This is a genomic window from Saccharibacillus kuerlensis DSM 22868 (assembly GCF_000378145.1).
Taxonomy (GTDB): domain Bacteria; phylum Bacillota; class Bacilli; order Paenibacillales; family Paenibacillaceae; genus Saccharibacillus; species Saccharibacillus kuerlensis.
In genome coordinates, this window is sequence record NZ_KB899284.1 from 1 (window position 1) to 115343 (window position 115343).

Consider the following 115343-nt stretch of genomic DNA (forward strand, 5'->3'; position numbering starts at 1 on the left):
CGCCGGTCAACCATTGTCTCGCAGCAGCAACTCTTATATATTAGCATGTTCGTTTTCGTTTTGCAAGTCTTTTTTAAAATCTTTTTTCAGCTTCTTACGAAGCGTCTATTCCGATTCCATTCTGTACCTGCTCACTTGTCGAACCGCTCAGGCGCTCTCTCAAGGCCGTTCCTAGAATATATCATGCTGCCAGTTAAATAGCAAGCATTATTTGACGATATATCGATATAAAATGCATTTTATAGATCTTAAGCTTTAAAAACCTACTGTTTATGCCTTTTTCCTTCATATAAAGAAGAAGAGATCTTGAGGGCAGCCCCAGATCTCTTCTTATATAATCGATTGTTTGTTTATTTCTATAATACTTCCATGATGAAAAGTTGGCGTTCTTGTATCAGATTTACGATTTCACCGTTAACCGACACCATAGGCCTTGTAGGCTGATTGGCATCCGCATATACAATCTCTCCGACTTTACGGTTATTAAGCTTAACCCGGGTACCCAGTGCCAACTGCGTCGTATGCTTGATCAGTGTACGTACAATTGCCGGGTCAAGTTTACCGAACGAATCCTGCTCCAGCTGTTCCAATACGAGATACGGTGATGTTGCCCCGCGATAACGGCGATTTAACGTCATCGCATGGAAGATATCTGCTACAGCTACAATTTTCGAATAAATGTGCAGCTGTTCGCCTGTCAGTTTGAACGGGTATCCACTGCCGTCAATACGTTCATGATGCTGCAGGGCAGCGAGCAGAACCCCTTCTTGCAAAGCCGTAGCATTTTTTAAAATTTGGTAGCCATAAGTAGTATGATTATTCATTTCAATTTTTTCTTCTGGTCCCAACTCTTCAGGCTTGTGAAGAATGTTTGGTGAAACTTTAACTTTGCCGATATCATGCAGCAGACCGGCTAGTGCAACCTGAATCCAGTTCTTCTGCGGGATATCCATCCAGCGAGCCAGCATATACGAGGTGAGCGCACACAGTACAGCATGATGATACATATAATCGTGCTTATCCGGCATTCGCGGTGTAAACCCTAGAATACGGTAACCTTGAATTTGGTCGATCAGCTTCTCCAGCTGTGCACGCCATTTAAAAACAGGAACCTCCATCGCTAAGACAGACGGGAAACTGGTTTTGATCAATGCGACCAGCTGCTCGTATTCCGAAATGAAGTTACGCTCTCTTTGACTGACGGACAATTTAGCGGCGTCACCGGCTTGGAGTGCATTTTCATTTTCACTTTGTTCTGAATCTGTTTTTTCTTTTGGTTTTCTCTCTGACTGGAGTTCTACCGAATCGATCATAAAAGCCCGCAAAATTTCTAAATCACGAGGAAACAACACTTTGCCTTTTTGAAAAAGTAAATTCCCTTTATCCGTATAAACGTTGGCCGCAATCTTTTTTCCTGCCTCAAGTTCATTCACGGGTATACTCACCATGGCATATACCTCCTTGTATTGCAGTCGGTCGAGTTCCTTAAAGCGGTTATTCTGCCGGACACGGGCTTCGTCGCACGACTAAGCATAAGGTGTTAATTCCGTTGGAATGTCCGTTTAGTTATTTCGCGTCCCGCTTGCTTATAACTTAAATTATAGGCTGTGATACCAAGAGCAACAATACCAAAAATATCCGAAATCGGACTTTTGCTCATTATTTTATCAAAAAGGGGTTTTTTTATAAAAAAAAGGGAGATCCCTCGGGACCTCCCTTTCACTGTTTCATTGCCGACTTCCTCTTACTCTGCTGCTTCCGGATCGGTATCCAGCATATCCAGCATCGCTTTAGCTTCAACATCAGCTACTACTGTACTTGCATTTTCCTCGGACAATTCGCCTTCAGCCAATTCATCCTCATCGGATTCCTCGCTCTTATCGATCCGGCAGACCGTTGCGACCGATTCATCCTCGCGAATATTGATCAATTTAACGCCTTGAGCATAACGCCCCATCGAAGAGATTCCATCCATGCTCGTACGGATCAATGTGCCGCTTGTCGTGATGATCATCAAGTCCTCTTCGGTTTTGACAACTTTCAAGCTGGCAACCGGACCATTCTTCTCCGTGACATTGATCGTTTTGATTCCTTTACCGCCGCGAGTCTGAATACGGTATTCCGCAATCGGCGTACGCTTGCCGTAGCCATTGCTCGTTACGATCAAGACTTCACGGTCCGGCTTGACGACATCCATGCCGATGACCGCATCTTCGCCTTCCAGCGAGATCCCTTTGACCCCTGTAGCACCGCGGCCCATCGAGCGCACATTGCTTTCTTTGAAGCGGATCGAAAGACCAGAAGCCGTACCCATAATGATCTCCTGCTCACCATCCGTCAGCTTGGCACCGATCAGCGCATCGTCTTCACGCAGCGTAATCGCGATTAGACCGCCTCTGCGGATATTTCCATAGTCGGTCAGCGGAGTTTTCTTCACGATTCCTCGGCATGTTGCGAAGAACAGGAAGCGGTCTTTCTTGAACTCTTGAACCGGAATAACAGCATTGATCGACTCTCCCTGTTCAATCTGAATCAGGTTGATGATCGGCGTTCCCCGTGCAGTACGGCTGAGTTCCGGAATTTCGTAAGCCTTAATCCGGTAAACTTTACCCCGATCTGTAAAGAACAGCAGATGATTATGGGAATTGGTAGCAAAAAGATGCTCGACAAAGTCTTCTTCTTTTGTTCCCATGCCCATTACCCCGCGCCCGCCGCGTTTCTGGCTGCGGTATGTGGTAGCCGGAAGACGCTTGATGTAACCGGTATGTGAAATGGTGATAACCACTTCTTCCTGAGGAATCAAGTCTTCGTCCAGAATGCTGTCTTCACCGATCGTGATCTCAGTGCGGCGCTTATCCGCAAAACGCTCTTTGATCTCGTTCAGTTCATCGCTGATGATCTGTACAAGCAGACTTTCGTCTGCCAAAATAGCCCGGAATTCGCTAATCCGCTCCAGCAGCTCGTTATATTCGCCTTCAATCTTCTCGCGTTCCAGTCCGGTCAGACGCTGCAAACGCATATCGAGAATAGCCTGCGTCTGTTCTTGACTCAGCGAGTAACGCTCGGTCAGCTGTTCGCGTGCAGCGTCGGCTGTCTGCGAAGCCCGGATCAGCGCAATGACTTCATCCAGGTGATCCAACGCAATACGCAGACCTTCGAGAATGTGAGCACGCGCTTCTGCTTTTTTCAGATCGAACTCGGTACGACGGCGTACAACCACTTTCTGGTGCTCCAGGTAGTGATACAGCACGTCGCGAAGATTAAGGATTTTAGGTTCATTGTTGACGATTGCCAGCATGTTGACGCCAAACGTCGACTGCATAGCGGTATGACGGTACAAGTTGTTGAGTACAACGCTAGGATTCACGTCCCGACGCAATTCTACAACAATACGCATACCATTCCGGTCGGACTCGTCGCGCAGGTCGGTAATACCGTCGATTCGTTTCTCGCGTACCAATTCGGCGATCTTTTCGACCAGGCGGGCTTTGTTGACCTGATACGGAATCTCGGTAACAATAATTTTCGCTTTGTTGCCATGCTCTTCAATCTCTGCCTTGGCACGCATAGTAACCGAACCGCGTCCTGTCTGATACGCTTGACGAATGCCCGAACGTCCAAGAATAAATCCGGAAGTCGGGAAGTCGGGTCCCTGAATGTACTCCATCAGGTCAAGCGGGGTCAGATCCGGGTTCTGAATCAGTGCCTGCACACCGTCAATGACCTCACCAAGATTGTGCGGCGGGATATTGGTCGCCATGCCGACTGCGATACCCGATACGCCGTTAACGAGCAAGTTCGGATAACGTGCCGGCAGTACGATCGGTTCATGTTCTTCACCGTCGTAGTTCGGTTGGAAGTCGATCGTTTCTTTGTTGATATCGCGCAGCATTTCCATCGCGATCTTCGACAGTCGCGCTTCTGTGTAACGCATAGCCGCTGCGCCGTCGCCGTCTACAGAACCGAAGTTGCCGTGTCCGTTAACGAGCATATAACGCATGGAGAAGTCCTGCGCCATCCGTACCATCGTCTCATATACGGCAGAGTCACCGTGCGGGTGATACTTACCGATAACTTCGCCGACGATTCTCGCCGACTTTTTAAAAGGCTTATCCGGCGACATGCCGAGTTCGGACATTGCATAGAGAATCCGTCTGTGAACAGGCTTCAGCCCGTCTCTGACGTCCGGCAGCGCGCGGCTGACGATGATACTCATTGCATAATCCATAAAGGACTCGCTCATTTCTTTGCCGATGTCCCGATCTATGACTTGCGATCTTTGTTCTTCCGCCATGACTGCCTCCTTCTATTTGGATACATCTTCAACCAACTTGTTCCGAAAACGGATCGCGGTTTGAACATGCCCCGTTGGTGCCTGCATAATCACGTTGGTTACTGCTCTTTAAGCTGCTGTTGTATTTAAGAACAAGCCTTTAAAATCACCTTGCAAACGCCCAGAATATGAGGCTTCCACATCCTTATTATTATACCATTAATCCGGCCGGATGTCCGTATTTTATACCGGAAAAGCAAGGATAAAATGACGTTTCTTTTGCGTTTTCATGCATTTTTCATATAAAAAAGAAGAGGCGCCCTCTGTCGGCCGCCTCTCCTTCGCCCCTTTCCGAACGAGGGGAAATCCGTTGTTAAATATCCAGGTTTTTAACGTAACGGGCATGCTCTTGGATGAAATCGCGCCGTGGTTCGACATTGTCGCCCATCAGCGTATCGAAGAGAGTATCCGCCAACATCGCATCGCCGATCGATACCTGCATCATCGTACGGCTTTCGGGATCCATCGTCGTCTCCCACAGCTGTGTAGCGTTCATCTCGCCCAGACCTTTATAGCGCTGTACGTTAACTTTGGCGCCCGGACCGAAGCCCGCGATGATTTCATCCCGCTCGGCTTCGCTGTTCGCGTAAACAACCGTTTTGTTGCGTTCGATCTTGAACAGCGGTGGCTGTGCGATGTACACATAGCCGGCGTCAATGATCTGGCGCATGTATCGGTAAAAGAACGTCAGCAGCAGGGTACGAATGTGTGCACCATCGACATCGGCGTCAGTCATAATGACGACTTTGTGATAACGGGCTTTCGAGATATCGAAGTCTTCGCCGATTCCTGTACCGATCGCTGTAATCATCGCACGGATTTCCGCGTTCGACAGAATGCGGTCCAAACGCGCCTTCTCGACATTGAGGATCTTACCCCGAATCGGCAGGATCGCTTGGAAATGCCGATCACGTCCCTGCTTGGCCGAGCCGCCGGCGGAATCGCCTTCGACGATATACACTTCGCTGATCGACGCGTCCTTGGACGAACAGTCAGCCAGTTTACCCGGCAGGGCACTAACTTCAAGCACACCTTTGCGCCGTGTCAGTTCGCGGGCTTTGCGTGCCGCTTCGCGGGCTCTTGAGGCCTGGAGTGCCTTGTCGAGAATGCGCCGCGCAGCAGCCGGGTTCTCGTTCATGAAGTCCATCAGCTTCTCGGAGAAGAGAGACTCAACGATACCCCGAACTTCGCTGTTGCCCAGTTTGGTCTTGGTCTGTCCTTCGAACTGAGGCTCCGGGATCTTGACGGAAATGATCGCCGTCAGTCCTTCACGCACATCGTCGCCGGTCAAGTTGCCGGTGGTGTCTTTGATTACGCCCGCTTTACGCGCGTAATCGTTGATAATCCGAGTCAAGGCGCTTTTGAAGCCGGATTCGTGCGTGCCGCCTTCATGCGTATGAATATTGTTGGCGAACGAATAGATGTTTTCGGTATAGCTGTCGTTATATTGAATCGCGATCTCGACTGCAATCATGTCGCGCGAACCTTCGACGTAGATCGGATGCTCTTGGATCACGCCTTTGTTCTGATTCAGAAACTCCACATATTCGCTGATCCCGCCCTCGTAGTGGAACGACGCACTTTCATTCGTCCGCTCGTCGAGCAGAGAAATCATAATGCCTTTGTTCAGGAACGCAAGTTCGCGGATTCTTGTCAGCAGCGTCGTGTAATTGAATACGGTCGTCTCGGTGAAAATCTGAGGATCAGGCTGGAATGTTGTCGTTGTGCCCGTATCTTCTTCCTCCGTCTCACCGATTACACGCAGGTCATACTGCGGCGCGCCGTAACGATATTCCTGTTCGTAAATTTTGCCGTCGCGTTTAACCTGCACAACGACTTTCTCCGACAAGGCATTAACAACAGAAACGCCTACGCCGTGCAGACCGCCAGATACTTTGTATCCGCCACCGCCGAATTTACCGCCGGCATGCAGAACCGTCATAACGACTTCGAGCGCCGGGCGCTTCAGCTTCGGATGCTCGCCGACCGGAATTCCCCGGCCATTGTCAATAACAGTAATGCTGTTATTTTCGTGCATGATAACCTGAATATGATCACAATAGCCGGCAAGCGCTTCGTCGATACTGTTATCCACGACTTCCCATACAAGATGATGAAGCCCTCTTTCGCTCGTTGAACCGATATACATACCCGGACGCTTGCGCACGGCTTCCAGTCCTTCAAGGACCTGTATCTGACTGGCATCATATGATTGTTGATCCATTGACATACCTCGTTCACCTACTCCTGTAGTTTGTGAAATGTTGAGAAAAGAATACGAAACGCCCGCTCCCGCAGCAGTTCCAGTCTGCGATGGAAAGGGCGGCACATGGACAAATTCAAAAAAATAGATGATTGATGACCGAAATAATCCCAATCAAAGACCCGCGCTGAACGACTTGGAACGTTTCTTCAGCGTAGCGGATGAAATAGGCGAATAGTATACGACCGACTTGGTAACAACGATCGATTTGGCTTCTTCTTCGCCGATCGTTTCCACCTGTTTGTTTTCTATGGCGGCATTAACGAACTGCTTGGAAATCCGCGACGCTTTTTCGATCGAGATATCAAAGATGCCAATTAGCTCCGTAGAACGGATGATTTTTTCGCCACCAAGATGAATATACATAAGAACCCGTAACCTCCTTGGGATGGGAGAACGTATCTAGGATTCGACATGTCCTTCGCTGACCTGATAAATATGAGCCCCCTGCAGCTTCTCCGCATGAATCGTTTCGATCCCTGTCGCAGTAATAAAGGTCTGCACCCGACTCTGGAATGTCTCGATCAGCTGTGTCTGCCGATACGGATCAAGCTCGGACAATACGTCATCGAGCAGGAGAATCGGATATTCGCCGATTTCTTCGTGTATGAGTTCGATCTCTGCCAACTTTAGGGAAAGCGCCGTTGTGCGCTGTTGGCCCTGCGATCCAAAATTGTGCACTTCTTTTTCGTTGATGAAAAAGCTCAGGTCGTCCCGGTGAGGACCGGCAAGCGTCGTTCCCCGGCGGATTTCCTGATCACGCACTTGTGATAATTTTATCATAAATTGATCCAATAAAACAGCTTCATCTTCTTCTTCGACTTCGCCAAATGAAGGAACATAGCGCAGCAGAAGCTCCTCTTTTCCGCCAGTTATCCCCTTGTGGATATCCTGCGCCCAAATTTGAAGCTTGCGAATAAATCGCTTGCGTCTGCGTACGATGTTCGCTCCGTGTTCAGCAAGCTGTTCGTTCCAGATTTCCATCAGAACCGGATCCGGCGTTTTGCCGTATGACTGCTTGAGCATATTGTTGCGCTGCACAAGCACTTTCTGATACTGCTGCAGGTGGAAAAGGTAACTTGGCTGTACCTGTCCGATTTCCATGTCGAGAAAACGGCGGCGGATGCCAGGGGTTCCTTTGACAATTTCGAGATCTTCCGGCGCAAACATCACCACATTCAGCGTCCCGATGAAATCGCTCAGCTTACGCTGTTCCAGCCCATTAATCTTTGCTTTTTTCCCTTTGGGAGAAAGCGACAATTCCAAATGCACGTTTCCGTACTTTTTTTCCACATGACAGCCTGCATAGGCACTATCCTCGCCGAAAGAGATCAGCTCGCGGTCTTTGGCCGTGCGATGCGACTTGGTCAGCGCCAGCACGAACAGAGACTCCACAAGATTCGTTTTGCCTTGGGCATTGCGGCCGATCATCAGGTTCACGCTGCCGAAGTTTTCCAGTTTCAGTTCGCCATAGTTGCGGTAATTCTTGAGTGCGATGTCTCTAACTTGCACGTGATTTCGATGCCTCCTGTGCGCCCGCCGCAAAATGAAGACGAGGCCGCATTTGCTTCTACGCAAAGCCGCCCCGTCTGTGTAAGTGAGTAACCCGCTTCTGCGGGTGCTGTATGCTTGCTTGTCATTGCCGCCGCGGCTTACGGAAAAAGCTTTAGTCTTCCCGGACCACCTTGAAGGTTCCCTCGCCGTCCACTTCGACCGTGTCCCCGGGATACAGCTTACGTCCCCGACGCTCTTCGTTTTCTCCGTTGACCTGCACGAGACCTTCGGCAATCAGCATTTTGGCGCTGCCCCCAGTGGAGATACAGTTCGCCAGCTTCAGAAACGTGTCAAGCTTAATATATTCCGTGCGGATTGATACTTCATTCATCATTTTGCCCTCCTTTCGTCCTTGTGTCAAAAAAAGAATTGAAATAGGGCGCTGTATGGCGTCTTCGCCTTAGTTCGTCGTCCGGTAAGGGAGAATGATATACAGGCTGTTGCTGTCATCGGTCGGTTCGATAATGATCGGGCTCATCACGCCTGTGAAACGGATGATTAACTGCTCGCTTTCGATCACTTTCAGTACATCAAGCATGTATTTGGAGTTGAACGACAGACGCAGCTGCTCGCCTTCGAACTCCGCCAATTCGATCTCTTCTTTTACGCGTCCAAGTTCTGTCGAACTCGACGAGATCTCGATGCCGCCGCCTTCGATCGTCTGCATACGCACGATATTCGTTTTTTCTTCACGCGACAGCAAATAGGCCCGGTCGATCGACTCGCTCAGCTTTTTTGTATCAAGCAGCAGTCTCGTTTTGTGACTGGATGGAATAATTTTGGACGTATCCGGATACAAGCCGTCCAGAATACGCGAATAGAACAGCACCCGGTCTACTTTGAACAGCACTTGGTTGTCGGCAACGACGATATCGACAAGTGTGTTTTGATCCGGAATAATTTTGCTAAGCTCGCTAAGTGTCTTACCGGAAATGACAACATTGTTGAATTCAAGATCTTCCGTGCCTTCCAGTCGAACGGTACGTGTTGCCAGGCGATGCCGGTCGGTCGCTACGAATTTGAGCTGTCCTTCTTTCAAACTCCACATCACACCGGTCAGAATCGGAGTCGTCTCTTGTGTAGAGATCGAGAAGCCGGTTTGACGAATCATATGCCGCAGCAGATCGCCGGGTACGGACAGAATGCGGTTTTCTTCGATGCTCGGCAGAACCGGGAACTCTTCCGGATCCAGGCCTACCAGTTGGATGTCCGTTGCGCCCGCACGGATAAACGTCTGGAATCCGCTGCCCACTTCCATCTCAATCTCCGCAGTCGGCAGCTTTTTGATAATTTCCACAAAGAACTTGGCCGGGAGCACAACGCTGCCGACTTTCTCTACCGTCACTACCATTTTGTTGCCTTCCTCAGCAGGAATAAACGATTGGATCGAAATATCCGTATCGCTGGCAGTCAAAGTAACTCCGTGGTAGGCGACATCGAATTTAATGCCTCCAAGGATTGGAATTGTTGTACGGCTGGAAATAGCTTTGGATACATGTTGAATGGCGTCGCTGAGGTGGGATTTGGAAATGCTGATCTTCATCTCGTCACTCCTGTATAGATAATATATTCTTTAAGATCTTTATAGTAAAAGTAGTAGGGGCCCTGAATATGTGGATAACATTGAAAAAAGGGCGAAAAACATAATAAACGAAGCCTATCCACATGTGTATAAGGTGTGCATAGGCTTTTCGTTTATTCAGGAAGGATTTTTGATTTTCTCCGTCAGGTTGTGGACAACTTTTGACAACTCCTGATCGACTTTGAGCGATTGGGAGATTTTCTCGTGCGCATGAATGACAGTCGTGTGATCGCGTCCACCGAATGCTTCGCCGATCTTCGGCAGAGAGTAGTCGGTCAGTTCACGGGACAGATACATGGCAACTTGACGCGGGAAAGCAATGGCTTTGGTACGTTTCCTCGCTTTGAAATCTTCCATTTTGAGATTATAGTACTCGCCGACCCGCTGCTGAATATCCTGGATGGTAATGATTCGCGGCCGGCTGGAAGGAATGATATCTTTGAGCGCTTCGGCAGCGAGATGCGCCGTTACGTCCTGATTGGTCAGCGAAGAATACGCAACAACACGAATCAGCGCTCCTTCCAATTCCCTGATGTTAGTGTCGATCTGATTAGCGATGTACATCATGGCTTCATTCGGCACATCCAGGTTTTCCGCTTTGGCTTTTTTGCGCAGGATCGCAATCCGCGTCTCCAGATCCGGCGGTTGAATATCGGTAATCAATCCCCACTCGAACCGTGAGCGCAGTCGTTCTTCAAGCGTTGGAATTTCTTTTGGAGGACGGTCGCTGGAGATGATAATCTGCTTACTCTCCTCATGCAGCGCGTTAAACGTATGGAAAAATTCCTCCTGAGTCGATTCCTTGCCTGCGATGAATTGAATGTCGTCGATCAGCAGAATATCGATGTTCCGATACTTGTTCCGGAAGCTTTCGCCGCGGTTGTCGCGGATCGAATTGATGAACTCGTTCGTGAACTTCTCTGAAGAGATGTACACGACGCGGCTGTTCGGATTGTGCTGCAAAATGTAATGTCCGATTGCATGCATCAAATGTGTTTTTCCAAGTCCTACTCCCCCGTACAGAAAAAGTGGGTTGTAGGCTTTTGCCGGCGCCTCGGCGACGGCAAGCGATGCGGCATGGGCGAAGCGGTTGCCGGATCCGATGACGAATGTGTCAAATGTGTACTTCGGATTCAGCATATTTGTGTTCGCTTCGACGCTGACCTGTACCGGCGTAGGTGCCGGTGCAGAAGGTTTTTGTTGAAGTTCTTCCTCGCGGCCGGGTTCCTCGATAACGAATTTGACTGTGACGCTGCGTCCCAGCACGTCAAAAGCCACCTGCGCCACAAGCTTGGTATACCGGCTTTCCAGCCACTCCACGGCAAATGTTGTCGGTGCCGATACGGTCAGCGCGCGCTGAGTAAGCTGAATGGCCTGAGTTGCCTTGAACCAGGTATCAAAACTGGGTTTGCTCAGCTTTGTTTGAATAATAGATAGAATTTGCTGCCACAATTGAGCGGTATGGCTGTCCACAAACTGTCACTCCTTTGAAATCATACGTGTGGCTTAAGCCGGAGCATCCGCCAAAAGTTTTCGGAAATGCGGCGTGTCTTCAAGTTGATGTGTCGTCCGAATAAATCGGATACGACCCTCTGTTTCACTGCCGCAGCACTTAGCCGGAAGCCAAAAAGTAAGAGGATATCGCAGAGGCGACGAGTTTTGAAGGCACGACCTAGGGAAAAGCCGAGAGGGATTTATCCCCATTATCAATAATTATGGGAACAAAAAAAGAAGGATAAATTGAACTTGTTCACAACGTTATCCACAGACTGTTGATAATATAGAGGCTAAAGCCGAATATTCACACCGAAAAGTAATCTAATCATAGCAAAAGAAGCCAGTCATTTCAACGGGGGACGTTATTTTATCCACAAATCCAATAACTTGTGCATAAAACATATCCACACCACTAGATATTGTTTATAACGTGTTCAGAAACGACCTGTTAATAAAATATGTACCGAAAAATATACACAGGCCAAAAGGCAATATGGTGGAAAACTCGATTACGCAAAAACGTGCTTTTAAACATTGGTTGGTATAGAGCTGGTGTTTCCGTATTGTGGATAACTTTTGGGGCAGCGTGAAGAGAGCTAAAAGCTTCAAATCGAAAATCGGTTCGGAAAATGGAGAAAGAGGTGGCTGAAGGGGAAGTGAAGATGGGAGTGTACTGAAAAAGAATAGGTAGAAGCCAAGGAGGAGAAGAGGATCGCTGCGGAAAATCAGGGAAGAGAAAGGGGAAGCAAAAGAAATGACCACTAATGGGGTTCCGAGTTCAAAAACAATGAATCTCAGACTGAAAGATCGAAGAGAGCGGTGCAGTTTCCAGCAGTTTGAGAGATGAAGTTTCCGGGAAAGCAGCAGCTGCAAAATTTGGGTTTCCTTATATACGGGTATTTTCGTCTGATTTTTTAATAAAAAAAGAGGGAGGGATCACATGAAGTTTACTTGACTTTACTGGAAACGCATGATTAAATGATATAAGGCATGTTCTGCGAGAAGAAGAACGAATGTGTGTAATTATATTGGTTTAGCGATTTTGCAAAACCTGTACTACCGGTATAAGGAGGTGCTATTGAATGGGTCCTACTTTCAAACCAAACACCAGAAAGCGTAAAAAGGTGCACGGGTTCCGTAAAAGAATGAGCACGAAAAACGGCCGCAAGGTGCTGGCTGCTCGTCGTCTCAAAGGCAGAAAAGTGCTGAGCGCGTAAGCTTAGGCACATGAGCGAAGACCACCTGAGGTGGTCTTTTTTTTTCTTAAACAAAGGGGACGCGAGAAAAGGTGCAAAAAAAGCTACGATTACGAAACCGCGCCGAGTTTACCCGCGTATATCGTCACGGCAAGTCTTTTGCGAACCGGCAGTTGGTCCTTTACTGGTTCCATAAACGCGACGTCGAACAGTTTCGCATGGGCGTATCGGTCAGCAAAAAAGTGGGAAATGCGGTCGTTCGGAATAGAATGCGCCGCCTTATGAAAGAAATTGTCCGGCATCATGCCGGTGAGATTGTCGATCATGTCGATCTCGTGTTTATCGTCCGTAAGGGCGCGCTCGACCTGGAGTACAAGGAGCTGGAGAAGAGCGTGCTTCACGTGCTTCGCAAATCCTCGCTGCTCAAGCGCAGAGGCCGTTAGACAGCCGCATCGGGGGATATGCCAATGAAGCGCTTTTTTTGCGTTTCAAATGGTGAGTTAATTATGGTATGATTTTCACAACTGCAAACGGTTTGCCTTACGGGAGTGCAGGAACATGTAGGTTAAGAGAGGGGTTATCAAGTGTCTCATTTGTTTAAACGCAGGGGCAAGTGGCTGTTGGTTATGGCTGCCGTCCTGCTCATTACCGTTCTTGCAGGCTGTGCGCCGACCGATACGGTTCTGCAAACGACGGAAGACTTGAAGAATAGCGGCAGCTTCTGGAGAAGCAATGTCGTATATTGGTTCTCGCTGGCGCTCGATACATTTGCTCAGTGGTTCGGCGGCGAGTACGGACTCGCGGTTCTGCTGCTCGTGCTGATCGTACGGACATTGATCCTTCCACTGACAATCAAGTCAGTCAAAAGTTCCAAGGCCATGCAGGCGATTCAGCCGGAAATGCAGAAGCTGAAAGAACAATATAAGGATGATCCGCAGCGTATGCAGCAAGAACAGATGCGTCTGTTCCAAGAGAACAAGGTTAATCCGGCCGCAGGCTGTCTGCCGCTGATTATTCAAATGCCAATCTTTATCGCGCTGTATAATGCCATCATCTATAACAGCGACCTGGCACAGCATTCCTTCCTATGGATGCAGCTGGGTAAACCGGACATTCCGCTGACGCTGTTTGCAGCAGCAACGACGTTCCTGCAGACTTGGTTGATGATGCGTCAGAACCCGACTCAGCAGCAGGGACCGATGCAGTTCATGCTGTTTGTATATCCGGTGCTGATCTTCTTCATGGGTTATCAGTTCCCATCTGCCCTCCCGCTGTACTGGGCAATGAGTAACGTGTATACAATTGTGCAGAACTTCTTCTTGTACCGCAATAATGATCCAAAAGCCGCAGCTGCCGTTATCGCGCAGCAGGGTGGAGCAAAGCCAGCAGACAAAAATGGCGCTTCCGGCGGTGTAAGTCTGTCGAAGGGCGCAGGCCCGGTTGCCAGCCGCAAAAAGAAAAAGAAAAAACGTTAATATCTATTATAGAAATAGCTGAAAAATGAGCGTGTGCAAAAGACGAAGCGTGAACACAAGGGGGCGCGGATTCGATGACGAGCAAAGTGACGGCTGTGGGAAAAACGGTGGATGAAGCCATATCACAAGGACTGGCGCAGCTTGGCGTAACGAGAGATCGTGTCGAAGTCAACGTGCTGGAACATCCTTCAAAAGGGTTTCTCGGTCTGTTCGGCGGCCGAAAGGCCAAAATCGAACTCACATTAATCCGCTCCGGCCGCGTTTTGCAGGAATCGGCTTCGTCGGTTTCTGAAGCGAAGGTGTCGACAGAGCCGGTAGCAATTCCAGAGCCTGGAGAATTCGAAAATCAGCCGCCGCGAAGGGAAAGTCCAAACCCGGCGGCGCCCGATCCATCTTCACCGAATCCGGTGGAGGAGGACGAGAATCTGCCTCGGCGCCAACGGCCTAACCCGGCGGCTCCTGCTCCAATGGGAACAGAGTCTGCGGAAATCGAGACTTTGTCCTCGAGCGCACGTGCGGAAGAACGGTATCGTGAAGCTGCCGCTTTTATTCGTGACGTTGCAGAGGCTATGGGACTCGAGGTCGTAGTCGATGTACGCAGGACCCGGGACGGCGGATTGCTCGATATCTCGGGACCAGAGCTCGGCATGCTGATTGGACGCCGCGGCCAGACACTGGACGCGCTGCAGCTGCTTGCCAGCGTTGTAGCAAATCAGGGGTCGGATAAGTTTGTACGGCTAACACTGGATGCGGAGAACTTCCGCCGCCGCCGAGCGAAGACATTGGAGGAATTGGCAGATCGGCTCGCCGAGCGTGTCATCCGTACACGCAAGGAAGTCGTGCTGGAGCCGATGCCTCCACAGGAACGGAAAGTCATTCATGCCCGTCTGCAGAGTCACCCTAAAGTCGAAACGGGAAGCCGGGGCGAAGAACCGAACCGGCGCGTCGTAATCACGCTCAAATAAGCCGAAAGCTCCCGGCAGGCGAGCGCCCTCTTTGCCTATTTGGCGAAGAGGGCCTCTGCCGTTTATGGAGCTGTTCATTGGACACAGAATTGAATGGAAAGAAACGGGCAAGAGCGGATAAATCGGCTTGGGCTGCCCGTTTCTTCTTGTATATATAAGGCATATAAACGGATATGCTCAGAAAGCGAGGAAGAATCCGATGATTAGCGATACGATTGCGGCCATTTCTACGGCCGTGGGGGAAGGCGGCATCGCCGTCATCCGTGTAAGCGGACCGGAAGCGGTAAGCGAAGTAAGCCGCTTGTTCCGAAGCGGCACACCGCTAAGCGAGGCGGCTACCCATACGGTACATTATGGATTTATCGTCGACCCTGACACAAAAGAGAAGCTTGAAGAGGTTCTGGTTACGCTAATGCTTGCACCGCGGTCATTTACGACTGAAGACATCGTTGAGATCAGTGCACACGGCGGTGTCGTCTCGGTACGGCGCATTATGGAGCTGCTGCTGAAGCAGCGAATTCGTCTGGCCGAGCCTGGCGAATTCACAAAGCGTGCTTTTCTAAATGGTCGAATCGATCTGTCCCAGGCAGAAGGCGTCATCGACTTGATCCGTTCCAAATCGGATCGGGCGTTCTCTGTTGCGTTCAAGCAGGTTGAAGGCGATCTGTCCCGGCGTATTGATCAGCTGAGACAGACACTGATCGAAACGCTGGCGCATATCGAAGTTAATATCGATTATCCCGAGCATGACGTCGAATCGCTGACTTCTCTGTTTATTCAAGAAAAATGTGGAGCGGTGCTGGAAGAAGTCGAACGCCTGCTCAAAACATCGAACCAGGGTAAGATTTTGCGGGAAGGCATTACGACAGCTATTGTCGGTCGTCCGAATGTCGGCAAGTCCTCGCTGCTTAACGCTTTGTCCGGTCAGAATCGGGCGATCGTAACCGATATTCCGGGCACAACCCGTGATGTGATCGAAGAGTTCATTACAATCAATAATATCCCACTCAAACTGCTCGATACGGCAGGTATTCGCGAGACGCTCGATGTTGTTGAACAAATCGGAGTGGAGCGTTCCCGAACCGCGCTTAACGAAGCGGATTTGATTCTGCTTGTATTGAACAACGGCGAACAATTGGATGATGAAGAGCGGCGATTGATGGAACAGATCCAAGGTAGACAATCGATCGTCATTATGAATAAAATGGACCTGCCTCAAAAACTCGAAATAGAAAAAGTGCGTGAGTTCTACAAAGACGAGCTTATTGTGCCGATGACCGTTAAAGAGGGAGAAGGCGTTGATCGGCTTGAAGCCGCAATCTCTTCTTTGTTCTTCGAAGGCAAGCTTGAAAGTGCCGATCTGACTTATGTCTCGAATGTGCGTCACATCGCACTGCTGCATCAGGCTAAGCGCTCGCTGAATGATGCGGTCGAAGCGGCACAGATGATGGTTCCGATCGATATGATTCAAATTGATGTGCGTCTGGCTTGGGAACAGCTTGGCGAAATTGTCGGCGATACTGCTCAAGATTCGCTGATCGACCAGATTTTCTCGCAGTTCTGTCTCGGGAAATAAATCTTGGCAGTGAGCTGAATATTTTCAAAGCGAAATGTCTGTTGGAATGAAAGGCGAATCCATTGGTTTACCTTCATATTCGCCTTATATAGATGAAAGAACTTTCAGATATTAAAACGAAGCAAGTGAACGAACCACCTCAAGGAGGAAAACATCAATGACATATACAGGCGGAGAATTTGACGTTATCGTCGTCGGAGCAGGACATGCCGGCGTCGAATCGGCGCTCGCAGCGGCTCGAATGGGCTGCAAGACGCTGATGGTTACAATCAATCTCGACATGGTCGCATTCATGCCGTGCAATCCTTCGATCGGCGGACCGGCCAAAGGACATGTGGTACGCGAGATCGATGCACTCGGCGGCGAAATGGGACGTAATATCGATAAGACCTTTATCCAGATGCGGATGCTGAATACCGGCAAAGGCCCGGCTGTTCATGCACTGCGCGCACAGGCGGACAAATTCTCTTATCAGCAAACGATGAAAGAAACGATGGAAAAGGAACCAAATCTGACGATGCGTCAGGGAATGGTTGAAGAGCTGATCGTGGAAGATGGCAAATGCGTAGGCGTCCTCACCAAGACAGGAACGCGTTATATGGCCAAATCGATCGTGCTGACGACAGGGACTTACCTGCGCGGCAAAATCATTATGGGCGAGCTAATGTATGAGAGCGGACCAAACAACCAGCAGCCTTCTGTCCGGTTGTCGGAACATCTTCGCGAACTGGGCTTCAATCTGGTGCGTTTCAAGACCGGAACCCCTCCCCGCGTTCATAAGGATACGATCGACTTTTCGAAAACGGAGATCCAGCCGGGTGACGATAAGCCAAAATTCTTTTCTTATGAAACCAAAGGTTCGAGCAACGAGCAGCTCCCTTGCTGGCTGACCTACACATCGCCTGAAACGCATCAAATTATTAACGACAATTTGCATCGCGCTCCAATGTTCTCCGGATTGATCGAAGGAACAGGACCGCGCTACTGTCCGTCTATCGAGGACAAAGTAGTACGCTTCAGCGACAAATCGAAGCACCAGATCTTCCTTGAACCGGAAGGCAAAAATACAGCCGAGTATTATGTGCAGGGTCTGTCGACCAGTCTGCCGGAAGATGTACAGCTGCGTATGCTGCGTACGATTGCCGGTATGGAAAAGGTAGAGATCATGCGTAACGGCTATGCAATCGAGTACGATGCAATGGTACCGACGCAGCTGTGGCCGACACTTGAAACGAAGCTTCTTCCAGGTCTATTTACAGCCGGACAGATCAACGGAACCTCCGGTTATGAAGAAGCTGCAGGTCAAGGCATCATGGCAGGCATCAATGCTGCACGTAAAGCGCAGGGTCGTGAACCGGTCGTACTGGATCGTTCGCAGGGATATATTGGTGTACTAATCGACGACCTTGTAACCAAAGGAACGAATGAACCTTACCGTCTGCTGACTTCGCGTGCCGAATATCGTCTGCTGCTTCGTCATGATAATGCAGATCTGCGTTTGACTCCGATTGGACATGAGATTGGGCTGATTTCCGAAGAACGGTACACCGTTTTCCTTGATAAAAAGGCTAAAGTGGAAGCGGAGATCGAACGTCTGCGCAAAGCTAAAGTTCATCCGGATCAAGTAAACCCAATGCTTCAGCGCCTTGAATCAGCAGTTATCAGTAACGGTTCCGATCTGCTTACTATACTGCGTCGTCCGGAGGTCACCTATTCGGATATCGAGAATATTATTCCGACGGATATTCAATTGGACGAAGAAATGAAAGAACAAGTCGAGATTCAGGTGAAGTATGCCGGATACATCGAGAAGCAGCAAGCACACGTGGAACGACTGAAAAAGATGGAGCGAAAGAAACTTCCGGAAGACCTCGTATATGATGAAGTACGCGGCCTTGCTATGGAAGCCAAACAAAAGCTGTCGTCTATTCGACCATTGTCGATCGGACAAGCTTCACGAATCTCGGGCGTAACGCCTGCGGATATTTCGATTTTGCTCGTTTACCTGGAACAGTTTAACCGGGTAGCGGCAGCACGGGGGTAAGTATGGACGAAATTCAACAGCGTTTTACAGACCGATTAAAGGGACAGGGTATTGAACTGGACGAGCAGCAGCTTGAACAGTTCGAGACCTATTACCGTCTGTTGGTCGAGTGGAACGAGAAAATGAACCTGACCGGGATTACCGAACGGGAACAGGTATATGAGAAACATTTCTACGATTCACTGACGCTGGCTTTTTATGTGGATATGAAAAAAGTGAAAAGCTTGGCCGATATCGGCTCGGGCGCTGGGTTCCCCGGTGTACCGCTTAAAATTGCATTTCCGCATTTGAAGCTGTGCATTATCGACTCGCTCAACAAACGGATCAACTTCCTTAAAGCCGTCTCGGAAGGAATCGGATTGAAAAACGCCGAATTCCTGCACGGTCGTGCCGAAGAGTGGGGACACAAACGGGGTTACCGGGATTCCTTCGATCTGGTAACGGCTCGTGCAGTAGCGCGTCTTGCCGTACTGAATGAATTTTGTCTGCCGTTCGTGAAGCCGGAAGGAATCTTCGCAGCCATGAAAGGGACAGACCCGGCTGAAGAAATCGGAGAATCTCAGAAAAGTCTGCGCGAACTGCGCGGAGAGATCACCGACGTAGAAGCTTTCCGTCTGCCGTTCGATGATTCCGAGCGTCATATTATTCGTGTGATCAAAACAGGAATTACGCCTTATAAATACCCACGCAACCCTGGACTTCCGCTTAAGAAGCCGTTGATCTAATCAATCTGTTTCACGTGGAACAGATTCCTACACTTAAATGGGAGTAGCAAAATGTGCCGCCTTCGGGCGGCTTTTTTCTTATCAAATTCTTCAAAACAGACAATTGAAGAAGGCGATTTCAGGATAGGATTCACCGGGGAAAAGTGATAAACTGGAATTGTCTGCCCGTCATTTTTTTAATATCCCGGGCATATGCGCAAATGCTGCAATTAAGAAAGAGACACAGTGCCAACGGCTGTAAGTACAGGCTTGGCAGGCGGTCATTACAGGCGGAAATAACGGCTGCCGGAAATGCGGGGGGAACGCATTGCTGCCGGAATTCCGCCCTGTCGTAAACGCCATGCAAAGTCGGGAGTTGAAATTTCTTGAGAAGGACGGCGCGGTTTGCCGCCTTACCGGAATAGGTGGTCATGTTCGGAATGAAAGAGCAATTTTCCAAGTTATTTGGTCTGACAGAGCGTTCAGGCGGAGATGAGATCAAACAAATTCCTGTTGACGAGGTAGTTGGCAGTCCCTATCAGCCGAGAACCATTTTCGACGAAGAGAAAATTGAAGAGCTGTGCCAGACGATTCGTACGCATGGTGTCATACAGCCAATTGTTGTTCGTCTGAGAGGCGGACGTTACGAAATCATTGCCGGTGAACGGCGCTGGCGTGCAGTCCGAAAGCTGGGACTGACGACCGTACCGGCAATCGTACGCGAGTTCAACGATTCTCAAGCAGCTTCAATTGCCTTAATCGAGAATCTGCAGCGTGAAGGACTAACGGCGATCGAGGAAGCTGCCGCTTATGAAAAGCTGCTTGAGATGCATAAGCTGACCCAGGAAAGTCTTGCTCAGCGGCTCGGCAAAAGCCAGTCTACGATCGCCAATAAGCTGCGGCTGCTTCAGCTTCCAGAAGAAGTGAAGCAGACGCTGATGAAGCGGGAAATTACGGAACGTCATGCTCGTGCACTGCTGTCACTGGGCAGCGAAGAACTGCAGCTCAAGGTGCTAAAAGAGATCGTTGAGAAAGAGCTGAATGTTAAACAGACGGAAGCAAGAGTCGCTTTTTATAAGGAAGCCGTTCAAGCCAAGAAATCCAAGCGCGTCTCGTATACGAAGGACGTCCGGCTGGCATTGAACACGATCCGCCAATCTATCGATATGGTGTCAGGATCGGGTATGGATATCCAGACGACGGAAGCCGACCAGGGGGATCACTATGAAATTGTGATTCGGATTCCGAAGAAGTCCTGACGGGCTAAACCAATGCCAACTGAGGTGAATCCGATTGTCCAAAATTATTGCAATCGCCAACCAGAAAGGCGGAGTCGGTAAGACGACGACATCCGTTAACCTGAGCGCCGGTCTGGCTAAGCTGGGCAAGCGTGTGCTGTTGATCGATATCGACCCGCAGGGCAACACAACGAGCGGTGTCGGAATCAATAAGGCTGATGTGGAAAATTGCATTTACGACATCTTGATCAACGAAGTTCATCCGCGAGAAGCGATTGTACCGACACATATTGAAGGGTTGGATGTTATTCCTGCCACGATTCAGCTGGCTGGCGCAGAGATTGAGCTGGTCCCAGTCGTTTCGCGAGAGCTTCGCTTGAAGAAGAACATTCACCTGATCAAAAAAGACTACGATTACATCCTCATCGATTGTCCGCCCTCCCTGGGTATTCTGACAATCAATTCGCTGACGGCAGCCGATTCTGTCATTATCCCGATTCAGTGCGAATACTATGCCCTTGAAGGCTTGAGCCAGCTGTTGAACACGGTTCGTCTTGTGCAAAAGCATCTCAACACAGAGCTTCAAATCGAAGGCGTACTGCTGACTATGCTGGATGCACGGACCAATCTCGGCATTCAAGTTATCGAAGAAGTGAAAAAGTATTTTCAAGATAAAGTGTACAGTACGATCATTCCGCGCAATGTGCGCCTGAGCGAAGCGCCTTCGCACGGCCAGACGATTATGACGTACGATCCCCGTTCCAAGGGAGCGGAAGTGTATATGGAGCTGGCAAAGGAAGTGATCACTTATGAATAAAAAGTCGGGCAAGGGGCTCGGAAAAGGACTTGATGCGCTTTTTCCGTCTCTGGAAGTCGGCGAAAACGACAAGGTAATCGAGATTCCGTTAAATCAGCTGCGGGCCAATCCTTATCAACCGCGTCAGACATTTGACGAAGAAGGACTTCGTGAGCTGGCCGAGTCGATTCGCCAACATGGCGTGATTCAGCCGATCATCGTCCGCAGTGTATTGAAAGGTTATGAGATTATTGCCGGTGAGCGTCGAACCCGTGCATCGAAGTTGGCTGACAAAGTCAATATCCCGGCTGTTGTTCGGGATTTTACCGATCAGCAGGTGATGGAAATTGCCCTGATCGAAAATGTGCAGCGGGAGAATCTAAATGCGATGGAAATCGCGGTTGCTTATCAATCGCTGATGGATGAATTCAAAATGACCCAGGAGGACCTTTCCTTAAAAGTCGGGAAATCGCGTTCGCATATTGCCAATTTCCTGAGGCTGCTGACCCTGCCAGATGAAGTGAAAGAACATGTTTCACGTGGAACGCTGTCTATGGGACATGCTAAAGCAATCGTGGGATTAAGAAATCCCGATCTGCAGATCCAATTGGCGGAGAAAGCGATTCGCGAAGGATGGAGTGTCAGGGAACTTGAAGAAGCAGCGCAGGAAGCTGGCACAAAATCTCGCAGCAAAACCAAAAACAAAGTCAAAAAACGGGATCCGTACATTGAGCATGTCGAAGAATCGCTGCGTGAACATTTCAAAACTACCGTCAAGATCAAGCCTGGCAGCAAAGAGAAAGGCAAGATCGAATTGAACTATTATAACCAACAAGATCTCCAGCGTCTCCTTGACCTTCTTCAGTGAGCGTCGAAAGTGTTCAAGTAATTATGGACACTTTCGCAGCAGCATTTCAATGTCTGGACCGCCGTTTTACAGTTTATTCGAAAAATTTCTTCATTATATATGCACAAAATAAATGTCCTGATCAATCCGCGTCCAGAGGACAAGGAGGACTGCAAATGAACCGAAACGCGGATAAGCCTGTCATTTATTTGGATCATGCGGCGACTTCCTGGCCTAAGCCGGCAGCGGTGCTGGAGGCCATGCATCATTCCATGTTAGAAGAAGCAGCCAATCCCGGTCGTGGAGGCCATCGTATGGCTGTGTCGGCAGGCCGGGTACTGATGCGAACACGTATGGAACTTGGCCGGTTGTTCGGCGTATCGAATCCTAACGACATTGTTTTTATGCCGAATACGACTGCAGCACTGAATCAAGCGATCAAAGGTCTGCTGCGTTCGGGCGATCACGTTATTGCTACAATGATTGAACACAACTCTGTGCGCAGACCGCTTGAGTATATGCGGCGGGAACATGGCGTGCAGGTCGATTATGTACAAGCTGATGAATTTGGTATGATCAATCCTTCAGAAATCGCTGCACTTTGCAGACCCAACACACGAATGATCGTCTGCAATCACAGTTCAAATTTGCTCGGCAGTATTCTTCCTGTAGCGGACATCGCCGAAATCGCCAAAAGCCGAGGAGCCGTTCTGCTGGTTGATGCGGCCCAGAGTGCTGGCGTAATGGATATCCATGTTGAACATCTGGGCATCGACATGTTGGCTTTCCCGGGACACAAAGGACTGCTCGGACCACAGGGAACCGGAGGACTGTACATCCATCCTTCAATCGACCTTATACCGCTGATTCATGGCGGAACAGGAAGTCAGTCCGAAGAAGCCGATCAACCGTCTATACGGCCTGACCGCTACGAAGCAGGTACTCCGAATACTGTTGGAATCGCTGGACTTGGTGCTGGCGTCAGACATGTACTGCAAGAAGGACCTGCTGTGATCGGCCGTAGAGAATGGGAGCTTACTCAGCTTCTGATGGGACGACTGTCCTCCGTGAGCGGACTAAGGCTGCTGGGTCCGAAATTGGGTGAACCGCGAACAGGCATCGTATCTTTTACTGTTGAAAGTATGGATTCCGCCAAGGTCGCTTTTAGGCTGGATCGTGAATACGGCATTGCCGTGCGTGCCGGTTACCACTGCACACCGCTGGCCCATCGCGTTTCGAATACGACGGACGGCGGCGCTGTGCGAAGCAGTGTGGGCTGCGATACGACCGAAGCTGATACGGAAGCTCTGGCAAATGCAATTGTGGAAATAGTAGGTTCCGTGTAGAGCGGTTAGCAATCGGGTATATACCGAAGATGCACCCGCCGATTTGGTTAGAAAATATTTACTTGGACATGCAGAAAAACCTCGATTCATTCAGGATTTATAAGTATGCCGAAGACAAGCGACAGAAGGGAAAGAGTCGAAGCATGACAGAATTGAATCAATTAATTTCCGAGCAGCTGTTTGTCATCATAGCCGCCTTGACGGTGTTGGTGTTCCTCCTTCTGTTTGTCGTCCTATCGCAGTCTGTCAAATTGAACCGACTGCGCAAAAAATACGAGCGTATGATGGCTGGAGCGGGAATCGAAGATTTAGAGTCGCTGCTGCTCAATTTGAAAATGCAAACCGATTCCGTGGAAGACGAGCAGGAGAAACAGCGCCGAACACTGATGATGATCGAGCAGCGTCAGCGGATATCGAAGTCCAAGCTCGGAGTCAAACGTTACAATGCCTTTTCGGATCAGGGCAGCGATCTTAGTTTCTCCCTTGCACTGTTGGATGAGCTGGACAACGGTATCGTGATGAGCGGCCTGCACAACCGGGAAAGCTCTTATGTCTATGCGAAGCCAATTGAACAGGGGGCATCGAAGTACGCGCTGTCGCCTGAAGAGAAGGATGCAATTGAGATTGCGCGCCGGGAGGGCTGACCGTGGACGAACAGAATCTGATCATCGCCTTCGACTCGTCACAGCAGGCACTGCGTGCGGAAATGATTTTGGAAGAGGAGCCGATCGCCATCGAGCTGTGTCCGACTCCCAAGGAGATCACCGCAGGCTGTGCTTTATGTATCGCTTTTTCCGAAACTGAATTCGAGCGGGTGCAGACGATTGTCGAACGGGAGCGTATCGAAATCCGGGGCATATTCCGGAAAAGCGGCCCCGATTACAATCAGTTGACTTGAATCCAAACGAAAGGCCCGCACTTACCCAGAATTGTATGGTGCCTGGCAGCACCGGGGAGGTAGGCGCGCGGCTGAAGGAAGGAGCGCTGACATGTCTGACATGTTAAAAAGATTTTTGACCGCAGACGATACGAATATACCGGAACAGGCGACCGATACGGCAAAAGAAGCCGTAACGTTTATGACAAGCGTATGGAATAGGTTGACCGACCCGGCTACTTGGCTGGCTCTTGCCGATACGGCACTGCGTATTGTGCTAATCGTGGTTCTGGCTCAGATCGCCATTCGAATCTCGTACCGGATTATCGATCGGGCTATTCTGCGTCAGAGCGAAGAAGGCAAAGGAAATAAATTCAGAGTAAAGCCGAGACGATTCGTCACAATTGGCAAGCTGCTGAAAAATATGGCGTTGATCGTATTCAACTTCATCATGCTGCTGCTGATTATCTCCGAATTGGGATATGATCTTGCACCGTTGATTGCAGGTGCCGGCGTCGTCGGATTGGCAATCGGCTTCGGAGCGCAGAGTCTGGTCAAAGATGTTATCACCGGATTCTTTATCGTATTTGAAGATCAGTTTGCGGTAGGGGATGTCGTACAAATTGCGACTTACAAAGGCACGGTCGAAGTAATCGGTCTGCGAACAACCCGGCTCCGAAACTGGAACGGGGAGGTATACGTGATTCCGAACGGAACGATCACAAACGTGACAAACTTTTCGCTCGCCAATGCTAAAGCGGTAATCGACATTCCGATGAGTGCGGACCATGCGCTTGATGAATCGCTCAAGCTCGTTAGCCGCGCAGTGGAAAAAGCTCGTGACAAAAACGTCAAAGTGCTGGAGCTGCCAGAAGTTCGCGGCATTCAGACAATGACAACCGGCGAGTATACACTGCGAGTCGTCGTGAACTGCGAACCGAATGCACAAAGTGAAGTGGAGAGCCTGATCCGCGGCGAAGTCAAAAGAGCGTTGGAGCGTGACGATGCGCTGAAGAAAGCGCTGGCCGAAGAGGCCGAGCGCAAAGCTCAAGCCGAAGAAGAACGCAAAGAAACAGAGGCCAAAGCGCTTGAATCGTCCAGCGTGGATATGCAGGTGTCGGGTCCGGGGAAGCCAGAGGTTGAAAAAACGGATGCGGAGAAAAAGCCAAACACGGAAGACAAGCCGCATTCGGCGCAGTAAATGAAGGGAGTGGTACGAGTGGAACGCAAAGTGTTCGGCCTAGGGGACATTGTACAGATGAAAAAGCCGCATCCTTGCGGCAGTAACGAAATGGAGATCATTCGTATGGGCATGGATATTCGGATCAAATGCACCGGATGCCAGCATAGCGTTCTGATCCCTAGAGCCAAGTTTGAAAAAAACCTCAAAAAAGTACTCAAGTCAGCGGCTGCAGAAGAGCCGCAGGGATAAGCCAAAGCCCCGAACCGTTCAAAGCGGCAGCAGCCGATACAGGAAGAAGCCGACAGTTCGGGGCTTGGATTTGTCTGATTTAATTTTTTCAAGGAATTTAAGTTAAGCGCTTGATTTCATAAAGAGCCTGCTGTATAATAAATCTTGTTGTAAAACTTGCTTGTGGAGAGGTACCCAAGAGGCCCAAGGGGGCTGACTCGAAATCAGTTAGGCGTCATCAGGCGTGCGTGGGTTCGAATCCCACCCTCTCCGCCATATTGTTACTCAGACTAACGACCAAGGGTCGTTTTTTTGTTTTTATCGACGATATAATTTTGTTGATACTGTAGGCGAAGTCTGATATAATAATACGGTCCGGGCTTACAGCCCGTTCCTTGCTCCCAACAGGATTGGGGGCCTTAGTCCAAGAGGAGGTGAAACATATGCGCAATTATGAAGTGATGTACATCATTCGTCCAGACGTTGAACAAGAAGTGGTAGACGCCGCTATCAATAGATTCTCTGGCATCATCACTACGGGTAATGGCGAAATTACCAAGCACGATGCTATGGGTAAACGTCGCCTCGCGTATGAGATCAAGAAATACCGTGACGGATTCTACGTTCTGACTAACTTTACGGCAACGCCGGAAGTTATTTTCGAACTTGAACGCGTTATGAAGATTTCTGACGATGTCATTCGTTACCTGATTACCGTAGTACCAACGAAGTAATCGGAAACTTACCGTGTAAAGGATGGGATCGAGATGTTGAACCGAGTCATTCTGATCGGCCGGCTGACACGCGACCCTGAGCTGCGGTACACGCCTGCGGGCGTAGCCGTAACCCAGTTTACGATTGCAGTCGACCGTCCGTTTACGAGTCAAGGCGGAGAACGCGAAGCGGACTTCATTCCAGTAGTGACCTGGCGCCAGCTGGCAGAAACTTGTGCAAACTATTTGCGCAAAGGACGTCTGACAGCGGTAGAAGGCCGTATTCAAGTACGGAACTACGAAAATAACGAAGGTAAACGTGTATACGTCACTGAAGTTATTGCCGATAATGTCCGTTTCCTGGAATCGCCAAAAAGCGATGGCGGATCGAGCCGCGATGAGTCGTCTTCTTATGGAGGCGGCAGCAATGGCGGAGGCAACAGCGGCGGAGGAAATCGTCCTGAACCATCTTACGGTGGTGGAGGCGGTGGAAATCGCGGCGGTGGCCAAGCTCCTCGTGGAGGCGGAAGCAACAGTCAGGATCCTTTTTCCGATGACGGAAGACCGATCGATATTTCGGATGATGACCTGCCATTCTAATTATAGAAAGGAATGAATCTAATGAGCTTTAGACAACGTGATGCCGGAGACGGCGAAAGACGTCCAAGCGGCGGCCGTCGTGGCCGCAACAAGCGTCGTAAAGTATGTTATTTCACTGTAAATAAGATCACTTTCATCGACTATAAAGATACGGACCTGCTCCGTAAATTTATCAGCGAGCGCGGCAAAATCTTGCCACGTCGTGTAACAGGAACAAGCGCGAAATACCAGCGCATGCTGACTGTTGCTATCAAACGTTCCCGTCAGGTAGCCCTGCTGCCTTACACAACGGAATAGGATAAACGACATAAAAGACGACCGATTTTATCGGTCGTCTTTTTTTATTGTCCAAAAGATTACTGCAGCCGACAAAAAAAGCTGTACAAATATGAAAACGTTCTTATAATAAAAGGAAAACAAAAAAGAGTTAGGAAGTGTCTTCCAGATTCCTTTCCTTTATAATTGCTCATCCATTTTTTCAATAATCGATGAAGCCAGATCCCCTTCTTAATATCACTTCTTAAAAGATGATAAATCCTTTTTCTTGTCACGTATCCTAACATCAAAAAGCATGACGATTACATATCCTTTATGAAAAGGGATTGTTTTACGCTGCCTTAACGTTTTTTTATTCAAAAAACAGATATAAAATTCAATTTTCCGCTTAGGATGAAACAGAAATGGGCTTTTTTTCTTAAAAAATCTATTGACGTGAGTATAATTTACACGTATTATTGACATTAAATTTACCGCTGGTTCATTAAGCAAACGCATTAAATCTAGTATTTATGCGACTTGAAATCAACCAAGGGTTAAATGCTGGGATTTGCAGATACCTTTATGCATTTATGCTTAAAGAGAGAAAGAGAAAATTTGCAGTCCAATTGCCGGCCGCCGTAGGGTTTTGCTTGAAATAATCTAGTCGCTACGCGATTTCCGATTATTTTCATCGCTTTTGAAGCTTTAGAATCTGTTACGAGGAGAAAGAAGAGTTCGAGAACAAATTCTAAATAACTCAATTAGGGGGATCTACATGAAAAAGAGATTGTCTTTGATGCTCGTGACACTGATGGCCTTCGGTTCGATTTTGGCAGCTTGCGGTGGGAACGAAGAAGCGGCTCCTGCAGCAGCACCTACTGAAAATTCCACGACGGGCGAAACAGGTGCGGAAGAAAGTGCAGCAACCGAAGAGGTTAACAAGGCGAACGGCATTATCGAGGCCACCGACATGAGCATGAACCCGGCAACCGCTACATCCCGTACGGATACCATCGTAGTCGGCATGACGGCTCCACAAGGCATTTTCAACCCTCTGTTCTACACGACGGCCTATGACAACTACGTAAACCAAGTTGTCTTCTCAGCCATGATGAAGGTCAAAGCAGACGGCACATATGAGAACGACCTGGCGGAATCGATCGATATTTCCGAAGACAATCTTACTTATACGTTCCATATTCGTGACGACGCGCAGTTTAGCGATGGCACGCCAGTAACAGCAAACGACTATCTCTTTACAATGAAAGTATATATGGATGCGACTTATGACGGGCCTTCCGACCCGCTCAGCTGGAATATCGTAGGCTCGGAAGAATACAATAAAGGCACTTCTTCCGAAATTCCCGGTATTAAAGTTATTGACGACAAGACGGTTGAAGTAACGGTTAGCGAATACTCGGCCATCACACTGCCGGAACTCTCCATTTACGTCCTGCCTGAAGCCTACTATGGCAAAGACTACAAGCAAGGTGACGTAACGTCGGTTAAAGCACTCAACGCCGAGCCAGTAGGCTCCGGTCCTTACAAGCTGACGGGCTACACGCCTGGACAAGAAGTTAACTTCGAAGCCAACGAAAATTACTATGGTGGAACACCTAAGACGCCTAAGCTGATTTACCGTACCACAACTGATAACACGAACATGGCGATGCTGCAGTCCGGCGAAACGGATTTGGACAACGTTACGGTAAGTGAAGACAATGTGGAAGAACTGCAGGGACTGGGCTTTGTTGAAATGCACGTTCTGCCAAACTTGGGCTACGGTTATATCGGTATGAACAACGAAAGTCCTCTGTTCTCCGACAAGAAGGTTCGCCAGGCATTGACCTACGGTCTGAACCGTGCTGAGGTTGTTGAAGCGATCTATGGTCCTTACGCTGAAGTTATCAACATTCCGGAATCGACAGTATCCTGGGCTTATACGGAAGAAGACATCAATCCATATGAGTATGATCCGGAACAAGCCAAGGCACTTCTGGAAGAAGCCGGTTGGGTAGAAGGTTCCGATGGTATCCGCGAAAAAGACGGCAAAAAGTTCAAAATTAACTTCTCGGCAACAGCAGACAACCCGGTTATCGACGCCCTGATTCCGATTATGACAGAGAACTATAGAGAGTTAGGCATCGAGCTGGTAACCGAGACGCTTGATTTCAACGCTATTATGGAAAATGTTAAAGCCGAAAACTATGAAATGTTCTTCGCAGCGTGGGGCCTGACTCCGGATCCGGATTCTACGGTCTACATTAGCGAAGGTGCGCAGAACAACAACAACTATTCCAACCCTGAAGTCGATAAGCTGATGAAAGAGGGCAAAAAAGAGCTGGACCTCGAAAAACGTAAAGCAATCTATGCGGATGTGTACAAATTGCTGAACGAAGATATGCCGGCAATCTTCCTGTACCAGAGAACGAACATGAACGCGATCAACGGCAGACTTGATGGCTGGGATATCTCGTCGTACAAAGAGTTCACGTACAGCTTGGATACCGTGACTATGGAAGCTCAATAATTCCCTCAAAATTCAGATTAGCGATCATCCGATATGCTCAGCTCGCGAGAGCTGGGCATATCGATTTCTATGCCAGGAGGAGAATAGCAAATGAGTCAGTTTATCATTCGGCGTCTGCTGCAGATGATCCCGACATTGATCGGGATTTCAATCATCGTTTTTATCATCTCCCAGTTGGTGCCCGGCGATTACATTACAGCTACACAAAATCCTAATATGACTGCCGAAAGAGCAGATCAGCTGCGCGCTATTTATGGTCTGGACAAACCTCCGGTACAGCAATATTTTGTTTGGGTGAAGAATATGCTGACAGGCAATCTAGGGGAGTCTTTCCAGCATAAAATGCCTGTTACTGAAGTCATTAGTACTTATGTATGGAATTCTTTTGTTATTGCATTTGTTTCTTCTCTTTTAAGTTGGATTATTGCCGCTTTTGTCGGGGTGTTCTCAGCACAATACCAGTATTCTTGGTTTGATAAAATGGTGACCCTGCTTGTCTTCCTTTGCATGTCGCTGCCATCATTCTTTATCGGTCTCTTAGCAATCAAGTATCTGGCTCTGGATTTGAAATTGTTCCCGATCGGCGGCATGACCACCGCGGGTTTAAACGCAGGCGGATGGGCCTACATAAAGGACGTCGCGCAGCATATGCTTCTTCCGGTAACGGTACTGACAGTCTTGAGTGTCGGAAGTCTCACACGTTATTTCCGAACGGGAATGCTGGAAGTTATTCGTCAGGACTATATCCGTACAGCTCGCGCTAAAGGACTCAAAGAGCATACGGTTATTTTCAAACACGCTTTCCGCAATGCGCTGCTTCCGGCTATTACACTGCTCGGGCTTGAACTTCCGACTTTGTTCGGAGGAGCCATGATTCTGGAGCAGGTCTTCACCTGGCCGGGTATCGGGCAAATTTACTTGGCTTCGCTGAACATGCGCGATTATCCGCTGATGCTCGGATTTACGATGTTCCTGGCTGTACTGACGCTTATCGGCAACTTGATTTCCGACATTTTATACGGCGTTGCGGACCCGAGAATTCGCTTAAAGTAGGAGGAGATTAAAAGTGGAACAGCCGTTAAATCGAACCGAGCAGCTTCAGGAGCAGCTCAAACTTGTTAAAGTCGAATCTCCCTGGAAAATCGCGTTTCGCCGTTTTGCACGAAACAAGCTTGCGGTCATTGGTCTGACTATTCTCGTATTGATGTTCCTGCTTTGTTTCATAGGACCGCTATTTTCTCCCTATACATTGATGCAAACCAATATTCCAGGTAAAAATCAGGCGCCGAATGCGACTCATTGGTTAGGAACGGACAAGCTGGGTCGGGATATCCTGCTGCGTATGATGCTTGCCGGTCGAATCTCCTTGACCGTCGGTATTGTGGCAACGGCAATTGCTGTTGCTATCGGCGTTACGCTTGGAGCTGTCGCCGGCTTCTATCGTAAATTCGCCGATACGTTGATCATGCGAATCGCCGATATTTTCCTGGCACTTCCTTCCCTGCCGATCTTGATTACACTGGGTGCCATTCTGTCCGACCTTAAAGTTAACCCAAGTCAACGGATTTACTTCCTGATGCTCATTATCGGGGTATTGGGCTGGGTATCGCTGGCGCGTCTGGTACGAAGCCAAATCCTGACGCTGCGCGAGCAGGAATTCATGCAGGCAACCGAAGCGCTCGGTTTGCGGGATAACCGTAAAATTTTCCGTCACTTGATGCCGAATACCATTCCGATTATTATCGTGTCGGCAACATTGGGTGTAGCCGGCGCAATCATCACCGAGTCGGCGCTCAGCTTCTTGGGTCTTGGCGTTGTGCCTCCAACCCCATCATGGGGCAATATGATTAATGCGGCCAATAATCTGGTCGACTTCCGCAAACGTCCGTGGATCTGGATTCCGCCAGGCTTCTGCATTTTGATCACCGTAACGGCGATCAATCTGATCGGAGACGGCCTGCGTGATGCGCTCGATCCAAAGATGAAAACACGGTAAGAATTGAGACAACAGGCGATAAACGAAACGATAAAGCTGCAAATAATGAAGAAGTAGGAGAGACAAAATGGCAAAAGAACTGGTCGAATTCCGTAACCTCGAGACTCACTTTAAAACGTCTGCCGGAACTGTCAAAGCGGTTAACGATGTCAGCTTCTCCATACGCGAAGGCGAAACGCTGTGCGTTGTTGGCGAGTCGGGCTGCGGCAAAAGCGTAACGGCAATGTCCCTGATGCAGCTAATCGAGTCTCCTCCGGGCAAGATCGTCGGCGGCGAAATTATATTCGAGGGCAAAGACCTGTTGAAGCTGAGCAAGAAGGACATGAGCCGCCTGCGCGGTAATGAAATTGCGATGATCTTCCAGGAGCCCATGTCGTCTCTGAACCCGGTATTCACAATCGGCAAGCAGATTACTGAGCCGCTGTTATATCATCTGGGCATGACACAGAAAGAAGCGAAAGCGCGCGCGATCGAATTGATTACGATGGTAGGGATTCCACGTCCGGAAAAAATCTACGATTCGTACCCGCATGAATTAAGCGGCGGTATGCGTCAGCGGATCATGATCGCGATCGCGCTGAGTTGCAATCCGAAGCTGCTGATCGCCGATGAGCCGACAACGGCGCTTGATGTCACGATTCAAGCCCAGATTCTGGACCTGATGCGCGATATCAAGGGCAAGATGAATACGGCGATCATGATGATCACCCACGATCTCGGCGTCGTAGCGGAGATGGCTGACTTTGTCGTCGTTATGTATGCCGGTAAGGTAATCGAAGAAGCTCCTGTATTGGAATTGTTCAAAAATCCTCAGCATCCTTATACTCAGGGACTGCTGAAAGCCAAGCCAGTCATCAACCAACGTCAGGAACGCCTGTATTCCATTCCAGGCCAAGTACCGAACCCGGTCGATCTGGGGGACAACTGCCATTTCCACGATCGCTGCGAATTCTGCATGGAAATCTGCAAAGCCAAGACGCCGCCTTTACGTACGCATGCGGACGGACACAAGACAGCCTGCTGGCTGTATGAAGAGGAGGGGAAAGCGCAATGAGCGAATCGGTGGTCCAATTGGACAAGCAGCAGAGCGGCGGAAGCAGCCAACCCCTCGTCCGGGTCGACAATCTGAAAAAGTATTTCCCGATTACAGGCGGAGTCTTCCAGCGCCGTGTCGGTGATGTGAAAGCTGTCGACGGCGTTTCTTTTGCTATTAATAGAGGAGAATCTTTCGGTCTTGTAGGCGAGTCGGGCTGCGGTAAGAGCACAATCGGACGGACTCTGCTGCGTCTGAACGATAAGACCGACGGTACCGTCACTTTTGATGGACAGGATCTGCACAAGCTTTCCAAAAGCGATCTGCGCAATATGCGTACCAAGATGCAGATCGTATTCCAGGATCCTTTCAGTTCGCTGAACCCTCGGATCAAGGTAGGCGAAGCAATCGGCGAAGCGTTGATCGACCATGGTCTTGCCAGTCGAAAAGATGTAAAAAATCGCGTTATCGAAACAATGAAAATTTGCGGCCTCGCCGAGTATCATTACGATCGATTTCCACATGAGTTTTCTGGCGGTCAGCGTCAGCGGATCGGAATTGCCCGCGCACTGATCATGAACCCCGAGTTCATCGTTGCCGACGAGCCGGTATCTGCACTCGACGTATCGATTCAAGCCCAAATCATCAATTTGCTCAGCGATCTTCAGCGTGAGAAGCAGTTGACCTACCTGTTCATTTCTCACGATCTTAGTGTCGTCGAGCATCTGTGCAACCGTGTAGGCGTGATGTATCTGGGTACAATGATGGAGATGGCGCCGACAGACGAGCTGTTCAGCAACCCGCTGCATCCGTATACGAAAGCCTTGATGTCGGCTATTCCGATCCCGGATCCGACACTGAAGCGCGAACGTATTGTCCTACAGGGCGATATTCCAAGCCCGGCGAATCCGCCTTCCGGCTGCAAATTTCATACGCGCTGCCCAATGGCGGCGGATATTTGCAAGCAGCAGGTGCCGGAATACCGGAATGTAGGCAATGAACACTTCGTAGCCTGCCACTTTGCTTGAGAAGCTGATCTACGAACAATAAAATCCGATTATCCAGTACAATCTTATATTTTCTTTCGGGAAGCCTGGCTCAAATGCCAGAGCTTCCTTTTTATTTTTCCTTTTTGGTTGCGCTTACACCGTATTGTGATCAAATTTGTCATTAAAAGGTTAATTTTTTTTCGTTTTTTGCAGACTAAAATCCGTTTTCATACGTCTATAAGAGTAGTGAAGGGAGCGGATCGAATGAAGAACGGTGGCATATGGAAAAAAGGAACGCTGGTTGTCTTAGTCGTACTGCTGCTGTTGGTTCCTCAACAGCTGCTGGCTGATCATTCGAAGATCGAAGCGGCAGCTGCCGTTCTGATCGATGCGCAAACGGGAGAAATTTTGTGGGAAACTGAAGGAGATCGAGTACTGCCTGCTTCGGGTATTGCTCAATTGATGACGGAATGGCTGGTGCTTGATGCAGTACGGAGCGGCCGGATTAACTGGGAAGATTCGGTACGTATAGGGGGAGAGCCGAGAAATGATACGGTTCAACTTTCGAATTTCTATGATGGTAAAGGCAATAGTGGTATTCCTCTGCGTTCCGAGGATCAGATTCCGCTGAACGAGCTGTTTATGGGATTGACCGTATCATCGTCCAAGGAAGCTGAGGCAGCGCTGGCCCGCTACGCGGGAAGCTCGGAAGCTTCTTTTGCCTGGATGATGAACGACAAGGCACGCCGAATCGGTATGTCGCCTTCAACATTGTTTAAGCCGGTTACAGCCGGACCGGTGAGAGACTTGGACGAAACGTCTGCTGACCAGCCGCTTTCCGGAAGCCGAATGACTGCAAAAGATGCGGCTGCGCTGTGCCGGGCGCTAATTGAAGCGCATCCTGAAATTCTGCGGATGTCTTCAGTAGCGCAGACTGAAATCAGTTCTCGCAGCATTTACTTGACGAACAATAATGCCATGCTGCCGGAATTTGCCGGCCCGCATGCTTATCGTGGACTCGACGGATTGAAGGTCTGTGGATCCGAGCAAGACGGTTATTCTTTTGCCGGAACAGCGCAGCGCGACGGAAAGCGTCTGATTGTTGTCATTATGGGCGCGCAAAGTCGGGAGAAAAGTTTTCAGTCTGCCGGCCGACTGCTTGACTATGGATATGCGCGGTCGGGTTCTATCGTTGAGCGTGCCGCATCTTGGATGAAGCTGGTATAGCCTAGACAAAAACACATAGCGCAATAAAGCGAAAATATGAATTCTGAATCAGCGGCCTACTATGCAGCCGCTGATTTTTACTTTCTGCATCGAGTTTACGTTATAATGAAATGGCGGACCGGTTGAACGACCCCTTTTAAAAGATCTATCTTCCCATAGGATTCGAAGATGTCGTTTTTAGGGTGATGAACAAGAGAATCTTCATCTGCCGCCGAGTTCAACAATAGAGAAGGAGAAATCCGTTATGAATATTGCTTTTTTCCTGCTGCCTAAGCATGAAGTCGCATTCGTTACGCTCGATGCTACACTTCGCCAAGTCATTGAGCGTATGGAACATCATCGTTATACCGCGATCCCGATCATTGACAAAGAGGGCCAGTACGCCGGTACCGTTACAGAAGGCGATATCCTATGGCACATGAAGCATTCAGAAGGCAAAATCACTTTTGAGAACGCTTCACGATTTATGCTTAAGGAAGTGCCACTGCGTATGAACAACAGGCCGGTATCGATCGAATCCGACATGGCCGATCTGATCAATTTGTCTAAAACCCAGAACTTTGTTCCGGTTGTCGACGATCGCAGCCGATTTATCGGTATTGTGCGCCGCAGCCAGATTATCGAGTACTGTGCGAGTTTTGTTGCCAGACAGAACGATGCGGCGCAAAATAAATAACATCCCGGGCACGCGGTATCGGCGTCCATTCGGAATATGCTATAATAAATGCTAAACTTTCATATCCGCACAAGAGGTGAATCTACTTGAAATTGCGTTTGTCCTCGGCGATGTGGGCCATCCTATATTTGCTGGTTCTTCTGTCGCTGTTAACGCCGCTGTCCGCGATCACTCTGCTGGTTATGATCGTTCCGGCAGCTGTGCTTTACGCCTCTTTGCGCGTAAACGTTTTTTGGCTGCACGTCCTGCCTGTGTTTGCGATACTGGGCATTTTATCCGGCGGACTGGCGCCGTACACACTGATTTTAGCTTTTTATTTCTTGGTGCCCGGCATCGTTATGGGACATCTGTACAAGAAGCGCGCTCCTGCGCTGCAGACGATCGCATACGGAGCGGGTACACTGCTCGGTCTGCTTCTTATTTTGCTGGCCGGTGCCAAGCTTCTGCGCGGATTCGACCTGTCGAGTTACGTGAGCAATTTCGTTCATGACACATTTGATCCGCTGCTGGCCGTAGCAGAAGTAAATCCGATGATTAGCGATCAATGGAGTCCGGACTTTATTTTTGCGCTGTCCAATCAGACGGTCATGATGATTCCGCTCGGCATCACCGTAAGTTCGCTTGTATTGGCGGTGATTACTCATGCGATCGTTCGGCCAACGCTGTCTTCTATGGGTGTGGCGGTGCCCAAGCTGCGTCCTGCACACGAATGGAGACTTCCGCGTGCGCTGCTGTTCTATTATTTTATCGTTCTCATTTTGGAGATCATGACTTTCAATGAGGCGGACGGATTCTGGAAAGCAGCCGCAATCAACCTTCTTCCGCTGCTGCAGCTCGGTTTCACCGTGCAGGCAGTCGGATTCTGGTTTTTTATCGGGCACATCAAAAAGTGGCATCGGGCGCTCTCTATCCTGATGGCGGTCGTAACGGTTATTTTTCCACCGATGCGAATTATCGGCATCATCGATCTGGCATTCCCGCTGCGAGAGTTCATTACAAGACCTAAGCGATAGGGTGAGAAAACCATGCCAAACTTTTTGCTGAAACGCTGGTACGGTTATCGGACCGTTTGGGCGTTTCTCCTGCTGCTGATATTGACCGCGTTTGTCACGGCGTATAACTGGCTGCTCGGCCTGCTATCGTTGTGTCTCGTTATCGTCGTCATTTTCGTTATGCTGCGGGCGGAACTGAAATTCAGGCGCGAACTTGCCGAATATACTTCTACACTCTCCTACCGCGTAGGCGGCATCGAAGGCGAGATTACAAGCCGTCTGCCGTTCGGTCTGCTGCTGTACGATAAGGATCGTACAATTGAATGGCATAACCGTCAGGTCAGCCAACTGCTTGGAATCGATACAGCCATTGGGCTTTCTCTTTCCGAACTGCTGCCCGGACTGCCTCCATTGGCTCGAGATAAAAAAGACGGCTCGAAAGAACCGCTGAGTCAAGTCAGAGCGGAAATCGAAGTAGGTGCGGAGACGTACGACGTTCGGGTCTATCCGGAAGAGCGGCTGATCTATCTGCAGAAAATGACGGAGATGGCCGAGCTGCGGGAACGATACGAGAAAGAAAGTTTGACGCTTGGCATACTGGTGCTCGACAATTTGGATGAAGCATTCCAAGGAATGGACGATCAGCAGCGGACGCTGACTATCGCCCGTGCAACCAGTTTGATTAACGGTTGGGCACGTCAGTATGAAGTTTATTTACGGCGGTTGTCCAGCGAGCGCTATATGATGCTGCTGAACCAAGCGTCGCTGGAGAAGCTGGAGAACAGCCGCTTCGTGATTCTCGACGAGGTGCGCGAGGCAACGAGCGACCTTAAGGTGCCAATGACACTCAGCATCGGTCTGGCCTGCGGCAGCGAGAAAATCAGCGAATTGGGCGCATTGGCGCAGTCCAGCCTTGATATGGCACTTGGTCGCGGCGGTGATCAGGCGGCAGTCAAAGCAGGACAGCGGCTGTCGTTCTACGGCGGCCGTTCCAATGCGGTGGAGAAAAGGACTCGAGTGCGGGCTCGCGTCATCGCACACGCGCTGCGCGACTTGATCAAGCGCAGCGACCGGGTGCTGATTATGGGACACCAGAATCCGGACATGGACGTGATCGGTGCAGCGATCGGCATGCTGAAAGCTGCCGAAAGACTGGATGTCGAGGCCAGTATTGTGTTGGCCGGCGACAATCCTTCTATTGCTAAGATGATGGAACATATCCGTGACGATTCAACGCTTGAGGACCAATTTATTTCACCGGATGAAGCCCTTTCGTTAATGACCGAACGCACGCTGCTTGTTGTTGTCGATACACACAAACAATCGATGACGATCGAGCCGAAGCTTGTGCAGCGAGCGAAGCAGGTGGTCGTGATCGACCATCACAGACGCAGCGAGGAATTCATTAATGATGCTGTCATTGTATACTTGGAGCCGTACGCTTCTTCCACCAGTGAGCTGGTAACGGAGCTGCTGCAGTACATTGACGACAATATGGCGCTGACTCCGCTTGAAGCCACATCGCTGCTCGCCGGTATTACGGTAGACACCAAGCATTTCGCACTGCATACCGGATCGCGAACATTCGAAGCGGCAGGATTTTTGCGCCGCAGCGGCGCAGATACCATGCTTGTACAGCGCATCTTGAAAGAAAATCTGAATGAGTACATTTCAAAAGCAGAGATTATCAAGCATACCCGTGTCGTCATGGGCGGGGTGGCGCTTGCTGTTACCGAAGAAGGGCACCAATTTCCGCAGCTGCTGATTGCACAGGCCGCGGATACGCTGCTCAATATGACGGACGTGAACGCGTCGTTCGTCATCGGCAGCCGACCCGACGGGCTGACCGCCATCAGTGCCCGCTCATTCGGCAAAATTAATGTTCAAGTCGTCATGGAGCGTTTGGGCGGCGGCGGGCATTTGACCAATGCGGCAGTGCAGCTCGACATTTCTCCGCAGGAAGCGGAAAAGAAACTGCTTGCCGTACTTGAAGACATCGAAAAGGAAGAGGGGCTATTTGAATGAAGGTTATTTTTCTGAAAGACGTTAAAGGACAAGGCAAAAAAGGCGAAGTTAAGGAAGTATCGGAAGGCTATGCACATAATTTTCTGTTTAAGAACGGAGCGGCAAAGCCGGCAACTCAAGGCAATGTGAAGACGCTTGAAAACCAGCATGCGGCTGAAGAAAAGCGTAAAGAAGAAGAGAAGCAGGAAGCAATCGAAGCCGGCAAGAAGCTGGAAGAGATTACGGTACAGATCAAGGCTAAAGCCGGAGAAGGCGGCCGCCTATTCGGTGCCATCACAAGCAAACAAATTGGTGAAGCGTTGTCCAAGCAGGGAATCAAAATTGACAAGCGCAAGATCGAGCTCGATGAGCCGATCCGTGCACTGGGGGTAACCCAGGTTCCAGTTAAACTGCATAAGGAAGTCAAAGCAACGCTTAAGGTCCAGGTTACGGAGGAATAAGATGAGCGAGGATCTCTTTTTCGACCGGATTCCGCCGCAAAATCTGGAAGCGGAGCAGGCCGTACTGGGTGCGGTGCTGCTTCAGGCCGAGGCACTTATTACAGTCATGGAGAAAATTACGGCCGACGATTTTTACGACAAGTCGCACCAGATGATATTCGAGGCTATGGTCCAACTCGGGGAAGAGAGTCAGCCGATCGATCTCGTGACGCTGGCCTCGCTGCTCAAAGATAAAGGTCAGCTTGAAGATCTTGGCGGAGTCAGCTATCTGTCCAAACTGGCGCATGCGGTTCCGACGGCTGCCAACGTCGAATATTATGCGCAGATGATTGAAGAAAAAGCGATGCTGCGCCGGCTGATCCGCACTGCAACGCAGATTGTCAGCGAAGGTTATACCGGCGGGGAAGATGTCGGACTGATGCTGAGCGACGCGGAGCGCAAAATCCTCGAGATTTCCAACCGTCGATCGAGCGGCGGCTTTGTCGCCATTCGCGATGTATTGATGGAAGTATTCGACCGCGTTGAAACGCTGCATCAGAACTTGGGCGGCGGCGGTACGACAGGTATTCCATCCGGCTTCGTCGATCTGGACAATATGACAGCCGGTTTCCAACGCAACGACTTAATCATTCTGGCAGCGCGTCCTTCTGTCGGCAAGACAGCGTTCGCGCTTAACGTCGCGCAGAATGTCTCGGTTCGTGCGGGAGAGACTGTAGCGATCTTCAGTCTCGAAATGTCGGCAGCTCAGCTTGTTCAGCGTATGATCTGTGCCGAAGCGAATCTGGATGCCAGTGTTATGCGGACAGGGGAATTTAAGAGCGATGAAGATTGGACCAAGCTGACGATGGGTATTGCGTCGCTGTCCGAAGCCGAAATTTATATCGATGATACGCCGGGAATCACGGTGGCGGACATTCGATCCAAGTGCCGCCGGCTTAAAAAGGAAAAAGGACTTGGCATGATCGTGATCGATTATCTGCAGTTGATCAGCGGACGCGGTAAAGCGGGCGAGAACCGTCAGCAGGAAGTCTCGGAAATTTCACGTACGTTGAAGCAGATTGCGCGGGAACTGGAAGTGCCGGTTATCGCCCTGTCCCAGCTCAGCCGGGGTGTCGAGCAGCGTCAGGACAAACGTCCGATGATGTCCGACCTTCGGGAATCGGGTTCGATCGAGCAGGATGCTGACATCGTCGCTTTCCTCTACCGGGACGATTATTACAATGCGGATACGGAAAAAAAGAATATCATCGAGATTATTATTGCCAAACAGCGTAACGGCCCTGTTGGCACCGTCGAGCTGGTGTTCCTGAAAAACTTCAATAAATTCGTCAATTATGAACGGGCTCATTCGGATTCGTTCGCAGGATAGCAAAAGGCCCGGACATCCGTTGGATGTCCGGGCCTTTTTGCTGTGCATCATAAGGTTCTAAATCATGAGTTGAGAGGTCTTTCTGTTATCCATGCTCAGTCCTACCGCTCTTAGCGCTGCATAGGCATACGGGCATGTCCAGCGTTGTCTTTCCGGCCTGGGATGCCGCTCTGCAGCAGCCAGACGTGGAAGAAGAATTCGAAGATCCCAACGACCAGCGCAATAACGAACAGTTCGAAGAACGAAAGTCCCCATCCCAGCATTTCGGAAGCGGCCCAGAGTACAACATACGACAAGGCGGCATCTGCAAGGGTAGCGACGGTATTACCTGCCGCTGGCAGAATAAACATATCGCCGATTACGTAAGCGAGTGCTCCGAGAATTAAAGTAACAATCAGGGCGCTCATAAAACTCGCTTCTCCAAACCACATGGTCAGACCAATGATGGCAATTGCGTTCACGAGCATTTTCACTGCGATTTTAGCCATTCTTTTCACCTCTTTCAGAAGTTTTTGTCGTGTTGATTGGTTGTGCAAAAACGGCTTGTTGCTCTTTTTTTAAACGGACAGGCTCTCCTTTAAACACCTTTTTGCGGCGGAAGGAGAAAAGAGAAGGACAAATCATTTGATAAAAACGATCAAATTGCATGCAATTCAAAACAGTAAAGCATACAAATATCAATTAGATCTTTGAAAGCGGAAGAGAATATTCTTTTCCGCTTTTCTGCATTATTTCGCTTTTTTCCGACGTTTATGTCTCTTTCCTTAATCCCTTTTTCTTTTCATTTTCCGAACATTAGATTTATATACATCCTTATTCGTTCGTTATTTATTTGACTTTGGAAAAATGGGCTGGTACACTATTGGTGCTGTGTCAAAGCAGCATAAGGAGCGCTCTTCGGTCGCTCGGGTCCGCCTGGCGGACGCGGCGCATTCAGAGAGAGCCGTCTCCGCTCGTCCGTTAGCACGCTTCTCTGCAGTGTTTTCCACCAACGAATTTCCTGCCGGGATAGAGGACGGACGACCAATACAAAGGTGCAAAGGCACCCACGGAGGAATGTACAATGTCAACAGTAGTCGTAGTGGGAACGCAGTGGGGAGACGAAGGAAAAGGCAAGATTACGGATTATTTGGCGGAAGGCGCCGACGTGGTCGCTCGTTATCAAGGCGGCAACAATGCGGGCCATACCATTTTGATCGAAGAAAAAAAATACAAATTGACGATGATCCCATCGGGCATTTTCTATACAGATAAAGCCTGCGTAATCGGCAACGGGATGGTCATCAACCCGAAAGCGCTGATCGAGGAAATTAACTACATCCATGATAATGACTTTACAACGAAAAACTTGTCGATTAGCGATCGTGCACATATCATCATGCCGTACCATATGGTGTTGGACGCGCTTGAAGAAGAACGCAAAGGTCCAAACAAGATCGGAACAACAGGCAAAGGCATCGGACCCTGCTACATGGACAAAGCGGCCCGTATCGGTATTCGTATGGCGGATCTGATGGACGCTGAAGAGTTCGAGCTGAAACTGCGCCATCTGGTGAAAGAAAAGAACCACATGATCGAACAGGTATACGGCGGTACACCGGTCGATGTGGAAGAAATTTTGAAAGATTACCTGGGATATGCCGAAGTACTGCGTCCTTACGTATGCGATACATCGGTTGTGTTGAACGAGTACATCGATCAGGATAAAAAGGTGCTGTTTGAAGGCGCTCAAGGCGTAATGCTGGATATCGATCAGGGAACCTACCCGTTCGTTACGTCCTCCAACCCTTCTGCAGGCGGCGTGTGCATCGGTTCCGGCGTCGGTCCCGCTCGTATCAATCAAGTCATCGGCGTAGCCAAAGCTTATACAACGCGCGTAGGCGACGGACCGTTCCCGACTGAGCTGCACGATGCAATTGGCGACACGATCCGCGAAACAGGTCACGAGTACGGTACGGTAACAGGACGTCCGCGCCGTGTTGGCTGGTTCGATACGGTTGTCGTTCGTCATGCAAGACGTGTCAGCGGCATTACAGGTCTGTCCTTGAACTCTCTTGATGTTCTGACAGGGCTGGAAACGGTTAAGATCTGCACTGGCTACAAATTGAACGGCGAGATTATTACGCATTATCCGGCAAGCCTGAAGCAGCTCGCCCAGTGCGAAGCCGTATATGAGGAAATGCCGGGCTGGAGTGAAGATATTACCGGTGTTAAGACACTGGAAGAGCTTCCGGAAACGACTCGCAATTACGTGAACCGTGTTAGCGAACTGACAGGCATTCCGATCGCCATTTTCTCTGTTGGCCGCAACCGTGAGCAGACTAACCCAGTTATGCCGATCTACGTTTAATTTTAAGCTAGCAGACGGACGATCATAATCGTTTGTCAAAAAAGTTGCTTAGAAGCCTCCGAACCCGCGCCCGGCGCGGGTTTTTTGCTTTTTTGCAAAGTTGAATTGTAGAGGGCAGCTGTGTTAAAGTAAACGAAGGTTTGAAAAGGTTAAAATTTTGACACTATTTGATTTGCCAGGCAAAGGAGAAGATCATGGAAAGTTTGGACAACAAAGGCCAGGGCGAAGCAGCGTCTGTCGAAAAGTCGCAGATGCGGCAGAAAAACGAACACGTAATGGATAACAGACAGAAACCAAAAAAACTTCGTCGATGGGCAGCAGGAATTGTGGGCGGTATTGCGCTTGCGGGCGGACTAACCTTCGGCGGGTTCAAATACGTAGAGACTCATACTTATCCGTACTATACGGTTTATTCCGGCGATACGGAGATTGGAACGATCGCGGACAAAAAGCAGCTGGATCAGCTGATCGAGAAGAAGCAGCAGGAATTTTCGGAAAAATATCCAGATGCAAACATGAAGCTGTACACGGATGGTATTCGCGCAGAAGCGGCAGAAGGCTACAAAGTGACAGCGGATACGGAAGCTACGCTGCAGAAGCTGGACGAGTCGATCAAAGCTTATGCCACAGGCACCGAGCTGATCGTGGACGGCAAAACGATTGGCATCGTCAAAGACGAAGAGACTGCCAAGAAGCTGATCGAAAAAGCCAAAAAATCGTATATCGGCAAAGGCACTCAGACTGCAGCGGCAGCCCCTAAGCGAATTTCAACGGGGAGTAAGACCGTTACATACGGTTCCGCGTCCAAGCTCGATTCCATCAAGATCGACGATCAAATCGCTTATGAAGAAACTCAAACGTCCCCAACGCGAATTCTGACCGAAGAGGAAGCGTACAAGCTGCTGACGATCGGCGAAAAAGATCCGGTTACGTATACTGTTGCCGAAGGCGATACGGTAAGTTCGATCGCAGAAAAATTCGACATCACGCAGGATGAGCTGTACGCGAACAATTCGAACATTGAGGAATTTACGCTGCAGATCGGTCAGGTGCTGCGTATTACGCTGCCGGAGCCGGCTATAAACGTCACGACGGTTGAGACGGTCTCTGAAACGGTACCGACCGCTTCCGAAATGGTTATCCGCCGCAATTCCGATATGGCTTACGGCAAGCGAATCGTCGTTTCCGAAGGTAAAAAAGGTGTGAAACGCGTCGATTACCGGCTGACCAAAAAGAACGGTGAAATTGTACGTGAGGAATGGATTGGGCAGGAAGTCGTTCGCGCATCTTCCCCGGTCATTATCGTAAAAGGAACCAAAGTGATCGAAAAGCCTAAGCCGGTTGTCGTTCAAGAGTCGGTTGTCGATAAAGAACAAAGCGAAGAAACTTCGGTAAGCCGCACGCAGCAGTCGGCTCCTGAAGAGCCAAGCTCTTCAGACGATAACCAAGAACAGGTGACGGCGAGCGGCAGCGGCTTCAGCTGGCCGGTCAGCGGCGGATCGATCTCCAGTACGTTCGGCACCCGCTGGGGCAAGCTTCACGCCGGCATCGACTTGACGGGTCCATCGAATATAGCGGCATCCGCACCGGGGACGGTCACGTATGCCGGAGTGATGAGCGGCTACGGCAACATCGTAATCATCAGCCACAGCGATGGATACGAGACGCGCTACGGCCACTTGAAGAGTATGAGCGTCAGTGTCGGACAATCCGTTTCGCGCGGCCAGTCGATCGGAGTTATGGGCAATACCGGTCACTCGACGGGTACACACCTGCACTTCGAGATCCGCAAAGGCGGATCGCCTCAAAATCCACTATCCTATCTTCCTTAAAAAAAACGCCGCCGGTATTTTCCGGCGGCGATTTAGTGTCTTGAAGGTTTCATTTGCGAAGGCTAAAGCGAAAGGAGAATTTTGGTGTAGGAGCGTCAGCGTTCGCCTTTGCAATCGGGAAGCTTCCTTAGTGACGTGAATTCGGCTTCCCGATTGTAACATGCGACCGGAACGAAATTCTTCTGGAGCCTCTGCCTTCTGTGTTTCCAATGAAACATTATCGACATTCTGCGCCGCCGGACGTTTCCCGGCGGCGCTTTTTCCCGTCGCCTATGATAAAATGAAGAAGATATCCCTTCGAAAAGAACCGGAAAACAATAGGGAATCGAAGCAGGGGGGCTGGGAAAAATGCAGGGTAAAATCCTGGTTGTGGACGACGAGCAGCCGATTGCGGATATTTTAAAATTTAATCTTGAAAAAGAAGGCTACGAAGTCACCTGCGCGTTCGACGGAATCCGGGCAGTAGAGCTGGCATTGAGCGAATCGCCTGACCTTATTCTGCTGGATCTGATGCTGCCGGGCAAGGACGGGATGGACGTCTGCCGCGAAGTGCGGGCGAAGCTGCCGGTGCCGATCATCATGCTGACTGCCAAAGACGGCGAGATCGATAAAGTACTGGGACTTGAGCTGGGCGCGGACGATTACGTGACCAAGCCGTTCAGTACGCGCGAGCTGCTGGCACGGGTGAAGGCACAGATGCGGCGTCATCAGCCGGGAGCGGCACTGCATCCGGGAACAGGTATGCAGGAGCAGAAGCGGCAGGGATTGACGGTCGAAGACCTTTTTATCGATACGGATATGTATACCGTGTACAAGAACGGGGAACCGCTCGATCTGACACACCGCGAATATGAGCTGGTTTATTATATGGGGAAAAATGCTGGCAAAGTGATGACCCGCGAGCATCTGCTGCAGGCGGTATGGGGATTCGAATACTTTGGCGATGTACGCACCGTCGATGTAACGATTCGGCGGCTGCGCGAGAAGATCGAGGACGATCCGAGCAAGCCGGAATATATTTTGACCCGCCGCGGACTCGGCTATATGATGCGTTCCAACAAGCCGGGAGGATTTTGATCGATGCTGCGCGGAGCGGCATTTTTCCGTTCGGTGCAGGCGAAGCTGATCATCGTCTATATGCTGCTGATCCTTATTGCCATGCAGCTGATCGGCGTTTATTTCGTTAGTGCAATGAAAGCATCGCTGACGAATAACTTTACGAACGATCTGAAGGAGCAGGCCGAATTGTTGTCCGTATTGGCCGGTCAGAATTGGACGGGCAGCGGAGAAGCGGCCGAGGACAAGACGGCAAGCCTGCGTACGCTGGTCGACAATTTCTCCAGCATGAGCAGCGGCGAGATTCAAGTGATCGACGTCAGTGGACGGGTTCTGATTACGTCGCTGTCTACGCACGCGGATCTCGTGAACAGCAAGAACACACAGACGGTGGTCAGCCGGGCACTGCAGGGCATCGACGATAACGAGGAGTACATCGTTGACGAAGACAATCTGCGTAAAAAGGTTGTCGCCAAGCCGGTATTCAGCGGCGGCAAGATCGTCGGAGCGATTTATATTGTCGCTTCGATGCAGGGACTCTACGATACGATGCAGCGGATCAACAGCATTTTCATTTCTGGCGTACTGATCGCACTTAGTCTGACAGCTGTTCTCGGCGTCATCTTGGCGCATACGGTTACGCAGCCGATCAAGGAAATGACCAAGCGGGCGACCGCAGTCGCCGAAGGGCGGTTCCATGTACGGATGCCGGTCTTCGGCAAAGACGAGATCGGGCAGTTGGGCGAAGCGTTCAACCATATGACGAGCCGGCTGCAGGGCGTATTGTCATTGAACGAAGAAGAGAAGGAGAAGCTGTCCTCCATCCTGACCAATATGAGCGACGGCGTGATCGCCGCCGACGAATCAGGCTCGGTCATTCTGGTCAACCGGGTGGCCAGCGCGATGCTCGGTATGAGAGAAGCGGACATTATCGGCCGCAGTATCTCGGAACTGCTCGATCTGCCGGAAGAAGACGGAGATCTGAATGCTGCCGGACTGCGCAGTATTATCTTAGGCGGCAGCGGAGGCACGCCGGATTCGCCCGGCAGTCCGGGCGGCCGCGACGATCTGACGATCAAAGCGACGCTCAGCCCGATTCACCGCCGCGAAAGCGGAACGGAGATCGGCGTCAGCGGCACGATCGCAGTGCTGCAGGATGTGACCGAGCAGGAAAGACTGGATATGCTGCGCCGGGAATTCGTGGCAAATGTATCGCATGAGCTGCGCACGCCGCTCACGACGATCAAGAGCTATACGGAAGCGCTGGAAGACGGCGCGCTTGATGACCGCGCGGTAGCCGGACGCTTCGTCGGCGTGATCCAGAACGAGACGGAACGAATGATTCGTCTCGTGACAGATCTGCTGCAGCTGTCGCGAATGGATTCCAAGGAGACGGCGCTGCGGCGCAAAAAAGCGGATTTGTTCGAATTAATTGAAGAAGTCGCGGAACGGTTTGCCTTCCCACTGCGCAGCAAAGGGATTGAGCTGCGGCTCAACGCTTCGCCGGAGCTTGGAACGGTCAATGTGGATCGGGATCAGATCGATCAGGTATTGGATAATGTCGTCTCCAATGCCATGAAATATACAGGCGAAGGCGGCCGGGTAACGCTCGATGCTCATCGCCTTGAGGATGGACGGCGTTATGCGATCGTTGTGTCTGACACCGGTATTGGCATTCCAAAAGAAGAAATCGGACGAATCTTTGAGCGCTTCTACCGCGTCGACAAAGCACGCTCTCGCGGGATGGGAGGCACCGGTCTTGGTCTGGCCATTGCGCGGGAGATTGTGGAAGCGCACGGCGGTGAAATCGCAATCGAATCGGATCTTGGGCAAGGCACACGCGTGACATTTACGATTCCTGCCTATGCGGAAGGAGGCGGCGATAAGTGAAAGAACGGCTCAAAACGGTGATCCTTACCCTGCTTGTCGCCGTCAGCCTTGTGCAGAGTTATTTGCTGATCTACCGTCTGCCCGGTACGGGTTCGGTCGTCGTCTCGTCGTCCGGTTATGTACGAACCGACGAGATGGGCGAACAACGCAGCGTCGAAGATACGCTGTATCCTGACCGAATGATTATCCATATGGGCGAAGATCGGCATACGATTTTTTATCCGGATTCGGCTTTTTACAAGCTGATCTATACACGTATTCAGGCACGCGACTTCGCATCTTTTCAGGTGCAGCCGGTGACAGCCGCGGACTGGACCGAGATTGCATCCGACAATCCGGGCATCGAGCTGTCGTTCGGCAGCGGTCTGCCTGTGCCGCTTCTGCAAAAAACGATGCGTCTGTCGGCCGATGCCGCGTTTGAGACGGCGAATATCGACCGCATCTGGATTTATACCGGCAGCGGCGAAGAGAAACCTCGAGCGTTCTTCTTCAGTTCGAACGGTCAGACTGTGTATGAGGCCAAGCAGCTGGATCTGACCGTGCAGGACGTGCTTCAGCATGTGGCATTCGGTGAAGAATGGACGCCGTATACGCCGCTCAAATCGTATACGCTGTACGTTCCTTCCAAGCCGATCGTGCTGGCGGAATCCGTACTGGAAACGGATGCGTTCACCAGTGAACAGATGCAGCGCAATCTGTTTGCCGATCCGGCCGTTACACGCAATATTCATGAACAGGACGGATCGGAGATCTATACCGACAGCAAACGAAGCCTTCAGATCGAGGACGACGGACGCTGGATGACGTATACCGATCCCGCAGCGGTGCCGGTAATCGGCGCAAACGCCACTGAAAGCGTGCTGTCGGCAGTCGATTTTATCAATCAGCACGGCGGATGGAATGGCACTTACCGGGCCGAGCTGCCGGAAGAAGGGACCGGGGGCAGAGACTCGGATCTGAACGTCCGCTTCCAGCAGTATTACGGTTCGCTGCCGGTGCTGGGCAGCGGTACGGTAAGGTACGGTTATATGAATTTGATTTTGCAGCAGGGTACGGTCTCCTTTTACGAGCGCTCGCTGCTCGAGACGCCAGAAGAAGGAGAGCAGGGACTTCAACACACGCTGCCTGGCGGACAGGAATTGATCGATCGAATCACCAAGATCGAAGACGTTCACGGTCTGAAAGTGACTAATTTTTACCCGGCGTATATGCCGCGAATGAACGGCGATAAGCTGAGGCTGGTACCGATCTGGGCAGCCGAGCTGTCCGATAGCACAACCATTACGTTTAACTGATACCGTTTAACGGATACGTTCGGAGAGAGGAGGAATCGGAACTTGGATTGGGGAAGAGCCAAGAACGTCTTGATCTATGCCTTTCTGCTGCTGAATCTCGTGCTGGGCTATCAGCTTTGGAGCGACGTGCGCGAACAGCAGGGGGCAAGCCTCGGCTTCGATTCACTCAGCGAAAGCACGCAGCGCGCGATGGAAGAGAAAAATATCCAAGTGCTCACCTCTGTGCCGGCCGATACACCGAGCCTCCCGAAAATTTCGTATCGCTATACGCATGAGATTCCGGAGGCGCCGATACCGCTGGCTGCTCCCGCAGACAGCAAACTAATCTTCGCCCCGGGCGATCTGTCGGCAGCTCTTCGTTCCGAAATTCCGGAGATCGGCGATTACAGCTATGATGCGTTTTCCGGAAGCGGCGGAGACGGATCGTTTACGCTGCATCCGCTGTTTGAGCAACGGTGGCCGCTGTTTAATTCGAGCCTGGAACTTTTTTATACCGATCAGAAAATCAATGCCTATCGAGGCGCGCCGGTAGAGATTCAAGATGCCGGAGGCGAGACGGAGGTACTGCCGGCGCAGAAAGCGCTGGGTACGCTGGTCGAGAATTACCTGCCGGAAGGGACAATTGTCAAAGACATCGTGCTGGGCTTCTACGGTCAGACTTTCGATTCCGAGACGCAGGTAGCCGCTCCGGTATGGCGGTTTACTGTCGAAAACGGCGAGTCGTCCGCGTACAGCGTCTATTACGTACAAGGAGCCAGTGGGGACGTCATCAGTCCTTAAGCAGCAGGAGAGAAGGAGATTATCAATGAGTATGGGAATGCGTTTTACCGTTTTGTCGAGCGGATCGACGGGCAATGCCACCGTGATTGAACTGGGGGGTACGTCGCTGCTGGTCGATGCGGGCCTGAGCGCAAGAAGATTGGAGGAGCTGTTCCGGGAACGCGACGTATCGCCGGAGCAGCTCAGCGGCATCCTGGTTACGCACGAGCACTCGGATCATGTTAAAGGTCTGGGTGCACTCTCGCGTAAATACAAGCTGCCGATCTATGCCAACGAAAACACGTGGGATGCGATGAAAAAGTTCGTCGGCCAGATCGAGCCGGAACATCGCAAAGTTATGGAAACGGGCGCGGCGATCGACTTTGGCTCGCTGCGCGCCGTGTCATTCGGCATCTCGCACGATGCGGCGGAGCCGGTCGGTTATACGTTCGACGATGGCGTACACAAGTTGAGTCTGGCTACCGACCTTGGATATATGAGCGACAAGGTCAAGGAAGCCGTCTACGATTCCGATGTGCTGGTGCTGGAATCGAACCACGATATTGAGATGCTGCGAATGGGACGCTATCCGTGGAACATCAAGCGGCGGATCCTCAGCGATGTCGGCCACTTGTCGAACAATGCAGCGGGAGAAGCGCTCAGCGAACTGCTGAACGGCCGATTGAAGCGGACTTATCTGGCTCACCTCAGCCGCGACCACAATATGATGGATATCGCTAAAATGACGGTAAGATGTTCGATGGAAGACTGCGGAATCTTTTTCAAAGACAGTGAATTTGAGCTTCGCGACACCCATTGGAATATGCCGACACCTTGGGATGAAGTCGGAAGCCGATCGGGCGAGTAATCCGGCGTCGACGGGGCGTTAATCGGTTTATAAATGAATAGAGAATCAAGGTTAGAGAATAAGGAGAAAAGAAGAAAGCATCCGGAGCGGCCGCTCCAGGAGACCGGCGTAAGCTCGTCGCCTCGCATACAGCGGTTGGCGCGGATAGAAGGAAGGGTGCACATGGGGCTGTTTGACGACGAATACTACGGCGGAAGCGGAAGCCGGCGCGGATTCAGCGAGTATGGTTCGCGCCGCAGCCGGCGGCGTTCCGGCGGATACAACGGCTCCGACCGCCGATCCGGCGGTCTCTCGAACGCAGCGGTCAGCGCGGTTCTCGCTTCGCTGTTTACGGCACTGCTGCTCTGCGGCCTGTTCGCCGTCTTAGTACTGCCGAGACTGAACGGTACGGCTTTCACCGCTCTGTCAGCATCCGATCCGTATGATCGGATTGTCCAGGCTGCGGCCGCTGTACGACCTTCGGTGGTCAGTATCGTCAATCACCGTACGGCAGGCGAGGTCATGGCCGAGAATGCTGCATTGGGCTCGGGGGTCATTTTTCAAAAGCAGGACGGCAAAGCTTATGTGATTACGAATGATCATGTGATCGCGGGTGCGGAAGAACTGGAGGCGGTACTGATCGATGGGACCCGCCTCAAAGCAGCGGTCGTCGGTACGGATGTGATTACCGATGTGGCTGTGCTGGAGATTGAAGGCGGCAAAGTCAAATCCATCGCGAAGGTCGGCGATTCCGACCGACTGGATCTGGGGGAGACGGTCATCGCGCTCGGCAATCCGCTGGGACTGGGCGATACGCTCACGTCAGGCATCGTCAGCTATCCGAAGCGGGTTATGCCCGTTTCGCTGAATGAAGACGGAGTCTACGACTGGGAACAGCAGGTGATCCAGACCGACGCGGCGATCAATGAAGGCAACAGCGGCGGTGCGCTGGTCGATCTCGACGGCCGATTGATCGGTATTAACACGATGAAGATCGCCAGCACCGGCGTCGAAGGCATTGGCTTTGCCATTCCAATCAATCAAGTGATCGAGACGGCGGAAGAATTGGTGCGCAGCGGCAGGATCAGCAGACCTTATTTAGGCGTCTACTCGCTCGATCTGAACAATCCATACGCACCGATGGCCGAAGATCAGCTGAGCGACCTCAAGCTGCCGAAAGGCATCGAAAAAGGTGTGGTCGTGCTGGAATCGCTTGGCCCCGCCAAAGAGGCCGGAATCAAGCTGAACGACGTCATTGTCGGCTTCGACAATCATTCGATCGATTCCACGCTGATGCTGCGCAAATATCTGTACGGCTACAAGCGGATCGGTGATAAAATGAAGATCAGCTACTATCGCGACGGCAAGAAACAGTCGGTCACCGTCACGCTGGGGGAACGCCCGCAGGCGGGCGAGCAGTAAAAAGCGGCTTATTGCCGTCATCCACTGCGGACTGCCGGAATCTTTTTTACATCAAACAATCGGGAGTGTCATTCATGTACTGTGTATGCAAGCAACATATCGAGAACGCGCTTGAACAATTTTTGGACGAATACGAAGAAGCACCGGACCTGGTAAACCTGAAGGAGACCGAATTCTCCGACTGGGACCCTCCGGTTCAATGTGCGCACTGCGAAGCACCCGCAGAAGTATTGGTTGTCTGACCCGGCTGCGGCCACATCTCCGATATCAAAGACTGGCATAGAGGCTGCCCGTATGATCCCTTACAACTGGGCTTGCGGACAGCCTTTTTGGCCGGCGAAATGAAAGGGAGCTATACCTGATGAACTTCCTTTTTACCTATGGATTTTATGGAATATCCGTTTTGCTGCTGGCAGCGTTTGTGGTGAGCTATCTGCACGACAAGCGGCGAATCCGGGTCGGGATGCTGCTGACTTCCGGACTGCTGATGTTGGCTTTGTCACTGATGATCACCCTAATCCGAATTGCCGACGAAAGCGGAACAGTCAGGTACGCCGCTATCCTGGGGGCGTTTGCGGTGGTTCTGCTGCTGCCGCTGCTTGTCGTAGGCACAGGGGCGGGATTGATCTATAATGCGCGCATCTTGTGGAGAAAAGAAGGCTTTAAGCTGAACAATCTGCTGACGTTGGCTCTTGGTCTGTTGATTTTTCTCTATCTGGGACTGCTGGTTTCCTCGCCGCTGTGGACCGATCATGAAGAGCTGGCCATGCCGATTCTGCTAATGACGGCGATCACCGGCTACCTTGGCTTCGTCTTCCTCTGTTACCTCGTCTCCTGCGTGCTGTACAATCTGGTGCGTCCCAAGCCGCCGCGCGATTATATCATTGTGCTTGGCGCAGGGTTGAAGGGAGACAAAGTCACGCCTCTTCTGGCCGGACGGCTGAATCGGGGCATCGAATTCTATCGGAAACAGGAGAATCTGCCTTACGTGCCCCCTATCTTCGTCGTGTCAGGCGGCAAAGGTTCAGATGAGATGATCTCCGAAGCGGCGGCGATGCGCAATTATTTGCTGGAGCAGGGCATTCCGAGCGAGTGGATTCGGATGGAGGACCGCTCGGTGAATACGCTGCAAAATATGGCCTTTTCCAAACAGATCATGGACGCAGAACGCGGCGAAGGCAATTATACCTGCGTGTTCACAACGAATAACTTTCATCTGTTCCGGGCCGGTGTGTATGCGCGAAAAGCGGGTCTCAAAGCAGAAGGCATCGGTTCCAAAACGGCGTTCTATTACCTGCCCAATGCGTTTATCCGTGAGTACATAGCCATTCTGTCCATGTACCGCAAATGGCACATCTCCGTGATCATCGCCATTGTGCTGATGTTCGGTCTGGCAGGGCTGCTGCTCTGGTGGATGGACCGTTCGGCAGGCGTAGGCGTATAACCGGAAATCATTCGATTATTGGCGGGAAAAGGAGTAGACTAGAAGAAGAACGATATTTTAGCGGGGTGAGCAAAAGCATGGCAGAAGAAGAAGTAGTATTGACGCAGGAAGGTTTCGATAAGCTCCAAGCGGAGCTCGACGACCTCAAATTTGTAAAACGCAAAGAGCTGGCAGCGCGGATCAAGCTTGCAATCAGCTATGGCGACCTTAAAGAAAACAGCGAATATCATTCGGCCAAGGACGATCAGGCCTTCATGGAAACACGCATTATGCAGTTGGAGAAAATGCTGACCAAAGCACGGATCGCGGATGCGAGCAAAGGTAATTCGGGCATTATCGGCGTAGGATCGAACATTGTGCTCAAAGACATCGAATTCGGCGACACCCTGGAGTATCAAGTGGTGGGACCGGCTGAAGCCGATGTAGCAGACGGCAAGATCTCGTACGAAAGCCCGCTGGGCAAAGCGCTGATGGGCAAAAAAATCGGTGAAAAGATCGCTGTTGACGCGCCGATGGGTACGATCCATTATGAACTGCTGGAAGTTAAAGGGCTGTAAGGGTCTGCGCTCGAGCGTGACAGGATAGGAAAAGAAAAAGACGGCCGACCGGTGGATACGCGGGTGCCGTCTTTTTGTTGTGCAGAGGGATTGGGAGAGAGGACGGCGCGGAAGATCGGCATCGGACAATGTGGTAAAATAAGGAAATAATAACGGAAACGAAGCTTCATGAAGTCGTTTCGTGGAGAGGTGAGAAGATGCAAATCAGCCGATTATTTCAGATAGTCCATATCTTATTGGAAAAGGGAAGGGTTACCGCGCCGGAGTTAGCCGAGCGATTCGAGGTGTCCGCCCGAACGATCTATCGAGACGCGGAAGTGCTGAGTCAAGCGGGAGTTCCTATTTATACCCTCCAAGGAAAAGGCGGCGGCATTTCGGTATCGGATCAATTTGTGCTCAACAAATCGCTGCTTACTGATCAAGAGCAGAATGAGATCTTGTTCTCCCTGCAAAGCTTGTCCGCAGCTCGATTGCCCGACTCCGACAAAGTACTGTTGAAGCTGAGCAGTTTGTTCAGGAAAAACAGCGCAAACTGGATCGAAGTCGATTTCTCCCCGTGGGGAAGCGGCCAACAGCAGAAAGAACTGTACGCCCTGCTCAAGCAGGCCATTTTGGAACATAAAATCATTTCGTTTGCCTACCTGAATGCGGCCGGAGAGCAGGAGAACCGGAGCGCCGTGCCGATGAAATTGCTGTTCAAGGACAGGGCTTGGTACGTAGAAGCTTACAGCATCGAAAAAGAAGCGCCAAGAACGTTCAAGATTACCCGAATGTCGCAGGTAAGTCTGTCGGATAGGGACGAGAGCGAATTGCCCCGGCTTCCGCAGCAGCGCATGGAGAATGCAGGAACTTCCCATGAAGAAAGCCCGGCCGAGGCGATGCCGAGAATCCCTTTGGTGCTGCGGATCGAACCGGCAGGAGCTTCCCGAATCGTGGACGAGTTTAAGGAAGAGCAGATTGTGAAGCAGGAAGACGGTTCTTTTTGGATTGCTTCGGAGATGCCGGATGGAGAATGGCTTTTTCAGTATCTACTTTCTTACGGCGAGCTGTTGGAGGTCATAGAGCCCGCATCGATCAGGCAGGAGATGCAGCGCCGCATAGCCGAAATGTTTCGTAATTATTTGGGATAACCGGACACACTGCTGTCAGGTTCTGTCGATTATCCTATCCTTACACCCCAACCGTATAAGGAGGATTCGACAGAAAATGAATAATGCCGCGTACTTATTGGATATGAGACAGGAATTTGAAGGGAAACGGGCACTGGTAACCGGCGGGACTCGAGGAATCGGCTTAGCGATCGTTCAGCGCTTGCATGCCGGAGGAGCAGAAGTGATCGCCGTAGCCAGGTCGACGCCCGAGACATTGCCGGAAGGCGTCGGATTCGTGCAGGCCGATGTCAGTCTTCCGGAGGGCGTAGACCGGATCGTGGAAGAAACGATCCAACGATTCGGCGGTCTGGACATCTTGATCAACAACGTAGGCGGTTCCTCGACCAGCACGGCGGGAGCTTTGGCTTTGACGGACGAAGATTGGCAAACGACCTTTAACGCCAATTTATTTTCTTCCGTGCGTCTGGATTGCGGATTCCTGCCCCATATGAAGGAGCGGCAAAGCGGAGCGATCGTCCATATTTCTTCGATTCAAAGCCGACTTCCCGGCAATATGACCATGTCTTATTCAGCAGCCAAAGCCGCACTCGTGAATTACAGCAAAAATCTGGCGACTCAATTTGGCCCGGAAGGGATAAGAGTCAACGCGGTAGCGCCCGGATTTACCGAAACGGAAGCTGCGGGACGCTTGATCGAGCGCATGGCCGCCAACGCCCAAACGGATTATGAATCCGCGCGCCGACAGTTAATGGATGAACTCGGAGGCATTCCTCTTGGCCGGCCGGCCAAACCCGAAGAAGTTGCCGAGCTTACCGTGTTCCTGGCTTCGGCTCGGGCTTCTTATATTACGGGCTGTGAATACGTCATCGACGGCGGAACGATCCGCACTGTCTAATCCCGAGAGCGAAGGAGTTGAGAATATGAAGCTTGATATCCATCTGCTGCCGCCGGTTATTCGGGATTTCATCGCCGCCGCCAATCAACCTGATCATGCTGCTTACCTGGATTGTTTTGCGGAAGATGCGCTTGTGTTCGACGAAGGCCAAGAGCGCAAAGGCAAAGAGGCGATACAAAAATGGAGCAGCGAGCATCACTTCGGCGCTCATATCGTGCTCGAACCGATCCGACATCGGACAAGCACGGATGAAATCGGGGTCGTGTTCGAGGTAGACGGCGATTTCGATAAATCCGTTCTGCCCGATCCGTTCTGCTTGGAGTTTCTTTTTCAGATCAAGCAGGATAAGATTCAGCGGCTGGTGATCCAACCACCCAAAATGATCGTCAATCATGTACTGCTGAAGCTGAAAGACCGCCGTCCCGAGCAGATCGAGCAGGCGCAAACCGTACTGATGAGTCTACAAGGAAAAATAGACGTTCTGCTACATATCCAGGTGGAACGCAATGTTCGCCCCGGCGCTTCCGCTTATGATCTGATCCTGATTACCCGGTTTGCTTCTATGGAAGATCTGGATCAGTACCTCATTGACCCGGCCCATCAGGAGGTCGCCCAGTGGATTGGAACGGTCGTGGAGACGCAGGCGTCGGTGTGCTGCGAAGTTGGAGAGAGATGAATGCTGAACTGCGCTGCAGAATTTGTGAATTAGGCGGTGGAAACGGGAAAGACGTAAGTGATGCGAAATATGGGAAAAATGCGAAAGAAATAAGACTCTAATCGGTAAAGACGGCTATCCGACGCATACAGCGCCGAGGCCGTCTTTTTTTGAGCCGCAGAGCGGAGTCTATCGTATAATGGAGGTATCACATCAAGAGCGGAAAACGGGAGGATCTATGTTTATTCAAATTATTGGAGTCGGCAAGCTGAAGGAAAAATATCTCGTCCAGGGGATTGCGGAGTACAGCAAGCGGCTGACGCCGTACCTCAAGCTGCAGATCATCGAAGTACCGGACGAGAAAGCACCGGATACCCTGAGCGACGCGGAAGTGAAGATTGTGAAGGACAAGGAAGGCGAGCGGATCTTGAGCCACATCAAGCCGGATGCTCACGTCATCGCGCTGGCGCTCGACGGTAAAATGTGGAGCTCGGAAGATCTGGCCTCGGAGCTGGATCGGCTGGCGACTTACGGCAGCAGCCATGTTGTGTTCGTGATCGGCGGCAGCCACGGGATCAGCGACGACGTGTTGAAACGGGCACAGCAGAAGCTGTGTTTTGGTCGGATGACGCTGCCGCATCAGTTGATGAGGTTGGTGCTGGTGGAGCAGGTGTATCGGGCGGTGAAGATTAATCGGGGAGAACCGTATCATAAGTAGGGCGAAATTTAAAATATAATACTTTTTCGATAATAAGTCGCTAAGTGTCTTTTAAGTACTTTGGATTATCTCATGGAATAACGTTTTTAACTCATGCTTTCTAGAAATACAGAGTTAAACTGAAATTTCAATTTACTAAAACAAGTTTCTTTGATATAGTTCATTTAACAGATTTTATCGCATATTATCGCATAAAAGGAGTGGATAGTAATGAAATCGAAGTTGACAGAAAGACACCAAGCCATGGCATACGTTTTAAAACATGAGTTTGGATATACGCAGAAGGATATAGCTTCATTAATGAAAGTAAACCAGTCTACAATAAGTAATGCTATAAAGGAGTTTAAGTTTAAAAAGCAAATCCAGGATTTAAGTTTAGAACTAAAAGAAGCGAGAGATAAAATTTCACAAATTGCGGAAAAAGGAATCGATTCTTCTACGCTTATTGGATCTCCTATGATAATTGATATAACTCCTAAAAGTTAATTGGTTATAAAAATCAAATGAATACAAAGATTAAGGTAATACTTACAAACCAAATTCAAAATTATTTTTAGTGTCAGAAGACTTGTCGTGTAAAGTAAAAGCCCCTGCCGCTGTATAAGCGGGAGGGGCTTTATTTAAAAAATGTTTCTGAGCTTCTTCGTTAAATGCTAATTCGATCCGGTCCACTCTCTTCCTCTCATCCAGAGTAATCCGTTTCACAATCAAGTGAAGCAATGTCTTCCGCTGCACAAACGGTGACCGTCTCAATAACTCCTCGAACCTCTCCATCAAGGAACGCACAAGCTCATAAGGAACTGGCTCCGACTGATCGTCTCGAACCGCCACCTCCAGCTTCGACCTTCGCCTCAGTTCCACATCCAGCTCCTCATTCAAATCTTTGAGCCTTTCACTGAACAGCAGCCGATCAATCTCATCCATCTCGTACAGCTCCAGGTACTTCCGTTTCTTCTCCTCCAGCTTCTCGATTCGAGACTTCACAGCAGAAAGTTCAGCCTGCGCCGGTTTGGACTGCTGAGTCCTTTGCTCGTTTACCCTCTGCACAATCGCCTTCAAAATCGAAGGGTTCTCGACGACGCTACGAATCCGATCAGTCACAGCCTGCTCTGCTTCCAGCTTGCGAACACTGTTGGCGTGGCAAACAGAACTTCCTTGACTACGAAACCGGCTGCACGAGTAATACATACGAGTCATTTTGGTTCCGTCCCTCATCCTGTTGACCGTCCGGCTGGCGGTCATCGCCGCCCCGCATTCGGGGCAGCGGATGATTCCGGTCAATAGGTATTCGCCTTCAAAGCGCTTCTGAGGCATCTTCGATTTTTTTCGTTGAAGGAACTGGACTTTCTCCCACAACTCTTCGGAAATGATCGCCGGGTGAAGCCCTTCTACAATGATCTCGTTATCGCTCTGACCCCGACGACGTTTCTCGGACCAATTCTCGTAGCGATTATAGCGGATCTTTCCCACGAACATCGGGTTGGTGACAATGTCTTTGATGGCCGTAGTGGAAAAAGGCTTTTTGCGCTTTGTCCGATGGCCTTCCTGGTTCAGCTCGTTGGCAATTGATTTAAGCCCTCGGCCTCCGGCGTACATTTCAAAGATGCGGCGCACGAGATTCGCTTCTTCCTCAACCACGATGACTTTCGTATCGCGACCGTACGGATTGCCATACTCATCGACTTTTTGAATCTTGTATCCGAGCGGAACCTGACCGTTGTGCTTGCCGGTCTTGGCACGCTGCTTATGGCCCATCTTCACGTTCTCTACGATCGTGTTGCGTTCGAGTTCGCCGACGGCTCCCATCATCTGGAGCGCGAAGCGTCCCATCGGAGTGCCGGTCTCGAAGTTTTCCGAGAATGAGCGAAAAGCTACGTTGTTCTTCTCCAGCAGATCGACAATGTGAAGCAGGTCGATGTTCTTGCGCGCCAAGCGGTTGAACTTCCAGACTACCACTTCGCTAAAGCGACGCTCCTTGGCGTCGCGAAGCATCCGCTGAAGTTCGAAGCGGCCGTCCATGCTTTTGCCGCTGACCCCGCGATCCACGTACTCGTCGAAGATGACCTTGTCATAGAGCTTGCAGTAGGTTCTGAGCGTGTCGAGCTGGGCGTCGATCGAGTAGCCGTGCTCGGCCTGCTCCTCTGTGCTAACGCGGGCGTAGATGGCTACGCCGGCTGTGTTTTCCATGCGGACTCACTTCCTTTCTCCGGAATACCTGCGACATTGAGGTTGGCAATCGCGGCCGTTCCGTATAGGGTGGAATTTTTGATCTGGCGATCGGCGGGGACCACGATCTTCTCTATTATGGTTTTCAGCAATTGCTTCTGCTGCTCGGGCATGGCTTGGCGAAAAATAGAACCGAACCGACTCAGCGCAGTTCTTACTTCTTCCAGATTAGGGCCGTCTGAGCGGATCGAAGAGGTCTGTCGCTCCAGCTCGACCTTTCGCAATATCAGCGGCTCAGAAGCCGCATCCAGACTGTGCAATTTTTCTTGAAGATCCTCTTTGCTGAGGTAGTCCTCTTCGAATAGCTCGAAGCAGCGCGTTTTTCGCCGTCGAAGTGTTTTCAGCTCCTTCTCCAACTCGGACAGCTCGCGGAGGAGATCGGAACGATTCTGCTGGGTATTTTTGCCGCGAATCGCTGAGCAGAGCTGGCTTGTAATCTCTTCGCCGGAAACCAGCCTTTCGATCTGCAGGACTACCCAGCGTTCTATTTCGTCCGCCGGAACGTGGTTGGCTTTGCAAGCCGCAGCGCCTCGGTTATGGTATCGTCCGCATACATAGTAGTGCCTGAAGAGCAGCGCTCCGCTTTGTCGCTGCCGTTTGCTATGGATGGGGATCATTCCGCTGCCGCAGCTCGGACACTTGAGCAGACCGGGCAAAAGATACACCCGCTCCGTCTTTTTGGCCGACGGCTTGGAGCGCTTTTTCAGCTGGAGTTGAACTTGGCTCCACAGCTTGTCGGAAATAATAGGAGGGTGCTCGCCTGCTACAACGTGCTCCGTAAGCTTCCCCTTAGATTTTCCCGGCTCCTGAGTTCTATACTTGATCTGTCCAATATAGTTCACGTTTCGCAGAATGTTGCGTACGCCGTTCACGCTGAACAGCCGGCCTTTCTTGGTCCGGATTCCGGACTTGTTGAGCCTGTTGGTAATGGCCTTGAAGCCGAGTCCCGCAGCGTACCACTCAAAAACTTGCCCGACGACCAAAGCCTCTGCAGGCACGATTTCTGCTCTGGCATTATTTGAGCCAGTCCCGCTGGTTTCCCAGCGGTAGCCGAGCACGAGGTTGCCGCAGTTCCACTTCCCCTGCTTGCTGCGCTGACGTAGACCCAGGCGCACGTTCTCCGCCGTCTGCTCGCGTTCGAACTGGGCAGCCGCCCCGCGCATCTGGAGCAGAAAAGTGCCGATCGGCGTATCCGGCGGCATTTCCTCGGTCAGGCTGTGCATCCGAATGCCGAGAGACTGGAACAGTTCGGCCATCTGGAGGAAGTCCTGCAGGTTCCGCGACAAGCGGTTCATCCGCAAGAAGACAACCTGTCCAAATGCTCCCTGCTTGGCGTGGTGAAGGAGATCCTGCAGCGCCGGCCGCCCCGTAATCGACTTGCCGGAGATCCCTTCGTCGGCGTACAGCTTGTAGACGGGGATGGCGTGGAGCGTGCAGTATCGGAGCAGCTCCTCGCGCTGGGCCTCCAGGCTGAATCCCTTGACCTGCTCCTCGGAAGATACCCGGATGTACAGTGCGGCGGCAGGATTGGCTTTCATCGCGTTGTCCATCTAAGCTGCCCTATCGTCGGCATCCTCGCTGGAAAGCGTCTCGGGATTGGCCTCGATATACTGGCAGACCATATCGGAGAGAATGTCGACGAAATGGGCGAACTCTGCGTTTGCGATAGGTGTGTTCATAGGTTGTCTCCTCCTGAGTGGATAGTCGTTTTCCTTGCGGCTACATCAAGCCTCGTTCTTTCATGCTGGCAAAGCGGTTCTCGCCGAGTACAAGGTGGTCAAGCAGTTCGATGCCCATCAGCGATCCGGCATCCCGAATCCGCTCGGTCAGCTCGACGTCTTCGCGGCTCGGATCGGGGAGGCCGGACGGATGGTTGTGGCAGGCGATGATTGACGCGGCATTCGCCATGATGGCCAGCTTGAAAGTCTCTCTCGGGTGCACGAGGGAAGCGTTCAGCGTTCCCCGTGACACCTCATGCAGAGCGGTGGGCTGGTTCTTGGTATCCAGGGTCATGATGCAGAAGACTTCTCGATCAGAGTCCCCGATGAACTGTCGGAACAGCTCGGCGGCTTCTCTCGGACTACTGATCTTTCGCTGAGGATACAGAATCGACGGTTTTTCTCGAACCATTTTCAGGCTGAGGCACTGGATACGCTTGGCGGGTGTTTTCTTAGGATTGGACATGTATACTCCTCCGTTTGCTGATCGAATGGGCAGCCGGTTACTCGGGCTGTACGTAGGTATAATATGAGTCCGACTTTTCGTTCAGTTCCCGGAGGAGTCGTGTCACTTGTCGGGACGCTTAGGGTGCGAGCGACACCGTATATTCCCTTGAGTTACCTGGGTTCTCCGTCTTTTGGGTCGCTGTGGCGCTTTCTTGGAAATCTTTTTTGGCACCCTGGGGAGGAGGGGGGTTCCTCTATCTCTTTTTTCTATCTTTTTCTTCGAAATAAGTGTCCCAAGCGCCACGGGTTAGACGAGATCCCAGGCAGCCGTTGGGGAAATGGAGTGGCACCTACCCTTTCGAAGTGTCCCGCAAGCGTCCCAAGTGTCCCAGAAAGCCAATAGGTAGTAGCAACTTCTTTATGAGGTTATTCAATATCCTCAATATCTGTAATTGTAGTGAATCCTGTCCGCAAATCCGTTGTCTGCTGCGATAGCTGCTTTAGTCTGACTCCCTCCAGCCCGCGAATGCCTCCCGACTTATAGCGGTTTACTGCTATGTTTTGACCTCGAAGGTTATTTTCGATGGCATTGAGGAGACGCTGATTGTTCATTGGATTGGAGATATTGGCACCTGTGCACCAACTCTGGTAGCGGACCGCCATGTCGCGATTCGGTATCCGATCGTCAGGTTTGCCGGCCTCGATGTTGTCCTCAATGAAGCGTTCGATCGGATCGAGGTCCATTCTATAGTCGTCCAGCGCTTGTCTGGCAGCTCTGGAATTGGAGAATCGGAACTTGTTTTTCTGCAGGCGTCGGAGCCCTCTCAATGCAAAGTTCAGGATGCCGGGAAGCTCTTTGTTCAGCTTAGCGGCGAGATGAGGATCTTGTTCCTCTTCCCTGAATATGCGATTGAAGGGGAGGACGATCAGGCGCCGTGTAAAGCCGTGGCTCTTGTCTCTGGAATAAGGAAGATTGTTCAGCGCCAGAACCAACTTGCAGAACGGCTGATAGGAAAACCCTGGCCCGTACTTAACTTCGACTCGAATACTGTCTCCTGCTACGACGGACTTGAAGAACTGCGTGTTTAGGCCTTTTGAGCCGACCTCATTCTCCGTAGAGAGGAGAAGCGACTTGTCGACGAGTTCCGAGCGGGCGAACGCTTGGTCCAGGTCACTCAAGGTCAAGTTTGTAACGTTCTTCTTGCCGACGAGCTGCTCCAATACGCCAGCCAATATGCTTTTCCCGTTCGCCCCTTGACCGTAGAGTACGAAGGCTTTCTGAGCCTCAACTCCTGAGGTGAGGCAGTAGCCAAACATCTCTGCGGTAAGGTCGATCAGCTCCTGGTCGTTGTTGTAGATCTGTGCCAGAAACTGATCGAAGCGCGGGCAGGCTGCCTTCGGATTATAATGAATCGGGATGCGAATGGTCGAGTGAAATTCCGGCTTATGCCGATAGAGCTTGAAAGGTCTTCTCTCTGGTTCTTTTCGTTTGTTTCTCAAGCTGAGCATTCCGTTCTCTAGATTGAGCAAATTTCGCCGGCCGTCCATTCTCTCTACAGTTTCGGCTTGCAATTGCAGAGCTTTGAGGTAAGCCTCCTCCGTTATCGGTCTCCAGAAGTCGGCAACATAGCCATTCAGAATGTCGCGCAGCTTACGCCGGAGCTGGTTATCGCTAAGGACGTTCCAGACTCCGTCGTCGTATAGGTAGAAGCGGTCCCCCAGTGTGTGCACGAGCTTGAGGCGATGTTCGACGACGTGCCGGGCAAAGGCGTTCGGGTTGAGCCCCGTTGGTCTTCCGCTGTTACGATCTAGGATGAACCCTACAGTGGAAAGGTTTACTGAAGGCAGCGGAGCTGCCTTTTTACGGGGAGTAGCAAGAGATTTGACCGGGCTGTTTGTGATCTGTCCTTTTTCGTTCTTGCGCACATTGTTCGGAAAGCAGAGGCCGACCTGCTTGACATCGCAGCCAAAAGTTGTGCAGCGCGTACAGCCTTTCGGAGGATTCGCTATGAGCTCGCTTATACGCCGCTCGCTTCCCGCGTCGTGCTTGACTGAGGCCCGAGAGAAAGCCAGTGCAGCTTGCGGATTACCTGAGGCGATAAGCAGGGAGATCCATTTGTACCACCGCTCTTCCGGAAGTCCGTCCTGCTGCTGGATGCTCCAGTCTTGCGCGAAAGCCGGGCAGGAGGATTGCAGGATAGTCAGTGCAGGATCTTCGGCGGGCACTTTCTTAGACCGGTTCTGGTTTCGATTCAAGTAATCGGGAAGTTCAGCTAAGCCATTCGTATGAATTGCGGTGGTCTTATCCATTCGTAGTAGCCTCCGTTTCTGTGTTTGGAAGGGGGAAGAACGGTGCAGCTGTTCTCTCCCAATAAGAGAAATTCTGAGTGTGTTGCGTCTGGATTCGGATCGCTGATTGAGTACTTTTTTACGATACAGTCTTTTGGAGCGGCAAAGATGTATCGCATTCCGCCGCCTGGAGTAGAGAACTGCCACGTGTCAGGCAGCTCTCCTTCGCTGAGCTCTTCTAGCTTCTGACGTCCGAACTCTCCATCCAGGTCAATGGCAACGAGCCCCTGCCGCTGTCCGAGTGACATTCCGATGTTGGCCTGGGGCCACTTTTTGAACCACCGCTCGATTTCGGCGTCCGAAGGGACGCCGGCGTTCTGCCAATTCCTAATAAGCGGTCGCTTGCCAGGCGAGCGGCAAACTTCGATATGCCTAGCGCTCATGCCGGCGTGATCGGCAGGGCACATCGGAATAATATGGAACCCTGCGTGAGCGTACTCTTTGGCTTGTTCTATCATTGGGCTTGAGGCTCTGCTTGAACGGTAGTATCTTTCTTCAAAGTATATTTGACATGTTCTTCAAGGCCGAAGAGGCCCAACATCTGGTTATACCTGTACTTTAGCTCCAACATGTCAGGGTCTAGTACGCCAGCATCGCATAAAGTAAAGAAGTCACTCACTCGGCTTGAGATCTTCATTTCTTCGAGAAGTCGCTTTTTGATGTTTTTACAGATTTTTTTTCGTTGCTTTTCGGTAAACCCCTTTAGACTTACTAGACCTGAAAAGTCTCGATAAGAGTCGATCTTTGTTTCATAGACTTCATTATCTGATTCGGAAAGTCCATAATGGGCAGCGAAGCAATTGAATCGGTGGCACGCTTCGAACATTGCCGCCTCTCTAGCCTGTAGATTAGTCATATCTTTGAACTTCTGTCCATCCATGCCAGTCAGTCTGAATCGGAGAGAGAAGACTGTATCCGAGTCGTCATCTTCCAGTTTATTCTCAAAGCTGTTCCAATCGATCCTAGCCTGCTCTTTATAAACTGCGATCATGCCTTCTTCAAATTCTCCTTGATTGGAATAAAGCTTCTCTCGTTGCATCGTTAACAATTGTTCCATTTTGCTTCCTCCTTGAATGGGCTATTAGATAGGGAAGCGAGAAGGAAAATCCTCTCGGCGACGCCTTCGCAGATAGATATAAGCCATGATTGCTAAGCCTAAACAGCGCTACTTGTCGCTAGAGAGAGGCAAAAAGGTCAGTTTTAGGGAACAGGGGAGCAACTCCTCGCGGATAGCGTTTTTGCTAAGAAAAAACTTTTTTTTTTTGCGATACCTATTCAAAGACAAAAAAAGACAGAGATTATCCTCTCTGTCTTGATATATTAACTTCATGAGTAATATAATGTAATATTTTTTTGCTAGCTTTCTTGTACTCCTTTGATCAAGAACTTCTACGTTTCGATAACACAACAAATCCGAGAACGATGACCACTACTGTAATAGCCCAGATAGGATGATTTTTGATGAAATCGAGCGTCAGCGATACAACAAAATAAGCAGCTGTAAGGCTACCAGCTATAGTAGCAATAATCCCGTAGAGACCGAAATAAGTGATAGAAAACAAGCGATTTACCAGAATGAAAAAGACGATCCCTAATACGATGGTTGATACAGTTACCATATATAAAACTTCCTCTCATGTTTCTTAATTTGAATTCACTCAATTGGCAGACTGCAGAAATTCTTTATCTACATACTTATAGATTTCAACCAGTCCCTGCGATCCGTAGGGAGCAATCAGTTGGTTACCATCGAGCACGATGTAAGATTGAGAGCCGATGGCCAGATCCTGCGTCATAGGGTCTACTTTCTCCACGTTTGCGACATCGGTGTAAGAGAACACCCATACAGCTTCGTCGATCACAGAATCTCCGGCTGCTAGAACCAACTCGTCTATGCCGTCGCCATCGAAGTCGTGAAGGGCGGCTTGGATCGCATAGCCTGTACTCAGCTCGCCGTAGTCGTCGAACGCGCCGGAATCTTCCACGCCGGAAAGGTCCAGCGGTCGAGCGATGGAACCGGACGGGAATAGGAGGAGAACTTTCACGCCGTTTGGGCTGTCCTGGCCTAGAATTAGCTCGGCTTCCGTACTACCGAAACGAACAGGCATCGAAATATCCGGATCGCCCGTTCGCCATTCTATGTTTGGAATCATACTTCCGTCGGCGGCTCGGATCAGGTCGTCGCTCTGCGGGGCATCTCCGGCGACTTCGTCTTCATCGTCTTCCATTTCTTGACGGTTCAGTTCTTCGTTCTGAGGGGGCTCTTCTTCTGTTTCGGTTACTGGCGAAGCCGCTTCACTCTCTGTAATCGGCTCCGTACCTTCCAGCGCGTTTTCTTTCTCTGTGGAGGATGTTGCTTCTTCAGGTGCCCCAGCTGACTCGGTCGTCTTCGGCTTTTCGGAATCCGCTTCTTTGAGAGAGCCAGTTCCTTCTTCCGTTTCGTTGGTCTTACTTACAGCAGTGGAGGCGCTGTCGACGGGTTCTTCTTTTCCGCAGGCGGAAACTACTGCCAGAGCGAGCACCGTAGGCAGCAGAAAAAGCTTTCTCATTTTGGGCCTTCCCTTCTTGATTGCGAATTTTGATGCTCAGGAACTGTTGCAATCTCCTATTTCCCTAACTCGTTAGGTAGGATATGCCTATTATAATAACTTAAAAGTACTATAACAACGTTTTTTTGTAGTTTGGTAATATGGTTTCCCTTTCCGAATCTTTACTACGCTTAGTGGATAAGAGGGGGAATGAGACTTGTCGGATTTGCTCAAACTCATCGGGGCGCGGATCAAGCAGATTCGTAACGATCGGGGACTGTCCCAGGCTGGGTTGGCGGAGCTTGCGGGCATGCAGGATTCCTACATAGGCGGGGTGGAGCGCGGAACCCGAAACATCTCGATCAACTCGCTGCATAAGATCATGTCGGCGCTGGACGCCGAGCCCATCGACGCATTCAGGTTCGGAGAACTCGAACATACGGATTGGGAGCTCGAAAAGCAGCAGGTGTTAGGCATTCACTTGGCGATGCTGCAAGAGCGTAGTTTGTCCGAGGTGAAGCTCGTAGAGCGTATGGCGCGGGACATGTTCCGCACGTATGACGAAGAGGAACAAGAATAGAAAATACGAGGCGAGCAGACGGAGTAATGACCGCTGCTCGCTTTTTTGATCTGCTGCGCTCCATGTTCCTACTCGAGCATCTTGCGGAGCAGGCCTTTCAGCAGTCGACGTTTCTTTCCGCTTCGTCGCGTCGGTACAGTCACGGCTACAGAGAGCGAGAAAGAGCTTTTGTGCTCTTTCTTCTTCTCCATACGAACAAGAACGTTGGATGCACCTAAGCTCTTTGGTTCGATCTCCTTCCATGTGGCTAACGTCCGTTCGAGCTTAGGAATAAGCATTTCCTCTTCGGGCATTTGGCGCTCCTTTCTAATACAAATTTCTATTGGCTAAGATAACTTTCTATCTATGCGAGCATTCGGGATAAGTCGATGGTACAGGTCAAGCCTCCTTTCTATATCTAGGGTTGATGCTCACACTTACGTCACTGTATTTCGCGTAGAAGCGCATATCTCTCGTCGCCTGGTTGGCCTGCTGAGTGAAGCTTTCTCTCAGACTGTCATCCTCGAACTCGAAGAAATCCCTTTTCTTCTGCGCTCCGAACATGGCAATCAGAGCGTAGTGGTAGCTGGCGGGGTTGCAGATATTGCCGGTTCCCAGTGGGAGGGCACCGACTATTTCGCCTACCGTAAGCGTATCGGGAAGCGGTTCTTTTCGATCTAGCGAAAGCAGCAGGCACGCGAAAAGGACGTCGGCATTAGCTTTGGCGGAGATCTGACTGAGGTCGTAGTTCGTGCAGGGAGAACTCTCCCAATCAAGGTCAGGAAATTCAGGCTCGACTGTCGGCCCCGATCGCCCAATCACGCGAGCGAGCGTATTGCGGTTGCCGTAGGCTTTGAGAAAGCGGCCGAGCTGCAGCGGAGCACGTTCCCCCAGGTTGGTCTGGAGCTTGGGGAGGAGCTGGCGGAAAAACTCGGTGTATCGCTCTAGGTTACCGTAGTCGTAATTTTCGGAAACTTCTTTCTCGTCGTGCTCGATTTCCGCCAGCAGATCGCTCATGGCGCAGAGACGGTGTGTGTCGACGAGCTCGATCGCTTCGGGACTTAGAAGGTGGCACAAAAAAGCGGCAACGTCGAAGCCGACGTTGCCGCTGTCTCCAAACTTGTCTTGCCAGAAGTCGAAGATGTCGGCCGGATTATCGGGAAGGGTTTCGACAAAATCCGACCAGTTTTGAATAGCAATGATTTCGAGCTTTTTGTGAGCGTAAGGCTTGTCTCTTCGCTGCCAAGCTCCGCACTGCCAGGAAAGCGCGGACTTCAAGATAGCAGCGTCTACCGACTTTGGATCGGCGAAAGCCGCGCGCCAATCGTTCAGAGGCCTTTCGGGAAAGCGGGCGTAGGGGAAACGCGAAAGCTGCTCGTCAAGTCGCTCCCGAATCAGCCGGGCCAGGGATTTCTTTTGGTTCTCGTTAAGGGAAAAGGACATAGGAAACTCTCCTCAATGAATGTATTTTGGAACAGGAATGGAAAGGGGGTGGCATGGTGCACGTGGAATAGAGACGATCGCGGAGTGTTAAGGTGGACGTACGAGTGGTGTAGACACGGAGACGTGGGCCTGATTGGACGTACAGCTATTCGAGAAACGGGTCTTCATACTGCACGTGGAAAGGAGCGGCAAGTTCGCTGACCCAGTGGATCGCGGAAGGAAGGTCGCCGCCCTGGAAGATGGGAGTGTCGTTGAACGCCTCGTCTTCCCAGAGAAGCTCTGCCTGTTCGAGTTCTCGATTCACTCGGAAGCAGCAGGTGTTGCCGTCTGTGTATTCGTTCGGTCCGTCGATCAGGTTGTTGGTGCGAAGCACGAGGCGGATCAGGTGAGTGGGCGGGAGCGGAAACTGGGAGAACGGATCGCTATCGAAGGGAAGTTCCCGGGCGTAAGCGGGGAGGAGGCCGGTGAGAGTGTCGGGTGTAAAGGGTCGGGCCGATACTAGCATGAGCCAGATGTTGTCGCCTCCGTTTTCGGGGCCGAGGTCGGTTTCGTCTTGCTCGAAGAGTTCTTTTAGACGCTTCAATATGAGATCGTTGTCGGTGGGGGTTAGACCGGATTTTTGGCGCAGCCACTTCTCGATTGTCTCGTCGTGGGAGCCGGCTATTGTGAAGAAGGTGGTCATGTAGGAGTCGTTGTAGACGACACCGATCATGTAGGCTGTGCCAGTTTGATCCGGAAGTTCGATGGCTTGAACGTACTCTGGCGTGCAGCCGAGAAGTCCGCCGTCTTCGCGGCTGAGGCCGATGAAGGAGAGATCGTGAAGATTGTCGCCGGGTTCGAGGAGGATGATTGGGCCGAGGTGGTCTAGTGTGAAGATAGTGTCTTCTTCGTCACCGTGGGTAGAATGGAGGTGATCGAAATGAGCTTGGATCTGCGGAAGTAAGGTTGGGAAGGTATCAGTATAGCAGAGAGTAGTGAGGTCTTGTTGAGTTTGGATGATTTTCATAGTATATAGGCCTCCAAAATAAAAATAGAGCTTTAAGCATATGCTTAGAGCTCTTCAGAAATATAATATTAATTTTCATCTGGCTTAATTACATATCTTGCTCTGATGGTATAAGACACACTTCTTCGAATGTACGATCTATAACTTCTTGACTCGGTAATTCTGTTTCGTAACTTTTCCCTAAAATTACAAGCTGCTGAATAGTAGGATACTTGATACTTCTTAAGTCTGTAGCGTTAACTTGAGTGTTTCCACTGAACTGCCTGAAGTACAAATCTACCAATGTAGAATTCAAGAAAAGCGATAATCCTTTTGCTAACGTCAAGTCTAAACCATTTCTATTGATATGATAGTAGTTAACCTTGTTCTCAAATGCTACTAGATTAGAACCAGTTAAGCTTTCCTCGTAAACGGCTGCTACAACCCTTCTTTTTTCTTCCTTCGAAGTCATGCGTTTCACAAGCACATAGTTCCCACGTGGGCGAAGTTTAGACATTAATTTTTCGCTTATAAGGATAGAGTTATACTTTTTGACCTGTACTTTCGGCCAAAGCACTTTTCCAATTCCTTGATTGAAGTGTTCGGGATAAATCAAAGGCACTGAATCAGGAGAAGGTTCTTTCAATAGCGTGCTCTTTTCCTCTCTGAAGTCAACGACTGGGCCTGTAGAGAGAGTTAATCCCAAATTCTCAAGAGTACAAGGAAGACCTTCTATAGCATTTTTTGTCGCAACATCAGAAATATCTTTAATTAGTCGAATCGTGAGCAATGGATCGTCAGATAAAACGAGTTCTTCAAAGCGGATTTTGTTAGTTTCTATATTCTCGAAGTTCTTCGTCTGACTAAAAGTTAAAGTTACCTCGTATCCTGTTACTGGTTTCTTATTGATAAGATGGTAGATCACGTTTTCTTGTAAAACATTATCCTCTGCAAAGACCTTACTTCTAGACTCAAAAAGATGAAAGTGATTAATCATAGTATCCTTCACTAGTTCTTCTCGAAACCTTTTAAAGTATTGTCCATTACAGAAGCTTCTAGGAGTGATTGCTACAAGCTCGCCATCCTTTAACAGCCATCTTTTAGAAAGAGCAACAAAAGCAGAGTAAAGATTAGTAACATCAAGATCGATTGAAGCCAATAACTTTTTTTCTTTGGAATTACTGCTGAGTTTCTGGTAAGGAGGATTCAGGATTGCTAGGTCAAACTTACTTTTTGCTGTAGCTGATGGTAGCTTTTGAACACTACTGTGTATGAAATTCTCGTTCACTATTTTCCCAGTGAATTTAATATCAAAATCGGAACAAACTTGATGACAGATGGTTAGAGTTTCTTGCAAGGCAGCTGAAAGGCTCTTATCTATTTCAAATGCTTCCCAGTAAATTTCTTTAGGTTTTTCTTCCCAGCTACATATTTCTTTTATAACGGCGGCACCTAGAATACCTGCACCAGCGCCTGCATCCAAAATTCTAATTTTTTTCTTTTTTCGTACTTGAAATAAACTTGCCATAAAAGCGGCGGTTACGATGTCCGTAAAAAACTGTTCAAGTCCTTCTTTATTTTTAGCGTCTAACTGCTGCCGAGCAGATTCAGAGATAGTAGAAAGCATATTTGAGAAATTCACTGGATACATGGATTCTTCTTTAAAAACAAGCACACCTTTTTCGATAATAAATCCCATCAGAAAAACTCCTTAAGGCATAATTTTTTATTCTGCAATACTTCAGTTAAAAATTTCTTGACGCAGAATACAACTGCAATTATATTAATAACTATCGGAACAACAATTGCATTCAGAGGTGAGGATTTTGAAAACAAATGTCCAAGAAATTTTGACGATTTTAGAAGGGATGGCATTCCCAAAACAGTACACAAATGAACTAACCGCTATCTGCATACTGGCACTACAAGATCGTACTCCACGGTCAGGTCTGATTAAAGGCCATACTTGCTTAGCTGAGGGAGCTAGAATAACGGATATCCTCAATTATGCTCGAAACGATCTAGGTAAGAATTATGCAGAAAACACTCGTGAGACCGTAAGGAAGAACAGCTTAAAACAATTAGTTGAATTCGGTTTGGTACATGTAAACAAAGACGATCCTAAGAGGTCCGTTAATTCTGGTAAAACCAATTATACCTTAGTAGAAGAGTTTAGCGAACTGTTACAACTACAAGGGAACCCTGAATTGTTGGCTCAAAAAATGCTTAATTTTGCAGATGAAATTACTTTGAATCGGCAATCGTACTTAGCTGAGTTACAACAACACGACATAATGATTAATGTACCTTTTTCAGATACAATAATCCCTTATTCACCTGGTGACCATAACGTCATTGCTAAGCTTATAGTTGAAGAGATCTTTAAAGAAGATGACCGAGAGATACATTTGGCCTATCTAGGCGATACTAAAGATAAGAGTAAATTCTTGAATGGAGATCTTTTAAACCGTCTTGAGATCTCTATAGATCAGCATGCGAAGCTCCCAGACGTAATAGGAGTTGATTTGAATAAAGGAGAAGTATTTATCTTCGAGGCTGTAGCATCAAGTGGTCCAGTCGATACTTTGAGAAAGAAGGAGTTAGAGCTTCTTTTTGCACAGTGTCCATACCAGTTACGAATGGCTACTGTGTTTTTGAAGCGAAATGTGTTTCAGAAGTACTCTAATAATATAGCTCCTGATACTACAGTTTATGTGATTGAGAATCGGATGAAGATTTCGTACAAAGAGTATTGATACCAAAATTCAAAGGAGAATTAAATTTGCGACTCTTAAATGTTACATTAAGCGGAATCAAGAAATACACTAAGCCTCAAAGTTTTAACTTTGAAGACAGCACTTCTATAAATACATTAAGTGGAAGGAATGGAGCAGGAAAAACTACTATTTTTGCAGCAGTCATGCAAGTTCAAAAAGCATTTTTCATTACTAGAATGCAAAATGTAGTGACCAGTGCCGAATATGAGAAGTTATCTACAAAACTTGGGCAAGAATTGTATAACTCCTCATTTGAAAAGGGATCTTATATAGAAGTAACTTTCGAATTCGATAAAAAAGATAGAGCTTTGATTGCTCCTTCCAATGTTTTTGATGAAAACTTTAAATTGTATTGGCCTGAAGATTTAGAAGAGAATCATACTTGCAAAGTAACAGCTAAATTAAAAGTACATGGTATCCTCCAGAATACAGCTCAGTGGAGTATATTTCTCGACGACAGGGACAATGCAATTCTAGGCGCTTTTTGGAATCTCGAAAACCCCAGAAACGTAGTAGCTTTTATAAATTCTAGCAAAAATATCGTAGAGCAAGATGTCATGTTTGATAACTTAAAGTTAAGACCTAGTAGAAAGCCAGTTAATTCGATTTCAAGTGTTGTATATTTTGCAATTGAACCTGAAAGTGCTTTTGAAAAATTATACGAATTAATGGTGAATGACTATTTATATGAAAAGATGAACCCAGTAAACCGTAAAACTAGTTCACCAAGAAATGACATTTATTACCATGTCACAAAAGTTCTTTTTGATTATTTATCTCCACATCTGATGCTTAAAAACTTATCTTTTGTTCAAAAAGAAGACCAGTTTGTTATAACAGCTCAGCAGCGAATTGTTGGTAAGTCTAGTGCCTACGATATGCGTGGTTTTAGTGCGGGAGAAAAGCTATTATGGTACTCATTACTTTTTATTAACTACACGAAAAGTATGGGAATATTAATAATTGATGAACCGGAAAATCACTTGCACGAAGAGTTGGCAAGCAAGTTAGTCGCGTTGTTGCAGGGTCTTGTTGAAGCAGAAGATTATAAAAAGTTTATTAATACGTTAGGAAATAGAAACAATGTTAGATTGCCAAGCTTAGAAAAAGAACTTTTAAAAGAATATGTCTTTTTTAGACTAAGTCAAGTTTTTCTTCTTACTCATTCTAAAAGTTTGATTTATCAGAATTTTACAAACGGAAAAAATTTCGCTTTACAAAATAATACAGTTTCGGTGATAGATTACGAGTCTTGCGAAAGAGTCCTTCGAGATATAGGACTTAGCTACGTAAACGATAAAGTTCTTTTTGTAGAAGGTCAAACTGATGTAGTACTTCTAGAAAAGGTAGTCGGACAATATAATATTAAAGTTAAAGAACTAGATAATTGTAATGAAATCATAAAGGTGTTCAAGTCAGTAAAGCAGATTAAAGATTTATTGAAAGACCCTATTTTTGTATTTATGATCGACAGAGATACAAGAAGTAATGAGGAAATAGAGAAACTAAGAAATGAAGATGAAGAGTATTTTGAAAAGCACTTTATAATTCTTGACAAACATGAACTAGAAAATTACTATCTTGAGCCAAGTGTCTTAGAAGAAGCGTTAAAAACATTTGAGCATCCAACCGACCTGGTTTATCAAGCACCTAGCTTACAAAATATTGAAGAAATTATTTTTGAAGTAGCAAATTTGAAACTCGATGATACTAAAAGAAAATATTTGAACTACAACCTAAACAATACGATAGGGAAAATGAATAGTTTAATAAAGAGAAGAGATTTAAAAGTGGACACAATACAGAATCATGAGCAGCACATTGAAGAGATATTGTCGGGGGAAAATTTTGAAAAGATCAAAAGGGAACTTATTGAACATTTTGAAGCTATGGAACAAAGTTTTTCTGAATCCAACTGGCGCAGTAATTGGCGAGAATTAATGGATGGAAAATCTGTTTATAGTTTAGTAATTAATAGGTTATCCCAAGGATGTCCTGGGGATGAAAACTCATTAAAAAGAAGAGTAACTGAAATATTGTTGTCTTCTAGAGACACGGAATTCAAGAGATTGACTAACCAAATTTTTAGAATGTTCAATATCGTAGAAGGTCCTATAAGAGATACAACTTTTGAGGAGACTATTTAAATAATCTATAATGTTAGAGAGCCCTTTAATTTTAAAGGCTCTCTTTTTAATTTTGGAATTTTATTGATTCTATACAATTCACCTGAAACTTTATATACTTGCTTGTCGTATAAAAAGTCAAAAGGAGGGTATGTCGTGTTTAATAAAAGAGGTTTCCAGAGGATAAAAAGAACTTTCAAGCAGGCAAAACCAGGTTTAACTAGGTGGGGATTCTTTTTGTCTACAGTGGCTTTTATTTTGACATACGTAGCTGAGCGAGTCTACTTAAACAATCCTCATGCATGGTATGACATTACAGGACGTGAAGATATTCTGCTCCTTGGCCTTGCATTAGTATTTTCATTGGTGCATATGTACATAAAAATTAGCCTTTTGGCTTTTGAGTTGTATTTAGGTGTAGGGAACCCTAAGTTAACAATACTTAGCATACTTGCTCCATTTATTTTCATTCTACATTCTTTATTTACCATGTCGCCTTTATATATTATGCCACTTTTAATGATTGTGTTGCTTCAGGTTTATAACTACTTTAGAGCTCAACCTCCAAAGCTAGCTTGAAGATCCTCAAAATCTATTTTAAGAATCGTATGCTAGCATAAGTTTTATAATTTCTCTTTTAAAAATCAAAAGGCACCCATTTGGGTGCCTTTTGATTTCGCTCTGTAACTGATACGGTGAGCCCTACCATAAGTAGACACAATCTCCACAAACCAATTGTACTCCTCAATCAGTGTTACTCTGAAGAGCAGTAGAACTTCTTTTTCGTTCTTTGTACAGAAAGTCGTCGGGATTAGGGAAAATAGAGTCTGAATAGAAAAGCCTACTTCCGATTTTTACGGAAGTAGGCTTTTCTAATCCTATTTTTTCATAACTTTTTCGAATTTAAAGAAGTCATCTTCGCCGGGGAAAGGACTCTCGTCGTTGTGACCGTGATCAGGCGAATGCGGGTCGGGATGATATTTATTGTAGAACTCTACGATATGGAATCCGCATTTGTTCACATAGAAATGAATATTTCGCTTTTCGAAATAAGGGGTTCCGGTTTCCCATAACACGGTGTCCGGATATTGGGCTTCGATTGCGTGCCAAGCGGCAAGACCGATACCGGAGCTATGATACTCTGGAGACACATAAAAAAAGTCGAGAGAATTATGATGAGTCTTGCTGTCGATCCGGACGATGGCACCTCCTACTTTATTGCCGTTTTGAATAATGTGGTGACCGACTGCACCGGGAGCATCCAAAGACGCTTCGATGTCGCTGTCAGGCGGGATTGGTTCATTTTCGTTTGTGCCGAACGTTTCGATGACGGAAATTGCAAAAGCTTCCTGTAATTTTTTTTTGAATTCCGGTAAATCGGATGTTTCCAGCGCTGCTAGAGTGATTTTTGCCGCTTTTTTTGTATTCATGCTTAGGGGTATCCCCTTTCCTTAAATTTTTTACTGAACCGATTCTCCGACAGGAGGCGATATCGTTTTGGAATGTTCTTTTACTTTGCCGTAGGTCAGCTTACGCCATACAAATTCCATAGGCCCATACTTGAATCGTTTTAACCAGAACGTACTGAACAAAGTAAGAGCTAGGTATACGGCCAGAGCGATCGTCAATGTACCGATAGGCTGAATACGGTTGGCAAGGCCGAATCCGTACCCCAGCAGCAGAATCGTTCCAATGATCGAGTGCAGCAGATAACATGTCAACGACATCCGTCCAACTTTGGTGAAAATCATCAATACGCCTTGCAGTCGAGGAACATAGAGCAGCATCATCGCAAGGGTGCTCATATAGAACATGCTTCCGGTCAAGCCTCCATTTTGCATCAAGACGGAAGAAAACTCCATCGCTATATAATTATCGGAAGAAAGATGAACAGTGAATAACGAACTGCTTTCCGTAACGACAAAAGCGATTGTGCTGATGATCCAAATTTGCATCCAAAGCTGTCTTTTTGTGAACATCGCTTTAAAAAACTCCATTTTAACAAAATATACACCTAGCAAATACATGAGAAGCATGGAATATACAGTGGAGAAAGAACTTAAAGACATTGCTTTCATATCCAACCATCTGGCCCCGATCGAGCTGAGGTAAGTGAGGCTGCTATTGTGACTGGATAGCACGAAGTCTGCGAAATTCGACATTTCGGATGGTTGCGCGCTAATCGACTGGAATAAAAAGCTAATTACAGGAAACAAAAATTGAATAGCAATAAGCGCAATAATCCAGTGTAGCACTGTTTTGGGCTTGCACTTGTAGAAAGCGAGCAGTAAGAATCCGGTTAAGGCATAAAAAGCCAAAATGTCGCCGACCCAAACTAAAGTGATGTGCAAAAGGCCGAATCCTAGCAGAACAGTCAACCTACGGGCAAAAAGTTTGTTCGGATTTTTGACTCGCATTAAAGCACGATTCATAAAAATCATGAATCCGACGCCGAATAAGAAAGAAAACAACGTTACGAATTTTCCTTCGGCAAATTGGGAAACGAGATTACGAATAACATCGTTCGAACCCATCTCGAATCCTTTTGCGGAATCCACCATTAAAAAATAATTGACGATAATAATGCCCAGCATGGCGAATCCGCGGACGATATCTAAAAAGTGTATCCGTTCCCGCAGACTCATAGGTTGCATAAGTTCTTCTTTTTGTGAGCTCATAGCAATGCTCCTTTTATTTTTAAATGTGCAATGATTTTAAGGTGTGAGGAGTGCTTGTCGTCGATCCTTACTCTCGATAATATAAAGAGCAAATCTTAACGGTTTATGAAGGCTGAAGAAATAATTCAAATTCATTTTTATCAACTGGATATTTGCTTTCATAAACAATTAAGATTTGCTTTGTATCCTATTAATATAAAAGGGACGTAAGACCAAACTCAACGAGAAGAGGAAAGGATTTGACGCATCGCAATTATAAATCCATGCTGACCGGAAAATTGCTCCTGCTGATTGCAGTCGCTTTGCTCGCAAGCGGTATCGTATTCGCAGCACTGCAAAAAATCACGAATGACCTGATCGAGGGATATCTAAATTCAGACGAATATTACGAAAAAGAATCGACCCGATACACCCAGAAATTCAGCGACTACGTTTCTGCGAATCACTTGTCGACATCGGATCGCCAAGCTTTTGAACAATGGGCGAGAGAAGAAAATCACATTCTGCTGACGATATCTAAAGATCAGATTCTTCAATTTAATTCTACGTATTCCCGATCGGATGAGTCGGCTTATGGAAAAGAAAAGGTGTCTCAATATCATCAGACCCATTCACGTCCGGTTCAGTTCAGCGACGGTCAAGCGCAGGTGAGGATCGACGGTTTTTACTCTTCCCGATATTTCGCTCTAGCGTTCACGCTGGAGTTGTTCGGCGCGACCTTGATTTTTCTGATTATCGTTCTGCTGGGGATACGCGGGAGCTTGAATTATTTGAAAACGATCCATCAAGAGATTCATATTCTTGAAGGCGGCGAGCTGGATTACGAGATGACGATAAAAGGAAATGACGAGTTAGCGAGGATTGCGCAAAGCATAGAAGGTTTAAGAAAAGCTTTTCTAGATAAACTTAAAGCTATCGAGGAGTTGCAAAAAGAAAGCCGCAGCCTCGTAACCGAAATCTCGCACGATATGCGCACGCCGCTTACATCGCTAATCATGTATCTGGAGTTTGCGAAAAAAGAACGAAGCGAAGCGCGTACCGACGACAAAGTAGGGTACGTAGACAATGCTTATCATAAAGCTCTGCAATTAAAAAGGATGTCCGACAATTTGTTTGCGTATTTTTTGCTGGATAAGGAGACTGAAGCGGAGCTGGAATCGGTTACCGTGAAGGAAGTGATCTACGATCTGATATCGGATCAGATCGCTGTTCTTCATCAGGAGAATTTTCGGGTTCATATTTCGGGTGAGCTGCCGGAAACTTATATTTATGTGAATATGGAAGAGCTTGGACGCGTTTTCGATAACCTCATGTCCAATTTGCTTAAATACGCCGACCCGGCGGAAGAGATCAACATTGTATTTACATCGAATCAAGAAACCTTCGAAATCCGTATCCACAATACTATTAAAAAAGCCGATGCGAAAACCGAAAGCAACCGACTCGGTGAAAGAATCATCGGACGAATGATGAATCGGATGCAAGCGCAGTTTAAAAGCACGCAAGAAAATAACGAATACTTAACGTTATTGAGATTTTGGAACACAAAGATATAAGTCGCCATTCAAAACTATGAATAGATAAGGAAGGGTAGGATGAAAAATCGGATTTTGCTTGTTGAAGACGATCGGGAAATCCGAGATTTGCTGAAGCTTTCTCTTTCCAATCAAGGATATGAAGTGATGACGGCAGAAGATGGAAGGCAAGCGCTGGAGATTGTGGACGCCTCGTTTGATTTGATCGTTTTGGACGTCTCGATGCCCGGACTTTCGGGTATTGGAACATGTATACGGATCAGAGAACGTTTTAATATGCCGATTTTGTTTTTGACAGCGAAATCTGACACGTTGGACAAAGCGGAAGGCTTGTTAGCCGGCGGCGACGACTATATGACCAAGCCTTTTTCGGAACACGAGCTTCATGTCAGAGTCATTGCTTTATTGCGAAGATATAAAATTTATCAAGATAAAAAGGAGGATAACGAAACGTTTCTTGTTGCCGGTATACTGAAAGTGAGCGAACTATTCAACGAGGTTTGGAAAGGAAGCCAGAAAATCGAGCTATCCGAACTGGAATACGGTATTTTGAAATTATTGATGACTAGACGCAATAAAATTTTTCCTGCACAAAATATTTATGAAAGCGTCTGGAAGCAGCCTTATTTTTATGACTCAAATAACACCGTGATGGTGCATATCCGTAAATTGCGCAAAAAGATCGAAGACGATGCTGCGAATCCGACTTACATTTTGACGGAATGGGGAAGAGGATATCGGTTTGGCAAATGATAGTTTGGATAAAAAAAGGGTCGATTCTATGGCGATAAGCCGAGGTCGTCCTTTTTTTATTCCAACTCAGTGGCCCTAACAGTTTCCCCTTCAATCAACACCGGCTGCTAATAGGTCTTTTCCGGCAAATCCTTCTTCCCCTGCAGGCTCTTGATGATCCAGTCCGCCGCGTCGCGGCCCATCCGCTCCTGCGGATGCGTCAGCATGGTGAGCTGGATATTCGCGTTTTTAGCGATATATGAATTGTCCTGGCAGAAAATCGAGATTTCGTTCGGAATGTAGACGAAGAGAGAGAACGAACTGTCTAAAAAGTACAATAGGTGGACGGATCTACTGGAATATAATTATCCGAGAATTGCTGAAATGCATCGTAAATAGCAAAATCCTATCCATTTGATGCGGATCGTGAAGGTAGATCAGCTAAAATTAACAGATGTTTACTACATTTTATCATCGTTCATATCTTCTACCCTTAGACCTAACCTTCCAGCTATCGTTCAAAATTATGACTAGACATGCCTTTTTCGTATGACAAGAATTCTTTTTGATCATGTTATGCTTACTAGACTAAAAGGCAGAAGGAGCAAGCGATATGATACCCTTTCGACACGATCACGTAGGTAGCTTTTTACGTCCGGCGAACTTAAGCCAGGCGCGCGAACAATATAAATCAGGCAGCATCACATACGAGGAATTAAGAGCCGTAGAAGATCAGGAGATTATTCGGATCATCGAAAAGCAGAAGGAAAACGGCGTGCTTGCCGTTACGGATGGCGAGCTGCGCAGAAGCTGGTGGCATTTTGATTTCTTGGGCGGTCTGGATGGCGTTGAGCTGTATGAGCAGATCGACGGTCCGCAGTTCCACAACATGCAAACGCGTAAAGGCGGGATTCGCGTTATTGGCAAAGTCGATTTCTCGACGCATCCTTTCGTGGAAGATTTCAAATTCGTTAAGCAGCATGCAGGCGATACCGTAGCGAAACAGACCATACCGAGTCCAAACATGCTTCTATATCGTTTGGAGAACGGCGCCAATGTCTATACGGACCGCGAGGCGTTTCTTCTGGACACGATTGCGGCGTATCAAAAAGCGATTCAAGCCTTCTATGATGCGGGATGTCGATATCTGCAGCTGGACGATACCGCTTGGGCAGACCTCTTCTCGGAAGCGGGTCACGATAAGATGCGCGCCAAAGGTCTGGAACCGGCGGAAGAGCTGCAAACGATGCAGCGTATGATTAACGAATCTTTGGCTCATAAGCCGGCGGATTTAGTGGTGACGATGCATATCTGCCGCGGTAACTATAAATCGAACTATTTCTCAACAGGCGGCTATGATTATGCTTCCGAGGTGATCTTTGGCGGTCTAGACGTAGACGGATTATTTTTGGAATTCGATGACGAGCGCTCGGGTAGTTTCGAGTCGTTAAAGCACGTGAATCGAAAAGATTTGAAAATCGTGCTGGGTCTGCTCACATCCAAAACCGGCGAGTTAGAGGACAAAGAACAAATCAAAGCCCGGATCGCGGAGGCGGCAACCTATGTCCCTCTTGAGCAGCTTTGCTTGAGCCCTCAGTGCGGATTTTCGTCGACGGAAGAAGGCAATATTCTGACGGAAGAACAACAATGGCGTAAGCTTCGTTACGTGAAGGAAATTGCAGACGAAGTGTGGGGTTAAAATCGTCTCAAATTAAGAGTAGGATTACGTTCGTCTGAAACGCGCATGCTTCTAGGGCGATTCAGATGGACGTAACCTTTCAGCTGATGAGACGACCGGTAAGCCATCTAAATCACGGAGGGGATATCAAATGACCATTCAAGCACACCAAGAGGCCGTTACCGTTGAAGCGTTGATTAACGGCCAGAACGTAAAGTCCCTTTCCCAGTCAGCCAAAGAAAATCCGGCCAACCCGAGCGAGGTCGTGGGTTATTTCCCTGTTACAACGAAGGAACAAGCTGTCGAAGCAATCGAAGCGGCGGCGAATGCCTTTAAAACGTGGAAGAAAACGAGCATCGAGGAACGCGTGACGAGAATGCGAAAAGCGATCGAGAAGATTAGAGCAGCCGAAAATGAGATTGTGCATTTGTTGTCCAGAGAGCACGGCAAGCCGCTGTATGATGCGCACGGCGAAATTTATGTGTCGTTGATGTGGATGGAGTTTACTTGCAATGAAGCGGCATCGGCTCTCCAGGAAGAGATCCAAGAGCATGAGAAGGGGAAAACGATTCTTTCTTACGATCCGATTGGCGTAGTGGCGGCGATTAGTCCTTGGAATTATCCGATTGCATTGTCTACGATCAAGATCGCTCCTGCCCTGCTGGCGGGCAACACGATTGTGCTTAAACCGAGTCCGTATGCGCCGCTTGCAGCGGCGAAGGTAGCTGAGATTATCGCGAGCGAGTTCCCGGCCGGCGTCATCAATGTCGTTCATGGCGATGCGGAAGTGGGCGTTGAACTGACGACGAATCCTCATGTGACGAAAATCGCTTTTACAGGCGGAACCGAAACGGCCAAGCATATTATCAAAGCAGCTTCGGACACGATCAAGGATATGACGCTGGAGCTTGGCGGCAACGATGCGGCGATCTTCTTGGAGAGCTTTGACGTGAACGATGAGCGCGCGATGCGCCGGATCGTCGTTTCCAATTTCTTGACAACAGGTCAGATCTGCATGATCGCCAAACGCGTATATGTACACCGTTCGATCTATGATCAGTTTGTGGAAAAATATATCGAGGCGGCAAATCGTTGGATTCGCATCGGTGATCCATTCGATCCCAATACGACGGTAGGCCCGGTCAATAACTTGAAACAGAAAGATTACGTGCTGAGTCTGGTCGAAGATGCGAAGCAGCGCGGGGCCAAGGTCATCCCTCTCGGCCAAATTTTGGACCAGAAGGTGTTTGACCAAGGATACTACCTGCAGCCTACGCTTGTTCTGGGCTGCGATGCGCATGATCGAATTGTAGTGGAAGAACAGTTCGGCCCTACGGTTCCGATTCTGCCATTTGACGATGAAGAGCAGGTGATTGGTCTCCACAATGAAAGTATCTACGGACTGACGAGTTCGGTGTGGGGGAAAGAAGAGGATGCGATCCTCGTTGCGCGTCAGCTCGAAGCCGGAACAACCATGATCAATACGGCTGCCGTGCAGGGGTTGGACGTTCGTTTCCCGTTCGGCGGCTTCAAGCAATCCGGGATCGGCCGTGAATACGGTACGGAAGGCATCCGCACGTATACGGAACAGCATGTAATCAATATTCCGAAGATGCTGGATCTTCCTTATATTCCGGAATAAACGGTAGAGAAGTTGTTCGCAAATCCTGCTGTTGACGGCGGGTACAGGCTCTAACTAAACGCCCTGTTTGCTGATTCTCAAGAATCGGCAAACAGGGCGTTTTTCTAAATGAGAGATGCGGAAGTGAAAATTGTGAAGAATAAGGAAGGCGAGCGGATCTTGAGCGCAGATGTATCAAACGGTGAAGATTAATCAGTGGAGCCGTATCATCAGTAATAGCGGGAAATCATGACTACCCTTTTCGGTTAACGTTTTTTTGCTTAAAAGAGTCTGCCATGTACACCCATCCGATTAATCCAAACAAAACAAATCCAAACGCATGCAGCGATCCGTAAATGGGAATGAAATCAAGTATGGTGAAGTCGAATCTATTTTTCAGCAGCGGATAGAACATGGAAACGACGACAACGCTGTAGAAGGCCAGGCAGGAAAGAACTAAAAAGAAGGCTGCCTTTTTGTGTAATGGATTTCGCTTCAAGTAAGTAAGGAGATACGTGGTGTAAATCGCAATATTACAAGCAAACAAAGTGACACCGATGTACTCGATTGGCTTGGAGAAAATCATGCCGATCGCGATTAAGATGGGTCCGATAATATCGATGGCAACGACCCACGGATACCAGCTTTTCTTCGTCATGATCCGTCCCAGTATCCCAATAAAAATCGGAACGATCGCAGAAGAAAAATGAAAGTGAACCGAACTTAATGCATGGGTGTCAGGATTAGCTTGGAAGAGGTTCAATTGATATTGATATAAGGTGAACCAAATGCCCCCGATAAAAAAGTAAATGAGTCCCGCGCCAATCGCAATCTCCGCTATTTTTCCCTTATGGTCCCCTATAGTCGCTATCCCATACATACCAAGCAGCAAGGTGAGCAATAGCCAACCAAGGGAGAGTGCGCCCGGTATAGACGTGCCTTCTAACCCCCAAATTTTACTGCTCATCACAGAGACTAGAACAAGAAGTGCTGCGGGGAATTGAAACCCTTTCATAGCCGTATAGATTGTCCGTTGATGGGTACTCTTCTCGTCATAGTCCAACAATAAAATGACTAAAGGTACAATAACAAAAGCCGCAAACAGCAGAAATTTTTCAACAAGTTCAAATTGGAAGTAATCAAGAGAAAATATGAGAATGATCACGATTCCACCTGGAAGCATGGGTGCGAATAATGGTCTCATCATTTTTTTCTGGAAACGATGCATGGCAGCTCCTTTCTAGCTAGCAGCTTGTCTCACTTAAATAGTAGGATTTTGTTTGGCTGAAACGTACATGGTTTAAGTGCGATTCAGACAGGCGAAACCGTTCATCTGATTGAGACAAGCTGCTAGGCTTCGCGTTATACGTACTCCTATCAGGTTGTGAAGCATTCTTTGTCATAGATAGGCGCTGCTCTTTTAATAGTTTAACATAGTTATTTGCCGATCGACCTGTCATACATCTGTACCATAAGTAAAAGCACCGCACAAAAAAGCATCCTCTTCCGCCGCTTTCTGACGATAGAGGATGCTGCTGTTTTGGTAAAATTTTAACAAGGCTTCAAGATTGCTTTTTTGTTCGTTCAGCCAGTGCCGTAATCGATTCAAGATCCTGAGGGGTCAATTGACTTAGAAAATATTTGCGTATAGCGGATGAAACAACGGGGAGAGCTTCGTCCAAAGCGGCTTGCCCGGCGAGGGTAATCTCAACTTGAACGCCGCGTTCGGTAGTTAGCGGTTTTCGAACCACAAGGCCGCGTTTTTCCATCCGGGTTAAGTGATGCGACAATCGGCTTTTGTCCCAGTCCATAGAGTCTGCCAGTTCCTGTTGACGCAGCTTTCCGTCTCCAAATTGAACCAACCGATCCAAGATCCCGAAGTCGCCTTCCGATAGCCCGGTATGTTCGGACATCTCTTTGACGACCCTACCGAAAGTCCGCTTGAAATTACCTTTCCACATGTTCCATATTTGCAGTTCTTCTTCGTTCAGTTCGTTTTTATCCATGGAAATATCATAACATGGTTGACATGTCATCCTCAAGAGATTAAAGTATACTCGAGTTGATACATCAACCAAAAACGACGCGCGTCCACTAAGTTGATACATCAACCTATATGTACTATACGTATAAGGGCTTATAAGAACGTAATATTGTTTTTATTTCACTGAGAATGCCAAGAAAGGAAGGGACGAATATGCATCCTAAACCTGTTGCTCTTATTACTGGGGCCAACAAAGGAATCGGCTTTCAAATCGCTAAAGGTTTGACAGGACATGGCTTCACCGTACTCGTAGGGTCTCGAGATTTCGATAAAGGAAAAGCGGCTGCAGAAAGTATTGGAGAAGATGCTCGGCCCCTGCAGATTGATGTGACGGATCCCCATTCTTTGTTAACTGCAGCGGCCAGTATTCGTAGAGACCTTGGGCGCCTCGATGTTCTCATCAACAATGCCGGTATATCGCATGCCGGTGAACCGGGCAGGCCGCTTCAAGAGATTGGGAAATCGGGTCGACCAAGTACGGCATCTTTGGACGAAGTGCGAGCTGTTTTCGAGACCAATGTGTTTGGCGTTATCGCTGTCACACAGGCTATGCTACCTCTGCTTCGCGGGGCTCCTACGGCACGGATCGTCAACGTATCAAGCGGTTCCGGTTCGTTAACCTTGAACGCGGATCCAACCCATTCTCACCGCGAAATGTTTGGTGCCGTATATGGGCCTTCGAAAACGGCGCTTAACGCTATGACACTTGCTTTTGCCATCGAGCTGGAATCGACAGGGATTAAAGTTAATACAGTGTGCCCGGGATTTACAGCAACGGATCTCAATAATTTTGAGGGAACAGGTACGACTGAGCAGGCCGCGCGTCAACCTATACGTCTGGCACTTCTGGACGAAGCGGTTCCTAACGGTACATTCTCCAATGCGAATCGTGAGCTTCCGTGGTGATAACGACCGGAACGGATACTTATCAGATGTATGGCAAATTCTATTTTACGTATAATTCTATCCTACTTATTTTAAGGAGTGTTTGATCAAATGGAATATGTAAAACTCGGACGAAGCGGCTTGGACGTATCGCGATTGAGTCTTGGAACGATGAGCTTCGGTATACCGGAACGCGGTAATACGCCTTGGTCGTTAGGTGAAGAAGACAGCAGACCGATTATTAAAAGAGCGCTCGAACTGGGCATTAATTTTTTCAGTACGGCCAATATGTACTCCGACGGAACCAGTGAGGAAATTTTGGGCCGTGCCCTGAAGGATTACGCTTCTCGTGACGAAGTGGTTATTGCGACCAAGGTGTTCGTTCCGATGCGAAAAGGTCCGAACGCCATGGGGCTTTCCCGTAAAGCGATCATAACCGAATTGGATAACAGCCTGAAGCGGCTCGGGACCGACTACATCGATCTGTATCAAATTCATCGCTGGGATCCGAATACCCCGATCGAAGAAACGATGGAGGCTCTGCACGATCTAATTAAGGCGGGCAAGATTAGATATATTGGGGCTTCTTCCATGCTCGCTTGGCAGTTTGCGAAAGCCCAGCATATTGCGGAACGTTACGGTTGGACTCGGTTTATTGCGATGGAAAATAGATTGAACCTGCTGTACCGGGAAGAAGAACGCGAGATGCTTCCTCTTTGCCAAGATCAGGGCGTAGCGATTACTCCATATCTGCCTCTAGCTGCTGGGCGCTTAACCCGCGATTGGAATGAACAAACCGTGCGCTCGAAAAATGACCAGGTAGCGAAGGGGCTGTTTGCCAAGACGGAGGACGCGGATCGTAAAGTAGTGGAAAGGGTAGCGGAAGCTGCAGCACATCGGGGAGTTACGCGTGCACAAATGGCTTTGGCCTGGCTGTTGAATAAAGACGGGGTTGCATCGCCGATTATCGGCTCAACCAAAGTCAGCCACCTGGAAGAAGCCGTTTCGGCCTTGTCCATTCAATTGACGGCTGAAGAAATCGCGAGTCTGGAAGAACTTTATATCCCGCATCCACTGGTATAAGCGGAAGATGCGATTGAGAAGGCGAGCACTTACAGTGCTCGCCTTTTTTTAATACATCAAGGAGGTGCGACCGACCGGATGTGTTTGCTGCGCCGCCGTCCTCAAGCCACAAAGTAGAATCATACAGCTCAAAGACTTTCGTTGATTTGGCTACAAATCAATTGTACTTCCCCCCCATCAGTGTTACTCTGAAGAGTGGTAAACATAACACTTATGCTCCGCCACACCCCTAAAAAATAATTACCAATTTAGCTATCAAGAAAGGTAACACTATGATAAAAGTTGAAAACGTATCCTTCTCGTTTCCGCAAAAGGAACTCTATAACAACATCTCGTTTACGCTTGAAGAAGGCCAGCACTGCGCCTTCATCGGAACAAGCGGAAGTGGGAAAAGTACGCTGATCGATATGCTGATGGATCCGGAGAAATATTTGTACGATGGCAAGCTTGAGATCGACCCGGATTGCAAAATCGGATATGTGAGCCAGTTCTCGCAGGTGGATAAAACCAAAGAAATGACTGTTTTTGAATATATCGGAGAAGAATTTATTCGGATCCAGGATGAACTCACGGATATTTATGCGGAAATGGCTACGACGACGGACATGGATGCGCTGATGGAAAAGCTTCAATCCGCTTTGGATGCTTTCGAAGCAATGGACGGAGACAATTTTGAAAACACCATCAACAAACAGCTGAACCTGGCCAACCTCATCAAGCTGAAAGATCTTGACGTATCCTCCCTAAGCGGCGGGGAATTCAAGCTCGTTCAAGTGATGAAGGAAATGCTGAGTCGTCCGGACTTGATGATTATGGACGAACCGGATGTGTTTTTAGACTTTGAAAACATAAATGCGCTTAAAAAACTCATTAATTCCCACAAGGGTATGCTGCTCGTAGTGACGCACAATCGCTATCTGCTCAACCACTGCTTTAACAAAATCATTCACCTTGAAGACACCGAGATCCAGGAGTTTGACGGGCGCTATATCGATTACAACTTCTCGCTGCTTCAGACCAAGATTGAGCTGCAGGAAATCGCGGTGGCTGAAGCCGAAGAAATCGAGCGATACGATAACCTCATCGATAATCTGAGAGAGATTGCAACCAATGTCGACGATCCATCCAGAGGCAGAGCGTTAAAAGCCCGCGTGAAGTTCCAGGAAAGATTGGAAGCGCGCCGCATCAAGGCTCCATTTGTTGATATTAAGCAGCCGCGTATCCATCTGGGTGTCGATCAGGTACTGGAAGATACCGTTATGGTAAGTGTCAACAATTACAGCGTTTCTTTTGATGAACTGCTGCTGGAGAATGTGAACTTCGAGATCAAATCGACAGACAAAGTCGCTATTATCGGTCCAAACGGTACGGGCAAAACGACTTTGCTCCGAGAAATTTTCCGCAACAATCACGATGCAATCGAAGTCCATGCAGAGGCCAAAGTGTCTTATTTGTCTCAGTCTCAGGACGAAACGCTAACCGATTCGAATACGATCTTGAACGAATTCATCGATGCCGGATTTAAGACGTATGATGAGATCAGAGCGTATCTGGCCGACTACAGCTTTGAAGGTGAGATCTTCGACCAAAAAATAGGATCTCTATCCGGCGGAGAAAAAAACATGCTGCAGTTGGCCAAAGTGTCTGCCAGCAAAGCAAACGTACTGCTTCTGGATGAACCGACCAGCCATCTGGACATCTACTCGCAGCTCGCATTGGAAAAAGCGATCCAAGAGTATAAAGGCGCTATTCTTATGATCTCTCATGACTTCTATTCCGTTGTAAATGGGATGGATTATGTGCTGATCATTGATGGTAAGACGATTCGAAAAATGACGATGCGCAAATTCAGACAGATGATTTATAAGCGTCATTTCGATCAGGGTTACCTGGAAGCGGAACAAAATAAAAAAGCGCTTGAGATGAAAATCGAATTGGCTTTGAAAAAAACCGATTTTGAACTTGCAAAGGTCTTGGCTGAGGAATTGGAAGAGCTGATCAAGCTGCTTTAAATGAAGACGCTCTGACTGTCAAACAACAACTTAATGTTAGAATGATACGCTGAACCGTGCCAAAAACCATATCAACACCAACTAACCCTAAGAGCCACCGAGTATACCTGAGACTTTGTCTGCAGGTTTCGGTGGCTTTTTCTTTTCAATCTTTGATGACGCATGCAGGGATTGGGAAATATCTATTGAATGTTAAACAAGCAAGCGACTAACAAAGAAAGACTTCAAAATATCAGGAAAGTAAAAGGATTTGTAGATCAATAATTCAAAAAAGCAAAGGGAGGCTTGTATGCATTTTATGAAAAAGATTGGAAGGGTTCTCTTGGCCGCATTCGTGATGACAGGGCCGCTGTATTCAAAACACGTAAATCATGCCTATGCCGCTTCTCCAACATCGACGATTGTCGTCTCGGATACGTCGCTGAAGATTGGGGAGACCGCCATAGTTACCATCACGTTCTCGGAAGCGGTAAGCGGCTTTACAGCTAGCGACTTAGAGTCTAAGAACGCTTCGATCAGCAATCTCTCTTCGTTCGATGGCGGAGTTACATGGACGGCCGTATTGACTCCGAATGCAAACATAAAAGCTTCCAACGAAGTGGTTACGCTCAATAACGCAGACGTACAAAATTCAGCTCAAGAATGGGGTACGGGAACAACTGTATCGAATGCCTATTCGATCGATACAATCAGGCCGTCGTTGATGAGCGGCATTACGATTTCGGATACGGTGCTGGCCATCGGGGATTCTGCTGCCGTAACGCTCATATTTACGGAAGCGGTAGTCGGTTTCACAGCTGCCGATCTAATCGTTCCAAACGGTACGATAAGTAATCTTGCCACACTCGACGGCGGAGTTACATGGACGGCGACTTTAGTTCCGAATGCAGCTGTTACGGATTCGAACAATGTTATCACGCTTGATTATGCGGGCGTAATGGATATGGCGGGAAATGCAGGCAGCGGGACGACCGTATCGTCCAACTACGCGATTGATACGATCAGGCCGACGGCAGAGATTGTGGTATCGGATTCTTTCTTGAATTCCGGAGAAACCGCTCAAGTTACCATTACGTTCTCGGAAGCGATAACGGGCTTTACGAAGGAAGATCTCACGGTCGATAACGGCACGATTAGCGATCTGTCTTCAAGCGATGGCGGCACAACCTGGACGGCGACTTTGACGCCTGCCGCAAATACTCAAGCCTCGACCAATATTATGACTCTCGATAACCTAGGAATTATGGATCTTGCCGGCAATATCGGAACGGGCACGACCCCATCAAACGATTATGCGGTCGATACCGTCAGACCAATGGCGGCAGCAATCACCCTTTCAGACACATCGCTGGCCATTGGAGAGACGGCTGACGTAACGTTTGTTTTCTCGGAAGCGATAGTCGGTTTTACGAAGGAAGATCTCACGGTCGGGAACGGTACGATCAGCGATCCGTCTTCGGGCGACGGCGGGACGACATGGACAGCGACGCTGACATCGGCAGTGGACGTCGAGGCTTCCGTCAATACCGTAACGCTCGATAACTCGGGCATCGCCGGTCAATCGGGCAATACGGGCACCGGAAAGACCGATTCCGACAATTACGCGGTCGATACAATCAGGCCAACAGCGACGGTAGCGGTGACGAATACGACGCTGAAGAGCGGAACGACTTCGCCGATTACCATCACGTTCTCGGAAGCGGTGACCGGCCTGACGATAGAAGATCTCACGGCCGGAAAGGGTACCCTGAGCGGGCTGTCTACACTCGACGGGGGAATCACATGGACGGCGATACTGACACCGACGACAGATGTCGAGAGTTCGACTAATGTCATCGTACTCGACAATGCCGGAGCAGCGGATCTTGCGGGCAACTCAGGAGAAGGAGCGATAAATTCCAACAATTACTCGATCCACACAGTCGTACCCACAGCGGTTGTGGCGATTGAAGATTCGACACTGACGGCGGGCGAGAGCTCCCGGGTAACGATCACATTCTCGGAGGCGGTGACGGATTTTACGAATAACGACCTGACGGTTGAGAGCGGAACGTTAAGCAGCGTGACTTCAGCCGATGGCGGAATCACATGGACGGCGACTTTTACGCCTCAAACCAACGTAAGTGCGGCAGTCAATTACATAACGCTGCAGAACGATGGCGTAACCAATCTGACGGGTAATCCGGGCATTGGGACGACCAAGTCGAATGTTTACGCTGTCCTGACCGTAACTGCGGCAGACGGAAATTCTTCCTTGCCTTCCGACTCTCCTGCTTTCACGATGCCTTCGTTTGAAGGTCCGACCGTCTCAACGAATGGACACCTGACGCTTCCGGCGGGCAGGTCGGGTACCGTTGGTCTAGGAGAAGAAATCAGCATGACGATTCCAGCGGGCGCTTCACTCAAAGAACTTAAGCTGACGATTCAAAAAGTATCCGATACACAGTCTCTGCTGACGAACAATGAAATTTTGGCAAGCCCGGTCTTTGAATTGCTCAAAAATTCGCTAGAAAGTTTCAGGAAGCCTGTAACCTTGTCTTTGGCGTTCGATCGCGCAGTCTTAAATAACGAACACACGGCTGCCGTGTTTTATTACGATGAAACGAAGAGAGAATGGATCCAAGTTGAAAGCGGCACGGTTGGAGAACATCGAATCACTGTAGAGGTGGACCATTTGGCGAAGTACGCGGTGCTTGCTGTGGATGAGCGGGCAGAAGCGCCTGTGGACGGAAATACGCAGGAAGCTGCGATTCGCGATCTTTCGGGGCACTGGGCGGAAGAAATCGTTAGACGGGCCATCCATGAAGGCATCGTCGCCGGTTACCCGGACGGAACATTCGAGCCCGACTCCATCGTGACGCGTGCGGAATTCTCGGTCATGCTGATGAATGTGCTGAACGGAGAGGAAGCGGGCGCAGCCTTAAACTTCACAGATACCGCCGAGATCGGAGTCTGGGCTCAACAAGCCGTATCGCAGGCACTGCAGGCCGGTATCGTTACTGGGTATAGTGACGGCTCCTTCCGGCCTTATGCTCACCTGACCCGCGCCGAGATGGCGGTCATGGCAGCCAAGGCGCTCAAGCTCCCTGCCGGGAACAATGCCGAAACACCGTTTGCAGACGACAAAGCGGTTCCTGCCTGGGCAAAAGGCTCAGCAGCGGCGTTGAAGAATGCAGGAGTTATTCGTGGAACGAGCACCAACAAATTCAATCCAAGAGCTCAAACGACAAGAGCGGAAGCCGTAGTCGTTCTTATAAACGTGTTGAAGCTGCTGGAGAAGAAATAAAAGGGAATCCATCATCTGAAATTTCGTGATGCAGCATGGAATCGAAAGGGATTTTTCCAGCGGCGTGAATCAGATGGGCCATCCAGAAGTCCCACTGACAGAGCACAATAGGCAGCTTCTCGATGCGGGCAAACATATCTAAAGAAGATGCCAAGAGAGAAATGAAGAATAAAGAGAAATGAAGGATAAGAAGTGGATGCGACCTGCCTTTTCATAAAGGAAAGGTCGCTTTTTGTTTAGATTTCTATACTGAATCTCTATACTACAAATTCCTATACTAAACGGTACGTTTATTGTGGGGATGGGGATTGCGTTATACGCTAGTGCTGGAGGTGAAGATATTGAATAGTGCAAAGGTAGGGCAGTTGATACAGCGTCTTCGAAAAGAAAAAAATATGACCCAACGGAATCTGGCCCTTCTTATGAATGTGAGCGAGCAGGCGATTTCCAAATGGGAGCGTGGCGTAGGGTGCCCGGACATTTCGCTGTTGAGCCGCTTATCCGAGGTGCTGGGCGTTAATATTGAAAAAATATTGTCAGGAGAGCTGCAGCCGAATGATCAGGATAGTGGAAGTGTAGGAAGGATGAACTGGTTCTCATGTAAAGACTGCGGCAATGTGATTACAAGTACGGGAGGGATTAATCTTTCCTGCTGCGGCAGAATTTTGGAGCCGCTTCAGACTCATCCGATCGATGAAGAACATACGATGCAGATTGAAGAAGTAGAAGATGATTATTACGTCACTTTGAAGCATGAGATGAGCAAAGATCACTATATTTCTTTCCTGGCTTACGTATCGATTGATAGAGTTCTGATCATCAAATTATATCCGGAGCAGAATGCCGAGACACGATTCCCCAAAATGTACGGAGGCACTCTGTATTTTCACTGCACGAGGCATGGATTGTTCCGGTATGAGTTAGAGAGGTCCAAGGGAAGGAGGAGATCGACAGGTGAAAAAAGCACTGCTGATCGTTGATATGCAAACCATGCCTTTTGTTTGGAAAGATTACGGAGGCAAAACTCTTTATCAGGAAGAGGGACTAATCGCGAATACAAAACTTTTAATTGATAAAGCCAGAGAAGCGCAGTCGCCCATAGTTTATGTTTTACATACGGAGATGACAGGGCCGCGCTCGGTTGAACAACCCTTATGGAAAGTGGTCGATCCGCTTGCACCTGCACCAGAAGATCTCCTCATGATCAAGTATCATGCAGACTCTTTTCACGAAACGGATCTTCACACGCTGCTGGGTAACCATGAAGTCGAGGGGTTGGTCATCTGCGGGATTCAGATCGAGTACTGCGTAGATACAACGGTAAAAAGAGCTTACTCCTACGGGTATAACGTTGAGTTGGCTGACGATTGTACCAGCACCTTCGACTCCGATGAGTTAACAGCCGAACAAATCATACGTCATCATCGTCACCTACTGCAGCAGTTCGCTTCCATTTTGCCATCCGATCAGGTGCGATTCAAAACATAGAGTCAAACTTAATAATCACATTCCCTTTTTTGCGTCCGGTTTCTACATATTCATGAGCTTCGGGCAGTTGTTCCAGAGAATAGCGGCGATCAATCACGGCGTTCAGTATTCCGGTTTTGGTGAGTTCCATCAGGAAGGCCATATTGTCTTTGTTCTGCATAAGGCCGGCTGTCGCAAAAATGGCTCATCCGCGCCCGCTGTTCGGACCAACTCTTCGTTGCCAGCAGAACACACCCCGGTAACTTCAGCGCCGTAATACTTGGTCAACTGCACTGCATAGATCCCTACAGCCCCGGAAGCACCGTTAATAAGCACTTTTCAATTCTTGAAAAGTTGTACGTACATATTTAGGATTGAATAGATTGAAACAAAACGAAATAAGATATTTTGGACGGTTCAAACCGTGAAATCTCCCTTTTTCTTACGAAAAAGCATGAATATCAGTCTATAAGAGGGGGAAAATCGTTTATGTTGGTGTGACTGTTATAATGGATTGACAAATGTACGTACAACAAAATATACTAGGTTTATAAGCTTTGAAACCGCATTCTTTCGGTCCCAACTTTAGAGTTGTCTCGTCAATAGACCGATTGGATCGAGAGTTTTTCGTATAGAAGGCACATAGAGATAGAGATCGCATTCAAATCGCATCAGAATCGAATTTCTGTAAAAGCAGAGCGTGACCAGGAAGGGGACAAATAAGATCATGAATCAAGAGGACTTGAAACAAGCGATCATCGGCGGACAGACTTCGCTCGGGATCGAGTTCGGATCGACCCGAATCAAAGCTGTATTGATCGATCAGCGTTTCGAGACGGTCGCTTCGGGAAGCTATGAGTGGGAAAACCAGTTAAAAGACGGATTTTGGACATACGATCAGGAGGTTATCCTGACAGGTCTCCAGACGGCTTACCGTGAAATGAAGCAGGACGTCCAGCAGAAATACGGAGTAACGCTTCAGACCGTAGGTTCGATCGGATTCTCGGCCATGATGCACGGCTATATGGCATTCGATAATACGGGCAAGCTGCTGGTACCGTTCCGTACTTGGCGCAATGCGACAACAGGCGCGGCGGCACGTGAACTCACGGAATTGTTCCAATTCAATATTCCGGAGCGCTGGACTATCGCCCATCTGTACCAAGCGATCTTGAACGGAGAAGAGCATGTACCGAGTATCGATTATGTAACGACGCTGGCCGGGTACATCCACTGGCTGCTGACTGGCAGCAAAGTGATCGGCGTAGGCGATGCTTCTGGGATTTTCCCGATCGAAGAGTCGAGTCATACGTACCACCCTGCGATGGTTAGGCAGTTCGACGAACTGATCGCAGCGAAAGGTTACCCATGGAAGCTGGAAGGCGTTCTGCCTCAAGTACTGCTCTCCGGCGAACAAGCCGGTGCGCTTACAGGCGAAGGAGCGAAGCTGCTCGACCCGGCCGGCGATCTCCAAGCAGGTATTGCCTTGTGTCCGCCGGAAGGCGATGCCGGAACAGGCATGGTTGCTACGAACAGCGTGAAGAAGCGTACAGGCAACGTTTCTGTAGGTACTTCCGTATTCGCGATGATCGTATTGGAGCATGAATTGTCCAAGCTCTATCCGGAGATCGATATGGTGACAACGCCGGACGGCAGTCCGGTCGGCATGGTACATGCCAACAACTGTTCCAGCGATCTGAACGCCTGGATGGGATTGTTCCGCGAATTCTCCGAAGCGATGGGCTACGGCGCCGATTCCGGCAAGCTGTTCAGCGTGCTGCTCGGCAAAGCGCTCGAAGCCGATCCGGATGCGGGCGGCCTGATGAGCTACGGCTATCTCTCGGGCGAGAATATTACAGGCCTGGAGCAGGGCAGACCGCTGTTCGTTCGTTCGCCGGAAAGCAACTTTAATCTGGCTAACTTCATGCGTACGCATCTGTTCACCGCTTTCGGAGCATTGAAGCTCGGTATGGATATTCTGACCGAGAACGAGAAAGTCGGCATTGACAGCATTCTGGGACACGGCGGATTGTTCAAGACTCCTGTCGTCGGACAGAAAGCTTTGGCCGCTGCGCTGAACGTACCGATCTCTGTGATGTCCACAGCCGGCGAAGGCGGAGCATGGGGCATGGCGCTGCTGGCTTCCTACATGACTAACAAGGATCAGGGAGAAAGCCTGGAGGGTTTCCTCGGCGAAAAAGTGTTCAAAGATGTCGCAGGAGAAGAGATTGCTCCGGATCCGGCGGATGTCGCTGGTTTCGAAACCTTTATCAAACGTTACCAAGCCGGACTTGCCATTGAGCAGGCTGCTGTAGACCATCTCATTTAGAACAGGAGTGACTTACCTTGTTGGAACAATTGAAAGAAGAGGTATATCAAGCGAATCTGGAACTGCCTAAGCACGGCCTCGTGAAATTCACTTGGGGCAATGCAAGTGCCGTTGACCGCGAAAGCAATCTGTTCGTCATCAAGCCGAGCGGAGTCAGCTATGAAACAATGAAGCCGAGCGACATGGTTGTTGTGGACTTCGACGGCAATGTCGTTGAAGGAGAGATGAGACCATCTTCCGACACGGCGACTCACGCTGTGCTGTACAAGCACTATCCGCAAATCGGCGGTATCGTGCATACTCACTCCACTTGGGCGACGATCTGGGCGCAGGCAGGACTAGATGTGCCGGTTATGGGAACGACGCATGCGGATACGTTCTACGGTTCCGTACCTTGCGCAAGATTTTTGACACAGGAAGAGATTGATCGCGGCTACGAAGCGGAGACAGGCAAAGTCATTATTGAAACGTTCGAGAAGCTCGGCGTGGACATTCTGGCGATTCCGGCTGTCCTGCTGCAGGGGCATGCACCTTTCACTTGGGGCAAAGACGTGAAATCGGCGGTCGTAAACAGCGTCGTACTGGAAGAAGTGTGCAAGATGAACCTGTACGCGCGTCAGCTGAACCATTTTGCCAAAGAACTGCCGCAGGGCATTCTGGATAAGCACTATCTGCGCAAGCACGGGAAAGATGCCTACTACGGACAGAAAAAATAGGCTGAACCGTTTCCGAATTTAGCTATCGTGAGCATCACCGATCACTAGCGCAATCAATGATGAGTGTAATCGATCACAAGTCTTACAAGTCTTACCGATTGCCGGCCTTACCCATCATTCATTATGAAAAGAGGATGACTTATATGACATTGACAGCTGATAAACAGTTTTGGTTTGTTGTAGGTTCGCAGCACTTGTACGGAGAAGAAGCGCTGGCTGAAGTTAAAGCTCACGCGCAGCAGATGACGGATGCCCTGAATGCCAGCGGCGTACTTCCTTATCCGCTCGTTCTTCAAGATCTGGCTGTAACGGCAGACAAAATTACAAACATCATGAAAGAAGTAAACTATCGCGACGAAGTAGCGGGCATCATCACTTGGATGCACACGTTCTCGCCTGCAAAAATGTGGATCCGCGGCACAAAAATGCTGCAAAAACCTCTGCTGCACCTGGCGACTCAGTTCAATGAGAGCATTCCTTGGGCGACAATCGACATGGACTTCATGAACCTGAACCAAGCCGCTCACGGTGACCGCGAGTACGGATTCATTAACGCTCGTTTGAACAAACAGAACAAAGTCGTTGTCGGCTATTGGGAGCGTCCGGAAGTCCAGAAGCAGATTGCAGACTGGATGGACGTAGCCGTTGCTTACAACGAAAGCTTCAATATCCGCGTTGCCCGCTTCGGCGACAACATGCGCAACGTTGGCGTAACAGAAGGCGACAAAGTCGAAGCTCAGATCCAGTTCGGCTGGACAGTCGATTACTACGGAATTGGCGACCTTGTCGAATACGTAAATGCCGTTAGCGAGCAGGAAATCGATGCCTTGATGGCTGAGTATGCCAACCTGTACGAATTCGACTATGGCACGAACAGCAAAGAAGCTTGGGAAGCCAGCGTTCGGGTTCAAGCGGGCTACGAAATTGCGATCAAGCGCTTCTTGGACGACAAAGGCTACAACGCCTTCACATCGAATTTTGAAGATCTGCACGGCATGAAGCAGCTTCCGGGTCTGGCTGTACAGCGCCTGATGGCTCAAGGTTACGGCTTTGCCGGCGAAGGCGACTGGAAAACGGCAGCGCTTGACCGCCTGATGAAAGTCATGAGCCACAACCAAAACACAGGCTTCATGGAAGACTACACGTATGAAATGGCAGCCGGTAAAGAAGCGATCCTGCAGTCCCACATGCTCGAAGTCGATCCTTCCCTGGCAGGCAACAAGCCAAGCATCGTTGTATCGCCGCTCGGTATCGGCGGCAAGGAAGATCCAGCTCGTCTGGTATTCGATGGCAAAGCCGGCGACGGTGTTGTCGTATCGATGATGGACCTGGGTACGCATTACAAGCTGCTGATCAACGAAGTAACGGCATTCGAGCCAACAGAGCCGGCTCCGAACCTGCCTGTAGCGCGCGTTCTGTGGACGGTAAAACCGAACTTCCAAGACGGAGTCAAAGCTTGGATCGAGAACGGCGGCGGTCACCATACCGTTGTCTCCTTGAACCTGACGACAGACCAGATCGTGACTTACGCGAAGCTGGTTAACCTGGAGTACGTTGTAATCAAGTAATAAGCATTAAGGAATAAGCAGAAAATAAGTGTCGGATATAGAAAGAACCGCCTTTTCGGAAAATGGATCATCCATTTATCGCAGGCGGTTCTTTTTTGTGAATTTCGAATTTGTTAATGCTTGGAGAAACCATCGTTATTGGATTGACTTTGTAAAACACCTCGTGATACATTGTGAATGAACAACATACACAATTTTGGGGGTGGATATGATGCTGGCTTTGGACATTCGAAATTTACATAAGAAGTATACGGACTTTCAGATCAGAGACGTTTCTTTCCAATTGGAAAAGGGCTATATCATGGGCTTTATCGGAGCCAATGGTGCAGGGAAAACAACTACGATCAAATCGATCCTGAATATGATTCGTATCGACAGCGGCGAAGTGTACGTATTTGGCAAAAATATGGCCGAGCACGAGACAGAGGTAAAGCAGCAGATCGGATGCGCGTTCGGGGACATCGATTTTTATACGCGCAGCAGGATCAAGACCGTAACCGACATCACCAAGAAGTTCTACAAAAATTGGAACGAAGAAACCTACTCCGATTGCCTGCGGCGATTCAAGCTGGACGAAAACAAGAAAATTGCGGAGCTGTCTACCGGTATGAAAGTGAAATACAGTCTGGCGCTGGCCCTGTCGCACGGCGCGAAGCTGCTCATTCTGGATGAGCCGACAAGCGGACTTGACCCCGTCTCAAGAGACGATCTGCTTGATCTTTTTCAGGAACTGATCGTCGACGGCGAAATCAGCATCCTTTTCTCGACGCATATTACTTCCGACCTGGAGAAGTGTGCCGACTTTATTACGTTTATCGATAACGGACAGATCGTCGCCAGCGCCGAAAAAAATGAGTTTATGGAATCTTATCGGCTTGTTAGCGGCAGCGAAGCGCACCTGAATGAAGTTAAGGAGCGGCTCATCTCTTACAAGGTTAATTCGTTTGGCTTCACCGGATTGATCCGTACAGAGGACTTTGATCCTTCTTCCAAACTAAACGCATCGATGCCAAGTCTTGAAGAGATCATGATTTATTTTGCGAAAAAGGAGGGTCTATATGTATAATTTGGTCATGAAGGATCTGAAGTTGGGCGTTAATCCGTGGTTCTTCGCTCTTCCCCTCCTTGCAGGTGCCCTCATGCTGATTCCTGCCTGGGTGTATGTGCTCGTCCCTCTGTACTTTTGTTTCATTACGGTTCCGAATATGCTCGGAGGCTTCAAGAGCCAGAATGATCTGATGTTCAGTACGCTCATGCCTACAAGCAAAAGGGATATCGTGAAGGCCAGAATTTTCGTGATCGTCCTGCTGGAAGTTCTGCATCTGCTTGCAGGTATGGTCTTCAGCTTGTTCACGCTTCATCTGTATCCGAATATCGACTATCTTTTCTTTGCGCCACATGCCGGTTTCTGGGGAATCTGCTGGGTGATGCTGGGCATTTTTAACATCATCCTGCTGCCTATCTACTACAAGACGGCCTACAAATATGGAGGGGCTGTAACCTTCTCGACGATCGCTGCCGCTCTGTTCGCTATTGTCGCTCAAGGGGCCGCAATGGGGATTCCTTGGGTAAACGATATTTTTTACGGGGCTGGACTGGATCGGGTAGGGCTGCAATTTTCCATCCTCGCTGTGGGCATTCTGATTTTTGTTGGACTTACTCTAATTGCTTACCGGATTTCGGTAAGACGATTCCTTAACGTGGAGATTATATGAACGTAACGATTTCGAACACATCGGAAAAACCGATCTACCAGCAAATTTACGAACAAATCAGCGCTCTCATTTTGAAAGGCGAGTTGGAGAGCGGCTACTGTCTGCCTCCTATTCGTCAGGCTGCCCTGGAGCTTCGCGTCAGCGTAATCACGGTGAAAAAAGCCTGGGAAGAACTCGAGCGAACCGGCTTGATCCATACCGTGACGGGGAAAGGATGCTTTGTCGCCGACTTCACCTCGGGAGAGATGCTGGAGACCCGAGATCAGCTGATTCTGAAGCAGCTTGCAACCGATGCCGCCTACTACAAATCTTTTGGCCTTACCTTGGAAGAAGTCATAGAGTTGTTGAAAAAGGTTTACGATTAAGGCATTGTCTGAGTTAAGTGAGGAATAAGGCGCAGCTTGGGTTAAGCAAGAAAAAGAAAAGAACCGTTTTTTGATAAATGACGCATTCATTTACCGAGAACGGTTCTTTTTTTGCTTTTTGGGAAGTGTCATCTTAAAGTATGAGGCAAAGGGAGGCTGAGTCAGCTATGGCACGAACCATTCTGATTATAGGCGGCGGCATTGCGGGACTGTGCGCCGCAATTGCCCTGCAGCATATCGGTATGCAGGTAAAAGTCTATGAAAAAAATGCCGGACCGGCTGCTGCCGGAGCAGGCATCATTATCGCTCCCAATGCTCTGCAGGCGCTGAAGCCCTACGGCATTTCCGACGAAATTATTCGTCGGGGGTATCCGAGCAGCGGATTCCGCCTGATGTCGGATCGAGGCCAATACCTCACCCAACTTGCGGTTCCTGCCGACTACGGCAGTCAATATTCGATTCACCGCAAAGATCTGCATCAGATTCTTCTGTCCGCTCTTCCTCCCGGTACAGTAGAATGGGGAAAATCCTTTTCCCGGCTTGAGCAGCGGGATAACTGCGTTCGGGCCGTGTTTGATGATGGCAGTTATGCGGAGGGCGATCTGCTTGTCGCGGCGGACGGCATTTACTCCGGCGTTCGCCAGCAGCTTGTTCCCGCGGAAACCTACCGCTATGCCGGCTACACCTGCTGGCGCGGCGTCGTCTCCGGTGATCATCTTCCTGGCCTGTCGCCTCATTTCATCGAGACATGGGGGACCAAAGGCCGCTTCGGAATCGTACCGCTTCCTCAAAATAAAGTGTATTGGTATGCGCTTATCAATGCACGCCAAAGCGATCCCCGTCTGGCAAACTATTCTGCGCAGGAACTGCATCGTCAATTTGCGAACTACCACAATCCCATACCGGATCTGCTGCTGAAGACAACCCCTTCCGACATAATCCACCGTGATATCGTAGACATTATGCCGATGAAAAGCTTTTATTCGGGCCGGATCGTTTTTGTCGGCGATGCCGCTCATGCGATAACCCCCAATATGGGACAGGGTGCCTGCCTGGCGATGGAGGATGCACGCGTGCTGTCCGATTGTCTTCACGCGTCCGCGGGCGATCATGAAGCTTTTGTTCATTACGATGCCCGGCGCCGAAAGAGAATTCAGCAAATCTCCGCTCAATCCTGGAAGATCGGGAAGGTGGCCCAATCGGAAAGCTTTTTGTTTGCAAGCATCAGAAATCAGTTAATGAAGCGCGTTCTCAAAAAGATTTCTCATAACCAAGCAGAGCGTTTGTACCGTTTTTAAAATTTTAAGACACTATGCAAAGGGAGAAGAGACACAATGAATGTTAGTCTAAATTGGATTACCCTCCGCGTTCGCGACATTGAAGATTCGCTGGAGTTCTATCACAACATTCTCGGGCTGCCGATCAATCGTAGGTTCGAGAGCCGCGGCAAACAGATTGCCATGCTCGGAACGCAAGAACAGCCCAAGATCGAACTGATTCAGGGCAGCGAGATTATGGTTATGCCGGAGAACGGTATCTCTGTCGGCTTTGAAGTAGAATCGCTGGATGCGGCCATAGAAGAATTGAACAGCAAGGGCATTCCTATCGTTCGCGGCCCAATCTCTCCCAACCCCCATCTGCGTTTTTTCTACATTTTGGACCCGGACGGCTTTGAAGTGCAGTTGGCGGAACACAGCTGAATCGTTCGTATGAAATACAGCGGCGGAGAATCGGATCAGGACACAAGAAGAGGCACCTCAAGAGAGGTGCCTCTTTGCCGTGCCATTTTACAGCAAGATATGGAAAGCCGGATGCCGTCCAGCATGATATTTTATGTACAGATAGAGAATGACCAAAGTCAAAAAGAAAGGAGCGGGCGGAATGGGAAGCGGAGCTTGAATTTACAGATCAGGTTCGCCGGGAAGCTTTTTGATAGGCGCATAAATATGATAAGTCGAATCCAGCTGGTGAACATCGTCAAAAGCCTGAATAAGCTCGATATCCGTTTCGGCCGTTTCCTGTCTGGAGATTTTCAGGAATCGGGCATAGTCGCTTTTTAACACATCCCCAATATCGAGGAGATCGCCGGAATAGCTGAACCGAGCACAGAAAGTCTGCGGTACATCGACGGTAAAGGAGTACGGTTCATCGATTTCGATGCGTCCCGGAATTCCGCACAGCACATTGAAAGTAGGGGAGTCAGGTCGACAGTTTGAATAAATGACGTAGCAGGGGCTCTGTACAGTCTTATCGACATGACTCAGCAGCAGGGCGGAGTGAGCACGGATTTTTTTTCTATAGTCGTCGGCAGCCAGATCCACTTCAAAAGCGATTCCGCTAATTGGAGTCTCTGCGAATTCGGTCAAAGTAAAGTCTGTTACGACATCGCCGTTGATGTTTTTCAAAGGCCTTCTGATTACTGGGGGGATGGGTGCCGGCAGGAGAGTGGAGCTTCCCGCTTTCATAGCACTTGGAGTGACGCCATACTGCCTTTTGAAAGCTCGGGTAAACGAGGCTTGTGTGCCAAAGTTAAGACGGTAAGCCACATCGGTCAGGGAGGAAGAGCTGCTGTCTTGAATGAAAGTCAAAGCTGCATTCAATCTTCTCGATAGGATGTATTGGTTCAATGAATCTCCCATTACCGCAGAAAACAGCCGATGAAAATAAAATTTGGACATGTTAAAAGCATGGGCGACGGATTCTACGGTTAAGGGCTGCTGCAGATGATTCTCAATGTAGATCAGGGCGCGCTCAATGATTTTGTTATGGTCCATAATGGCTCCTTATATTCACTCTTTATTTTCAGTAGCGACAGATCATTTTGTTCTAAGTATATCACTTGTTTATCGTTATAAGGGTAAAGCGAAAGGGGAAGAAGGAAATGAAGGAAGATCGCAGAAATGCAAGGATACTGGGTGTTTTCTATATCATTGCCGCGGCAGCGTCGATTGCGGCGGTGATTCTGTACGGACCCATCTTGTCAGAACATTGGCAGTTGAATATAGTAGACGGAACGGAAACAAAAATCTTGATCGGGGTCGTGAGCGATCTGCTGCTCGTGGCGACGGTTGTCGGTACGGCAGTCATGCTGTTTCCTTATGTTCGGCAGTGGAATGAACACCTGGCTCTCGGTTATCTTTGTTTTCGATTCATGGAAGCTGTTTTTATCGGAATCGGTATTGTAAGCATATTGGGATTGCTGCACCTGAGTACGAATGACAATCCGGCTATTCCGGCAGGAAATCCCAACCTAGAGCCTATAGGACAGCTGCTGCAGGCGGTTTATGATTGGACGGCTGTGTTGGGGCCCAATCTCATGCTGGGTCTCAATACAAGCTTGTACAGTTATCTGCTTTTCCGAACGGGTCTTGTGCCCAAACCGCTGGCCGCTTTCGGCATGGTTACGGCGGTGATGGTATTCACGGCAGGGATGCTGCAAATGTTCGCGATCATCGGGCCTTATTCGGCGGTGAAAGGATTGATTGCGCTGCCCGTCGGTCTCTATGAGATGAGCTTGGCGATCTGGTTGATTGTAAAAGGATTTCGAATAAGAAAATAAGAATGGACGCACAGGGGGACAACGTAATGACCGCACCGATCATGGCCACCAAACTGTATATCCCTGCGCTTCGGCCGCATGCGGTGCTTCGCCGTCGTTTGACGGAAAGGCTGAATAGAGGAATATACCGCAAGTTGACATTGATTGCTGCGCCTGCCGGCTATGGGAAAACGACGTTGGTGTGCGAGTGGCTCGAAAGCTGCGAACGGGAAGCCGCTTGGCTGTCGCTCGAAGAAGAAGACGGAGACCCGATACGCTTTCTGACAGGGCTTATCTCTTCGCTCCAGACGCTTGGAGAAGGGTTGGGGCAGAATCTGCTCGCTGCGCTTCAATCTCCTCAGCCGCCGCCAATCGAGTCGATTCTGACCGTCCTTCTTAACGAGATTGCCGCGATATCGGTGCCTTTCATACTGGTATTGGACGATTACCATGCGGTGAATGTTAAGGAGATCAATGACGTTTTGTTCTTCCTCATCACTCATCTTCCCCCACGGATACATATTGTGATTACTACTCGGGAAAGCCCGGATATTCCGCTGGCCAAATTTCGGGTTCGGGATCAGCTGACCGAACTGTATGCAGCCGATCTGAAATTCACCTCTTCCGAAGCCGAGCTTTTCCTGAATGAAAGCATGGCTCTTAATCTGTCTGCGAAGCAGGTGTCTGTCCTGGAATCGCGTACGGAAGGTTGGATTGCAGGGCTGCATCTGGCTGCGATCTCGATTCAGGGAGAGGAAGACACCGATCGGCTGATCGAGTCTTTTACGGGGGATCATCGTTTTGTGCTGGATTATTTGATGGAGGAAGTGCTGCGGCAGCAGCCCCAGGCGGTCCGGAATTTTCTGCTGCGGACCTCGATTCTCGACCGGCTGTGCGGGCCTCTCTGTGATGCGGTTGTGCATGATTCTTCGGTTTGCGGTCATGAAGTATTGATCGACCTGAATGCGCAGAATCTATTTATCGTACCGCTGGACAATGAGCGGAAATGGTATCGGTATCACCATTTGTTCGCCGACCTGCTGCGCAAAAGGCTGCTGGAAAGTACCGCGAAAAGCGAGGTGGCAGAGCTGCACGAACGGGCGAGCTTCTGGCACGAGCAAAACGGCGGCGAGATCGAAGCTTTTCGCCATGCTTCTCAGTCCCGCGATATCGAACGCGCCGCACATCTGCTGGAAGGCGGCGGTATGCCGCTGCATCTTCGGGGAGCCGGGGGCGCTGCACTAAAATGGCTGGAGGGTCTGCCTGCCCAAGAACTGAACGCGCGGCCCGCGCTGTGGGTCATGTACGGCTCGTCGCTCTTGATGTCGGGCAGGCCGACAGGCGTCGAAGACAAGCTTCAAGCGGCGGAATCCATCTTGGCCGGCACGGAACAAGGCGAGCGTGCTGCCGGTCTGACCGGATTGATCGCCGCGACCCGTGCGACACTGGCTTCGCTTGCGCTGGGCGGCGGTGCGGGTGGCGGCTCGGAGCGCCTCGAAGTAAAGCTGCGGGAAGCCGAAGCCGCCCTGCAGGACGGCGGAATCGACGACAAGACCGACGGATTGGTCGGTCGGATCGCGTTGGCCGGATCGACTGCCCCGCACGGACGGCAGACTGCGGAGCAGGTCATTCTCCAGTGCCGCCGGGCACTCCTGTACCTTCGCCCGGAGCAGCTTCCGATCCGGACGGCTGCCGCTTGGATGCTGGGCGTCGCCTGTCAGCTAAGCGGCGATTCTGCCGCTGCTCGCGAAGCTTTCGATGAAGTTGTCGTCAACAGTACCATTATGGATCAGCCGCTGCTGGCAGTCGTAGCTTTGATCGGGTTGGGTCAGTTGGACGAAGCGGAAGATAAGGTCAATGCCGCAGGAGAGCGGTATCGGGAAGCACTGAAGCTGGCCGGCAATCTGCCGCTTCCTGCTGTACGGGAGGCGCAGATCGGCCTGGAGCGCTTGGAGCAGCGTGATCGAAAAAACACGCTGCTCAGTCCGCGGGAATATGAAGTGCTGCAGCTGATTGCCGAAGGGCTGTCGAACCGGGAAATTGGTGAACGGCTCTTTCTGTCCCTTGATACGGTCAAAGGCCATAACCGCAGAATTTTCGAAAAATTACAGGTGCAGCGGCGTACGGAAGCGATCGCGCGCGCCAAACAATTGAATGTGCTCTCGGACACTCCTAAACCCCACACTTCCAAACCCCACTAAAGTGTCTACTGGAGCTCATCTTGTTCAGGCTATACTCCTTGTAAATCAACGAAAAGGAGATAGCGCTTATGACGATGAACAAGACGGCAAGAACGGCAGGAATATTGTTTTTCATATCAACGGCCTCTTATTTGATCGGAAATGGACTTCTGGGTCCCGTGCTGAAGCAAAATGATCTGCTTGCGAGCCTGCAGGCGGGTGATGCGAATATGCTGCCCGGATTTTTCCTGGAGCTGGTTAATGCCGCAGCAGTCGTGGCGATTGCCATGCTGCTGTACCCGATCTTGAAAAAGCATAACGAAGTTTTTGCGCTGGGCTACTTCGGATTCAGGCTCTTGGAAGCTATTCTGCTGATTATAAGTGCGGCCGTTCCGCTGCTGCTGATTGCGTTAAGCGGCAGTTACGGCTCGGCCAGCGCCAGTGATCAGGGATACATGGTGACGACAGCAGATTTATTGGTGCAAAGTTACTCCGTGTTTTTCCAGATAGGCATGGTTGTGCTGGCATTAGGCAGCTTTCTGCTGTGCGTCGTGCTATACCGGTTCAGGCTGATTCCCCGGCTGCTGTCGATCTTCGGCTTCATAGGCTATGCGTCACTGCTGACAAGCAGCTGTCTGAGTCTTATTGGACGGGATGCGGGAGCGCTTCTGTACATTCCGGGAGCTGTATTTGAAATCGCATTTCCACTGTGGCTCATTTTCAAAGGGGTTAATATGGAGGGAAGAAATGCCCGAGATCGGCGCAAGTCTGATCGTGAGCCGCTGACCGCTGTAAAAGGGACCGACTTTGGCAGTTCGCAATAAGCTGTAATCTGCACTGTTTTGCGCTGGGATGGTTAATACTTGGATGACTTGCATCATCTACGATCCCACATCGAAACGGAGGCCGCTTATCTTATGCAAACAGCTGCAGAAATCACTTTTTGGCACAACGACGGCTCCGATATTCTTCTCCCGGTTCCGGCCGAGTTCAGCTTTGCCGAAAACTATAACCATCTTTCGACCGCCACCAACGAAGCCTTGTACACACTGCGGAGCGGGAAAATTTATAAAGCCATCGCTGTCGGTGACCGGGATACCGTGGTCGAAATCAGTGATGAAGACGGCACTCATCTGCGCATCGTCTTCATTGAAGAACCCGACACCGACTCCCCTGAACTGCGCGAAGGCGTCGCCCGGTACGTGCACGATTGGTTCGATCTCGGCACCGACCTGGCTCCATTTTACGAGATGGCACAGAATGATCCCCTGCTGAAGCAGGCAGTCGAATCTTTCTATGGGCTTCGCAATATGGGCATTCCCGATCTGTACGAAGCGATCTGCTGGGGCATTCTCGGGCAGCAGATCAATCTGGGCTTCGCCTATACGTTAAAAAGAAGGTTCGTTGAGAACTTTGGCCGGTCGATCGTGCGCGAGGGGGAGACGTATTGGCTGTTCCCGACCGCCGAACGTATTGCCCCGTTGACGGCTGCAGATTTGTCGGCTGCCGGAATGACGACTGGGAAAAAGTGCGAGTATCTGGTTGACACGGCAAGATTGATCGCAGGTGGAGGCTTGACTAAAGAGCAGCTTTTGCAAGCAGGCAGCGTGAAGCAGGCCGAAAAAATGCTGATCAACATTCGCGGCATTGGACCATGGACTGCCCATTACGTGCTGATGCGCTGTCTGCGAATGCCGGACGCTTTTCCGATCGACGATGTAGGGCTGCATCTCTCGATCAAGCACGTGCTGGGCCTTGATGCCAAGCCGAGCAAGGAGCGGATTTTGGAGCTGTCTGCAGGATGGACACTCTGGGAGTCTTACGCGACGTTTTATTTGTGGCGGCTGTTATATTAAGAGGAGTATGGAAATTGAAAAGACTCTTCTCCGATAAGGGGAAGAGTCTTTTACGGATATATAGAGGGAGTTCGTACTTTTCGATGAGAAGTTGGAGCTTGTAATCTGAAAGGAGTAAACTAAAATTAAGCGGTTACATAAACATCATGAATTCAGCACCTCGGAATCGACGTCAACATTGGCATTAACATCAATATTGACGTCGCCCTTGGCAGCACCGCCGCATTAACCAACGAACAAGGAGTGGATACGATGAACCAGCAAGCAGCAGACCGGGCAGCGCGCGAAATGCCTGAAGGTACTCAGATTCTATATGGTGATTTTGCCGAAGCCGGCACTTATTATTCCTGCACGTACCATCCTGACGTCGTGTATGCCACGTATGAAGGCGTCGACAGAAGGCTGCAGATTATCCAGCCTCACCGGGAAGGATACAAGTTCCCCTTGATCATTTTTATTCAGGGTTCGGCTTGGAGAAAACAAAACGTATACACCGGAATTCCGAACCTCTCGCAGATCGCGGCCAAAGGGTATGTGATCGCCAGCGTAGAGATCCGGGACACGGATATTGCACAATTTCCGGCGGCGGTGGAGGATGTGAAATGCGCTCTTCGATTTATGCGAAAAAATGCGGAAGAATACGGAGTCGATCCTAGACGTGCAGCAGTGTGGGGAGATTCATCCGGCGGACATCTGTCTCTCATGACAGGGCTTACGATAGGCGAGTATAACAACGGGTTGTATGGGGAGCAGTCGGACGAAGTGTTGGCGGTCGTTGATTACTACGGCGTTTCTGATCTGCTCAGCTTGGGCAAATACAATGATATTCTCGATCATGATGCCGCCGATTCTCCGGAAGGATTGTTTATTGGAGGACGGGTTCAAGATCATGTGGAATTGGCAAAAGAGGCCAGCCCGCTGCACCACGATCTGGACCGAAAGCTTCCGCCGTTCCTGATTGTGCATGGCGACAGCGACCGGATTGTGCACGTGAGCCAAAGCATCGAAATGTACAAGGCGCTGAAGGAACACGATCAGAACGTCCTCTTTTACAAAGTGGTCGGAGCGGATCATGGAACAGGCATATGGAGTCCTCAAGTGCTCGATATTACGGCAAAGTTTCTGTCGGCTCATCTGAATCGGCCGATGGCAGAACCGCTTCCTTTCCAACATGAGACCGAATAGGGGGCAGGGCAGATGGAGTGGGAAGAAGTGCTCACGGTACATGTAGCGATTATAGACACGGTCAGCCTGCACAATGACAGCGGAGACTCTGTTGTGATGATCTCGTTTACAGGACACGCGACGGGCAAGTATTTCGAAGGGATCATACTAGACGGAGGCGTGGACACGCAGATCATCGGATCATCCGGCGAACGACACAGCTTGTCGGCTAGGTACATGCTACGGGGAAAAGATTATACCGGCCAGCCCTGTGAGATCTACATCGAGAATAACGGAAATATGAACAAGGAGCTGAAGAGCGCCGCTTTTCGCACCACGCCCAAGATCATTACCAACAGCAAAGCCTTATCTTTTCTAAATCAAGATCTGCTGATCGGCGAAGGTCTGCCAGCGGAAGCGGGAGTCGACATCCGGATTTACCGGGCGATCTGACAGTGTGATCCTGGAGCGCGGTAGAGAGCGAAGCCTTTATTTTAACCTAATCTATTTCCCGTTCGCCTCTGCCAGCACCTCTGTCCCGCCGGCCTGCATAAATTCCTGCACAAAGTTATCGAATTCTTCGAGCGATCGTTCTCCCGTAATAAACGAGATATAAGCGCGGTTCCGCAGCTTGATCAGCTCGGGACCGTTTTTGACGAGTGAAGGAGTCGACCCTTCCAACGCATTATAGATCCCGTCCCGGTCCAGCCCGAGCGTAGCGGCCCACTGCTCGCGGCGGCTGGTTGGCGGGTAAGGCACCATCATGCCGATATTGGCTCCGATCGTGTTCAAGTAATTCGAATCTTGATTGTAAGGAGGCAGCACGACGATATTTTCTTTCGATGAGTCCGCCCATTTCCAGTGCTTGCCGATAATGCCGTTTTTCAACGCTGCCCGTTCGTCGAGATCCAGATTGGCACTGACATCGTCGAGAATCTGCAGTATCTTCTCCAGCTTGCCCGGCTCTTTGGTTACATTGGCTCCGATTGCCGTGAAACTCATCAACTTATCGTATGCTTTGGAACCCCGCAGACCTTCCGGACCGCTGAATGGACGACCGAACACGACATCCGCTTCCGGATTTTTGGCCTTAAGCTCTTTCACGTTATAGGAAGCTTCTACCGGCTTTTCGATGATAACGCCGCGCTCGTCCGTGGTCCATGCGTCATAGTCGTTGTCGTCGATCCAGTGATAATAGTTGCCCATCGAGGTCATGCCGATTCGGCCGTTGATAAAAGCGTGCGACAGATGTTTGTACCCGCCTTTATTTTCCCCGGTGATGAACTCGGGATCGATCACGCCATCGGCATACCACTTCCGCAAAACGTTCAGCGCTTCCTTCATCTCCGGCTGCAGAGCCCCTACTACTAGCTGTCCATTCTGTTCGCTAAAATACAGCTGATCCGCAAACACCACCTGACCGTAAGCGCCGAATACGACGTTCATGCCTTCCAGCGACAGTCCGTATGTATCCTTTATTCCATTGCCGTCGGGATCTTCATTCGCAAACGCATAGATTACCTTCTCGAATTCCTCCAGCGTCTGCGGCACATCCAATCCCAGCTTATCCAGCCAGTCCTGACGGTATACGACAGGAATCCGGTAAGTATTGGTCGGATTTATGACCGGAATGCCGTAAGTTTTGCCGTCAATCCTGCCGTAATTCGCGTAATCCGGTGCATACTGACGAATGGCGTTCATCAGGTTGGGGGCGTAACGATTCAGTGTCTCCTCGGAAATCTCCGCAAGCAGTCCCTGCTGCTGATATTTCAGCAGATCCTGCGGCTGACGAATACGCAGCAGATCGGGAGCGCCTTCCTGGGCCAGCTTCAGATCAAGCAGCGATTCGTAGCGGTTGTTTTCCAGATTCCAGATATTCAGATCAACGTTGTGCTTCTCCTCCACGTAACGCAGCATCTCCGCATCTTCGGGAACGGCAAGGTTCTGATGCATCGTCCAGGAAATCTTGTATTCGGGACTGCTGGAAGCCGAAGGAGGAGAGGAATGTTTGGCGGAAAAAGAAAGACCTGAATAAGCTTCGCAGCCGGACAGCCCGATCATCGCAGCTGAACTTAGAACAATCCCGACAAAGCGCCGCAAAACCTTCTTTTTCATCGAAAGCCTCCCCTGATTTGTTTGCTGTGTACTTCTGTCCGATTCTTCGCTTAAGACGACTTCGCCTGTTTGAGGCTCTCTCTCAGGTAATTCCCCGGTGTACAGCCATACGCTTCCTTAAACTTTTTGATAAAATACGCCGGCGTTGCATAGCCGACGGCACCGGCAATCTGCTCGATAGTCATGCCGCCGCGCTCGATCAGAATTTTTGCCGATTCCATGCGTCTTCCGGTCACATATTCCGTATAGGTAACGCCCAGCTCTTCCTTGAATAAACGGCTCAAATACTTCGCGCTGATAAAGACGCTGGAAGATACCGCTTCGAGCGACAGATCGCCGGACAGATGCTCTTCAATATACGCTTTGGCCGATTCCAGAGTATCCAATGATCGCTCGCCGTTTCTTTTCTCGGTCTCCGCCAAGAAATGACTCACCGAATTCAGCAGCCAATTGCGGAATTCATCGATGTGCGCCAGTCCGATATACTGCCGATGCAGATCGGGATGCCCGCCGCTGGAATGTCTGTAACGAACACTTTTCAGATGATCCGAATACATGAACACCGTATTGGACAGAATGAAATGGCAGTAATCCGCCGGATATTCGCCTTCCCGTATGACTTCGATCAGTCCGTCGACAGCTTCGACGATTTCTTCGAACTGCCGGCCCGGCAGCTTGTCCTTGAATCTGGATAGAATCGGCTGCGGAATCTCCTCCTGGCTGCCTTCGCGCCGCAGCAGTGCCGGATCGTGCAGAATGGCGCATTCCGGCAGGAAATAAGCATATTTCATATAGCTTTCGGCCTCGCCGCAGCTGAGATGCAGCTCCTCCGGCCGGCTCACTTCGATTCCCCAAGAGAGCTGCATCTTAATATTTAGCTGACGTTCGCATTCTTCTTGAACATACTGGGCAAGCGCCCGCATCTCTTCGTTGGAAGTCTTATTGGAAGCCTGATTAGAAACCTGATTAGAGGAATCAATGGAAGTCTCATTAGAAGACTTAACAATGTCTTTGCTGAAATGCCGGACGATAATTGCCGCGACTTTTTGATCCGGCATTTCTTCGGCCACAATCAGAACTCCCTGCAGATCGATCTGCTCCAGCAGCGAGGCGATCTGTTCAGGCGTTTTCTGATGGGCTTCCGAGGCAGGCAGAGATGCACGGATCGGCTGCAGCAGCATACAGCGGAAGCTCCCGGATTCGCCGAACAGGCTGGACAGCAGCAGGCGTTCTTTGGGCGACTTTTCTGCCGGATCGCCTTCAAGCAGCTTCAGCATCAGACTGCGCTTGACGAGCGGTCCCGTCTCCTGAAGCGTCTCTTCAAGGGTAGTCACTTTACGGCTCAGACTGCTCAATGCCGTATCAATCAGACCATACTCATTGGCGGATTCTGTCGGCTGACCGGCGAGATGCCGGATGCGGACGACAATCGCTTTGAGCGGGCTGTAGATCAGCTTGGTCATTACGCCTGACAGCAGCAGTCCAATCAGGAGAGCCAGTGCACTGATAACGAGCACGATTCGCTGTACGGTCAATGATTGTTCCTGAAAAAAGCTGTGCGGCATAGCGCTGTAGAGCATCCAGCCGGTCGTCGGCAGCTGTTCATAGAAGATCGTATAGTATTCGCTGTCCGTTCGGCCGCCGGTGATGCCCGGTTCTGTCGGAAGATTCGATGTGCCCATAAAAGAGGCAAGGTCGTCGACAGCCGGTGATCCGGCCTCTTGAGACGTTCCAAATATTTGGGCGGCCGGGCCAATCACCATGTCTCCCGAGGTACCCAGCGTCCATGTTTCTTCATATTGAAAAGGCATCATATTGCGCAGAATTTCCCGGATTGCGTCTTCCTTGACATCAATTGCAAGAATCAGATCACTGTCCGCACCCGAAGATTGGAAAGGATAGCTGTGTGCGTACGTCATCAGCATATGTCCGTTACCGCCGGGAATATTGGAGAAGATATCTTCGGGCACGAGTCTGGATGCCGTCCATAGGCTGCTCTGCGGAAGAGTCTTCATTTTTTCGATCCAATCGGCCGGGGGCGAATCATTCGCTGCCCGGTCCATTTGATCGACCAGTCCGTATTGTGAAGACAGCATAGCACCGCTGCGAGGATCATATAAATGAATGGCTTCGATCAAGTTCGGATTTCCCGCCACTTCCGATGTCAGCAGCTCCTGCAGTTCCAGCAGACGCGCCGGCTGACTTTCCCATGAATGATCCTGAAACTGCCGCAGATCCGAAGTCTTATCAAGCGCCAGTTTTAGAGCAGTCTGGTGGACCCGCTGCAGGACAACAGAGTCGATCGTTTGTGCCGTGTTGGCCAAGTTTGTCTGACTGCGATTCTGCAGCTCGTCCATATAGCGATTGGAAGAATATAAGTAAAATACCGAACACAGCGAGAGGACAATAACAAGCACAATGGATAAGTATGAAACGGCCAAGCGGGCCCAAACGGATTGATATTTTTTCATCGCGCATTCCCCTCCCCGCCGGGATTATACAAGCAGGAATGCAGCGTTATTCAAGAGTTTCGTTAAGCGAATGTTAAATTGCGGAATTTGGGTCGAATTTGGTCGAAAACCTCCCAAAATGATACTAAGGCGAAATCGTTCCATTGCCCAATTTCGGCTGCGGATGCTACATTTTCATCGATTCGAATCGAAAGGCAAGCGAATACCAAACCGAAGAGGAGCAATCACAAGTGAAAAAGAGACCGTTGAGAAAAATGATGGCTGTTGCATTGGGCTTCGCCATTCTCTCCAATTCCGCTATGATCCATCCCGCAATTGCGGCGCCTGATACTTATGAAGTTCAACTGCCGGCAGTTCCGGCATGGGGATACTTCAGCGATTCGTATACAACGAACCGATCTGAAAATCCGACCCTTGAAACGAATGCGGCACTTCGCCTGCTGTCGGAATTCCTGGAATTGTGGGAGCCTGGGTATTCTTGGAATAACGGAACGCCGAAGATTCAAGCCGTACACGAGTACAACATTCAGTATGTCGTAGACTTGGCAAAGACTCGAACGGCTGCCGATGAAGAAATGGCTTATCTGGTTGACCGCCGGGGACAAACATACGGAGCAACCGAAGGTCTGGGAATGCTGGCCGACGCTTATCGCGAGCTGAGCAATACGAGAACTTCGATCACCGGTGTTGCGGAAGATGCGACAACAGTAAAATATAACGATACATTAGGTTCGAACAAAGGCGGGGATTCCGATTCGCCGCTTGGCAAGATGGTCGATTTGTTGGGCACGGTAAGAGGCAATTATGCATCGTCTAATCCATCGAAATACTTCTTCCAATATATGCGCCCTTATCGCTGGGTGAATCAGCAGGAAGGTAACAATGATAATCGTATTGTTATACCAACCCTGGTTCCGGCAATCAGTACTACACCGGAAAAGGACGGCGGTTTCCCGAGCGGACACACCAACGCTTCGTACCTCGCTTCGCTGTCGTTTGCCTATGCCGTACCGGAACGTTATCAGGAAATGCTGACCCGTGCTTCGGAGATGGGCCATGCCCGCATTGTGTCCGGCATGCACTCGCCGCTTGATGTAATGGGTGGACGTGTGCTGGCAACAGCGCTGGCTGCAGCTACACTGGCCGATCCGGCAAACGCCGATCTCAAACAGCAGGCGTATGAGCAAGCACATGATATTCTGCTTAAGGAGCCGCTCAGCGGAGAAGATCGCTTTAGCGATTACGAGAAAAATAAAAGAGAATATATCGAGCGCTTGACTTACGGTTTCCAACCGATCGATGATACAACAAAACCGATGGTTGTGCCGAAGGACGCCGAAGTACTGCTGGAGACTCGTCTGCCTTACCTGACCAGCCAGCAGCGCCGTGCTGTGTTGGAGACAACTGGTCTTCCATCCGGTTATCCGATGCTGGATGATCCAGAAGGTTGGGGACGTCTGAACTTGTTTGAAGCGGCCAACGGCTACGGTGCCTTCAATCATGATGTAACCGTTGAGATGGATGCATCCAAAGGTGGATTCTATGCCGAAGACCTATGGCGTAACAATATTACCGGCAACGGGAAATTTATCAAAGAAGGCACAGGCAAGCTGATACTGTCCGGAAACAATACGTATTCGGGCGGTACAGAAATTGTAGGCGGAACGCTGGAAGCGATGTCGTCGACTGCATTCGGTACTGGCAGCGTAAATAACGTTGGCGGTACGGTAACACAGAATGTCTACGGTGGCGATACGGTAACG

At 49.4% G+C, this 115343-nt stretch carries 103 protein-coding genes, 1 tRNA gene and 2 pseudogenes (1 of these 106 running past the window's edge); 75 read left to right on the forward strand and 31 right to left on the reverse strand.

Annotated features, from left to right (window positions below; all coding sequences use genetic code 11):
- Nucleotides 1-356: 356 nt before the first annotated feature.
- From F456_RS0110210 to dnaA, 8 genes are all read right to left on the reverse strand, one after another.
- Nucleotides 357-1448: an HD-GYP domain-containing protein gene (locus F456_RS0110210; protein ID WP_018976928.1), complete on the reverse strand. Its 1092-nt coding sequence runs from the start codon at nucleotides 1446-1448 to the stop codon at nucleotides 357-359.
- Between the two features lie 296 nt (nucleotides 1449-1744).
- Nucleotides 1745-4294 carry a DNA gyrase subunit A gene (gene gyrA / locus F456_RS0110215; protein WP_018976929.1) on the reverse strand — a complete coding sequence of 850 codons (2550 nt, stop codon included), beginning with the start codon at nucleotides 4292-4294 and terminating at the stop codon, nucleotides 1745-1747.
- Between the two features lie 352 nt (nucleotides 4295-4646).
- Entirely contained in the window at nucleotides 4647-6563 is a 1917-nt protein-coding gene (gene gyrB, locus F456_RS0110220; RefSeq protein ID WP_026293797.1) for a DNA topoisomerase (ATP-hydrolyzing) subunit B, read from the reverse strand.
- 147 nt (nucleotides 6564-6710) lie between these two features.
- Nucleotides 6711-6962: an extracellular matrix regulator RemB gene (gene remB, locus F456_RS0110225; protein WP_018976931.1), complete on the reverse strand. Its 252-nt coding sequence runs from the start codon at nucleotides 6960-6962 to the stop codon at nucleotides 6711-6713.
- A gap of 36 nt (nucleotides 6963-6998) precedes the next feature.
- Nucleotides 6999-8108, reverse strand: a complete 1110-nt coding sequence (gene recF / locus F456_RS0110230; RefSeq protein WP_018976932.1) for a DNA replication/repair protein RecF — start codon at nucleotides 8106-8108, stop codon at nucleotides 6999-7001.
- A gap of 154 nt (nucleotides 8109-8262) precedes the next feature.
- A complete protein-coding gene (yaaA, locus tag F456_RS0110235; RefSeq protein WP_018976933.1) occupies nucleotides 8263-8481 on the reverse strand; it encodes a S4 domain-containing protein YaaA in 219 nt (72 codons plus the stop codon).
- Nucleotides 8482-8550: 69 nt separating this feature from the next.
- Nucleotides 8551-9693, reverse strand: coding sequence for a DNA polymerase III subunit beta (dnaN, locus tag F456_RS0110240; RefSeq protein ID WP_018976934.1), 1143 nt, complete (start codon nucleotides 9691-9693; stop codon nucleotides 8551-8553).
- Between the two features lie 156 nt (nucleotides 9694-9849).
- Nucleotides 9850-11205, reverse strand: a complete 1356-nt coding sequence (gene dnaA / locus F456_RS0110245; protein WP_018976935.1) for a chromosomal replication initiator protein DnaA — start codon at nucleotides 11203-11205, stop codon at nucleotides 9850-9852.
- A 1106-nt stretch (nucleotides 11206-12311) separates the two neighbouring features.
- On the opposite strand from dnaA, the gene rpmH reads away from it, so the two are divergent.
- The 30 genes from rpmH (at nucleotide 12312) to dnaB (ending at nucleotide 40552) form a co-directional block, all read left to right on the forward strand.
- Nucleotides 12312-12446: a 50S ribosomal protein L34 gene (gene rpmH, locus F456_RS0110250; protein WP_018976936.1), complete on the forward strand. Its 135-nt coding sequence runs from the start codon at nucleotides 12312-12314 to the stop codon at nucleotides 12444-12446.
- A 71-nt stretch (nucleotides 12447-12517) separates the two neighbouring features.
- The gene (gene rnpA / locus F456_RS0110255) at nucleotides 12518-12868 is read left to right on the forward strand and encodes a ribonuclease P protein component (protein ID WP_018976937.1); all 351 of its coding nucleotides are present in this window, start codon (nucleotides 12518-12520) and stop codon (nucleotides 12866-12868) included.
- Between the two features lie 141 nt (nucleotides 12869-13009).
- Nucleotides 13010-13900: a YidC/Oxa1 family membrane protein insertase gene (locus F456_RS0110260; protein ID WP_026293798.1), complete on the forward strand. Its 891-nt coding sequence runs from the start codon at nucleotides 13010-13012 to the stop codon at nucleotides 13898-13900.
- Nucleotides 13901-13974: 74 nt separating this feature from the next.
- Nucleotides 13975-14865: an RNA-binding cell elongation regulator Jag/EloR gene (gene jag / locus F456_RS0110265; RefSeq protein ID WP_018976939.1), complete on the forward strand. Its 891-nt coding sequence runs from the start codon at nucleotides 13975-13977 to the stop codon at nucleotides 14863-14865.
- Nucleotides 14866-15064: 199 nt separating this feature from the next.
- Nucleotides 15065-16441: a tRNA uridine-5-carboxymethylaminomethyl(34) synthesis GTPase MnmE gene (gene mnmE, locus F456_RS0110270; protein ID WP_018976940.1), complete on the forward strand. Its 1377-nt coding sequence runs from the start codon at nucleotides 15065-15067 to the stop codon at nucleotides 16439-16441.
- Nucleotides 16442-16598: 157 nt separating this feature from the next.
- Complete coding sequence (mnmG, locus tag F456_RS0110275; RefSeq protein ID WP_018976941.1) at nucleotides 16599-18485, forward strand: tRNA uridine-5-carboxymethylaminomethyl(34) synthesis enzyme MnmG; 1887 nt, start codon at nucleotides 16599-16601, stop codon at nucleotides 18483-18485.
- A 2-nt stretch (nucleotides 18486-18487) separates the two neighbouring features.
- A complete protein-coding gene (rsmG, locus tag F456_RS0110280; RefSeq protein ID WP_018976942.1) occupies nucleotides 18488-19210 on the forward strand; it encodes a 16S rRNA (guanine(527)-N(7))-methyltransferase RsmG in 723 nt (240 codons plus the stop codon).
- A gap of 419 nt (nucleotides 19211-19629) precedes the next feature.
- Entirely contained in the window at nucleotides 19630-20448 is an 819-nt protein-coding gene (gene noc / locus F456_RS0110285) for a nucleoid occlusion protein (RefSeq protein ID WP_026293799.1), read from the forward strand.
- Between the two features lie 34 nt (nucleotides 20449-20482).
- Nucleotides 20483-21244, forward strand: coding sequence for a ParA family protein (locus F456_RS0110290; RefSeq protein ID WP_018976944.1), 762 nt, complete (start codon nucleotides 20483-20485; stop codon nucleotides 21242-21244).
- A complete protein-coding gene (locus F456_RS0110295) occupies nucleotides 21237-22091 on the forward strand; it encodes a ParB/RepB/Spo0J family partition protein (protein ID WP_018976945.1) in 855 nt (284 codons plus the stop codon). Before F456_RS0110290 ends, F456_RS0110295 begins: the two co-directional genes overlap by 8 nt.
- 155 nt (nucleotides 22092-22246) lie before the next feature.
- On the forward strand, nucleotides 22247-23416 hold the full coding sequence (locus F456_RS0110300) for an aminotransferase class V-fold PLP-dependent enzyme (protein WP_018976946.1): 1170 nt from the start codon (nucleotides 22247-22249) through the stop codon (nucleotides 23414-23416).
- A gap of 143 nt (nucleotides 23417-23559) precedes the next feature.
- Nucleotides 23560-24060 (forward strand): DUF4446 family protein, encoded by a 501-nt coding sequence (locus F456_RS0110305; RefSeq protein ID WP_026293800.1) that lies wholly within the window; start codon nucleotides 23560-23562, stop codon nucleotides 24058-24060.
- 2 nt (nucleotides 24061-24062) lie between these two features.
- Nucleotides 24063-24314, forward strand: a complete 252-nt coding sequence (locus tag F456_RS0110310) for a putative Se/S carrier protein (protein ID WP_018976948.1) — start codon at nucleotides 24063-24065, stop codon at nucleotides 24312-24314.
- 91 nt (nucleotides 24315-24405) lie between these two features.
- Nucleotides 24406-25494: a mechanosensitive ion channel family protein gene (locus tag F456_RS22305; protein ID WP_018976949.1), complete on the forward strand. Its 1089-nt coding sequence runs from the start codon at nucleotides 24406-24408 to the stop codon at nucleotides 25492-25494.
- An 18-nt stretch (nucleotides 25495-25512) separates the two neighbouring features.
- The gene (locus F456_RS0110320) at nucleotides 25513-25725 is read left to right on the forward strand and encodes a DUF951 domain-containing protein (protein WP_018976950.1); all 213 of its coding nucleotides are present in this window, start codon (nucleotides 25513-25515) and stop codon (nucleotides 25723-25725) included.
- A gap of 164 nt (nucleotides 25726-25889) precedes the next feature.
- A tRNA-Ser gene (locus tag F456_RS0110325) sits at nucleotides 25890-25980 on the forward strand.
- Between the two features lie 167 nt (nucleotides 25981-26147).
- The gene (gene rpsF, locus F456_RS0110330) at nucleotides 26148-26438 is read left to right on the forward strand and encodes a 30S ribosomal protein S6 (protein WP_018976951.1); all 291 of its coding nucleotides are present in this window, start codon (nucleotides 26148-26150) and stop codon (nucleotides 26436-26438) included.
- 33 nt (nucleotides 26439-26471) lie between these two features.
- Nucleotides 26472-27017 (forward strand): single-stranded DNA-binding protein, encoded by a 546-nt coding sequence (ssb, locus tag F456_RS0110335; protein WP_018976952.1) that lies wholly within the window; start codon nucleotides 26472-26474, stop codon nucleotides 27015-27017.
- A gap of 21 nt (nucleotides 27018-27038) precedes the next feature.
- The gene (rpsR, locus tag F456_RS0110340) at nucleotides 27039-27314 is read left to right on the forward strand and encodes a 30S ribosomal protein S18 (protein ID WP_018976953.1); all 276 of its coding nucleotides are present in this window, start codon (nucleotides 27039-27041) and stop codon (nucleotides 27312-27314) included.
- A 736-nt stretch (nucleotides 27315-28050) separates the two neighbouring features.
- Nucleotides 28051-29805, forward strand: a complete 1755-nt coding sequence (locus tag F456_RS0110345; protein WP_018976954.1) for an ABC transporter substrate-binding protein — start codon at nucleotides 28051-28053, stop codon at nucleotides 29803-29805.
- 90 nt (nucleotides 29806-29895) lie between these two features.
- Nucleotides 29896-30858 (forward strand): ABC transporter permease, encoded by a 963-nt coding sequence (locus F456_RS0110350; RefSeq protein WP_018976955.1) that lies wholly within the window; start codon nucleotides 29896-29898, stop codon nucleotides 30856-30858.
- 88 nt (nucleotides 30859-30946) lie between these two features.
- The gene (opp4C, locus tag F456_RS0110355; RefSeq protein WP_229675615.1) at nucleotides 30947-31801 is read left to right on the forward strand and encodes an oligopeptide ABC transporter permease; all 855 of its coding nucleotides are present in this window, start codon (nucleotides 30947-30949) and stop codon (nucleotides 31799-31801) included.
- Nucleotides 31802-31868: 67 nt separating this feature from the next.
- Nucleotides 31869-32855, forward strand: a complete 987-nt coding sequence (locus tag F456_RS0110360; RefSeq protein WP_018976957.1) for an ABC transporter ATP-binding protein — start codon at nucleotides 31869-31871, stop codon at nucleotides 32853-32855.
- Complete coding sequence (locus F456_RS0110365) at nucleotides 32852-33862, forward strand: ABC transporter ATP-binding protein (protein ID WP_018976958.1); 1011 nt, start codon at nucleotides 32852-32854, stop codon at nucleotides 33860-33862. The genes F456_RS0110360 and F456_RS0110365 overlap by 4 nt, the downstream gene beginning before the upstream one ends.
- 225 nt (nucleotides 33863-34087) lie before the next feature.
- Complete coding sequence (locus tag F456_RS22310; protein WP_018976959.1) at nucleotides 34088-35050, forward strand: D-alanyl-D-alanine carboxypeptidase family protein; 963 nt, start codon at nucleotides 34088-34090, stop codon at nucleotides 35048-35050.
- Between the two features lie 244 nt (nucleotides 35051-35294).
- Nucleotides 35295-35726 carry a CBS domain-containing protein gene (locus tag F456_RS0110375; protein ID WP_018976960.1) on the forward strand — a complete coding sequence of 144 codons (432 nt, stop codon included), beginning with the start codon at nucleotides 35295-35297 and terminating at the stop codon, nucleotides 35724-35726.
- Between the two features lie 86 nt (nucleotides 35727-35812).
- Complete coding sequence (locus F456_RS0110380; RefSeq protein WP_018976961.1) at nucleotides 35813-36739, forward strand: DUF2232 domain-containing protein; 927 nt, start codon at nucleotides 35813-35815, stop codon at nucleotides 36737-36739.
- Nucleotides 36740-36751: 12 nt separating this feature from the next.
- The gene (locus F456_RS0110385; protein ID WP_018976962.1) at nucleotides 36752-38743 is read left to right on the forward strand and encodes a DHH family phosphoesterase; all 1992 of its coding nucleotides are present in this window, start codon (nucleotides 36752-36754) and stop codon (nucleotides 38741-38743) included.
- Nucleotides 38740-39183: a 50S ribosomal protein L9 gene (gene rplI, locus F456_RS0110390; RefSeq protein WP_018976963.1), complete on the forward strand. Its 444-nt coding sequence runs from the start codon at nucleotides 38740-38742 to the stop codon at nucleotides 39181-39183. Before F456_RS0110385 ends, rplI begins: the two co-directional genes overlap by 4 nt.
- Before the next feature lies 1 nt (nucleotide 39184).
- Nucleotides 39185-40552 carry a replicative DNA helicase gene (dnaB, locus tag F456_RS0110395; RefSeq protein ID WP_018976964.1) on the forward strand — a complete coding sequence of 456 codons (1368 nt, stop codon included), beginning with the start codon at nucleotides 39185-39187 and terminating at the stop codon, nucleotides 40550-40552.
- Between the two features lie 110 nt (nucleotides 40553-40662).
- Here dnaB and F456_RS0110400 read toward each other — a convergent pair whose 3' ends face one another.
- Complete coding sequence (locus F456_RS0110400; protein WP_018976965.1) at nucleotides 40663-41040, reverse strand: DUF2512 family protein; 378 nt, start codon at nucleotides 41038-41040, stop codon at nucleotides 40663-40665.
- Between the two features lie 575 nt (nucleotides 41041-41615).
- On the opposite strand from F456_RS0110400, the gene F456_RS0110405 reads away from it, so the two are divergent.
- From F456_RS0110405 to F456_RS0110485, 16 genes are all read left to right on the forward strand, one after another.
- Nucleotides 41616-42902, forward strand: coding sequence for an adenylosuccinate synthase (locus F456_RS0110405; RefSeq protein ID WP_018976966.1), 1287 nt, complete (start codon nucleotides 41616-41618; stop codon nucleotides 42900-42902).
- A gap of 194 nt (nucleotides 42903-43096) precedes the next feature.
- Nucleotides 43097-44734 carry a peptidoglycan DD-metalloendopeptidase family protein gene (locus F456_RS0110410; RefSeq protein WP_018976967.1) on the forward strand — a complete coding sequence of 546 codons (1638 nt, stop codon included), beginning with the start codon at nucleotides 43097-43099 and terminating at the stop codon, nucleotides 44732-44734.
- Between the two features lie 348 nt (nucleotides 44735-45082).
- A complete protein-coding gene (yycF, locus tag F456_RS0110415) occupies nucleotides 45083-45811 on the forward strand; it encodes a response regulator YycF (protein WP_018976968.1) in 729 nt (242 codons plus the stop codon).
- 6 nt (nucleotides 45812-45817) lie between these two features.
- A complete protein-coding gene (walK, locus tag F456_RS0110420; RefSeq protein ID WP_026293803.1) occupies nucleotides 45818-47680 on the forward strand; it encodes a cell wall metabolism sensor histidine kinase WalK in 1863 nt (620 codons plus the stop codon).
- Nucleotides 47677-48975: a YycH family regulatory protein gene (locus F456_RS0110425; RefSeq protein WP_018976970.1), complete on the forward strand. Its 1299-nt coding sequence runs from the start codon at nucleotides 47677-47679 to the stop codon at nucleotides 48973-48975. The genes walK and F456_RS0110425 overlap by 4 nt, the downstream gene beginning before the upstream one ends.
- Nucleotides 48976-49017: 42 nt before the next feature.
- Nucleotides 49018-49755, forward strand: a complete 738-nt coding sequence (gene yycI, locus F456_RS0110430) for a two-component system regulatory protein YycI (RefSeq protein WP_018976971.1) — start codon at nucleotides 49018-49020, stop codon at nucleotides 49753-49755.
- A gap of 31 nt (nucleotides 49756-49786) precedes the next feature.
- The gene (locus F456_RS0110435) at nucleotides 49787-50602 is read left to right on the forward strand and encodes an MBL fold metallo-hydrolase (protein WP_026293804.1); all 816 of its coding nucleotides are present in this window, start codon (nucleotides 49787-49789) and stop codon (nucleotides 50600-50602) included.
- Between the two features lie 162 nt (nucleotides 50603-50764).
- The gene (locus F456_RS0110440; RefSeq protein WP_018976973.1) at nucleotides 50765-52003 is read left to right on the forward strand and encodes a S1C family serine protease; all 1239 of its coding nucleotides are present in this window, start codon (nucleotides 50765-50767) and stop codon (nucleotides 52001-52003) included.
- Between the two features lie 74 nt (nucleotides 52004-52077).
- Nucleotides 52078-52245, forward strand: coding sequence for a CxxH/CxxC protein (locus F456_RS23990; protein WP_018976974.1), 168 nt, complete (start codon nucleotides 52078-52080; stop codon nucleotides 52243-52245).
- Nucleotides 52246-52364: 119 nt separating this feature from the next.
- Nucleotides 52365-53447, forward strand: coding sequence for a YdcF family protein (locus F456_RS0110450; protein ID WP_018976975.1), 1083 nt, complete (start codon nucleotides 52365-52367; stop codon nucleotides 53445-53447).
- Between the two features lie 77 nt (nucleotides 53448-53524).
- Entirely contained in the window at nucleotides 53525-54004 is a 480-nt protein-coding gene (greA, locus tag F456_RS0110455) for a transcription elongation factor GreA (protein WP_026293805.1), read from the forward strand.
- 197 nt (nucleotides 54005-54201) lie between these two features.
- Nucleotides 54202-55134: a helix-turn-helix transcriptional regulator gene (locus F456_RS0110460; RefSeq protein ID WP_018976977.1), complete on the forward strand. Its 933-nt coding sequence runs from the start codon at nucleotides 54202-54204 to the stop codon at nucleotides 55132-55134.
- A 76-nt stretch (nucleotides 55135-55210) separates the two neighbouring features.
- Nucleotides 55211-56011 (forward strand): SDR family oxidoreductase, encoded by an 801-nt coding sequence (locus tag F456_RS0110465; RefSeq protein ID WP_018976978.1) that lies wholly within the window; start codon nucleotides 55211-55213, stop codon nucleotides 56009-56011.
- A gap of 25 nt (nucleotides 56012-56036) precedes the next feature.
- Nucleotides 56037-56687: a Dabb family protein gene (locus F456_RS24775; RefSeq protein WP_018976979.1), complete on the forward strand. Its 651-nt coding sequence runs from the start codon at nucleotides 56037-56039 to the stop codon at nucleotides 56685-56687.
- A gap of 217 nt (nucleotides 56688-56904) precedes the next feature.
- Entirely contained in the window at nucleotides 56905-57384 is a 480-nt protein-coding gene (gene rlmH, locus F456_RS0110480) for a 23S rRNA (pseudouridine(1915)-N(3))-methyltransferase RlmH (protein WP_018976980.1), read from the forward strand.
- A gap of 210 nt (nucleotides 57385-57594) precedes the next feature.
- On the forward strand, nucleotides 57595-57870 hold the full coding sequence (locus F456_RS0110485) for a sigma-70 RNA polymerase sigma factor region 4 domain-containing protein (protein ID WP_018976981.1): 276 nt from the start codon (nucleotides 57595-57597) through the stop codon (nucleotides 57868-57870).
- 42 nt (nucleotides 57871-57912) lie between these two features.
- Here F456_RS0110485 and F456_RS0110490 read toward each other — a convergent pair whose 3' ends face one another.
- From F456_RS0110490 to F456_RS0110530, 9 genes are all read right to left on the reverse strand, one after another.
- Complete coding sequence (locus tag F456_RS0110490; RefSeq protein WP_018976982.1) at nucleotides 57913-59571, reverse strand: recombinase family protein; 1659 nt, start codon at nucleotides 59569-59571, stop codon at nucleotides 57913-57915.
- A complete protein-coding gene (locus F456_RS0110495; RefSeq protein ID WP_169577837.1) occupies nucleotides 59550-61148 on the reverse strand; it encodes a recombinase family protein in 1599 nt (532 codons plus the stop codon). Before F456_RS0110495 ends, F456_RS0110490 begins: the two co-directional genes overlap by 22 nt.
- Nucleotides 61149-61160: 12 nt before the next feature.
- Entirely contained in the window at nucleotides 61161-61289 is a 129-nt protein-coding gene (locus tag F456_RS25000) for a hypothetical protein (RefSeq protein ID WP_018976984.1), read from the reverse strand.
- 40 nt (nucleotides 61290-61329) lie between these two features.
- The gene (radC, locus tag F456_RS0110505; RefSeq protein WP_018976985.1) at nucleotides 61330-61794 is read right to left on the reverse strand and encodes a RadC family protein; all 465 of its coding nucleotides are present in this window, start codon (nucleotides 61792-61794) and stop codon (nucleotides 61330-61332) included.
- Between the two features lie 407 nt (nucleotides 61795-62201).
- Nucleotides 62202-64085, reverse strand: a complete 1884-nt coding sequence (locus F456_RS23595) for a DNA primase family protein (protein ID WP_018976986.1) — start codon at nucleotides 64083-64085, stop codon at nucleotides 62202-62204.
- Nucleotides 64049-64582 (reverse strand): bifunctional DNA primase/polymerase, encoded by a 534-nt coding sequence (locus F456_RS0110515; protein ID WP_018976987.1) that lies wholly within the window; start codon nucleotides 64580-64582, stop codon nucleotides 64049-64051. Before F456_RS0110515 ends, F456_RS23595 begins: the two co-directional genes overlap by 37 nt.
- On the reverse strand, nucleotides 64579-65181 hold the full coding sequence (locus F456_RS0110520) for a hypothetical protein (protein WP_018976988.1): 603 nt from the start codon (nucleotides 65179-65181) through the stop codon (nucleotides 64579-64581). Before F456_RS0110520 ends, F456_RS0110515 begins: the two co-directional genes overlap by 4 nt.
- Before the next feature lie 322 nt (nucleotides 65182-65503).
- On the reverse strand, nucleotides 65504-65743 hold the full coding sequence (locus F456_RS0110525; protein WP_018976989.1) for a hypothetical protein: 240 nt from the start codon (nucleotides 65741-65743) through the stop codon (nucleotides 65504-65506).
- 39 nt (nucleotides 65744-65782) lie between these two features.
- Nucleotides 65783-66673: a prolipoprotein diacylglyceryl transferase gene (locus F456_RS0110530; protein ID WP_018976990.1), complete on the reverse strand. Its 891-nt coding sequence runs from the start codon at nucleotides 66671-66673 to the stop codon at nucleotides 65783-65785.
- A gap of 196 nt (nucleotides 66674-66869) precedes the next feature.
- Here F456_RS0110530 and F456_RS0110535 point away from each other — a divergent pair, with 196 nt between their 5' ends.
- Complete coding sequence (locus F456_RS0110535; RefSeq protein WP_018976991.1) at nucleotides 66870-67232, forward strand: helix-turn-helix domain-containing protein; 363 nt, start codon at nucleotides 66870-66872, stop codon at nucleotides 67230-67232.
- A 68-nt stretch (nucleotides 67233-67300) separates the two neighbouring features.
- Here the strand turns inward: F456_RS0110535 and F456_RS0110540 are convergent, their stop codons facing one another.
- From F456_RS0110540 to F456_RS22330, 4 genes are all read right to left on the reverse strand, one after another.
- The gene (locus tag F456_RS0110540) at nucleotides 67301-67525 is read right to left on the reverse strand and encodes a hypothetical protein (RefSeq protein WP_018976992.1); all 225 of its coding nucleotides are present in this window, start codon (nucleotides 67523-67525) and stop codon (nucleotides 67301-67303) included.
- A gap of 85 nt (nucleotides 67526-67610) precedes the next feature.
- Entirely contained in the window at nucleotides 67611-68654 is a 1044-nt protein-coding gene (locus F456_RS0110545; RefSeq protein ID WP_018976993.1) for a hypothetical protein, read from the reverse strand.
- Nucleotides 68655-68799: 145 nt separating this feature from the next.
- On the reverse strand, nucleotides 68800-69660 hold the full coding sequence (locus tag F456_RS23600) for a hypothetical protein (protein WP_018976994.1): 861 nt from the start codon (nucleotides 69658-69660) through the stop codon (nucleotides 68800-68802).
- Between the two features lie 88 nt (nucleotides 69661-69748).
- Nucleotides 69749-71338, reverse strand: a complete 1590-nt coding sequence (locus F456_RS22330; protein ID WP_018976995.1) for an Eco57I restriction-modification methylase domain-containing protein — start codon at nucleotides 71336-71338, stop codon at nucleotides 69749-69751.
- Nucleotides 71339-71465: 127 nt separating this feature from the next.
- Here F456_RS22330 and F456_RS0110560 point away from each other — a divergent pair, with 127 nt between their 5' ends.
- The 3 genes from F456_RS0110560 to F456_RS0110570 all read left to right on the forward strand — a co-directional run bounded on the left by F456_RS0110560 (nucleotide 71466) and on the right by F456_RS0110570 (nucleotide 75121).
- Entirely contained in the window at nucleotides 71466-72395 is a 930-nt protein-coding gene (locus tag F456_RS0110560; RefSeq protein WP_018976996.1) for a BsuBI/PstI family type II restriction endonuclease, read from the forward strand.
- A 26-nt stretch (nucleotides 72396-72421) separates the two neighbouring features.
- Nucleotides 72422-74563, forward strand: coding sequence for an AAA family ATPase (locus tag F456_RS0110565; RefSeq protein ID WP_018976997.1), 2142 nt, complete (start codon nucleotides 72422-72424; stop codon nucleotides 74561-74563).
- Nucleotides 74564-74698: 135 nt separating this feature from the next.
- Nucleotides 74699-75121, forward strand: a complete 423-nt coding sequence (locus F456_RS0110570) for a hypothetical protein (RefSeq protein ID WP_018976998.1) — start codon at nucleotides 74699-74701, stop codon at nucleotides 75119-75121.
- A 299-nt stretch (nucleotides 75122-75420) separates the two neighbouring features.
- Here F456_RS0110570 and F456_RS0110575 read toward each other — a convergent pair whose 3' ends face one another.
- Nucleotides 75421-75972 carry a GNAT family N-acetyltransferase gene (locus F456_RS0110575; protein ID WP_018976999.1) on the reverse strand — a complete coding sequence of 184 codons (552 nt, stop codon included), beginning with the start codon at nucleotides 75970-75972 and terminating at the stop codon, nucleotides 75421-75423.
- A gap of 30 nt (nucleotides 75973-76002) precedes the next feature.
- Nucleotides 76003-77220 carry a DUF418 domain-containing protein gene (locus F456_RS0110580; protein WP_018977000.1) on the reverse strand — a complete coding sequence of 406 codons (1218 nt, stop codon included), beginning with the start codon at nucleotides 77218-77220 and terminating at the stop codon, nucleotides 76003-76005.
- A gap of 239 nt (nucleotides 77221-77459) precedes the next feature.
- Between F456_RS0110580 and F456_RS0110585 the strand changes: the two genes are divergently transcribed.
- Nucleotides 77460-78776 carry an ATP-binding response regulator gene (locus tag F456_RS0110585; RefSeq protein ID WP_018977001.1) on the forward strand — a complete coding sequence of 439 codons (1317 nt, stop codon included), beginning with the start codon at nucleotides 77460-77462 and terminating at the stop codon, nucleotides 78774-78776.
- A 39-nt stretch (nucleotides 78777-78815) separates the two neighbouring features.
- A complete protein-coding gene (locus tag F456_RS0110590; protein ID WP_018977002.1) occupies nucleotides 78816-79508 on the forward strand; it encodes a response regulator transcription factor in 693 nt (230 codons plus the stop codon).
- 107 nt (nucleotides 79509-79615) lie between these two features.
- Here the strand turns inward: F456_RS0110590 and F456_RS0110595 are convergent.
- Nucleotides 79616-79783: pseudogene (locus F456_RS0110595) on the reverse strand (substrate-binding domain-containing protein); the annotation flags it as partial.
- A gap of 317 nt (nucleotides 79784-80100) precedes the next feature.
- Between F456_RS0110595 and F456_RS0110600 the strand changes: the two are divergent.
- A complete protein-coding gene (locus F456_RS0110600; RefSeq protein WP_018977004.1) occupies nucleotides 80101-81186 on the forward strand; it encodes a 5-methyltetrahydropteroyltriglutamate--homocysteine S-methyltransferase in 1086 nt (361 codons plus the stop codon).
- Between the two features lie 130 nt (nucleotides 81187-81316).
- A complete protein-coding gene (locus F456_RS0110605) occupies nucleotides 81317-82807 on the forward strand; it encodes an aldehyde dehydrogenase family protein (RefSeq protein ID WP_018977005.1) in 1491 nt (496 codons plus the stop codon).
- 232 nt (nucleotides 82808-83039) lie between these two features.
- On the opposite strand, the gene F456_RS0110615 is transcribed toward F456_RS0110605, so the two are convergent.
- Nucleotides 83040-84014: a YndJ family transporter gene (locus F456_RS0110615; RefSeq protein WP_018977006.1), complete on the reverse strand. Its 975-nt coding sequence runs from the start codon at nucleotides 84012-84014 to the stop codon at nucleotides 83040-83042.
- A gap of 334 nt (nucleotides 84015-84348) precedes the next feature.
- The gene (locus F456_RS0110620; RefSeq protein ID WP_018977007.1) at nucleotides 84349-84792 is read right to left on the reverse strand and encodes a MarR family winged helix-turn-helix transcriptional regulator; all 444 of its coding nucleotides are present in this window, start codon (nucleotides 84790-84792) and stop codon (nucleotides 84349-84351) included.
- A gap of 191 nt (nucleotides 84793-84983) precedes the next feature.
- Between F456_RS0110620 and F456_RS0110625 the strand changes: the two genes are divergently transcribed.
- The 6 genes from F456_RS0110625 (at nucleotide 84984) to F456_RS0110650 (ending at nucleotide 93584) form a co-directional block, all read left to right on the forward strand.
- Nucleotides 84984-85736, forward strand: a complete 753-nt coding sequence (locus F456_RS0110625) for an SDR family NAD(P)-dependent oxidoreductase (RefSeq protein ID WP_018977008.1) — start codon at nucleotides 84984-84986, stop codon at nucleotides 85734-85736.
- A 90-nt stretch (nucleotides 85737-85826) separates the two neighbouring features.
- Nucleotides 85827-86798, forward strand: coding sequence for an aldo/keto reductase (locus tag F456_RS0110630; protein WP_018977009.1), 972 nt, complete (start codon nucleotides 85827-85829; stop codon nucleotides 86796-86798).
- A 272-nt stretch (nucleotides 86799-87070) separates the two neighbouring features.
- Complete coding sequence (locus tag F456_RS0110635; protein ID WP_018977010.1) at nucleotides 87071-88810, forward strand: ABC-F family ATP-binding cassette domain-containing protein; 1740 nt, start codon at nucleotides 87071-87073, stop codon at nucleotides 88808-88810.
- 289 nt (nucleotides 88811-89099) lie between these two features.
- Nucleotides 89100-92096 (forward strand): Ig-like domain-containing protein, encoded by a 2997-nt coding sequence (locus tag F456_RS23605; RefSeq protein WP_018977011.1) that lies wholly within the window; start codon nucleotides 89100-89102, stop codon nucleotides 92094-92096.
- Nucleotides 92097-92428: 332 nt separating this feature from the next.
- Nucleotides 92429-93076: a helix-turn-helix domain-containing protein gene (locus tag F456_RS0110645; RefSeq protein WP_425314169.1), complete on the forward strand. Its 648-nt coding sequence runs from the start codon at nucleotides 92429-92431 to the stop codon at nucleotides 93074-93076.
- Nucleotides 93051-93584, forward strand: coding sequence for an isochorismatase family protein (locus F456_RS0110650; protein WP_018977013.1), 534 nt, complete (start codon nucleotides 93051-93053; stop codon nucleotides 93582-93584). Before F456_RS0110645 ends, F456_RS0110650 begins: the two co-directional genes overlap by 26 nt.
- On the opposite strand, the pseudogene F456_RS25135 reads toward F456_RS0110650, so the two are convergent.
- Nucleotides 93574-93902 (reverse strand): annotated as a pseudogene (locus tag F456_RS25135) (zinc-binding dehydrogenase); the annotation flags it as partial. The gene F456_RS0110650 and the pseudogene F456_RS25135 sit on opposite strands and share 11 nt — an antisense overlap.
- A 388-nt stretch (nucleotides 93903-94290) precedes the next feature.
- On the opposite strand from F456_RS25135, the gene F456_RS0110660 reads away from it, so the two are divergent.
- From F456_RS0110660 to F456_RS0110695, 8 genes are all read left to right on the forward strand, one after another.
- Complete coding sequence (locus F456_RS0110660; RefSeq protein WP_018977015.1) at nucleotides 94291-95892, forward strand: xylulokinase; 1602 nt, start codon at nucleotides 94291-94293, stop codon at nucleotides 95890-95892.
- Between the two features lie 17 nt (nucleotides 95893-95909).
- Complete coding sequence (locus F456_RS0110665) at nucleotides 95910-96608, forward strand: L-ribulose-5-phosphate 4-epimerase (RefSeq protein ID WP_018977016.1); 699 nt, start codon at nucleotides 95910-95912, stop codon at nucleotides 96606-96608.
- Between the two features lie 143 nt (nucleotides 96609-96751).
- Nucleotides 96752-98176, forward strand: coding sequence for an L-arabinose isomerase (gene araA / locus F456_RS0110670; protein WP_018977017.1), 1425 nt, complete (start codon nucleotides 96752-96754; stop codon nucleotides 98174-98176).
- A gap of 211 nt (nucleotides 98177-98387) precedes the next feature.
- Nucleotides 98388-99242, forward strand: coding sequence for an ABC transporter ATP-binding protein (locus F456_RS0110675; RefSeq protein ID WP_018977018.1), 855 nt, complete (start codon nucleotides 98388-98390; stop codon nucleotides 99240-99242).
- Nucleotides 99235-99891: an ABC-2 transporter permease gene (locus tag F456_RS0110680; protein ID WP_018977019.1), complete on the forward strand. Its 657-nt coding sequence runs from the start codon at nucleotides 99235-99237 to the stop codon at nucleotides 99889-99891. Before F456_RS0110675 ends, F456_RS0110680 begins: the two co-directional genes overlap by 8 nt.
- Nucleotides 99888-100256 (forward strand): GntR family transcriptional regulator, encoded by a 369-nt coding sequence (locus tag F456_RS0110685; protein ID WP_018977020.1) that lies wholly within the window; start codon nucleotides 99888-99890, stop codon nucleotides 100254-100256. The genes F456_RS0110680 and F456_RS0110685 overlap by 4 nt, the downstream gene beginning before the upstream one ends.
- A gap of 167 nt (nucleotides 100257-100423) precedes the next feature.
- A complete protein-coding gene (locus F456_RS0110690) occupies nucleotides 100424-101554 on the forward strand; it encodes an FAD-dependent oxidoreductase (protein WP_018977021.1) in 1131 nt (376 codons plus the stop codon).
- A gap of 36 nt (nucleotides 101555-101590) precedes the next feature.
- Nucleotides 101591-101956, forward strand: coding sequence for a VOC family protein (locus tag F456_RS0110695; protein WP_018977022.1), 366 nt, complete (start codon nucleotides 101591-101593; stop codon nucleotides 101954-101956).
- 201 nt (nucleotides 101957-102157) lie between these two features.
- On the opposite strand, the gene F456_RS0110700 is transcribed toward F456_RS0110695, so the two are convergent.
- Nucleotides 102158-103030, reverse strand: coding sequence for a helix-turn-helix transcriptional regulator (locus F456_RS0110700; RefSeq protein ID WP_018977023.1), 873 nt, complete (start codon nucleotides 103028-103030; stop codon nucleotides 102158-102160).
- 107 nt (nucleotides 103031-103137) lie between these two features.
- Here F456_RS0110700 and F456_RS0110705 point away from each other — a divergent pair, with 107 nt between their 5' ends.
- From F456_RS0110705 to F456_RS0110730, 6 genes are all read left to right on the forward strand, one after another.
- Nucleotides 103138-103815, forward strand: coding sequence for a DUF4386 domain-containing protein (locus tag F456_RS0110705; RefSeq protein WP_018977024.1), 678 nt, complete (start codon nucleotides 103138-103140; stop codon nucleotides 103813-103815).
- A 26-nt stretch (nucleotides 103816-103841) separates the two neighbouring features.
- A complete protein-coding gene (locus F456_RS22340; protein ID WP_018977025.1) occupies nucleotides 103842-105995 on the forward strand; it encodes a winged helix-turn-helix domain-containing protein in 2154 nt (717 codons plus the stop codon).
- Between the two features lie 68 nt (nucleotides 105996-106063).
- Nucleotides 106064-106798, forward strand: coding sequence for a DUF4386 domain-containing protein (locus F456_RS0110715; RefSeq protein WP_018977026.1), 735 nt, complete (start codon nucleotides 106064-106066; stop codon nucleotides 106796-106798).
- Nucleotides 106799-106891: 93 nt separating this feature from the next.
- Complete coding sequence (locus tag F456_RS0110720; protein WP_018977027.1) at nucleotides 106892-107830, forward strand: DNA-3-methyladenine glycosylase family protein; 939 nt, start codon at nucleotides 106892-106894, stop codon at nucleotides 107828-107830.
- A 252-nt stretch (nucleotides 107831-108082) separates the two neighbouring features.
- Nucleotides 108083-109015: an alpha/beta hydrolase gene (locus F456_RS0110725; RefSeq protein WP_018977028.1), complete on the forward strand. Its 933-nt coding sequence runs from the start codon at nucleotides 108083-108085 to the stop codon at nucleotides 109013-109015.
- A gap of 12 nt (nucleotides 109016-109027) precedes the next feature.
- Entirely contained in the window at nucleotides 109028-109447 is a 420-nt protein-coding gene (locus F456_RS0110730; RefSeq protein WP_018977029.1) for a DUF3237 family protein, read from the forward strand.
- Between the two features lie 51 nt (nucleotides 109448-109498).
- On the opposite strand, the gene F456_RS0110735 is transcribed toward F456_RS0110730, so the two are convergent.
- Both F456_RS0110735 and F456_RS0110740 read right to left on the reverse strand, forming a co-directional pair.
- Nucleotides 109499-111109, reverse strand: coding sequence for an extracellular solute-binding protein (locus F456_RS0110735; RefSeq protein ID WP_018977030.1), 1611 nt, complete (start codon nucleotides 111107-111109; stop codon nucleotides 109499-109501).
- A 50-nt stretch (nucleotides 111110-111159) separates the two neighbouring features.
- A complete protein-coding gene (locus F456_RS0110740) occupies nucleotides 111160-113580 on the reverse strand; it encodes a helix-turn-helix transcriptional regulator (RefSeq protein ID WP_018977031.1) in 2421 nt (806 codons plus the stop codon).
- A gap of 230 nt (nucleotides 113581-113810) precedes the next feature.
- Between F456_RS0110740 and F456_RS0110745 the strand changes: the two genes are divergently transcribed.
- Nucleotides 113811-115343: the 5' portion of an S-layer homology domain-containing protein gene (locus F456_RS0110745; RefSeq protein WP_040925163.1), read on the forward strand. It continues 1116 nt past the right edge of the window; only the first 1533 of its 2649 coding nucleotides appear in the window; the start codon lies at nucleotides 113811-113813; the stop codon falls past the right edge of the window.

Bases quoted from the DNA above. Each gene is read 5' to 3' on its own strand.
- rsmG (WP_018976942.1), top strand. From the start codon at position 18,488: ATGGACGAAATTCAACAGCGTTTTACAGACCGATTAAAGGGACAGGGT.
- F456_RS24775 (WP_018976979.1), top strand. From the start codon at position 56,037: ATGAAGCTTGATATCCATCTGCTGCCGCCGGTTATTCGGGATTTCATC.
- F456_RS0110410 (WP_018976967.1), top strand. From the start codon at position 43,097: ATGGAAAGTTTGGACAACAAAGGCCAGGGCGAAGCAGCGTCTGTCGAA.
- F456_RS0110405 (WP_018976966.1), top strand. From the start codon at position 41,616: ATGTCAACAGTAGTCGTAGTGGGAACGCAGTGGGGAGACGAAGGAAAA.
- F456_RS0110515 (WP_018976987.1), bottom strand. From the start codon at position 64,582: ATGATAGAACAAGCCAAAGAGTACGCTCACGCAGGGTTCCATATTATT.
- F456_RS22305 (WP_018976949.1), top strand. From the start codon at position 24,406: ATGTCTGACATGTTAAAAAGATTTTTGACCGCAGACGATACGAATATA.
- gyrB (WP_026293797.1), bottom strand. From the start codon at position 6,563: ATGTCAATGGATCAACAATCATATGATGCCAGTCAGATACAGGTCCTT.
- rpsR (WP_018976953.1), top strand. From the start codon at position 27,039: ATGAGCTTTAGACAACGTGATGCCGGAGACGGCGAAAGACGTCCAAGC.
- F456_RS0110600 (WP_018977004.1), top strand. From the start codon at position 80,101: ATGATACCCTTTCGACACGATCACGTAGGTAGCTTTTTACGTCCGGCG.
- yaaA (WP_018976933.1), bottom strand. From the start codon at position 8,481: ATGAATGAAGTATCAATCCGCACGGAATATATTAAGCTTGACACGTTT.
- F456_RS0110675 (WP_018977018.1), top strand. From the start codon at position 98,388: ATGCTGGCTTTGGACATTCGAAATTTACATAAGAAGTATACGGACTTT.
- remB (WP_018976931.1), bottom strand. From the start codon at position 6,962: ATGTATATTCATCTTGGTGGCGAAAAAATCATCCGTTCTACGGAGCTA.
- F456_RS0110460 (WP_018976977.1), top strand. From the start codon at position 54,202: ATGCAAATCAGCCGATTATTTCAGATAGTCCATATCTTATTGGAAAAG.
- F456_RS0110605 (WP_018977005.1), top strand. From the start codon at position 81,317: ATGACCATTCAAGCACACCAAGAGGCCGTTACCGTTGAAGCGTTGATT.
- F456_RS0110440 (WP_018976973.1), top strand. From the start codon at position 50,765: ATGGGGCTGTTTGACGACGAATACTACGGCGGAAGCGGAAGCCGGCGC.
- F456_RS0110695 (WP_018977022.1), top strand. From the start codon at position 101,591: ATGAATGTTAGTCTAAATTGGATTACCCTCCGCGTTCGCGACATTGAA.
- F456_RS0110685 (WP_018977020.1), top strand. From the start codon at position 99,888: ATGAACGTAACGATTTCGAACACATCGGAAAAACCGATCTACCAGCAA.
- F456_RS0110720 (WP_018977027.1), top strand. From the start codon at position 106,892: ATGCAAACAGCTGCAGAAATCACTTTTTGGCACAACGACGGCTCCGAT.
- F456_RS23595 (WP_018976986.1), bottom strand. From the start codon at position 64,085: ATGGATAAGACCACCGCAATTCATACGAATGGCTTAGCTGAACTTCCC.
- F456_RS0110485 (WP_018976981.1), top strand. From the start codon at position 57,595: ATGAAATCGAAGTTGACAGAAAGACACCAAGCCATGGCATACGTTTTA.
- F456_RS23600 (WP_018976994.1), bottom strand. From the start codon at position 69,660: ATGAAAATCATCCAAACTCAACAAGACCTCACTACTCTCTGCTATACT.
- noc (WP_026293799.1), top strand. From the start codon at position 19,630: ATGAAAGAGCAATTTTCCAAGTTATTTGGTCTGACAGAGCGTTCAGGC.
- F456_RS0110580 (WP_018977000.1), bottom strand. From the start codon at position 77,220: ATGAGCTCACAAAAAGAAGAACTTATGCAACCTATGAGTCTGCGGGAA.
- F456_RS0110520 (WP_018976988.1), bottom strand. From the start codon at position 65,181: ATGGAACAATTGTTAACGATGCAACGAGAGAAGCTTTATTCCAATCAA.
- F456_RS0110375 (WP_018976960.1), top strand. From the start codon at position 35,295: ATGAATATTGCTTTTTTCCTGCTGCCTAAGCATGAAGTCGCATTCGTT.
- F456_RS0110450 (WP_018976975.1), top strand. From the start codon at position 52,365: ATGAACTTCCTTTTTACCTATGGATTTTATGGAATATCCGTTTTGCTG.
- F456_RS0110545 (WP_018976993.1), bottom strand. From the start codon at position 68,654: ATGTCCTTTTCCCTTAACGAGAACCAAAAGAAATCCCTGGCCCGGCTG.
- F456_RS0110540 (WP_018976992.1), bottom strand. From the start codon at position 67,525: ATGCCCGAAGAGGAAATGCTTATTCCTAAGCTCGAACGGACGTTAGCC.
- F456_RS0110490 (WP_018976982.1), bottom strand. From the start codon at position 59,571: ATGGAAAACACAGCCGGCGTAGCCATCTACGCCCGCGTTAGCACAGAG.
- F456_RS0110345 (WP_018976954.1), top strand. From the start codon at position 28,051: ATGAAAAAGAGATTGTCTTTGATGCTCGTGACACTGATGGCCTTCGGT.
- yycF (WP_018976968.1), top strand. From the start codon at position 45,083: ATGCAGGGTAAAATCCTGGTTGTGGACGACGAGCAGCCGATTGCGGAT.
- F456_RS0110300 (WP_018976946.1), top strand. From the start codon at position 22,247: ATGAACCGAAACGCGGATAAGCCTGTCATTTATTTGGATCATGCGGCG.
- F456_RS0110630 (WP_018977009.1), top strand. From the start codon at position 85,827: ATGGAATATGTAAAACTCGGACGAAGCGGCTTGGACGTATCGCGATTG.
- F456_RS0110705 (WP_018977024.1), top strand. From the start codon at position 103,138: ATGAAGGAAGATCGCAGAAATGCAAGGATACTGGGTGTTTTCTATATC.
- F456_RS0110495 (WP_169577837.1), bottom strand. From the start codon at position 61,148: ATGAAAGCCAATCCTGCCGCCGCACTGTACATCCGGGTATCTTCCGAG.
- F456_RS0110385 (WP_018976962.1), top strand. From the start codon at position 36,752: ATGCCAAACTTTTTGCTGAAACGCTGGTACGGTTATCGGACCGTTTGG.
- F456_RS0110700 (WP_018977023.1), bottom strand. From the start codon at position 103,030: ATGGACCATAACAAAATCATTGAGCGCGCCCTGATCTACATTGAGAAT.
- F456_RS0110730 (WP_018977029.1), top strand. From the start codon at position 109,028: ATGGAGTGGGAAGAAGTGCTCACGGTACATGTAGCGATTATAGACACG.
- rlmH (WP_018976980.1), top strand. From the start codon at position 56,905: ATGTTTATTCAAATTATTGGAGTCGGCAAGCTGAAGGAAAAATATCTC.
- F456_RS0110635 (WP_018977010.1), top strand. From the start codon at position 87,071: ATGATAAAAGTTGAAAACGTATCCTTCTCGTTTCCGCAAAAGGAACTC.
- mnmE (WP_018976940.1), top strand. From the start codon at position 15,065: ATGATTAGCGATACGATTGCGGCCATTTCTACGGCCGTGGGGGAAGGC.
- F456_RS0110400 (WP_018976965.1), bottom strand. From the start codon at position 41,040: ATGGCTAAAATCGCAGTGAAAATGCTCGTGAACGCAATTGCCATCATT.
- F456_RS0110210 (WP_018976928.1), bottom strand. From the start codon at position 1,448: ATGGTGAGTATACCCGTGAATGAACTTGAGGCAGGAAAAAAGATTGCG.
- dnaN (WP_018976934.1), bottom strand. From the start codon at position 9,693: ATGAAGATCAGCATTTCCAAATCCCACCTCAGCGACGCCATTCAACAT.
- gyrA (WP_018976929.1), bottom strand. From the start codon at position 4,294: ATGGCGGAAGAACAAAGATCGCAAGTCATAGATCGGGACATCGGCAAA.
- F456_RS0110660 (WP_018977015.1), top strand. From the start codon at position 94,291: ATGAATCAAGAGGACTTGAAACAAGCGATCATCGGCGGACAGACTTCG.
- F456_RS0110465 (WP_018976978.1), top strand. From the start codon at position 55,211: ATGAATAATGCCGCGTACTTATTGGATATGAGACAGGAATTTGAAGGG.
- F456_RS0110575 (WP_018976999.1), bottom strand. From the start codon at position 75,972: ATGAATACAAAAAAAGCGGCAAAAATCACTCTAGCAGCGCTGGAAACA.
- F456_RS0110725 (WP_018977028.1), top strand. From the start codon at position 108,083: ATGAACCAGCAAGCAGCAGACCGGGCAGCGCGCGAAATGCCTGAAGGT.
- rplI (WP_018976963.1), top strand. From the start codon at position 38,740: ATGAAGGTTATTTTTCTGAAAGACGTTAAAGGACAAGGCAAAAAAGGC.
- radC (WP_018976985.1), bottom strand. From the start codon at position 61,794: ATGTCCAATCCTAAGAAAACACCCGCCAAGCGTATCCAGTGCCTCAGC.
- rpmH (WP_018976936.1), top strand. From the start codon at position 12,312: ATGGGTCCTACTTTCAAACCAAACACCAGAAAGCGTAAAAAGGTGCAC.
- jag (WP_018976939.1), top strand. From the start codon at position 13,975: ATGACGAGCAAAGTGACGGCTGTGGGAAAAACGGTGGATGAAGCCATA.
- F456_RS0110525 (WP_018976989.1), bottom strand. From the start codon at position 65,743: ATGGTAACTGTATCAACCATCGTATTAGGGATCGTCTTTTTCATTCTG.
- F456_RS0110715 (WP_018977026.1), top strand. From the start codon at position 106,064: ATGACGATGAACAAGACGGCAAGAACGGCAGGAATATTGTTTTTCATA.
- F456_RS23990 (WP_018976974.1), top strand. From the start codon at position 52,078: ATGTACTGTGTATGCAAGCAACATATCGAGAACGCGCTTGAACAATTT.
- F456_RS0110620 (WP_018977007.1), bottom strand. From the start codon at position 84,792: ATGGATAAAAACGAACTGAACGAAGAAGAACTGCAAATATGGAACATG.
- araA (WP_018977017.1), top strand. From the start codon at position 96,752: ATGACATTGACAGCTGATAAACAGTTTTGGTTTGTTGTAGGTTCGCAG.
- F456_RS0110365 (WP_018976958.1), top strand. From the start codon at position 32,852: ATGAGCGAATCGGTGGTCCAATTGGACAAGCAGCAGAGCGGCGGAAGC.
- ssb (WP_018976952.1), top strand. From the start codon at position 26,472: ATGTTGAACCGAGTCATTCTGATCGGCCGGCTGACACGCGACCCTGAG.
- F456_RS0110530 (WP_018976990.1), bottom strand. From the start codon at position 66,673: ATGAGAAAGCTTTTTCTGCTGCCTACGGTGCTCGCTCTGGCAGTAGTT.
- F456_RS0110305 (WP_026293800.1), top strand. From the start codon at position 23,560: ATGACAGAATTGAATCAATTAATTTCCGAGCAGCTGTTTGTCATCATA.
- F456_RS0110680 (WP_018977019.1), top strand. From the start codon at position 99,235: ATGTATAATTTGGTCATGAAGGATCTGAAGTTGGGCGTTAATCCGTGG.
- F456_RS22340 (WP_018977025.1), top strand. From the start codon at position 103,842: ATGACCGCACCGATCATGGCCACCAAACTGTATATCCCTGCGCTTCGG.
- F456_RS23605 (WP_018977011.1), top strand. From the start codon at position 89,100: ATGCATTTTATGAAAAAGATTGGAAGGGTTCTCTTGGCCGCATTCGTG.
- dnaB (WP_018976964.1), top strand. From the start codon at position 39,185: ATGAGCGAGGATCTCTTTTTCGACCGGATTCCGCCGCAAAATCTGGAA.
- F456_RS22310 (WP_018976959.1), top strand. From the start codon at position 34,088: ATGAAGAACGGTGGCATATGGAAAAAAGGAACGCTGGTTGTCTTAGTC.
- greA (WP_026293805.1), top strand. From the start codon at position 53,525: ATGGCAGAAGAAGAAGTAGTATTGACGCAGGAAGGTTTCGATAAGCTC.
- F456_RS0110690 (WP_018977021.1), top strand. From the start codon at position 100,424: ATGGCACGAACCATTCTGATTATAGGCGGCGGCATTGCGGGACTGTGC.
- mnmG (WP_018976941.1), top strand. From the start codon at position 16,599: ATGACATATACAGGCGGAGAATTTGACGTTATCGTCGTCGGAGCAGGA.
- rpsF (WP_018976951.1), top strand. From the start codon at position 26,148: ATGCGCAATTATGAAGTGATGTACATCATTCGTCCAGACGTTGAACAA.
- F456_RS0110735 (WP_018977030.1), bottom strand. From the start codon at position 111,109: ATGAAAAAGAAGGTTTTGCGGCGCTTTGTCGGGATTGTTCTAAGTTCA.
- F456_RS0110360 (WP_018976957.1), top strand. From the start codon at position 31,869: ATGGCAAAAGAACTGGTCGAATTCCGTAACCTCGAGACTCACTTTAAA.
- F456_RS25000 (WP_018976984.1), bottom strand. From the start codon at position 61,289: ATGAACACACCTATCGCAAACGCAGAGTTCGCCCATTTCGTCGACATT.
- F456_RS0110625 (WP_018977008.1), top strand. From the start codon at position 84,984: ATGCATCCTAAACCTGTTGCTCTTATTACTGGGGCCAACAAAGGAATC.
- F456_RS22330 (WP_018976995.1), bottom strand. From the start codon at position 71,338: ATGGGATTTATTATCGAAAAAGGTGTGCTTGTTTTTAAAGAAGAATCC.
- F456_RS0110295 (WP_018976945.1), top strand. From the start codon at position 21,237: ATGAATAAAAAGTCGGGCAAGGGGCTCGGAAAAGGACTTGATGCGCTT.
- F456_RS0110740 (WP_018977031.1), bottom strand. From the start codon at position 113,580: ATGAAAAAATATCAATCCGTTTGGGCCCGCTTGGCCGTTTCATACTTA.
- F456_RS0110590 (WP_018977002.1), top strand. From the start codon at position 78,816: ATGAAAAATCGGATTTTGCTTGTTGAAGACGATCGGGAAATCCGAGAT.
- F456_RS0110435 (WP_026293804.1), top strand. From the start codon at position 49,787: ATGGGAATGCGTTTTACCGTTTTGTCGAGCGGATCGACGGGCAATGCC.
- F456_RS0110350 (WP_018976955.1), top strand. From the start codon at position 29,896: ATGAGTCAGTTTATCATTCGGCGTCTGCTGCAGATGATCCCGACATTG.
- F456_RS0110615 (WP_018977006.1), bottom strand. From the start codon at position 84,014: ATGCATCGTTTCCAGAAAAAAATGATGAGACCATTATTCGCACCCATG.